The organism is Ferruginibacter sp. SUN106, assembly GCF_050611765.1.
Taxonomy (GTDB): Bacteria; Bacteroidota; Bacteroidia; order Chitinophagales; family Chitinophagaceae; genus Ferruginibacter.
In genome coordinates this window covers 576369-691711 of sequence record NZ_JBODJC010000004.1, presented here as the reverse complement: position 1 = coordinate 691711, position 115343 = coordinate 576369, and the positions used below count along the sequence as shown (strand labels likewise).

Here is a 115343-nt window from a genome sequence, read left to right as displayed (position 1 = left end):
AGGCAGATAAAAATAACGTGGCTGCACAAATAATAGAAGTAATATATCTCATTGTATTTAGTTTGATGATAAAACGAAAAGCGAGGAATAAAGTTCACCAAAAAAATGAGAATTGAAAAGAATTATTTGAAGATGCAGGAATATTGTAACAGAAACAACCGGCCTACTTTTCTGAAGGCTTAATTCTTACTGGTTCTAAAATGATGGTCTGCACAAAAAGTATCCGCTCTTCCTCAATTGCATCATCAGAATTCATGATCTTCTTTTTAGAAAATGCAGGGTCGGTACAATTCATGCAACCCAGTATAACACTTTCTCTTTTAAAATCCAGTTTGCCGGTGCTATCAGTAGCAATCATGCCTGTATTAGATGAATTGCCACCATTGAAATTAAATGCGGCATCATTTAGTTTTCTTAGTTGATATAAACTCATTCCCGGCCTGATACCACTTTTAAGGCGCCACAGGTTTTCCGGTATATTATTTTCGTATTGCAAATTACTTTCTGCCATTAATTGGCCGCCAATATAAATTTTAGAAAGATTGCAGTTGTTCGCCTGGTCGTCCCATAAAAAAACTACCTGTCGGTTAGTGTTCGGAAATAATACGGAACACTTACCTACTTTCTGATCAGAGAGATAGTAAATATCTTTTTTTACATTCTGTTCTCCAAAATAAAAACGCAGGTATTCATGTGAATTAAAAACAGAAAGGTCTTCTGCAAATGAAATTTCCTTTGGCTTGGGTAACTCCTGCTTCCTTACGGTAAAAGAATATTCCGTTAACGTATCAATTGTTTTTGATGAGATGTTTACCGTGACATCATTATGCTGATATAATAAAAACGGAGCAGTTAATGAATCTTTTTCCCGGTTACAAAAGAATCCTTCCTTTTTAATATCGGCTTTTATTTTTTGAAACTCATCGGTAGAAGTGGTTCTGTAAAGAAGGCAAAAATCTTCTTTAGTACTAAAACTGGTTACTGTTCTTTGTACAGGTATGGTATCTTTAGCCGTGGGCTTATAATCAAAGTCTCTTGCAATGGTATCTGTTTTATAAGATGTACCTACAAAAGCAAATCCTTTTTTAGAAATATAATTGTCGAATTTTTGCTTGGGGACATATGATAGCTCAGAAAGATTTAAAGCAGCCATTTGTGCAATAGCAAAGCGCCCCGGTAACACTAAACAAAAAAATAGTAGCAGTCTTTTCAAAATAAAAACTTTTAAGGTTTTGGGTGCAGTTTTATAGCCTACGCTGTAACCTGACTAACAATACTGTGTTTTTTTGGGAAGCAATCTTCAGTGGGGGGTACAAAAATTTGCTGGTGGTAGCTAAAATTTCTGCAACGAAAATAGGCTTTTCCGGCAAAATAAAAACATATTTATTTAAAACCCTATAAAGGGAACACTAATACCGGTACGAAGCTGTTAATATTGAAGATAAATCTCTGTTGCACCGTACCCATACAAGGGATTGTATTGGTTTACAAAAGATTTTACTTCTTTCTTTAACCGAAGGCTTTCATGTATCTCATCCTTTAATTTACCGGTGCCTACGCCATGGATGATCGTAAGCATTGGCTGACGGTGTGCTACGGCCAGGTCGTAATATTTTTCAAAGGTTTTTAATTGCTGCGTAAGTATTTCAAAATTGCTGAGGTGTTTCCAGCTGTCAGTTAATTTTTCTATATGCAGATCCACAACCGTACGTGCAGATTCTAAATTTTCTCTTACTTTAGAAACATCATACACCCTGTAGCCGGCATTGCCTAACATACTCAGGTCTACTTTTTCTTCATCCACTTTATTGGGATAGGTATCGAATAAAAGATAGCCAAAAGTGGGTTCATTCTTCAACTGAATTTCTTCTATCTTTTTAAATATCTGTTTGCCTTTTAATTTTAATGATACTTCATAATAAGGCGCTTTTCTTTTATCAGGCTCTTTTAACCCAAATTCAAAATCAAAGCGTGGGCTATCACTCAATTCTTCAAAATCCACATCATGCAAATAAAAATCTGCCAGCGGCTCTACGGTATTTTTTAATTGAAAAACACTATCGCCTCCGATCATTAAATTATAGGTGAAAGTATAGGCCGTTTCAGTATGATTGAGCAGATGAATTTTAAATTTCTCCACCACATCATCGTCAAATACATCTTTACTGAATACGGGAAGAAAAGACAGCACTATGCCATCGCCTTCTTTTGTTCTTACAGTAGCTTTTTCTTTACGCACCTGGTCGATGAACACCTTCTTTTTTTCAGGGGCTTTCTTTTGCGTAAACATTTTAAAGTAAGGAAAATCAATCTGGTCGGTATAGGCAGGGAACCTTACACCTCTCACTTCTATCATCACCATTTTTTCATTCATTATCTCTACCACTTTACCGTCTTCATTGGTGAGCAGCACGGTAATGGCATCTCCTACTTCGTATTTCATAGTGCAAAAATACGGAAGCTTTTGGCTTCCGTATTTAATTTAAAAAATGTTATTTATAATACTGTCAGAATATTTGTTTTCGCTACTTTCCCAATGCCTCTCTTTCAGCAACATTTTTTGGAGACAACCTGCTATTATTATAACTGTACAGGAAGTAGATCACTAATCCAATTACCAGCCAGGCTAAAAACCGTATCCATACCAAATGTGTTTCCTGGGCCATCAGGTAAAAACAACTGATCAATCCCAGCACAGGGATCAAAGAAAAATCTTTGATAAAAGTATATACCGTTACAATAAGTGTGACGATCCAGAAAAGTATCATCGGCGAAGTTTCGAGCGTAGCTATGCTTTTAAAATAACCCGGTACGTTGTATATAATGAGCACAAGAGCAGCTATAAACATTGCCGGCACAATAAATTTTCCGCTCACATATGGCACCCTGAATTTTGATGCAGGCTTGTTGGGCATTTTATCTAACACTAGTATCCCTCCACACACTAATACAAAAGCAAATAAGGTACCAATACTTGTAAGTGAAAGCACAGTTGATAGATTCAAAAACAATGCAGGTACCGCCACCAGTATACCTGTTAAAATAGTGGAGAAAGAAGGTGTTTTAAATTTAGGATGCAGCTTAGAAAATATTTTTGGCAACAAGCCGTCCCTGCTCATACTCATCCATATACGTGGCTGTCCCATTTGAAAAACCAGCAGCACGCTGGCTGTAGCTATTATGGCACTTACTGCAACGATACCCGCTATCCAATGCAATCCCCTTTGTTCAAATACCAATGCTAACGGATCACCAACATTTAATTGTTTATAAGATACCATGCCAGTAAGCACCAGTGCCAATAAAACATAGAGTATGGTACAAATAATTAAAGAATAGATCATTGAACGGGGCAGATCTTTTTGTGGATTTTTACATTCTTCTGCCGTGGTGGAAATAGCATCAAAGCCAATATAAGCAAAGAACACAGCCGACACCCCTTTTAATATACCACTAAAACCATTAGGTGTAAAGGGCGTCCAGTTTTGAGGATGCACATAATAAGCACCCAGTACAATCACTAAAAATATAACACACAATTTTATGATCACCATAATATTACTCATAGCCCTGCTTTCTTTAATACCCACAAAAACCACTGCAGTTATTAATGTAACAATACAAAATGCAGGTAAATCCATGATCAGGTGCAAACCGCCCAGTACAGGTGCATGCGTCCACGCATCATAGCGTGAAAGCAGGTTGGCATTGTCCGGGTTGTGCGCTAATGATTGTAAAGTTTCACCTTTTGTAAGCAGATCGGTTACTTCAGTAAAACCGCTGTGAGCTGTTACATAATCCATACTCAGCCAGTTGGCCACATGCATACCGGCTTTATCCATCAGGTTGGTAAAGTAATCGCTCCAGCTGATAGCTACCGCAATATTACCAATAGCATATTCCATTAAAAGATCCCAGCCAATGATCCATGCAAAAATTTCACCAAAGGCTACATAAGAATACGTATACGCACTACCGGAAACCGGTACCGTGCTAGCAAACTCTGCATAGCACAAGGCAGCAAAGCCGCAGGCTATAGCAGTAAACACATACAGGTAAACAACTCCTGGTCCTCCATCGTAACTGGCTTTACCAATACTACTAAAAACACCGGCTCCAATAACAGCGGCCACACCAAAAAAAGTAAGGTCACGTACACCTAACACTTTTTTTAAGGATACATGATCACCATCACCAAAACCCGATTCTGCATCTTTTAAAATAGTGGAGATTGATTTCTTCCTGAATAAAGAAGTGGACATAAGAGTGTAGTTTAGTTTCTTTGTTTAACAATCCAAAATAATTAATAATATTGAGACTGAAAATAAAATTTAAAAATGGCTATTATAGAATGGTATAGTGAGGATATTGGGGATCCAAATTTATACGACCTGGATAAATCCTATTTATGCGGAACGATATATCATTTATCATACAATAATGAAACAGGGTATGTTTTTTACAGGCATGGAAATTTCAGAAATTATAATACGGTGATTGCAATAGGCAAATTTGCGGACTCGGAAATTAATTTAACAAAGGAAGGTAGTCATCAAAAACCTCAATTTAATATTTACAATAATAAATCTGCCGAAAGTATCGGTCATTTTGGAGAAGGAAGTAAATTTAAATCGATACACTACAACATGCATGCTAAGCATAAAACGATATTCAATAAAAATGATGGTATTGATTTAAAATTTGAGGTTTACAGATTATACAGCAATATACTTTTGACTATTAATATAAACCGCACCAAAAAGAAATGGTACACGAGCGAATATTCGTCAGCAATAAAAGGCTGGATTGAAATTAAAGATGAACCGGATTGGGAATTTATTTTATGGAGTTTTTTTTGTTTACATCACCATATAGAATCCGAAAGAGAAAGCAGGCAATCAACATAATAATCCTCAACTCTCCCTCACCATCAAATATTGCGCAAGCTCCATCAAAGGTTTTTTTCTTGCCGAAAGCACGGCAGTATCTTCTAAATGTTGTAAAGCTGTCTGAAAATAATTTTCCTGTAATTGTTTAGCCCATTCATCCACTTTACATTTTTTAAAAATGGCTAATACTTTCTCCACTTTATCAGCAGGGTTATCAATCATCAATTGTAATAAAGCAGCTTTATCTTCGGCGGTAGCTACTTCCAACGCATGTATCAGTAAAAAAGTTTTTTTGTTGGCCAGGATGTCACCGCCGATCTGTTTACCAAATTTATCAGGATCACCAAAAGCATCTAAATAATCATCCTGCACCTGGAAGGCAATACCCAGATTTTTTCCAAACTCGTACAAATGTTTTTGATTGCCTTCTCCTGAACCACCGAGTATAGCACCAAGTTGCAGACTAGCAGCCACCAGTACAGAAGTTTTCAACGTGATCATCTTTACATATTCCTCAAAACTTACGGTATCTCTTTTTTCAAAATCCATGTCTAGTTGCTGTCCCTCACAAACCTGGGCAGCAGTTATGTTGAAGAGCTGTAATACTTTCTGCAGATTGAATGGTTGAATCTTATTTAAATTCTCATACGCTTTTACAAACATTACATCACCTGCAAGCAAAGCTGTTGATTCGCCGTATTTCATATGCACTGTTTGCATACCACGGCGCACCGGCGCTTTGTCCATGATGTCATCATGTATCAAACTAAAATTATGAAAGAGTTCTATTGCAGTTGCTGCATGATAAGCATCAGCAGTAATTTCATCAAACAATTCATTAGCCAGTAACACACAAACCGGACGTATTCTTTTACCACCGATGCCTAAAATATATTGTGCAGGATCATATAAAGTTTCGGTATGACCGGGAAAATGCCTGACATTAAATTTTTCTTCAAATAGCTTTGAGAGTTCTAAAAAACTATGCATGTACTACTTCTTCTTTTTGGTTGTTGATTTTCCTTTTGCAGGTGCTTTTGCAGTTTCTTTAGCTACTGTTTTTGTTGCTTTGCTAACTGTTGGCACCCAATGATAATCCAACTGGCGCTTACCTAAATTGGCAGCCACCACTTTTATCATTACCTTATCTCCCATCCTGAATTTACGTTTCGTTCTCAAACCCACCAATGCATAATCAGCTTCGTCTAACCTGAAATCATCATGCTCACTCAGGTCTCTTACTGTAACCATACCCTCGCATTTATGCAGAACAGTTTCTACAAAAAATCCAAAAGAAGCCACACCACTAATGATGCCTTCAAAATCTTCACCTAAGTATTGTTGCATAAATTCCACCTGCTTGTATTTATTGCCTGCTCTTTCTGTTTCCATCGCCTTGCGTTCTCTTTCGCTGCAATGTTTACATTTCTCTTCCATCTTCTTATCCAGCTTCAGGTTCTTATCCAGGCATTCCTGTAAAATTCTATGCACCATCACATCCGGGTAGCGGCGTATGGGTGAAGTAAAATGACAGTAATGTTCAAAGCCCAAACCATAATGGCCGATATTTTCAGAAGTGTACACAGCTTTTGCCATAGTGCGGATACCTAATTGCTCCAAAACATGTTGTTCAGGTTTACCGTTTACATCTTTAAGCATTTTATTAAATGATGCCGCAACGGCAGCTTCATCATGCATATCAAAAGAGTAACCAAATTTTTTGGCGAATGCTACAAATGGTTTTAATTTTTCATCATCCGGCGTATCGTGTATGCGGTAAGGAAACGGTACCGGCTGTTTATTGATCTTTATTTTTGCAATATACTCCGCCACTGTTCTGTTGGCCAGCAACATAAATTCTTCAATTAATTTATGAGCGTCTTTACTTTCTTTCACCACAATGCCAATAGGTTTTCCTTTTTCATCCAGTTGAAAACGCACTTCCTGCGAAGAGAAATTGATAGCGCCTTTCCGGAATCTTTCCCTGCGGAATTTTTGTGCCAGGTCGTTCAGCAACATGATGGGCTTATAATGCAGACCATCTTTTTTCTCAATGATCTCCTGCACTTCTTCATAACTAAAACGGTGATTACTGTGAATAACCGTTCTGCCGATCCAGCTATGTTTTATTTCCGCCCTGTTATTGATCTGGAAAATAGCAGAGAAAGTATATTTGTCCTCATGCGGACGCAATGAACACAATTCATTGGAGATCCTTTCGGGTAACATCGGATTTACCCTGTCTGGCAAATACACACTGGTAGCTCTTTCGTAAGCAATCTTATCCAGCAAAGAGCCAGGCTTTACAAAATGGCTCACGTCAGCAATGTGTACACCAATTTCATAATTGCCATTATCTAAATTTCTTATCGAGATAGCATCATCAAAATCTTTTGCGTCCACCGGGTCAATAGTGAAAGTTAAAATATCCCTGCAATCTTTTCTTTTTACTAATTCTATACGGGTAATGTTTTCAGAAAGCTCCATCGCTTCTTTCATCACGGCGTCATCAAATCCAATAGGAAAGCCAGCGTCGATCAGTAATTCTTTCATGGCAAAATCATTCATGTCTTCTGCCTTAATGACTGTTACCACTTCACCTTCAGGTTTTTTATCATCTTTATTCCATTTGGTTAATTTAACCACTACCCTGTCGCCTTCAACAGCACCATTTAATTTTTCTATCGGGATAAAAAAATCAGGCATTGGCTTTTCAGTATCAGCAGTAAAAAAAGCAAACGCTTTACTCACTTGCAAATTACCAATGAATTCTGTTTGTTTTCTCTCCACTACTTCGGTGATCTTTCCTTCAATGCGTTTGCCGGGCATAGTGTGTTTAGCAATCTGTACTTTTACCGTATCGCCATGAAAAGCACGGTTAAAATCATTCGGCCTTACCAATACATCTTTATCCATTCCTTCTACTGCCACAAAGCCAATACCGCTTCGTGAAATATCCAGCGCTCCCTTTACCACTTTTACCTGCGATGAACTTCTGGATGATTTTTCTGTTTTACTCATAATTATTTTTCTTTTTCCTGGTCTTTTTTTTGGATACCAGCTTTATATTTTCATGGCATCATCGTTGCATCGCAATCCTTTCAACGGCATACCATTGGGGAACTTTTATCGAAGCGTAGATTTGCCGTAATTCTTTTTGTGTTTCTGTGCCGCTCCTGAAAATACCAGGATTAAGTGTGGCAAACCGGCGAAATATCCTGCAATGTACCAACAAATTGCTACATTCGAAAAAAAGCATCCTCATTGCAGCTTCAAAATCATTCTGAAAAACGCATTATTACCAAAACGATCTGGATACTTTCTTTGGTGAGCATGTTCACCGATGTAGCCAGTGAAATGCTTTACCCTGTAATGCCCTTGTTCTTAAAACAAATTGGTTTTACTGTAATATTCATTGGCGTTTTGGAAGGTATTGCCGAAGCCGTTGCCGGATTAAGCAAACCTTATTTTGGAAAACTCAGTGATACCAAAGGCAAACGTCTTCCCTTTGTACAATTAGGTTACGGATTAAGTGCTATAAGTAAACCATTAATGGCCATATTTGTTTACCCGCTATGGATCTTTTTTGCAAGAACGCTCGACCGCCTGGGCAAAGGCATCAGAACCGGCGCAAGAGATGCTTTATTGAGCGATGAAGCCACTAAAGAAACGAAAGCCACCGTTTTTGGTTTTCACCGCAGCATGGATACCTTGGGCGCTGTATTCGGCCCTGCCATTACATTGGGCTATTTATATTTTCATCCCCATGATTATAAAACACTTTTTGTAATTGCATTCGGCCCCGGCGTATTGGCTATTGTTTGCACTTTACTTATAAAAGAAAAACCTAAACTCCTTCCTGACGAAGCGGAAAAACTAAACCCTAAACTCATCCTGAGCGAAGTCGAAGGACTAAACACTAAACAACCAGGCATTTTCAGTTTTATCAGCTATTGGAAAAACAGTTCTCCCCAATACAAAAAACTGGTTACCGGTTTATTGCTTTTTGCCCTATTCAACAGCAGCGATGTTTTCTTATTATTAAAAATGAAAGAAAGCGGGTTGAATGATACTGCTGTTATTGGCGTATACATTTTTTACAATTTTATTTATGCTTTGCTGGCTTATCCTGCAGGCATTATTGCCGACAAATTAGGATTGAAAAAAGTATTTCTTTTTGGATTATTTATTTTTGCAATAGTATACGCAGGCTTTGCTTTCAACAACAATATCATCATTTTTGTTATACTGTTTGCGTTATATGGTTTGTATGCCGCCGCAACAGAAGGTATTTCAAAAGCATGGATCAGTAATATAGTGGATAAGAATGAAACGGCCACTGCTATTGGTACCTATACCGGCTTTCAAAGTATTGCCGCATTATTGGCAAGCAGTATATGCGGATTATTATGGTATAATTTTGGAGGATTAGCCACATTTTTAATTACTGCATCAATAACATTGGTAGTTATAATTTATTTATCGGGTTATAAGGGGTCAGACGGTTCTAAACCGTCAGACCCCTCATCACCCATATAGAAAGTTTCCCTAACTTTATTAAAAAAACAACCATGCATTCCTACGATACTTTAACAGACGCATTAAAAGATTTAAAAGCCCGTGGCTATGAAATAGATTTTAATATTGCATTCGATAAGATCGTCTGTTCTAAAAATGAAACCGTATTAAATCCTCACGAATTTGAAATTGTGGAAGTCTATCGTTTTGAAGGCGATACCAATCCCGATGACGAGGATGTGGTGTATGCCGTTGAATCAAAAGATGGCACAGTAAAAGGCAGCATCACCAGTGCCTTTGGTACATATGCCGAAAGTATTTCCACCGATATGATCCGTAAATTATCCATGCACAAATAATTTATCATTTATAATTCTTAAAAGATTGCACATGCCAGCAAATTTCAACAGAAGAAATTTCATCAAAGCCTCTGCCCTTACAGGAGCAGCACTTACACTCAACAATTCCATAAAAGCATTCAGTAATGTAAAAAAAGACAAAGTCCGCATGGGTATCATTGGTACCGGCTTTCGTTCGCACGAGCATATGGGTAATTTTTTACAAAGAGAAGATGTGGAGATCACTGCCATTGCCGATCCGCAGCAACGTAGTATTGACGAAGCATTAAAAGTGTTTAAACAATACAACCGTCCCGAACCGGCGATATATAAAAACGGCGACACCGATTATAAAAATTTATTGAAACGTGATGATGTAGATGCGGTGATGATCTGCAGCCCATGGCAATGGCACAGCATACAAGCTATTGATGCTATGAATGCAGGAAAGATTGCCGGTGTGGAAGTTTGTGGTGCCATTAAATTACAGGAGTGCTGGGATGTAGTAAACACTTCGGAAAAAACAAAAGTGCCTTTGATGATGATGGAAAATGTTTGTTACCGCCGTGATGTAATGGCAGTATTAAACATGGTGCGGCAGGGCATGTTTGGAGAATTATTACACGGGCAAGGTGGTTACGAACATGACCTTCGTGGCGTATTATTTAATGATGGTGTAACCGCTTATGACAGTGGTGTGGAGTTTGGTAAAAATGCCTACAGCGAAGCACAATGGAGAACAGAACATAACAGAACACGTAATGGAGAATTATATCCTACACACGGGCTTGGCCCCATTGCGGTAATGATGGATATTAATAAAGGCAACCGTTTAACTAAACTATCTTCTATTGCATCTAAAGCAAGAGGTTTGCATAAATATATTGTAGAGCATCCGAAAGGCGGGCCGGATCATCCCAATGCCAAAGTAAATTTTAAATGTGGTGATATTGTAAATACACAATTGCAATGTGCCAATGGCGAAACTATTTTATTAACGCATGATGTTTCTTCTCCACGCCCTTACAATTTAGGTTTTCGTGTGCAGGGCACCGAAGGTTTGTGGCAGGATTATGGAAGTGGTGGCAAGAACCAGGGTTTTATCTATTTTCAAAAACAAATGAACCACAGTCATAAATGGGATGGTACTGAAAAATGGTTAGCTGATAATGATCACCCGTTATGGAAAAAATATGGCGCCCAGGCTGAAGGTGCCGGCCATGGTGGTATGGACTTTTTTGTTGACCATGCTTTTATTGAATGTATTAAACGCGGCGCTGATTTCCCTTTGGATGTGTATGATTATGCCACCTGGTACAGTATAACGCCGCTCAGCGAAAAATCAATACTGGAAGGCGGCACTTTACAAAACATACCCGATTTTACGAAAGGAAAATGGAAAACAAGAAAACAGATCTTTGCATTGAATGACGAATATTAATTCACCTCACTTTTAAGGAATATATTATACTGATGATCAACAGAAGAAAATTTTTACACCTTTCCGCATTAACCGCACCCCTGCTTGCCGCAAAAAAATCGCTGGCTAACGGTTTGGAGAGTACGACAAAACCTATTGTGGTTTCTACCTGGGATAGCGGCATGGCAGTAAATGCCGAAGCCTGGAAAATATTATCTGCCAATGGCCGTGCATTAGATGCTGTGGAAGCCGGTGCCAGGCAGATTGAAGACCTGATCAACTGTTGTGTTGGCTTAGGTGGTTACCCCGACAGGGATGGTATTGTAACTTTAGACAGTTGCATTATGGATGAACACGCCAACTGCGGTGCTGTTGCAGGTATCGAAAGAATAAAGCATCCTGTTTCTGTTGCCCGTAAAGTAATGGAAAACACACCACATGTAATTTTAGTAGGTGCTGGCGCCCAGCAATTTGCAGTTGAAAACGGGTTTCCTTTGGAAAGCGGTGAACTTTCGGAAGATGCTAAAAAAGCTTACGCCGACTGGTTAAAACATAGTGAATACAAACCTGTCATCAATATCGAAAGAAAACAAGGCAACGGCCCTTTTGCGCCCAATTTTTTTGATGATGGTACGCCTAATCATGATACGATGGGATTGGTAGCGATGGATGCCAACAGCAATTTAAGCGGGGCAGTTACCACCAGTGGCATGGCTTTTAAATTGCATGGCCGTGTGGGAGACTCTCCTATTATCGGCGCAGGCCTATTTGTAGACAATGAAGTGGGCGCTGCTACCAGCAGCGGTACCGGCGAAGAAGTGATACGTATTTGCGGAACACATTTAGTAGTAGAATTTATGCGCCAGGGATTATCTCCCGAAATGGCTTGCAAAAAAGCGGTGGAAAGAATTGTAAAAAGAGATCCGGCCAAAGCAAAGACTTTACAGGTAGGATTTTTAGCATTGAATAAAAAAGGGCAATACGGTGCTTATGCTATTCAAAAAGGATTTGTGTTCAGTGTAAAAAGTGGCAATGAAAACCAAATCCATCAATCAAAATTTCTCATTTAAAAATACTCCATGTTCATATAAGTAAGTGCTGCATTTTATTGAAACTTGAATATTGAACATTGAGCATTGAATATTTCTTCATGAATTTTAACCTGGAAATAATTGCCTTTACCATAGAAAGCTGCAGCATAGCACAGGCTTCTGGCGCCACACGTATAGAATTATGCGATAACCCCGGCGATGGCGGCACCACCCCTTCTTATGGTTTTATTAAAGCGGCAAGAGCTGCATTAAATATAGAATTGTATTGCATGATCCGCCCACGTGGCGGTGATTTTTTTTATAGTGATGCCGAATTTGAGATCATGAAATCTGATGTGCAAATGTGTAAACAGCTTGGTTGCGATGGTGTGGTGATAGGCATGTTAAACAAAGATGGTTCGGTGGATAAGGAAAGAAGTAAACAATTAGTAACACTGGCCTATCCCACGGGTGTTACTTTTCAAAGGGCTTTCGACAGGGTAAATGATCCTTTTAAAGCATTGGAAGATGTAATAGAAACCGGCTGCGAAAGAATTTTAACCAGCGGACTGGTACCCAACTGCCTTGATGGAGCACCATTAATTGCCCGGCTGGTGCAACAAGCCAATGGAAGAATCGTTATTATGCCGGGCAGCGGTCTGCGGTCTTCCAATGTCATTGAAGTAGCAGCCATCACCGGCGCAACTGAGTTTCATACTTCTGCCAGAATTTTTGAAGCCACCACCATGGATTTTGTGGTAGCAGGGATGGAAGAAGATCTTACCACTGTAATAGTGGATGGCAAAGAAGTACAAGCTATTGCAGCCCTGCTGAAAAGTTACCAGCAGGGGTAAAAAGCAGCTTTTTAAAGCTGATAGTGTAACATTTTCATTAAAAATATGCCTCATTAATAAACTTTAGGGTTACTTTAAGCATCTTATCCGTATTACTTTAAGAGATGCTTAGTAATTTCAGTCTCAATGCAAATTCAAAAGATCGCCATACCGGTTAAAGTTGTAGTACTCCTTTTCATTGTGTTTTTTACAATGAGGAATAATACTTTAATTGCACAAACAGTTTCTAATGATACGCTTGTGGTGGGAGCTGTTATTTACAATGGCGATACTATCGAAGCAAAAACCTTATACGACGTTTCGGTAGTAGGCTTTTTAAAAGGCGACCAGGCAAATAAAAACGCCCAATGGACCAGGTTGAGAAATGCAGTATATGTTACTTACCCCTATGCTAAACGAGCCGGCGCTGTGTTAAACGACATCAATCTGAAACTCACTAATATTACCGATAAATCTGCCCGTAAAGAATATATCAAATCCAGGGAAAAAGAATTAAAAAAAGAATTCACCGATCCGCTTACCAATTTATCGGTGTACCAGGGCAAAGTGCTGATGAAGCTGATCAACCGGGAAACCGGCAACAACTGTTACGAGATCATCAAAGATTATAAAGGTGGGTTTACTGCACGTTTTTATCAAACTGTTGCCTTTTTCTTTGATAGTAATTTAAAGCAGCCTTATGATGCTACAGGCGAAGATGCTACTATTGAAAAGATTGTGCTGGAAGTAAGGCGGATGTATGGCTATGGGTCGTGAGTGGTGAAACGTCAATCGTCAATGGTGAATCGTGAAGTAGCCCTTTTCAATTCCAATTAGCCTTATTAAGCTATTATGTTGTATGCCATTATCACAGTCTTATCAAACTTAAAAGTTTAAAGGGAAATGAAATTTTTATATGTCATTTTACTGGTCTTACTTACTACCATTATCCCGAGAAGTGGATTTTGCCAATTTTTTTATGCAAAAATCCAGTCTGATACAGCCAAAGCATCTCAAGTTTGTACTATTTACATTTCAGGTTATAAAGACAATAATGTTTTTTCTACTTCACTATCAGTACCCTTTAATAGTTTTTACCCATTCAAATGTGAATCTACAAAATCACTTTACCTGACAATTGATTGCATCCCGGTTGGCTTTGTGATCAAACAGACTTTTAATTGTGGCGATAGCGTTATTATAAACATGGATAACCGTAAAGTGAAATATTTAAATCGATAACCGGCATAGAAGCTTTATGCTATCGGGCCTTGGCCAAAATCATAAAGTTCCATATGTAACTCTTAATTCACAGTTGCCGTTCCACCATTGACGATTCACGCCTCACCCCTCACGAATTTTACTCACTTTACCTCTTTTACTGTTAATAACTGCACAATTTGGCTTTACTACAACAGATTACCTTATTCTACTACGGGAAACCTGCTTAAAATAACGTACCTTGCAGCCAGAAATTTTGATCCAAGAATGAAGTTAGACTTACTGGCCTTTGGTGTTCATCCCGATGACGTAGAACTGAGTTGTGCAGGTGTATTACTGGTTGAAAAACTGAATGGTAAAAAGACAGGCATAATCGACTTGACGCAAGGCGAATTAGGTACCAGGGGTACCGCAGAAACAAGAAGGCTGGAAGCAGCAGCAGCAGCAACGATCTTAGGGGTGGATGTAAGAGAAAATTTAACGATGGCTGATGGTTTTTTTGAAAACAATGAAGCTCACCAACGTAAAATAATTACCACATTACGTACTTATCAGCCGGAGATTATATTGTGTAATGCTCCTTCAGACAGGCACCCCGATCATGGACGATCAGCAAGATTGGTTGCAGAAGCCGCTTTTCTTTCGGGCCTTAAAAAAATTGAAACTACAAAAGACGGGATAGCACAGGAAGCATGGCGTCCGAAATATGTGTTCAACTATATCCAGGATAAATTTTTGCAACCTGATTTTGTAATTGACATTACGGCTGTATTTGAACAAAAGGTAGAGGCTATAAAAGCCTACGGAACACAGTTTCATAATACGGAAAGTAACGAACCGCAGACTTATATCTCCACACCCGATTTTTTAGATAGTGTGGTATACAGGCATAAATGGTTTGGCAAGATGATCGGCGTAAAATATGCCGAGGGTTTTATTTCAGAAAAAATGATCGGCTTCAATAATTTTGATGCCCTTGTAAAAAACAATACTTAAATACAATATTATATGGCAACCCCTAAATTCTTAAACGTAGCCGGATCTACCTTTCACCAGGAATTAAAGAGAAGAGTGAATGAGTATTTTACAAAAGCACAAAAGCCCGCTACCGGAAATTTCAGTTTATATTTTAAAGCCATACTTTTCTGGGCTTCTTATGTTTTTCTTTATATTCATGTGGTATTTTTCACACCGCCAACATGGGTTGCCATACTGGAGTGTTTTTTAATGGGAGGATTAACAGCAGCCATTGGATTTAATGTAATGCACGATGGTGGCCACGGCAGTTTCAGCAACAGTAAATTCTGGAATAAGATCGCAGCATTTTCAGTGAACGCATTGGGAGCAAGTGCTATCATGTGGAATAATAAACACAACATTATTCACCACACTTACACCAATATTGACGGTGTGGATGATGATATTGAAATTAAACCGATGCTGAGAATGTGCGAAACGCAAAAAAAATATAAGATCCACCGCTACCAGCATATTTATGTTTGGTTCCTGTATACTTTATTGTTGATCATCTGGGTTTTTGCAACCGACTATACCAAATATTTTAAAAAGAAGGTGGGTACTGTGCCTATTAAGAAAATGAGCACATTCGAGCATTTTGCATTCTGGATAGCAAAAGCCGGATATGCTTTTATGATGATTGCATTACCCATTTATCGTTTGGGCTTTTTGCAATGGTTATTAGGCTTCCTCATCATCGCTATGTTTGCCGGGTTGATCTTAAGCGTAGTATTTCAATTAGCGCATACTGTTGAAGAAACTGCTTTCCCCATTCCCGATGCAGATATTAATAAAATTGAAAACGAATGGGCTATACACCAGATACAGACCACTGCAAATTTTGCTACTAAAAACAAGTTGATCTGCTGGTTGGTGGGTGGTTTAAATTTCCAGATTGAACATCATTTGTTTCCTAAGATTTCTCACGTACACTATCCTGAGATCAGCAAAATTATTAAGCAAACCTGCCAGGAGTACGGTGTAAAATATATTGAGTTCCGTAAAATGAGGCATGCATTGGTTTCTCATACGCAACATTTAAAAAGAATGGGGAGAGCGTAAACAATAGCTTCGTATTAAGCAAGACCTTTTTATTATTCCCACAGTGCGATGATAAAAAGGTTTTTTTATACCGTATACTTTTCATTTTAAAAAACTAAATTATGGCAAAAAAAACCTGGCATGATAAGCATGTAGAAGCGCTCACTGTAGGGGAAAAAATTTCTGATGCCGTAGCCAATGGTATGGGGTCGTGGAAATTCATTATCTGGCAAAGTATTTTTGTAGTATGCTGGATGACGCTGAATGTGATAGGCTTTGTAAAACACTGGGATGTGTACCCTTTTATTTTACTCAATCTTATCTTTTCTACACAGGCTGCTTATGCGGCTCCCATAATTATGATGGCGCAAAACAGGCAATCAAAAAGAGACCGTGTTCAGGCAGAGGATGACTATAAAACTAACCTGGATGCAAAAGAAGAGATCGAATGTTTGCAACGTCAATTAAATAAAATTGAATCTGACAAACTGGATAAAATTATTGAGCTGCTGCAGGAAATGAAAGCCAAACAGTAATAACACACAATCAATTATAAATCTTGTTTCCTTAAATTTGCTATTCAAATAAAAAAGATGAGTGAAGAAAAGAGTTTAAATTTTATTGAAGAAATAATTGAAGCCGATCTTGAAAGCGGTAAATACAAAACTATACTTACCCGTTTTCCACCGGAGCCTAATGGCTATTTACATATCGGCCATGCAAAATCTATTTGCCTGAATTTTGGCTTGGGTTTAAAATATGGAGGAAAAACCAACCTGCGTTTTGATGATACCAATCCCGTTACCGAAGACACTGAATATGTAGAAAGTATTAAAGATGATATCCGTTGGCTTGGGTTTAACTGGGCTAATGAATTTTACGCTTCTGATTATTTTGATCAGCTGTATGCATTTGCGATAGAGCTGATCAAAAAAGACCTGGCTTATGTAGATGACATTTCTGCAGAAGAAATGGCCATTTTAAAAGGCTCGCCAACTGAGCCTGGTAAAAACAGTCCTTTCAGGAGCAGGAGTATTGAGGAGAACCTGGCTTTATTTACTGCCATGAAAGAAGGCAAATATAAAGATGGTGAAAAAGTATTGCGTGCAAAGATTGACATGGGGCATGTGAATATGCTGATGAGAGACCCTATCATTTACCGCATTAAACATGCACATCACCACCGCACAGGCGACAAATGGTGCATTTACCCGATGTACGATTTTGCACACGGCCAAAGCGACAGCATCGAAAACATCACTCATAGCATTTGTACATTAGAGTTTATACCACACCGTGAGTTATACGATTGGTGTATTGAAAAATTAAACATCTTCCCATCTCATCAATACGAGTTTGCAAGGTTAAACATGACCTACACCGTAATGAGTAAAAGAAAATTATTACAACTGGTTAATGAAGGTTATGTAAGTGGCTGGGACGACCCCCGTATGCCTACACTTAGCGGCTTTAGAAGAAAAGGATACACACCGGAAAGTATCCGCAATTTTTGTGATAAGATAGGTGTAGCTAAAAGAGAAAATTTAATTGATATCAGTTTACTGGAATTTTGTTTACGTGAAGAATTGAATAAAACTTCCCTGAGAGTAATGGCCGTTTTAGATCCTGTAAAACTCATCATCACCAATTATGAAGATGGTAAAACGGAAGAGCTGATCAGTGAAAACGGACCAGAAGAAAGTATGGGCAGCCGTACCGTTCCTTTCAGCAAAGAGTTGTGGGTAGAAAGGGAAGATTTTATGGAAGTACCCGCTAAGAAATGGTTTCGTTTAGCTCCCGGCGCATTGGTAAGATTAAAGAGCGCCTACATTGTAAAATGCGAGGGCTTTACAAAAGATGAAGCAGGAAACGTAACTGAAATTCAATGCACATACATACCTGAAAGTAAAAGTGGTGGTGACAGCAGTGGCATCAGCGTTAAAGGCACCATACATTGGGTAAGTGCAGCACAAGCTATCAATGCCGAAATAAGATTATACGATCGCCTGTTTAAGGCAGAAAACCCTGCTGCAGAAGAAGGAGATTTTAAAGATAATATCAATCCTGATTCTTTACAGGTGATCAACAACGCTTATATAGAACCTTCCCTGGCAACTGCTACACCAGACAGCCGTTACCAATTTTTACGTAAAGGATATTTTTGTTTAGACAAAGATTCCACCAAAGAAAAACTGGTATTCAACAGAACGGTTACTTTAAAAGATGCCTGGGGTAAAGAAGTAAAACGAAATTGATTTTTTGTTGCTCAACATGATCAGACGGGGGCGTCAGATCATGTTGCACTTTTCTCAACGTTACTTTCCGAAATTTTCATATTAGGAAATACGCTGGCAATTAACATTACTATTGTTGCAAACAACATGATAAATATCCCTGCTTTCTTCTCGGGGCAATAAGCATTATAGCAGGAAGTAAAAAGTATATAGGTTTTGATGCCATAGGCCAGGGTAAAAGCGCTTAAAAAAAGATTGGTTCTTTTGGCCCACACTTTGGGCAGTATCATAAAGGCTAAAATTATAGCTGCAAATAAAACCAGGGCATAACCGGGTTTACCATACTGCCCTTTAAAAGAAAAAAAGCCGGTAAAAGTTCTTTCAGCTTCATTGGTAATCTGCGGATCGGCATAATAGCCCCAGGGTAAAAAGCAGGAAATGATGAGTATCACACAGGCAGCCATGCCAAACCAGGATAATATTTTTGCATTCATATATTGCTGAATTAAAAATCGCCCCGTAAATACCGGGGCGATTGGTGAGGTCCCTAGCGGATTCGAACCGCTGTAGAAGCTTTTGCAGAGCTTTGCCTAGCCACTCGGCCAAAGGACCTTTTAATTGTTTTTATATACTTAAAAGCTTTTTAGAGCTTTGCCTATCCGCCGCGGCGGACAAAGGACCTTTTTTAGTGTTGCAAAAATAGGGTATTTTTAGGCAAAATTATTCTCCCTTGTAAATCTGTTTTTAAAAAAATATTATGAGCACTATACCAGCATCCGAACTTATTATTAACAGCCGTGGTGCCATCTACCACCTGGACTGCCGGCCCGAAGAAATTGCCCCTACCATTATTACTGTTGGCGACCCCGACAGGGTGAGTGAAGTAAGCAAACATTTTGATTCGGTAGAAGTAAAAAACCAGCATCGTGAATTTGTAACCCATACCGGTTATCTTAATAAAAAAAGATTAACTGTTGTAAGCACAGGTATTGGCACCGATAATATTGATATTGTATTGAATGAACTGGATGCCCTGGTAAATATTGATTTTGCTACCAGAACTATTAAAGAAAACTTAACGCAACTGAATATAATAAGAGTAGGTACTTCAGGATCTTTACAAATGAATATTCCGGTAGACAGTTTTGTGGTGAGTACACATGGCCTGGGTATTGATAACCTGTTGAATTTTTACAGGCTGGATAATAATGAAGAAGAAAAACAATTAGTGCAATCTTTTGTAACACAAACGCAGTTGCATAATAATTTTGCTCACCCCTGCATTGCCAGTGCCAGTGCATCGCTGATAAAACATTTTGTAGATGGTTTTCATCATGGCATTACAGTTACCTGTCCCGGGTTTTATGGCCCACAGGGAAGAGTATTGCGTTTAGGTTTAGCTAACCCTGCGTTGATCGATAACCTAACGGCTTTTAATTTCGGTCAACACCGAATCACCAACTTTGAAATGGAAACATCAGCTATTTACGGATTGGGTAATACATTAGGCCATCATTGTCTTTCTATCAGTGCAATTGTGGCCAACCGCATTTCAAAAGAATTCAGTAAAGATGGTGCAGCAACGGTAGAAAATTTAATTCAAAAATCTCTGGCTATCATATCAAGTAATTTATAGTATCATGAAATGAGCCGTAGAAAGAAGCTACAATCCGATGAAATGCTATCAGGCGAATGCTAAGTGGCTAAAACCAATAAATATAACACATGAAAATAGAATTTTATAAATACCAGGGAACAGGAAATGATTTTGTTATTCTCGATAACAGGGATAATAAATACGATGGCCTTTCAGTAAAACAAATTAAACATCTTTGCGATCGCCGCTTTGGCATTGGCGCCGATGGTTTAATGTTGCTTACAAAAAAAGAAGGCTACGATTTTGAAATGGTATATTTTAATGCTGATGGCAACGAAAGCAGCATGTGTGGTAATGGGGGCAGGTGTTTAGTGAAGTTTGCTTACCATATGGGCATACATAAAAACACCTATCATTTTATAGCTACAGATGGAGAACATTTTGCAGATATTGCAATTGACAATGGCCAGACAGTAAGATTAAAAATGAAAGATGTTACCGAGGTAGATGAACATTCTACCTACGCTGTTTTAAATACCGGCTCACCACATTTTGTAAAGTTTGCCAATAACGTAAAGGATATTGACGTAGTTGAAACAGGCCGTGAAATACGCTACAGCAAAGAGTTTAAAGAACAAGGCATTAATGTGAATTTTGTAGAGTCTGTTGATGAAGATGGCATTTTTGTGCGCACGTACGAACGTGGTGTGGAGGACGAGACCATGAGTTGCGGCACCGGCGTTACAGCAGCTGCATTAATGAGTGCCCACAACGAAAAAGGTTTTAACCGTGTGGAAGTACAAACACCCGGCGGGCATTTAAGTGTGGAGTTTGAAAAAACAGATGAAGAGCACTTTGAAAATATCTGGCTTTGCGGGCCAGCTGAATTTGTTTTTAAGGGAGAAACAGAAGTATAAATGTATTTTTTTATTGCATTGCATACACCGCATCATCTGAATATCATTTCATAAAGAACAGCAGCTTAATATATGATCCAGTATTTTAAAATCATCGAACACCAGACCATCGAAACGGATAAGCCCGAAATTGGTTCATGGGTAAATGTGCTGCCACCGCTAAAGCAGGAAGAATTTACAGAACTCAGCGAAAGCCTAGATATCCCTATTGACTTTTTAAAAGATTCTTTAGATATTGATGAACGCAGCCGTTATGAAATTGACGACAATGTAAAACTGATCGTTATTAAAACGCCTACTGAAAATAATTCTTTCAACGAAAGTGATGCCTTTTATATTACCATCCCAATCTGTATTATTTTAACGCATAACCAGATAGTAACTGTAAATTCATTTGAGAATGAAGCGATAAAAAAATTCCTGAATAGCTTTCAAAACCGTCATCCTGATAAAAGAAATATGATGGTGCTGAAAATATTTGAAAAGATTACCACCAACTTCCAGGAATACCTTAAAGAAATTAACCAGCGCCGAAATGTGTTGGAACAAAAATTATACGATGCCAACCGTAACCAGGAATTACTGCAACTGATGCGTATTCAAAAAAGCTTGGTGTATTTTATTACCGCTTTACGCAGCAACGAATTGCTGATGATGAAACTGGCCCGTACCAATGTATTGCAACTGACCGATGATGAAAAAGATTTTTTAGATGACCTGGTAGTAGAAACATCACAGGCATTGGAAACAGCAAACACTTATACCACGATTTTAAGCTCTTCACTGGATGCCTTTGCAAGCATTATCAGCAATAATCAGAACGAAGTGCTAAAGCGGCTTACCACGCTTACTATATTTTTAAGTGTGCCGGTTTTAATTGCAAGCATTTACGGTATGAATGTGCCTATCCCCTACAAAGACACTCATTATGCATTTTGGGTGCCCGTAATTTTATCTGTTGTTATTCTTGGTTTTGTAATGTGGAATTATTTAAAGCGTTTTAAAAAATAATTATGTTTTCTATCAGGGTATATGGCATTTTAATTAACGACCGCAGACAGGTTTTGGTAAGTGATGAATTGATCCGTGGCATGTATATCACTAAATTACCAGGCGGTGGATTAGAGTTTGGGGAAGGCACAAGAGATTGCCTGAAAAGAGAATTTATGGAAGAGATGCAATTGAATGTTGCTATCGGCGATCATATTTACACTACAGATTTTTACCAGATGAGCGCCTTTGATAATAAAAAGCAGATCATCTCTATTTATTATTTTGCAAAAGCATTAGAAGATATAAAAGCGCCACTGAGAGATTCGCCATTTGATTTTGATGAACAACAAATGAGAGTATATAAAGAAACCGGTGAAACGGAAACCTTCCGCTTTGTAGATTGGGAAAAATTTTCTGAGGCATCGATGACTTTGCCGATCGACAAAATTGTAGCCACATTAATAAAAAATAATTTTTAAAAGCTGCCACAGATTACACAAATTACTTTCTTTTCTTTCTGTGCAATTTGCGTAATCTGTGGCTACCTAAAAACAAACTTGTGTGCTTTTTAAATTCTAACAAACGGAAAAGTATTTTATGAATTACGATACATTTTTTGATACGCCCATTATTTTAGAAGATGCACTAGTAAGGCTTGAGCCATTAGAAGAAAAGCATTATGACTTGTTGCTTCCTGTGGCCATGCATAAAATGTTGTGGGAGTTTACAGGCGCAAAAGTAAATTCGGAAGCGGATTATAAAAGGTATTTTGATACCGCTTTGCTGGAGAAGAAAAATAAAAAAGCTTATCCCTTTGCTTATTTTAACAAACAAACAGGGCAATACGTTGGCTGCACCCGTTATGGCAATATCGATTTTCCTAACAAAAGAATAGAGATCGGCTGGACCTGGCTTGATCCCAGTCTCCATGGCAAAGGCTTCAACAAGCATTGTAAATTTCTACTCCTCTCCTATGGTTTTGAACAATTGCAACTCAACCGTATTGAATTAAAGACCAGCCACCTTAATTTAAGATCGCAAAAAGCAATGCGTAAGATTGGGGCAGTACAGGAAGGCACTTTACGCCGCCACAGCATTAACGAAGATGGATTGGTAAGAGATACCATGTACTTTAGTTTTATTGCAGAAGAATGGCCGGAAATAAAGGAAACTATTTTTAAAGACCTCGGGTAGATATGCCACGGAGATGCTCAGAGGTAACACTGAGTTACACAAAGGCTTTGTGTTCCTCCGTGAAAATCTCTGCGAATCTTTGTGTAATAAAAACTCCGTTCTCAATAATATTTTTTAATTTACTTACTAAACTTTCATTATGAGAAATATACATTTTGCCTTCATCTCCATTATACTATTATTTTCCTGCCATGCTAACGAAAAAGAAAATGTGGCAACAGCTGCCGCAGTAAATGATAGTCTGTTTAACGAAGTACAAACCGGCGGCATAAAAATTATCCCGATAGAAACACCCAAAGGGAAATTTAATATCTGGACAAAAAGTGTAGGCAACAATCCTAAGATAAAACTATTGTTATTAAATGGCGGTCCCGGTGCCACACATGAATATTTCGAATGCTTTGAAAGTTTTTTTCCGCAACAAGACATTGAATTTATTTATTACGATCAATTGGGTTGCGGCTTATCTGATAATCCAAAAGATACCAGCATGTGGGATCTTGCAAGATTTGTTGAAGAAGTAGAACAGGTACGCAAGGCATTGCATCTTACAAAAGATAATTTTTATTTACTCGGCCATAGCTGGGGCGGTATATTAGCCATGCAGTATGCATTAAAATACCAGGATAATTTAAAAGGCCTTATCATCAGCAATATGATGAGCAGCTGCCCCGACTATGGTAAATATGCGCAGGAAGTTTTAGCCCCGCAGTTTGATCAGAAAATTTTAGATACCATCAGGCAGATAGAAAAGAAAGGAGATTTTGAAAATCCTAAATACATGGAATTGCTGATGCCGAATTTTTATGCCAAACATATTTGCCGCATACCCATTGATCAATGGCCTGAACCGGTGAACCGTTCTTTTGCAAAAATGAACCACTCCTTATATGTTACCATGCAGGGTCCAAGCGAATTTGGCATTGGTGGTAATTTAATTAACTGGGATGTAAAAAAACAATTGCCGCAAATAAAAGTACCTACACTTACTATTGGTGGAAAATTTGATACCATGGATCCGGAACATATGAAATGGATGAGTACCCAGGTGCAGCACGGCAGGTTTTTATTGTGCCCCAACGGCAGCCACATGGATATGTATGATGACCAGAAAAATTATTTTCCCGGCCTTATCAGTTTTATTAAAGATGTGAATGAAGGAAAATTGTAAACACTGCAACCATGCAAACTGTTTTTATTACCGGCGGCACAGGTTATATCGGTACCAGGTTAATTAAAGCCCTGCAACAGGAAGGTAATTTTCATATTAAAGCATTGGTAAGAAAAGGATCAGAAACTAAATTACCACCCGGCTGCGAAATAGTTTTTGGCAATGCACTAGATGCAACGAGTTATCAAAATAATATTGCACCGGCAACAATATTGGTACATCTTATTGGAGTAGCGCACCCCTCTCCTGCTAAAAAAGAGCAATTTAAAAAGATTGACCTGGTATCTGTACAGCAAGCTGCAAAAGCAGCAACTGTTGCAGGCATTCAACATTTTGTTTACTTAAGCGTATCCATGTATCCAACCAGAATAATGAAAGACTTCCAGGAAGTACGTGCCGAAGGAGAAACATTACTATTGCAACAAAATTTTATTTCATCATTCATAAGGCCATGGTATGTTTTAGGCCCGGGCCATTGGTGGCCATTGTTATTAAAACCTGTTTTCTTTATTTTAAAATTCATTCCTTCAAAAAAACAAGCTGCGATTCATTTAGATACTGTTACTATAAAACAAATAATAAATGCAATGGTGGATTGTATAAAAAAGCCTGCTACATCAAAGACCATATTTGATGTTCCAAAAATAAAAAGTTATTAATAAAAAGGCTCCAGAAAAACGGAGCCATTAATAATTTAAAAATCTATCAGCCTATAAGCCGGATTCTGTATCCCGATCACTCGGAATGGTTATCATTTATCTGGCTGCAACATTACTGTTACAATCTTGCTGCCTACCCTTCAACGTAGTTACTTGCGTAACATCGGACGAGCCGCCCTCAACGCTGATATACGTGGCATTACAGCACACAAGGTTTACCCGATTAATGCATTACTGCAAAAATCCGTGAGCTCTTACCTCACGTTTTCACCCTGGCCTCAACAAGTTGAGGTGGTAATTTTCTGTGGCACTTTCTTCCGCTATGGCTGGTGTTGCCACCCTCCACAACAAGACCGGCCATTAACCGGTGTGTTGCCCTTTGCTGTCCGGACTTTCCTTGGCGCCTTTAAGCACCACGATAACCCGGCTGATAGAACGCAAAGATAGATTTTATTTTTTTGGGATTAGTTGGAGATAAACAGGCATAACAATTTTAATTATATTGCAATAATGCGATGAACTCTTGAATAAATTTATATCGATAACCGGTTTGTCTTTATGCAAGAAGTTCCATAAATACAAATGTCAGGTGCAAGCCTTTTAACAACTGATTACTTAAGAAATCTCAATGACTTTTTCACAAATAAGCGAAGCGGAATTTATTGGAAAGATTAACCATATAAATTGGAGCCAATTCAATGAACCAGAATATTACAGGCCCGATAATGTTGTTTTAAGTCTAACGAATCTCGTCAATCTGAGAAATGAGGATGAAAAATGGAATATTTATAACGACGTTTTATTTGCGGTTGGTAATAACCATGCAGGAACTTATTATCCGGTAATTACGGAAGTGCTGCCATTGGTTACAAGACTTTTAATATCAAGTCCACATGAACTTGTTAGAAATTGCATACTTGAAATATTAAGCGAGTGGTATTACAGCTTCGAGCCCGACCCAGGAACATTTGCAATCAAAACTGCAAATGAATTGGAATATTTTGTCAGAACACATATCAAACAATTAATTACAGAAACTAACTGGAACGACAGTGAAAGAAATATGAAGCTGATTTCAGATTTTTGCAATTCTTTCAATGAAGAAACCTTTACCTAACATGCCTTTCCTTAGCGACTTCAAACGCCACGATAACTCGGCTGATAGAATCCAAAGATAGATTTTATTTTTTTGGGGTGTCGGAGAGAGATAAACAGTCATGACAATTTTAGTTATATTGCAGTATTACAATTGGGTCTTGGATAAATTTATATTGATAATCAGTTTAGGTTTATGTAAGAAGTTGCGCCAATACAATTGTTTTACGCCATAAATTCGACCTCTTGTTCTAACAATAACATGACAAGACATATTTTTATAACAGTATTTCTTACCACTTTTTTCTCAAGCGGGTTTGGACAAAATCTAAATAATAAAGTTTACCAAAAATTTGTAATTGCTGACTCCGTAATTATTGTAAGTCATTTGACAACGAATATTCCAATCGTTGACGACAAGACAAATGAAAGAATTGGCTCCTATCAACTAGTTGAAAAAACAAGGTGAACTATAAAATCGTAAAAGAGCATTATCAGCTTGACAAAAAAGAAATTGATTCAATTGCTGCAATAATAATCACTCCTAATAATGATAGCATTATCCGGGACATTAGTTGTTTTATGCCTCATCATGGAATACTAATATTCAAAAATGGCAAATGCTCTTACTTTGACATTTGCTTCGGCTGTCGGCACTTTATTACATCAAAGGACATAAAACTTTCAGATGAACTAGATGACAAAACATGGAATGCTCTTGAAAGTTTTTTTAGAAATAGAAAGCTTAATTACGAATTGACAGAGAATGATTTGGAAACAAAAGATAATAATTGACTTTTACGGCGTACAAAACGAACTGTACAAAAAACAATAAGTTTTCGCTTAAAATAAACCAATCAATTCTCAATTAAAAAAGATAGCTCGTCTCCAAGTCATCTTTCAAAACTATCATTGAATGTTCACGTCAAGTCAGATCAAGAAAATCAAGATTTATCCTTTATACAATGCGCTATCAAAATCCTGAACAAGTTTTTCTTCTTTGCGATTAACCGCTTTACTGCCTTTATTTTTTTACATGTTCTACATTAGGTCATTTGCACCCTACTTTAAAAACCAGTATTTCTACGGGTAAAAATGCATCATTGGTTTTATATTTTGTCAGTGTAAAATTTTAAAAATTACACGCCTTAAATTAAACTACCAATGAAAAATAAAATTATAGTGCTGGGTATTGCAGCAATAATTGTATTTGCCAACCTGCTCTTTACTAATTCCGGATGTTCTTCACCAACAACAACTATGGATGCAACCGCCAACGGTATCAGTAATAAATTTGCTGTATTGCCTATGGACATTGTAGCCCAATCACAAAAAGTTGCGGATACATTTTCATGGCAAAGTTTTATTGCCATGAACTGGCCTGCCAATATTACTACCTGCGGGCCCGATACCAGCAATGGCAGCACCATTCTTACCGGCAAAGGCCCGGTGGTTTGGGAAACCTATCTTTCTTCCGACCAGGTTTTTGTTGCATCACCGGATGCGCCAAGCCCATGGTGTTCTAATAATAATGCTGTTACCAGTCTTACACATCTTCCGCAAAAAGTACAGGACCTGGCACGCAAAACAGGAGTGTATCGCTTTGTACATCGCATCTCAAAATCGCCGCATGCGCTTGACCAGGCTGTTGGTGGCCCATTGGTAGATCAGAACGGAAGATTTGCCCGCTACGAAGTGCGTATGAATTATGATGAATACAATTTTATTACTAAAAACAATTTATGGAATATAGCGGGGCAGAATAAATATGCTGCAGATAGCACTACCATCACTATGCCTGCCGGCCCTTCTGCATACGGAGCCAATGGTGCCATGGAATTTAAAGCAGCATGGAAAGTATTGGGTAAAGGCGATGACACGAATAAGTTTTATAAGATAAAAGCCATTGTGTATAATGATGATTCTGGCGACCCCAGCCCCGGCGAAAACCCGGTTACGCTTGGATTGGTAGGCTTACACATAGCACACAAAACTGCATTACAACGCAACTGGGTATGGTCTACTTTTGAACAGGTTGATAATTTAACCAAATCTTTTTACAATGCTAACTGTGATACCTGTACGCCGAATTTACCCATACCGGGCAGCAATTATAAAGAGTTAAATCCTGATGGCAGCCCCATCAACAAACCTACACAGGTAAAAAGAGTAAATGCGGTGGAAGATCCTTTTGCAGATAGTATCAATCTCTATTTTCAATCTTTATTAAAGGGATCAGTTTGGGCTAATTATAAATTAGTAAGCACTCAATGGTTATTTGCCGAAACAATGACGCCGTCATTCCTGGCCAATTCTGTTCAGGAAACTTATGTGCAGGGGCCTCACCCGGCTTCTTATGGTGGTTTCCATTTAAATATCGATCAGCCTTATTATACTGATTCATTGTACCAGCCTTTTGCAAAAGGTATTAGCTCCAGTTGCATGGGTTGTCATTATGTAGCTACATTCCCGGCTGCGCCTGCAAGAACCGACTTTAGTTTTATTTATGGTGAAGCGCATTAACTGAACAGGATGAAATTATTTTTTGGGGTTAGATAGATCAGCAATTAAAAAAAGGTAGCCGTGTAAACAGGCTACCTTTTAAACTATCACAGGATGTATTCGTTAAGCCAGATCAAAACGATCCAGGTTCATTACTTTAGTCCATGCGGCAACAAAATCATGTACAAATTTTTCTTTGGCATCTTCGCAGGCATATACTTCAGCAAGGGCACGCAACTCTGAGTTAGAACCGAAGATCAGATCAACTCTTGTTGCAGTCCATTTTACTGCGCCTGTTTTACGATCGCTGCCTTCAAACACATCTTTAGAGGCTGCTTTCCAGGTGGTGCCGAAATCAATCAGGTTCACAAAAAAGTCGTTGGTCAATGCACCTGCTTGTGTAGTGAATACACCATGTTGAGATTGGCCATAATTAGTGTTCAGCACACGCATACCACCAACCAGCACGGTTAACTCAGGTGCGGTTAAGGTTAACAGTTGTGCCTTATCAATCAGCAATTCTTCTGCAGAAGCAGTATGTTTAGCATTTAAATAATTTCGGAAACCATCAGCAACAGGTTCCAGTACGGCGAATGATTCCACATCCGTTTGTTCCTGTGTGGCATCTGTTCTTCCTGCAGTGAAAGGAACAGTTATTGTATAGCCTGCATTTTTTGCAGCCTGCTCAACACCTGCACCGCCAGCTAAAACAATCAGATCGGCCAATGAGACTTTTGTAGTGGCAGAAGCAGCATTGAATTCTTTTTGGATACTCTCTAAAGCCGCCAACACTTTACTCAGCTGAGCAGGATTATTTACTTCCCAGTATTTCTGCGGCGCCAGGCGAATGCGTGCCCCATTAGCACCACCACGTTTATCAGAACCACGGAAGGTGGAAGCTGATGCCCATGCAGTAGCTACTAATTCAGATACAGATAATCCGCTTGCCAGTATTTTACCTTTTAATGCTGCAACATCGGTATCGTTAATCAATGGGTGTGTAACAGCCGGAACAGGATCCTGCCAGATCAGTTCTTCTGCAGGTACTTCTTTACCCAGGTAGCGTGTACGTGGGCCCATATCACGATGCGTTAATTTAAACCATGCACGGGCAAAGGCATCCGCAAACTGATCAGGATTTTCGAAGAAGCGTCTTGAAATTTTTTCATACGCCGGGTCTGTTCTTAATGCCAGATCTGTGGTAAGCATAAATGGCGCATGACGTTTTGATGCATCGTGTGCATCGGGTACTAAGCCGGCACCTGCGTTATCTTTAGGTTTCCATTGCTGTGCACCTGCAGGGCTCTTCGTCAATTCCCATTCGTAGCCAAATAAGTTTTCAAAAAAGTTATTGCTCCATTTTGTCGGAGTGGTTGTCCAGGCTCCTTCCAAACCACTGGTGATGGTATCGCCGCCGCTGCCACTGCAATAGGTATTTTTCCAGCCCAGGCCTTGCTCTTCAATAGTTGCACCGGCAGGTTCTGCGGCAACATATTTTCCCGGATCAGCAGCACCATGGGTTTTCCCAAAGGAGTGCCCACCTGCTATCAACGCAACCGTTTCTTCATCATTCATAGCCATGCGGCCAAAAGTTTCACGGATATCACGTGCAGCAGCAAGCGGGTCAGGCTTACCGTTAGGACCTTCAGGATTTACATAAATTAAACCCATTTGTACCGCAGCCAACGGATTTTCCAGGTCACGGTCACCGCTGTAACGCTTGTCTCCTCCTAGCCATTCTTTTTCCGAACCCCAGTACACATCTTCTGCCGGTTCCCACACATCTGCACGGCCACCTCCAAAACCAAAAGTTTTAAAGCCCATTGATTCAAGAGCGCAATTGCCGGCAAGTATCATCAGATCTGCCCATGAAATTTTTCTGCCGTATTTCTTTTTAATGGGCCATAATAGTAAACGGGCCTTATCAAGATTTGCGTTATCAGGCCAGCTGTTCAAAGGTGCAAAACGCTGCATACCGGCACCACCTCCACCACGGCCATCCTGTATGCGGTAGGTACCTGCGCTATGCCATGCCATGCGGATAAAGAAAGGGCCATAATGACCATAGTCTGCAGGCCACCAATCCTGTGAGGTGGTCATCAGTTCATAAATTTCTTTCTTCAATGCATCCAGGTCAACTGTTTTAAATTCAGTTGCATAGTCGAACGATGCTCCCATCGGATCTGATAAGGAAGAGTTTTGACGAAGGATGTTCAACTTTAATTGATTAGGCCACCAGTCACGGTTTCTGGTACCACTGCCGGCGGTTTGTTTTAACGAGCCGCCGCTGAACGGGCACTTTGCCATGCTTTCTTTGTTTACGTCTAATGCTGGCGTGTCGGGGGATGTGTTATGTTCCATTCTTATAGATTTATGATGTTTATAGCTCAAACTTACAATATTCTTTACATAAGACTTATCTATAAATTTTATATAGTTATAGACAGAATTGATAATAATGGCTTTAACCTTTTATTAGAAAAAATGCATGGTTTATTTGCAGATTGTTTTTTATCTTACATATCTCTGCAAATGAAAACATACTACACCATCATAATCCTGCTTTTATTTCTTCCCAAATTAAGCCATGCCCAACTTACAATTAAGGATTTCAGGCTTTGCGTTGAAAATATCGGCTGCTCTGATTCCATATTAAAAATAAGCAAACAACAATTATTTAAAGCAGGTAAGGTAACGGCAAACTTTCCCTGGTTAACTATTAAATCAGTAATATTATATTTTGGATCGGAAGGGATTAGTGACGTCACTATGCTATCTATAAAAGGCGACTCAATAAATAACCAGGCAAGGGAATATTTTAAAAGAACCGGCCCCGGTACCATTATCACCGTTGACATTGAAGGCTATAATAAAAAAAATCAGCGGGTACCGTGGGCAAACCTTTCCATACGAATCACACAATAACTTTATTAAATATCAAGGCAATTAATCAGATCATTGCTCTTTATCATACTGGCAGTTTATATTGGAGTTACTGTTCATGCCCAGGACTCTGCAGTTGCAGCACCCGGTAATTCCTGTCAACCTTATTTCGATAATAATAAAAGCCCTGTTCACTATACCTACAGTGTTGCAGAACAAACACACGACTATTCCGGCAGAATGGAAAATGAAAGGTGTAAGCAGTACTTACTTATTGCTGTATTGTAAAAACGGAACAGTAACTATTCAAAATTTTATTGAGTAGCATAGTTACTGTGATATAACCCTGAATTCTTTTTTTATTTATTTTTATACAAATGTCCAGATTTTTAAAAGCCCTGTGTTATTTGTTTATTGCAACTGTCAGCGGTTGCAGCAATCATGCAAACTTAAATGATAAAAGTGCACCTGCTGATACTATTGCCAAAAGCAGCGCTGCAATAAAACCTGATTATTCAAAATACTATACTACAAAAGATAGTTTACTTATTGTAACTGAAAATGATGACAGCTTACAATACAGCAAGGAAGAATTCAACCAGTTGATAGATCAGCATCCTGAATTACTCCACATCGATCATATGGATTATGTTACAGATCCAGACCTGATGTATTATTCCACCAGCAATAAAGAAGGATTCAGCAGTGAAGCAGGGAAAGATACTTATTACATGCTGTATGCTTATTTTCTTAAACAACAACAGGGCATTGAAAAATATGCGGCACGCCGAAAAAAACTGATCGACATCTATACCAATATCAATGCGCTTTATCAACACATCCAGGATGGCGGCACATACTTCGGGCACCAGCAATACAGGATACTGGCTTATGCAGAATTCTCCCTGCATACATTTATTGCCCACGAAAGCAGCCAATCTAAAACCTATGATATTGCCAAAGAAAAAAAACTCTATATCAGCTTACTGCGCCAAATAATAAATGACGAAACCTCCTTAAATTACGACAGTAAGGGTAAAAATTTCGCAGAAGAAACCAGGGAGCTAAATTATATTGTTGATAATTTAGACCAGTTAATTACCGACATTTTTTATTTAAAAAGAGCACAGGCTTTTCAGTATGATAAGTACGAATACTACTAATTCTAAATGCAGTCTATGAATTTGAAAGCAACCATTGCATCGCTGCTTATTTTTTGTATAGGCAATTGTTTTGCCCAAACAACAAAAGTGCTACAGCTGAAAAATAAAATCAATTTTACTGAACGGAATACGCTGTTGCCTGATACGGGTTTTATATTGGAGCAGGAAGTGTGGTACGATCTACCTAATTCGATTGATGAAGAATACGGTCTTGTTCTCACCATAAACATTAAAGACACACTGCGGGCAAAGCAATTAAAACCAATCGATGTAAATAAAGATTCCAACGTTATACAATGTAACTGGAGCCAGCGCTCTGCCTGGAACTGGAAAAAAGATGGTATAAAAATAAAAGGTACTATCAGGATCATCTCCTTCACAAAAACAACGGTTACTGCTGAGCTTAAATTAACAGTAACAGATTACAGGTTCAACCACAGAATTATTTACTTATATAGTGGCACAAGAACTTTCGCTAAAGAAAAAAGATAGCACTTACAAAGCTCCTGTTGCTTTACTTTAAATGAATTGTATACCTTAGCAGCAATGATTGTATACTTTTCCTTAAACTGATCTCATGAAAAAATACAGCTTCCTGCTTTTTTCTGCTTTACTAATCCATCAAATCATTACAGCTCAACCAGCTGTTATAGCAGCTATCAATAATTATTCTCAACAAAATAAAGGAGCTATCATCAATGAGTTCACCGATTTTTTAACCATACCGAATGTAGCTGCTGATACAGCAGGCCAGCATAAAACTGCCGCTTTTATTATGGCGATGATGGCCAAAAGAGGCATTGAAAAAGTACAATTCTTAAATGCCAATACAGCAAATGTGCCACCAGCTATATTTGGCGAAGTGATGGTGCCCGGCGCTACGCAAACACTGATCTTTTATGCACATTATGATGGACAGCCCGTTAATGCTGCACAGTGGGATAAATCGCTTTCTCCTTTTATCCCAAAACTATTTACCGGTGCAATAGATAAAAGCGGCAGTAATATTTCTTTTCCTGCAGATGGTAATTATAATAACGACTGGAGAATATATGCCAGAAGCGCTTCGGACGATAAAGCCGGTGTAGCGGCCATTTTAAATGCTTATGATGCGATTAAAAAAAGCGGGTTAACACCCAACTGCAATATTAAATTTTTCTTTGAAGGCGAAGAAGAAGCCGGCTCAGTTCATTTAAATGAGATCTTAGAAAAATACCAATCCTTATTGCAATCTGACCTATGGATCATTTGTGACGGGCCAATACATCAATCAGGGAAAAAACAAATTGTATTTGGGGTACGTGGTGATACCCATCTCGATCTTACAGTGTACGCATCCAAACGGCCGTTGCACAGCGGGCATTACGGCAACTGGGCACCTAACCCTGCTATGATGCTGGTGAAGTTATTATCTTCTATGAAAAATGACGATGGCAGGGTTACCGTCAAAGGTTTTTATGATGATGTAATACCATTAAGTGCAATAGAAAAAAAGCGTTAAGTGAAGTACCTTCTGTAGATGCACAAATGAAAAATGAATTAGGTATCATCAATACCGAAATGAAAGGCACCAGTTTAAATGAAGCGATCAACCTGCCTTCTCTAAATATCAATGGCATTCAAAGCGGCAATGTAGGCAAACAATCATCTAACCAGATACCTACGTTTGCAACAGCCGTTATCGATCTCCGACTGGTATTGGGTAACGATTGGAAAAGGCAGCAACAGAAAGTGATTGAACATATTAAAACCCAGGGGTACTATGTAACCGATCATGAACCTACTGATGAAGAAAGAAAAAAATATCCCAAACTCATTAAAGTTGTTCCCGGTGCAGATGGATATAATGCACAGCGTACTGCAATGGATCTGCCCATTATTAAAAAAGTAATTAGTGCCGTAAAAAGCATTTCGCAGGAGCAAATAGTTTTACAACCTACCATGGGTGGCAGCCTGCCTTTATATTTATTTGAACAATACCTGCATACCAAAACCATTACCATCCCCATTGCTAATCATGATAATAACCAGCACGCCGAAAATGAAAACATCCGCATTGGAAATTTTATAGATGGTATAACCACAATGGGTGCGCTGATGATGATTAAATAGTATTACTTCAGATTAAGGTTATTACATTAGTATGCTTTATTATACTATCGCATATATAGAGTTTATACTACAAGTCTGTGGTTAAATATGACATAGTTTCGGGATATATCAAATACAACAGTGTTGAACGTTATAATTGATACTACCTTAACTCCTTATCAAACCAGCGCATGTTTTCAATACCGGCGGATAATTTTAAAATTTTATTTGAGCAGTTGCCCGGGCTGTTTCTTATCCTGACCCCGGATTTTACTATTGCTGCTGTAAGTGATCTTTACGTTGAGGCTTCTTTAAAAACAAGAGAGGCTATCATTGGCCGCAATATATTTGACGCCTTTCCCAATAATCCTGGCGACCCCAATGCTGATGGTGTTTTTAACTTAAGGGCATCATTAAACTATGTACTCCAACACAAAAAGCCCCATGCCATGGCAGATCAGAAATATGATATCTGCCGCCCTGATGGTGTATTTGAAGAACGGCACTGGAGCCCGCTGAACACCCCGGTTTTTAATGAGCAACATGAAGTTTGCTACATCATTCATAAGGTGCAGGATGTAACTGCAAGCCGTATTGCCAGCAACCAACTGAAGAAGAATAAACGTGATTTTCAGTTACTGGTTAACTGTGTGAAAGACTATGCCATTTTTATGTTAGATAAAAAGGGTTGCGTAACCAGCTGGAACAGCGGTGCAGAATATATCAAAGGATATACTGCTGCAGAGATCATGGGCAAGCCTCTCGATATATTTTATACCGATGAAGACATTGCCAATGGCATTCCGAAAAATAATTTGCAATCAGCTTTGCAAAACGGACATTTTGAAACAGAAGGTTGGCGTAAACGTATAGACGGATCATTATTTTATGCCAACATTGTTTATACTGCACTCATTGATAGCAATGGTAAACACTATGGCTATGCGAAAGTTACCAAAGACATAACAGAAAAAAGAAAAAATGAAGACCGCCTTCGTTTTTTAGCCAGCATTACCAACAATATCCAGGATCCTGTAATTTCTTCCGACAACAATTTTTGTATCACCCGATGGAATGATGCCGCAGAAAAATTATTCGGTTGGAAAAGTGAGGAAGTGATTGGAAAGACAACCGTGGATGTTTTAAAAACCATTTACCTCTACCAACCCAGGGAACAAGTAATTGCAACTATTGCTGAGAAAGGTATCTGGCAGGGAGAATTGATTTATCATGCCAGGTCCGGAAGCCCCATAAGTGTAATTGTTACAGCATCAAAATTAAAAGATGCCGAAGGCAATGAATCCGGCAATCTTATACTGGTAAGGAATATTTCCGATCGTAAAAAAGCAGAAAAAGCGCTGAGTGATTTAAATAAGGAACTGGAGAGTAAAATTGCAGAACGCACTGAAGCAATCAAAAGAAGCGAAAAGCAATACCGTAATCTTTTTGCCAATAATCCTATGCCGATGTGGGTAATGGACCTGGAAGCATTTAAATTTCTGGATGTGAATGAAATGGCTGTACTGCACTATGGTTACAGCCGTGAAGAATTTCTTTCGATGACGGCTTTGGATATAAGGCCTGATGCAGATAAAAACGTGTTCATACATTCCGACCATTCCAACGCAATAACAGCTAACAATTACAATAAAGGTATCTGGAACCATAAGAAAAAAGATGGCAGTATTATACAGGTAGAAATTATTGTACATGATATTATTTTTGAAGGAGTAGCAGCAAGAATTATTCTTGCCAATGATATTACTGAACGAAATAAAGCTGAAGAAAAATTAATGGCCAGCGAAAAACGTTTTCGTGCATTAATTGAAAACAACAATGATATCATTTCGCTGATGGACAAATCGTTTAAAGTTATTTACCGGAGTCCGTCTGCAAGCCGTATTACAGGCTGGACGGATGAAGACATGACGGGCCTGGATGGTACAAAAAATATTCATCCGGACGACAGGGAATATGCTGCAGCAATTGTAAAAGAGCTAATGGCCAACCCCGGTAAACCTGTTAACTGTAAATTTCGTAACCTGCATAAAGAAGGGCATTATTTATGGGTTGAAGGAATGGTAGTTAATTTATTACACGATAAATATGTAGATGCAATAGTATTTAACTTTCGTGATGTAACAGAACGAATTGAAGCAGAAGAAAAATTAATGGCCAGTGAAAAACTCTACCGTGCATTGATTGAAAACAGCGATGATATCATTACGTTGATGGATGGCTCATTCCAACTTGTATACCGCAGCCCTGCTGCAGCAAGAATTACCGGCTGGACGAACGAAGATATGCTGGGTGTGGATGCTACCAGGAATATATATGAAGAAGACCGGCCAATGGCTGCTGCAATTGTACAGGATGTAATGGCTAACCCACGCAAAGCAACTACTTGTAAATTTCGCATGTGGCATAAGCAAGGGCATTATATGTGGGTAGAGGGTGTGCTTATAAATTTATTACAGGATAAATATGTAAACGCCATTGTGTTTAACTTTCGCAATGTTACCGAACGAATTGAAGCAGAAGAAAAACTTATCGTAAGTGAAAAACGTTTCAGGGCATTAATCGAAAATAATAATGATCTTATTGTTTTGCTCGATGATACTTTTACTGTAGTGTATCGCAGTCCTTCTGCAACAAGGATCACTGGTTGGGAAGATGAAGAAATTACAGGATTCAGCGGAGCCAAAAATATACACCCCGATGACATTGAAAAAGCTACTACATTATTAGAAGATGTAAAAGCAAATCCGGGCAAGCCGGTATATGGCAAGTTCCGTAACATGCATAAAGATGGCCATTACCAATGGATGGAAGGCGTTGCTATTAACCTGCTAAACGATAAAAATGTAAAAGCAATTGTATTTAATTCCCGGGATATTACAGCACGTGTGGAGAGCGAAGAAAAATTAATTAAGTCTGAAGAAAACCTGAAAGCCATTTTTGACAATGCAGCGGAAGGATTTATACTGGCCGATGCAAATGGCATAATCAAAGCCTTTAATAACAGGGTAGTTGAAAATATTTTGCTTAACCTTCAGCAGGAAATAGAAACCGGTACCAGTTTATTTGATTACATAGAAGAATCCAGGAAAGATTTTTTTATTGCTGTATTTTCAAAAGTGATCAATGGCGAAACCATTCAATACGACCGCTGTTACAACAGGACAAATGGTGAAACAATATGGATCAATTATATTTTTAATCCTGTTAAGGAAAATAATCAAACCGTTGGTATTTGTATTTCAGGACGTGATATTACCGTAGAAAAAATAGCCGAACAACAAAAAGAATTTGATCATAGTAACCTCCATGCTATGATCAACAATACAGGTGATATGGTTTGGAGTGTTGACAGAGAATTTAATCTAATTACTTCAAACCACGCTTTCAACGATATGATTGCAGCTGCAGCTGGCCATAAGATCACAAAAGGTTTTAAATTACTTAACGAAGAATTTCCTCCGGATACCATTAAGCGCTATAAAACTTACTATGAACGTGCGTTTGCAGGAGCCACCTTTAAAGAAATTGAGTATAGTGATACACCGTACGATTTCTGGTCAGAAATTTCATTCAATCCTATTTACGAAGGCAGCAATGTAATTGGAACTGCTTGCTTTTCGAGAGATATAACAGAACGCATAAAAGCGGAAGAACAATTAAGAAAAAGCTTTGGAGAAAAACAGGCATTAGCGCAAAGAATGTCGGTGATACTGAATACCCTGCCGGCTAATATTGCATTGCTGAATGAAGAAGGTGTAATTGTTGATGTAAATGATTCCTGGAAAAAATTTGCTGATGAGAACCAGTTTGCAGGCATAAATCATGGTATAGGGAATAATTACATTGCCATTGCAGAAAACGCAGCCGGTAATGAAAAAGCGGATGGCAATAAAGTGGCGGATGGATTAAAAGCTGTACTTGCAAATAAAATAAAAGAGTTTGTATACGAGTACCCTTGCCATTCGCCGCAAAAAGAAAGATGGTTCAGAATGGTGGTATCTCCGTTGTTGGAAAAAGAATATGCAGGCGCTGTGGTAATGCATGTTGATATCTCTGAATTACGGCTGCTGGAGCAGGCCAGGCTAAAAAGCAGCATGGAAGAACAAAAGAAAATAACCCTGGCTATATTGCAAGGACAGGAGAAGGAACGAAATTATATTGGGAAAGAACTGCACGACAATATTAACCAGATACTTGCAGGCACCAAACTATTTCTTACATCGGCTGGCCATAAAAATGCAACAGTAAAAGAATTGATCCAATACCCTGTAGAATTATTGACCAGCGCTATTGAAGAGATCCGTTCCCTGTGCCGTAACCTGGTGAGCCCGATAAAAAATATAGACCTGGAAAATCTGGCCCGTGGTCTTTTGATAAACTTTAATCATACTACGATAATAAAAACTGATTTTATTTACGCTGTACCTAAGCCATTACTTAGCGACGACCTTAAATTAAATGTGTACAGGATATTGCAGGAATTAGTTAATAATACCATTAAATATGCAGAAGCCCAATGCATAACAATATCAATAAAAGCCGGCAGGAATAAACTGCTTACGGTAATTGTTGCCGATGACGGCAAAGGATTTGATATCAGCAGTAAAAGAAATGGCATCGGCATTTCCAATATTATGAACAGGGTAGAATCTTTTGATGGCAATCTTATAATGGAAAGCAGCCTTGGTAAAGGCTGCAGAACAACTATTACCATCCCTTGCTGATAATGCAACAATAATAAAATAAATCACTATTTTACAAGTTGGAATGGTAATTCTCTCTGCTTCTTCAACCGGTTTTAAATTAAATCATGGGTAAAGATCACACAAAAGACCTGCTTAAATTTCTCACTGTTTTTGATGAAGACATTACAGAAACGGTACTTTGGCTAAGGGAATTTGTCTGGAATTTATATCCTAAGGCTAATGAACTGATCTATGATAACTATAATGCGGTAGCTTTTGGCTGGTCGGTAACCGACCGGTTAGGACATACGTTTTGTACTATTGCTGTTGGGCGAACGAGTAAGAATATTCATTTTGGATTTTACTTTGGCAGCCAGTTATCCGACCCTGAAAAAAAACTCATTGGTAACGGCAACCAATACCGGTATATCCTTGTAAAAAATAAAAAAGAATTTCCAAAAGTTTACATGAAAAAATTATTGAACGAAGCTTATGTAAATGCGTTGGCAAAAGTAAAAGACCCTAAACAAATTGTGGAAGGTACAACCATTACCAAGTCTGTTTCTCCTGTAAAAAGAGCAAAGAAAAATACAAAGCCAACCACAAAAAAATAAACTACACTGGTTGTACTACACACACCTTCACCCGATCTTTAAAAAAGCAAACGGCCGCTTTGCAGCAGCCGTTAGCATTATACATCAGAACCATTTTAATTTTTGATCAGCTTTACGCTTTGTGTATTTCCTGTACCGTCATCATACTTAACAAAATATATTCCGGCAGCAAGGCCGCTGATATTAAGTTGCGTTTGAAGTGTACTGGCAACAACTGCTTTACGTTGCAATATTTTTCCTTCGGGGCTCAATATTGTGATCACCGTATTTTCGGTTGCTTTGTTATGTTGAATAGTCACCTGTTCTCTTGCAGGCATTGGATAAATTTGTATTTGTGCAGTTGCCTGTGTTTTGCTGTAAACTTTTATTGTAGCAGAATATTTGCTTCTGCCATCAAAGTCAACATTTTTTACTCTGAAAAACAATGTTTGCACCGTTTTACCCGGGTAATCAAAACTATAAATTGATTTTCCTGTTGCAGTTACATAAGTAGCATTGGTAAAATTGATACCATCGGTACTGCTTTCTACATAATATCCTTTTACATTTACTTCTTCGCCCACATTCCACAATAACTTAATCGATTCATCAGTATTCTTTCTTGCTACAAATCCTTCAAAAGTTACCGGTAACGGACCGCCTGCTACAGAAAGTGCCAGATCATCAAATGTGATATTGCCAGGTGTAATAGCCCTGAAAGTAAATTCAAAGCGAATCAGGTGACCAACTTCAAGATCTGCATCTGCCAATGCTATACAAACATTTCCTGAAGTGCCTGCCAGGCTGGTGTAGACCGGGCCGTTTGCAGTGGTAGCCAATATCTCCAGCGGAGAAGTGCTTACTGCCGATATCACCCTTACCCTGTATTGGGTATTTACAGGAACAGTATATTTAAACCCTAATGTAACATGCCCGGGTTCACTTTGAACGTATACAGGAGAAATAAGACTCCCGCTGCGTCCTACAAGTCCGCTGCTTTCAATTTCTGCACCTGCACCCGCATTCCAGGAAAACGAAACATCGTTGCCGTCGGAGTAAATACTGGGGGAACTAAAACCCTCATCGCTAAGATTAAAATTCCGGAAAACACTACAATTAGTTACCGTAGTAACAACTGTTGGGGATTGTGCAGTAGCAGCAAGCCCGGATGCGATAACAACCGCCGATAGTAAAAACTTTTTCATAATTTTTTTTTAAGTGTAAAGAGATAAAAATTAAAAACTGCAGATCTGAAATCAACAGAAGTCTTTATACGGGAGTTGGAAATAATTTTGTGTGCCGTGTTGCGGCAGGTGGTGTGCTTGTGTGCTCAGTAGGCAGACTTATATATTGCGGTTTTACAACCGGTTTTAATTTTGTTGCCAGCATGTAAAGATGAGCACTAAAGGCTGGTTATTTGTTACATAACTTTCATATTTTCTTGCATGATTCACACATTGGGCTATTAAGCAGTTGTTAAAGGTCACCTGTCAGCCACAGTATGCTTATATAAACGAATATGAATAAAATAATTCTGTTTAACTTCGGAAAACCATGTGTGATCTTTAATGTACAAACAACAATTGTAAACTCATTTAAAATATGTCGGACATTGCAGAAACAATCCAGGAGCCGCTTGAGCAAGCCGGCAAAAGTAATATTAATTCCAGGGTGGCGTTATTTGTAGCATTAACTGCCACTTTTATGGCGCTTTGTAATGTTAAAGACGGCAACATCGTCCAATCCATGTCGCAGGCACAGGCGCATGGGATTGATGCATGGTCGTATTACCAGGCTAAAAGCACCAAACAAGCGATTGCTGAAAATACAGTAGGATTGCTTAAAGAACAGCATGCAGCAGGATCGGATGTGCAGATAAAGAAATACGAAGATGAAATAGTACGCTACGAAAAAGAAAAAGAAACAATAAAAACTGAAGCCGAAGGTTTTCAAAAACAATACGACGATATCAATCTTTTCGACGACCAGTTTGATATGACGGAAGCGCTGTTAACTATCTCCATCGCCATGTTTGGCATTACTTCCCTTACACAAAAAAGATGGCTCTTGTATTTTTCAGGCACTGTAAGTTTGTTGGGTTTTATTTTGGGGTTGGCTGCATTTATGAAGATCAGTTTACATTCTGATTTTATTTCAAAAATATTAGGCTAAACAAATGAAAAAAATTGTAGCACTTATTTTATTTTTCAATATCCTGCAGGCAGATGCCCAAAATGAAAAAACAATTGAACAAAACTTATTAACCACATTTAAGAAAATTGATTATTGGCTGGAACACTATGAGAGCAGCGATAAAGTGCATTCTAGTGATTCGATCGCCGCAGTAAACGAAATCTTCCTGGCCAAACTGTTGAAATACACTGCAGCAAATCCTTCTACTATTACTTATCCATTTAAGGCATTGCAGAAAGAAGGCGTAAACATCGCCACTTCTGATGATGGGCTATTCAGAATTTATTCCTGGAATACTTTTATGGGAGGAACGGCACATGATTTTGACGTGGTATACCAGTATAAAAGCAATAATAAAGTATTTTCAAAAGCACCCGATTATATCTATGAGGAAGGAGATTTTGGTGCATCATATTCCGCAATTCATACTGTAAAAGCAGTCAACAAAACTTATTACCTTGGAGTAAGCCTGGCAACATTTTCTTCAAAAGACTGCTACCAGGCAATTAACGCATTCACTATTGAAAATAATTCACTAAACGATTCTGTACAAATCATTAAGACAAAAACGGGCCTTAAAAATGAACTGGGCTTCGAATTCAATTTCTTTTTGCTGGAAGGCCATAATGAAAGGCCTTTACAACTGGTATATTATGATAAAGTAAAAAAAATATTAAAAATACCCGTAGTTATTGAAGCAGGTAAAGTAACCAGTAAATTCATCATGTATAAATTTACCGGCAAATACTTTGAGAAGATATAACTGTTGGCCAGGAGCCACCTGACAAAAATCATAGAAATTTTAACCTATTTATAAAAACAAAGTATTATAAAGTGTGTACCTTTGCAATAGCAAATGAAAAAAATTACCGCCATATTCCTTATTACCATCTACTCCCTCACTACATTAGGTATCGGGATAAGGCAGTTTTATTGTTGCGGTAAACTAAAGTCCACCAACATAACATTGGTGCAGGAAGCCAAAGAAAAATGCAGTAATTCCGATGGCATGAAAGGCTGCTGCAAAACACAATTCAAAAGCCTCAAAGTAAAAGACAGCCATTTTGCAGCTGATGGCATTACTGCTTTTGTTAAACATTTTTCTGATCTTCATGTAGCAACTCCCTTATTAGAAGTAAAAGCACCGGCAAACGAACCCGTGGTTGTTGCCAATGCAAGTAATGCTCCGCCACCTAAGCTTAATGGTGTTCCTGTTTATATCCTCAACTGCACTTACCGTATTTGATTTAATCTCCTCTTTAGCAACAGGCTCTTATAGTACTGTATGCATAGCTGTTTATTGTACAGCATTCTCTTAATTTTTATTACAACTTATATTAATGAAGTATCCGGCAATAACTGGTATACTATTATTTAATTGAAAATATTTCGTCATCATAAAATCAAATCAAAATGAAAAAAGTAACCTTAATTGTAATTGCTGTAATGGCATCACTTACAATGTTTGCTCAAAAAAACAAAATGCATAAAGCGGACACCACTATGTCTGTAAAAGCAAAATATTGTTGCTCTATGCACCCTGAAGTAACCAGCGATAAACCTGGCAAATGCACCAAATGTGGTATGGATCTTACCAAATCAAAAAAGGAACACATGAAAATGGAAGTGATGAAATCTTATTCCTGCCCCATGCATCCTGAAGTAACCAGTGACAAGCCGGGCAAATGCACTAAATGCGGAATGGATCTTTCTGAAACAAAGACAAAGGTAAAAACCAAAAGAGGTTAATTAAGTAACCAGTTTGCAGCAAACAAAATTTGTTGCAAACTGGTTTTATGATTTAAATTTTATGACAATGAAAACGAAACTATATTTTTTGATATTACTGCTGTTTTTTTCTGCGGGTATATCAAATGCACAAAATAATAAACCCATTACAAAAGACACCAGCGTAAGCTTTAAAGTATTCGGTGCCTGTGAGCAATGCAAAGCCCGTATTGAAGGCGTGGTAAAAGGCAGGGGTGTAAAAAAAGCGAACTGGGATGTTGATAGCAAAATATTAAGCCTCACGTATAATCCTTCGCAAATTTCATTAGACAAAATAGAAAACCGCATTGTTGCAGTTGGCCACGACCTTGAAAATAAAAAAGCGAAAGACAATGTTTATAAAGAGCTTCCTTCCTGCTGTCATTACAGGGAAATGGAAACAATGATTCATCAAGCCGGTACAGATACTATAAAAATGTATCCTAAAGATTCTGCGATAGAACAGCACCCTGTTAAAACTGAAGCTGTAGTTCCGGAAACTAAAACAAACACACATGTTGTAAAAGGTGTGGTATTAGAGACCACAAAAAAAGGAGAGTTCACGCCTTTGCCCGGTGCCAGTGTAATCTGGTTACATTCCAAACAAGGTGTATCAACAGACAGCACAGGTATTTTTTTGATTCCTCATGATGGTAGCGGCAGCAGGTTATTGATCAGTTATGCCGGTTACCAGCCCGATACTATCAGTGTTGTTGATATGAATGAATTGAAAATTATTTTAGCCGCTAACAAACAACTGAAAGAAGTAACGGTACTTTCTAAACAACGGTCTACTTATTTAGCCGCTGCAAATCCTATCCGCACACAAATAATGACGGATAAAGAATTATTTAAAGCGGCTTGTTGTAATCTGAGCGAAAGTTTTGAAACCAATCCGTCGGTGGATGTTTCCTATAATGATGCGGTAACAGGTTCTAAACAAATTCAATTACTGGGATTGAGTGGAAACTATACACAGCTAACTGTAGAAAATTTACCAGGCCCAAGAGGTCTTGCAACTCCCTTAGGTTTAAATTCAATTGCCGGGCCATGGGTGGAATCGATACAACTCACTAAAGGTATAGGCTCTGTTGCCAATGGTTATGAAAGTATTGCCGGGCAAATAAATGTAGAATTAAAAAAACCGGAGAACAGTGAAAAATTATTTGCTAATGTTTATGTGAATGATGTTGGCAAAACAGACCTCAATTTAAATCTTTCACAAAAGATCAGCGGCAAATGGTCAACCGGGTTATTACTGCACGATGATTTTTTATCTAACAAGAAATTAGATTTTAATAAAGATGGTTTCAGAGATCTGCCCACCGGCAATCAATTCAACCTGATCAATCGCTGGAAGTATGATAATGGCAAAGGATTTCTCACCCAGTTTGGTGTAAAAATACTAACTGATAAAAGAACCGGTGGCGAAGTAGGCTATGATCCTGCAATTGATAAGAACACTACCAATAAATATGGCCTTGGTATCAACACCCAACGTTATGAGGCATTTGCAAAAATCGGCTACGTTTTTCCGGAGAAGAAATACAAAAGCATCGGTTTGCAATTATCTGCCATTGATCATCAGCAGGATTCTTATTTTGGCTTAACCACATACAATGCTAAACAAGAAAATTTTTATGCCAATTTAATTTATCAATCTATCATTAATAATACCAAACATAAATTCAGAACAGGTTTAAGTTTTTTATCTGATCGTTACAATGAAGATTTGAAAGCAGTGAATTATAAACGCACAGAAAATGTGCCCGGCACTTTTTTTGAATACACTTTTACGCCAAACGAAAAATTCAGTCTGATAGCAGGAATAAGAGGCGATCATAATAATCTCTATGGCTTTTTTGCAACACCACGATTACATATGCGGTACGAGCCAGTAAAGGGTACTACCATACGTGCAAGTGCCGGCCGTGGGCAACGTACTGCTAATATTTTTGCAGAGAACACCAGTGTATTGGTAAGCTCACGGCAAGTGAATATTATGAATGCTGCTGCTGGAAAGGCCTATGGCTTAAATGCAGAAGTTGCCTGGAACAAAGGTATCAGTGTAGATCAGAAATTTAAACTCTTTCAGCGTGACGGATTATTAAGCCTTGATTTTTTCAGGAATGATTTTACTAACCAGGTAGTAGTAGATTTAGAAAATCCTGCGGAAGTGAAGTTTTATGATTTGCAGGGCAAATCGTATTCCAATAGTTTCCAGGCAGAGGTAAATATTGAACCTATAAAAAAGTTAGACCTGAGATTAGCGTATCGTTATTTTGATGTAAAGACAACTTACAGTAGTAAACTATTGCAACGGCCTTTAATTGCAGCTAACAGGGCTTTCGCCAATCTTGCTTATGCTGTTGAAGGATGGAAATTTGATTACACGATTAACTTCAATGGTAAAAAAAGAATTCCGAATACATCATCTAATCCTTTGCAATACCAGAGAGATGAATATTCTCCTGATTTTATTTTGATGAATGCACAGATCAGCAAAACTACAGGTAAAAAACATCCGATGGATTTTTATATCGGCGCAGAAAATCTTACCAATTATTTTCAGCACAATGTAATTGTTGCAGCCAATCAACCTTTCGGGCAATACTTTGATGCATCATTGGTTTGGGGGCCGGTAACAGGAAGGATGCTGTATGCAGGATGGAGGTATAAATTGAAATAGGGAATGGTATTTTCTTTATCGTGGATGAGTTTAAAAAATGCTCAATACTCAATGCTCAACATACAATATTCAATTAAAATGCCCCTGTGTTTTATGTAGATCATGTAGCATTAAATGTTTTCTCTTAATACCAGGAATTGAGTTTTTCTTAAAATAAAAACACTTGCGTTGCCTGGGCAGCACAAGTGTTTTATTTAAAACCGCAACCGGTGTAAACTAATATTTACAAACCTAGTGCCGTTTCTCTTCCTTGAACATTTTATCATAAGACCATGGGCCATTACCCATGACCAAAAAAACTATTAATAAAGCCAATACTACAACAGACAACATCAATTCCCCTGAAGGAATATTATCATTGCCGGAAAAACGCAATAAAATAACAGCACCGATAAGTATCGGCATTTGTGAGAGACATGCCAGCCGGGTATGTAATCCTATCAAAATAAAAAAGCCACCCAGCAAATGAGCGATCACAATAAACTGCCCGATTAATACCAATGCAAAAGAACCGGAATTCATATTCCCACTTCCCAGCAAACCAATAAGCGTACTCATGTTTACCAAAAAACTGATCCCTTTAAAACAGAGGAAAGCACCGAGTGATACCCGTACAATATCAAGCCATTTGGAGTGATGATTTTCACCCCAAAGCTCAAGGCGATGGAGATAATTCATATAGCTTGTTTTAGATGAAGAATAAAGACCTGCTATAAATTTAAACAAAATAAACAGTTTTTGCAATAGTAAGTTATCCACCTGCAGGTGCAACAAAAAAGCCAGAACAATCGTTCCGGCTTTCTAAATTATAATGATTAAAAACTATGCGCTTATTTTCCAAAAACTTTTTTCAGTAATGAAGTTACCTGTGCCGCCGGGTCTTTTCTTATCTTCTGCTCCTCCTGCCCTATAGAATAAAAAATACCTGCCATTGCTTTTTCGGTAACATAAGCACTAAGATCAGGATTAACCTGGCTCTTGGTGAGTGGAATTTTATTGTACGCTGTAAAGGCGTCTTTCCAATACGTAGTAGCATTTACTTTTGCTAATGAAGCTTCAATAACAGGCCGCATTTTTTCTGTAAGCTTTGCTGTGGTGTTGGCTTTTAAATAATCAGTGGCTGCAAAATCACCTCCTTTTAATATTTTCAATCCGTCAGTAACGGTCATTTGTTTTACCGCATCAATAAAAATGGTAGAAATTCCGCCTGCTGCATCTTCCGCTGCCCTGTTCATTGATAAAATGGCTTTATCTGCCAAAGAACCTAAACCGGCTTTGCGCAAAGTAGATTCTACTTTTTGTGCTTCCGGTGGCATTAAAATTTTTATGGCTGCATTGGTAAAAAATGCATCTGTTTTGTGTAATCTTTTTGAAGCACTGTCGGTACCAATGGTCAATGCTTCTTTTAAACCGTTGATGATATCATCATTGCTCAATCCTGATCCGCTGGTGGATTTTCCAAGACCGGACAAGATATTTCCGCTACTATCTTTAGAAGTAGCTTTTTTTATCTTACCTAAAATGCCTTGTGCATTAACAAAAGAAACGGCTGCAACAGCCAATAAAACGAAAGTAAATTTTTTCATATTCAGATTTTAAGACTTAGACGACAAAATTATCGGTTAATATGCTAACATATGGTTAATACTCCGGAATAGTTGTTTACATATTCCTGCAACAAATTCCAGTATTTTTACAACCACAATAATATATTAAAAACCATACCAAAAGCAATTTTTACATGGCCGCAAGGAAAAAGATATTAGCCATTTCGGGAAGTACCCGCCAGAATTCTACCAATTTTAATTTATTGAAGGCTATTGAACTTTTATTTGAAGATGCTATTGAAATGAAAATATTTGAAGGCATTGCAGCATTGCCACATTTTAATCCTGATGATACAGACAAAGCTATTCCTGAAGTAATCCTATTCAGAGAGAGACTACGGCATGCTGATGGGGTGATCATTTGTACCCCTGAATATGCTCACGGTGTTCCGGGTTCTTTAAAAAATGCTATTGACTGGACAGTCTCTACCAATGAATTTTCTCATAAACCAACCGCATTAATAACAGCTTCCACAGATGGAAGAGCAGGTCATTCCGCTTTATTGGAAACATTACAAACTATTGAGGCGGAAAATGTAGCACAATTGCAATTGCTCATTCAATTTGCAGCTACAAAAATCGGCAAAGATTATATCATTAAAGATGAGGCTACACTTGTTGCAATAAAAGAATTGATTACTGCATTAATCAATACCATTGAAACCAATTCAATTGCTGAACATTAAAATACTGGATCATTATTATTTTTTATCGAAAGCGCTCCTGTAGGGCATTTATTCACCTGTTCAATTATCGTTTGTGTATCGGCACCTTTTGCATTGATCCATGGATGCGCTTTTAAATCGAATACCTGCGGTAATTGCGTTACACAGCGGCCGGAGTGTTTGCACAATTCGGGTTTCCATACTACCGTGATATCATCATTAGCGTATTTTATTTTCTTATCTACCTCTTCTTCATGATACACATAAGTACGCACTTTAGTATTGCCTTCCAGTATTTTTGAAACAGGGCAAGCCTGTGCAATTTCTGCTAAACGATTTTTCTGCTCTGCACTTACTTCAGCATCCGGGAAACTGATATCACGATCTATAAAGGTCAGCAGTTCTTCTCCCTGTTTGGATTGAAACAAATTGGTGTTTACAGCAATGGAAGGAATATCCCAGCCCTTGCGTTCAATATACATGCGCAGGGTTACCAACGTGCAGGAAGCCAATGAAGACAATAATAATGTAAATGGATCGGGGCCGGTATCTTCACCGCCGCTTTTAACAGGTTCATCGGCAATAAATTTACCATTACGCCATTCAATATTGCATTGATATTTTTTTGTACCGATAGTGCCATGCACCGGCTTTTCTAATTTGTATTGCATTGCAGTATTTTTAAAATTTATCTCTTACGCTTTCATCTAAGATCATTTTCCATTCCGGATGCCTTTTAATGTACGCCACCACAAACGGGCAAAGTGGTATTAACCTGAAATGATTTTTTTCCAGGTAAGCCAGTGTTTTTTCAATAATGGCAATGGCAACACCTTTGCCTTCCAATGCAGGTGGCACTTCGGTATGCAGCAGGCTGATAGTAAAATGATTTTCTGAATACACAATTTTTGCTTTATAGTCATCCACCATCATCTCAAATTGTTTGAGGTGTTCATTTTTTACAAGCGGAAGATTTACAAATTCATCTTTCATAATTATTTTTTTAATTAGTAACTCAATGTACCGAATTTTCCATTCCTGTAATCATCCATGGCCTGTTCAATTTCTGCTGCGGTGTTCATTACAAAATTATCTTTTGCTGCAACTGGCTCGTCAATAACTTCGGCAGACAAAAATAATAATTGTGCACTTTCTTCTGCACAAACAATTATCTCATCATTTTCTTTTTCAAATACAATTAAGTTATGCTCAGTAACAGTTTCCATGTTTACATTAATGCGGCCATTAACTACATACAGCAATGTCCAGTAGCCTGGTGTTGCAGCAAACTGAACTCTTTTGCCTTTTTCTATTTCTCCTATTATTGAAATTACCGGAGTTAAACTTTTTACCGGTCCCGTTTTACCTTCATAATCACCACTGGCCAGGCGAAAACTCACCCCTTCCTGTTCCAGCACTTTTGGCAATTGCTCTTTTGTTGCAGATTGATAAGATGGTGCATCAAATTTATTAGCTGCCGGTGCATTGATCCATAATTGTATGAACTCACTTACGCCGCCATTATCTAAAAAATTTTGTGTAGGGCCTTCGCTATGCAACAAGCCTTTTCCTGCAAACATCCATTGTACATCACCGGCTTTTACTACATTATCATGCCCGGCATTGTCTTTATGATATCCTTCTCCCTGCAAGGTGAATGTTACTGGCGAAAAACCACGATGCGGATGTGGATTGATACGCAATGCGGAACCGGGCTCAATATTTTTCGGCAGCATATGATGCAGTACAATAAAAGGATTGGCAAACCTGAAATCTTTGTGTGGCAAAGGTTGCAATACCGTTTCTTCTTTCGTGATCTGTTTTTCTCTTCCGGCTAAAATATGTTCAATTGCCTTTTTCATCATTAAAGTTTTTAAAATAAGGAAGTCAAGTTTTAAAAACTTGACTTCCTTGTAAAATTATAATTAATCTAACACTCCAAATTTTCCATTCTGAAATTCTGCTATCGCTTCATATATTTCGTCCTGTGTATTCATTACAAACGGACCGTAGCTTGCAATGGGTTCATCGATAGGCTCACCGCTTAACAATAACACTACTGCATTTTCATTTGCTTTGATCTGTATTTCTTCTCCTTCATTTTTAAACAAAACAAAACTGTGTTCAGCTGCATTGCTACCATTTACTTCAACACTGCCGTTAATTATCAGCAAAGCGGTGTTATGTGTTGACGGTACAGTCACTGTTGCTTCACCATCTTTGTTCAATTTAAAATCAAACAGGTTTACCGGTGTATAAGTTGCTGCAGGGCCTTTTACTTCGTTGTAATTTCCTGCAATTACATTTACAATACCACTGTTGCCGGGCAATTCAATTTTACCCATCTGGCTGGCAGTGATAGATTGATAATGCGGTGCTACTGATTTATCTTTTTTAGGAAGATTCACCCATAACTGTACCATTTCAAACGGGCCACCTTTTTTAGAATATTCTTTTTCGTGGTATTCTTTATGTAAGATACCAGCACCCGCAGTCATCCATTGCACATCACCGGGATTAATGATACCACTGTTACCGGCGCTATCATGATGTGCCACACTGCCTTTGTAAGCAATGGTCACGGTTTCAAAACCTTTGTGCGGATGCACATCCACACCTCTTAGTTTTTCAGTTGGTGTAAAATTAAATTCAGCACCAAAGTCCAGCATTAAAAACGGGCTTATTCTTCTCTGGGGAATATTAGCACGAGGTATAAAATTATATACCCTGAAACCATCTCCCACCATGCCTGGTTGTTCAGGTCTTTTTATTATTCTTTCGATTACTTTTTTCATACAATTTATTTTAATTTTTTTATTGAATAGTGATGGGTAATGCCGCTGTTTTTAGAGCATCATCAACAAATGAGAATGAAGGTTTGCTGGTGGCGTCTCTTTTTTGCAAGGCAGTTTTTATCTGCTCAGTAATTACATCATCGTTATTATTTTGCAAGAGGATCAGATCCGGTTGTTGAAACAAAAATAATTTACTCAGCTTTACTACATCATCTTGGATAGTGTTGCTAAAAACCACCGCATCAAAATCCACCTGGTGAAATTTTTCAATCGCTGTTTCTGTATCAGCCACTGTAACTACATCCCATTCGTTACCGGTATGTAAGAAATCATTTTTTCCCACTACCAGTATTGTTGTCCTGTTCATATACTTTCCTTTTTTTGAATAACAAAAGTACAATGGCAATAAACTAAAAAAAATAATGCAGGTTAAGGAAAAAACTTAATCAAGATTAAGTTTTATTTCTTCGCAGGAACTTTATTCAGCATTTTACTAAGGAATTCCGGCGTAACGCCAATGTAAGCAGCTACCTGCTTTTGAGGGAGATTTTCTATCAATGATGGATAGCGTTTGCAGAAATTGCCATAACGCTCCAGTGCAGAAAGACTGAGATTATCGATAAGGCGGTGCTGGTAAGTGGCTAAAGAATTTTCAGCCAATATCCTAAAGAAGCGTTCCAGTTTGGGTATGGCTGCATACAGTTTATCCAGGTCATTTTTTTGTATCAGTATTATTTCGCTATCATCCACGGCATCGATATACAATGTACCCGGCTCCTGGGTGATCATACTCCGCATGTCGCTTATCCACCAACCGGGCGGCGCAAATTGCAGGATATGTTCAAACCCATTTTTATCAATGGAATAACTGCGAAGACAACCGGCTATAACAAATACAGCCTGCTTTGTAATATCACCTTCCTGGTACAAAAACTGTTTTTTCTTTACTTTTTTAAATGACAATACAGCAATTAGCTGCTGCTGCTCTTCGGCAGTAAGGCTGATATGTCTGGCAATGGCACTTAATAATAGATCGGGCTGCATAGTTATTTATCTGTTTTCAAAAATAAGAAAGAATATGTAGTCATCGGCGAACTGTTTGTGTAAACTTAAAACCAAAAATCATTCATCATAAATTAAAAAGTGCTTACTTTTAAGCCTCTTAATTTCTTCAACCTCTTATAAAGCTTTTCCAATGAAAAAAATGTTTGCTGTATTTGTTTGCATGCTTGTCAGTCTGCAGTTTTTAATAGCCCAGGTTAGCGTAACCAGCCTGCTCACAGAAAATCTCTCCAATCCATTGAGCATTGATGTTGCCACTCCCCGACTGAGCTGGCAATTGGCAAGCAGTAAAAGAAATGTGGTACAAACTGCTTACGAATGTAAAGTAATGAATGGAAAAAGCGTTGTATGGAGCAGCGGCAAAGTATTATCAGCACAATCAGTTATGATACCTTATGCAGGAAGCCAGTTGCAATCGGGCAAGCAATATAACTGGCAGGTAAAAGTGTGGGATAATTATGGCGCTGCATCTGCATGGAGTACTACGGCTAGTTTTAAAATGGGTTTATTAAATGCATCAGACTGGAAAGCAAAATGGATAGAGTCAGGTTTTGCAGAAGACAGTATCAATCGTCCGGCACAATATTTCAGAAAACCATTTTTGCTGAATAAAAAAATAAAAACGGCTACTGCTTACATTACAGCACATGGCATGTATGAAGCGCAAATTAATGGCAAACGTATTGGTGATTATTATTTAACCCCGGGCTGGACGTGTTATAACAACCGCCTGCAATACCAGGTGTATGATGTAACAGCCATGTTGAACAATGGCGCTAATGCCATTGGAGTTGTGGCAGGCATGGGTTGGTACCGTGGCTTTTTAGCATGGGATGATCATAAAAATCTGTATGGTAAAAAAACGGGCATTTTATTGCAGTTAGAAATTGAATACAATGATGGCACTACACAAACAATAATTTCTGATGAAAGCTGGAAATCTTCTTACGGTGCTATCCGCTATGCGGAAATTTATAATGGCGAAACAGATGATGCAAGAGAAGAAAAAACAGGTTGGTCAGCAACCAACTTTAATGATGCCGACTGGAAAGCCGTAAAAATTGGTGACGCCGATAAAGCGCATTTAGTGGCCACCTATAATGAACCTGTTAAAAAGCATGAAACATTTAAACCCATTAAAATTTTCAGAACACCCAAAGGAGAATTAGTGGCTGATTTTGGACAGAACCTTGTAGGCTGGGTGGAATTAAAAGTAAAAGGTAATAGCGGTGATAAAGTAAATATCTTTCATACAGAAGTATTGGATAAAGCAGGAAATTTTTATACAGAGAATCTTCGTGTGGCCAAACAACAAAACACTTATATTTTAAAAGGTGGTGGTGAAGAATTTTTTGAACCGCATTTTACCTTCCAGGGATTTCGTTACATAAAAGTAGAAGGTTTTCCCGGTGAATTGACACCGGAAAATATTACTGCAGTAGCGTTATATTCTGATATTAAATCAACAGGCACATTCACTTCTTCCAATGCATTGGTAAATCAATTACAGCATAATATTCAATGGGGACAAAGAGGTAATTTTTTGGATGTGCCTACTGATTGTCCGCAACGTGATGAACGCTTAGGCTGGACGGGTGATGCACAGGCATTTTCACGTACCGCCACTTTTAATTTTGGTGTAAATAATTTTTTCGCTAAATGGTTAAAAGATGTGGCATTTGATCAGTTACCCAATGGCAGTGTGCCTTTTGTGATACCGAATGTATTGGGTAAAACAGATGCCGGCTCAACAGGTTGGGCTGATGTGGCTACAATCATTCCATGGAATGTGTATTTAGCTTATGGTGATAAACAGGTGTTGACGGATCAATACAGCAGCATGAAAGCATGGGTGGGCTATATGGAAAAAGCCAGCAAAAATTATTTATGGAATACGGGTTTTCATTTTGGCGATTGGTTATTTTATCGCCCCTTTGATGATAATGATGGCCGCTCAGCGGTAACAGATAAATATTTTATTGCACAATGCTTTTTTGCATACTCTGCCCAGTTAACATTAAATGCGGCAAAAGTATTAGATAAAACTGCCGACATAACTTATTACAGCAACCTGGTAGAAAAAGTAAAAGAAGCTTTTTTAAAAGAATATGTTACTCCAAACGGAAGATTATTATCCAACACACAAACTGCACATGTGCTGGCATTAAATTTTGATATGCTGCCGGAAGCTATGCGTAAAGATGCAGCAGCAAGACTTGCAGAGAATGTAAAAAGTTATGGCAATCATTTAACCACAGGATTTTTAGGCACTCCGTATCTCTGTCATGTGCTCAGTCGTTTTGGTTATACCGATGTTGCCTATAAACTATTATTACAGGAAACTTATCCCTCATGGTTGTACCCTGTAAAAATGGGGGCTACCACCATCTGGGAAAGATGGGATGGCATAAAACCTGATGGCAGTTTCCAGGTACCTTCAATGAATTCTTTCAATCACTATGCATACGGCGCTATTGGCGACTGGATGTACCGTGTGATGGTAGGACTGGATACTTATGAAGATGGTGTTGGCTATAAGCATATCAAAATACAACCGCATATTGGTGGTGGCTTTACCAATGCTTCAGCAAGTTTGCAAACTTATTATGGCACTTTAAGCAGCAGCTGGAAAGATGAAGCAGGCAGGATTAGCATGGACGTGGAAATTCCTGCAAACACCACTGCTACTGTATACGTACCTTCTACTGCGTACGTAGCAAAAGAAGGCGACGTAATATTACCATCCCCGTTAAAAGATATTACAGTTATTGGCAAAGAGGATTTTTATGTGATTCTCAAAGTTGGTTCGGGCAAATACCATTTTGAGGGGATGCAATTATTTTAAAAATATTTTTTTTAATTGTCTAATTAAGGCAATGCCGTTCGTCATAGTAATGAAAACAGATTTTAAAACATCTAAAAACATTAACCATGACAGCGAAAGAAAATGCACTCAACTGGTTTGAAATATCAGTAGCTGATATCAGCCGTGCAACAAAATTTTACGAAACGATTTTTGACATTCAACTGCGCCAGGAGGAAATGATGGGTATGAAAATGGCTTTCTTCCCCTATGAAAATATGAACGGAACAGTGTCCGGGGGATTAGTGCAAGGGCCGATGCATAAACCCGGAGCAGATGGCACCAAAGTTTACCTGAATGGCAACCCGGATCTTTCCAATGTGCTTTCAAAAATTGACAAAGCAGGAGGAAAAGTATTGATGCCAAAGACAAAGATCACTGATGAGATCGGCTTCATGGCTTTTTTTACAGATACCGAGGGCAATACTGTTGCATTACATTCCAATAAATAATTAAAACATAAAAATATTATGAAAGAATTCTTATTAATTTTCAGAAGAGAAAATACAACTGATAATCCACCAATGTCGCCCGAACAATTGCAAGCCATGATGAAACCATGGCAGGATTGGATTGGCAGTATTGCTGCACAAAATAAACTGGTAACTGCGGGAAACCGTTTAGAAACCGACGGCACCGTTGTAAAGCCGGGAAATATTGTTACTAACGGGCCTTTTGTAGAAATAAAAGAAGCGATCGGTGGTTATACGATTATCAAAGCTGATTCATTAGCAGAAGCTACAGAAATTTCTAAAGGTTGCCCGATACTTTTTGTTGGTGGCAGTGTGGAAGTGAGAGCGATAATACCAATGTAACGGGATGCGAAGGGTTGTCAACCTTCGTAAAGTATCTTCTAAATTATAACCGCTCTCTAAGGTTGACAACCCTCACATAACATTGCCTCTGTACATTTACAGGGGCATTATCATAATGAACGAAACAGAATTGATACCGCATTTGTTCCGCACAGAATACAGCAAGATCGTTGCTGTACTTTGTAAATTATTTGGTATTGAGTACATGAGCACCGCAGAAGATATTGCCAGTGATACTTTTTTATTAGCTGCGGAAACCTGGGGACTGAAAGGCTTACCACAAAACCCAACGGCATGGTTATATAAAGTTTCAAAAAATAAAGCCATTGACCTTTTAAGAAGGAGCAAACTTTTCACTGAAAAAATTACAACTGCTATTACCGCTGAAGAAAACAGTGTTACAGAACCCGAAATTGATCTTAGTGCACAAAACATTACCGACAGCCAGTTGCAGATGATGTTTGCTATTTGTCATCCCTGCATTTCGGCAGAAGCACAAATAGGTTTATCCTTAAACATTCTTTGCGGATTTGGTGCAGAAGAAATTGCTGATGCATTTTTAAGTAACAAAGAAACGATCTACAAAAGGTTAAGCCGGGCCAAAGAAAAACTGCAGGCAGACAAAGTAAAAATTGAAATGCCCGATGCTGCAGCGATCAATCAGAGACTGGAGACTGTTTTAACTACTTTGTATTTATTATTCAGCGAAGGTTATTATTCCTCTTCGCAAAATACTACTTTAAGAAAAGAATTGTGCATTGAAGCCATGCGCTTAAACCTGATGCTTATAGAAAATGAACAAACTAATACACCCGCTGCCAATGCGTTGCTTTCGTTAATGTGTTTTCATGCGTCAAGATTTGATGCCAGGATAAATAACCAGGGTGAAATTATTTTGTATGAAGACCAGGATGAAAATCTTTGGAACACTGAACTAATCAATAAAGGAAAATACTACCTGAACAAAGCATCCACCGGTAATCAATTAACCAAATACCACCTGGAAGCCGCCATAGCTTTCTGGCATACGCAAAAAAAAGATACGCCTGAAAAATGGGAAAACATCCTGCAACTCTATAACAAATTATTACAGGTAGAGTACTCTCCCATTGCTGCATTAAACAGAACCTATGCACTTTCAAAAGCCAATGGAAAACATGAAGCTATTGCTGAAGCAGAGAAATTAAATCTTTCAGGTAATCATTTGTATCATTCTTTGTTGGGTAATTTGTATACCGATATCAATACTATTAAAGCAGTACATCATTTTCAAACTGCATTATCATTAACAAAATCGGCAGCTGATAAAATTACAATACTTAAAAATATCAGTACCCTTCAATAGTTATTAAATAAGCCTTCTTCTCCCATTTTTTTTATATCGATGCTCATAGTAAATGGGTGCCCCAAAAAATAAACTGGTTTATGACCAATACCAGCCAAATGATTTTGGTCATAAAAATATTTTTATTAAAATTTTATCTTAGGGTCAAAACTCATATCAATCCTGAGAAGAAAAATAAAATACTATCGCCTGCTCTGGCTTAAACATGATCTTCCTGCCGGCTTATCTGTTTTTTTTGTTGCACTGCCGCTTTGCTTAGGCATTGCATTGGCATCTGGTGCACCATTATATGCAGGATTACTTTCCGGCATTATTGGCGGCCTGGTTGTTTCATTGATAAGCGGCGCTTCATTAGGCGTATCCGGCCCTGCTGCAGGCTTAACAACATTGGTGGCAGCATCCATAATTTCATTGGGTGATTATAAAATATTTTTGCTGGCAGTAATTATTGCAGGGTGTTTTCAATTATTACTTGGCTTGTTAAAACTGGGAGTGATCGCCAATTATTTTCCCTCATCAGTAATCAAAGGTATGTTGGCGGCCATTGGAATTATATTGATTTCAAAACAAATTCCATTAGCATTGGGTTATGATAAACCTGATTTCTGGACGGGCAGTTTTATGCATTTATTTTCGTCGCAGAATTTTATTGCCAGCATAAAAAACTTTAACCAGGAAATTACAAGAGGTGCTATTATCATTGCTATACTATCGCTACTTGCAATGGTAGTATTACAACAACCATTTGCAAAAAAATTAAAAGTAATTCCTGCTCCTTTAATAGTAGTGGTCTTTGGTATTATCATCAATATCTTTTTTACCAGGATCACTTCTGTATATACCTTGCGTCCTACGCAATTAGTTACTATTCCATCAAACATTTTTTCAAATATTGCCTTTCCCGACGTTTCAAAAATTTTCAGCAATAAAGAGATATGGATAGATGGTTTATTCATCGGACTTTTAGCTACATTAGAAACATTGCTCTGTACTGAAGCAATTGATAAATTAGATAAGCATAACAGAATTACACCTGTAAACCGTGAGTTGGTAGCGCAAGGTATTGGCAATATGTTGTGCGGATTGTTAGGTGCCATTCCCATAACTGCAGTGGTAGTAAGAGGTGCTGCCAATATTGATGCCGGTGCCCGGACAAAATTATCGGCATTTACACATGGATTATTTTTATTGTTAGCGGTATTGCTGATTCCTTTCTTACTTAATAAAATACCTTATGCATCGTTGGCAGCCATTTTATTAATTACAGGTTATAATCTTACCAAACCAAAACTCTACCGCAATATGTGGAGCCTGGGCTGGAAACAATTTATTCCGTTCATTATTACCATTGTGGTGATTCTTTTTACTGATCTTTTAATTGGCGTAAGCATTGGACTGCTCCTCTCCATTTATTTTATCATCAGCAATAATTTTAAAGCAGAATATAAGATCACCAAAACAAAACAACACGAAACTGAAGTATATTATATCAAACTCAACAGCAATGTCACTTTTCTAAATAAAGTAAATCTTAAAAAGGCATTAGATAAAGTTCCGGCATACAGCGTTCTTACAATTGATGGCAGCGATTGTAACTTTATTGACTACGACATTCTTGAAATAATCAGCGAATATGCTAATAAAGCTCACGACAGGCATATTGAATTACACCTTAAAGGCATTGAAAAAGTGAACATTACAGCGGTGCATTAAAAAATTAACAGCGCAAACAGCATTCTGGCACCATTATTTCATAACAGTATCAGCACTAAAAGATATTTTATGAAAAAAATAATAAGCCTTAGTATAATTGCATTATTACTCTCCACTACTTTTATTTCCTGTTCAAAAGATGTTACCACTTCATCTTCAACAACAACCCCTACAAGTACAGTGGTAACCCAGGGTACCTGGAAAATAACTTATTACAATGATAGTGGTGCTGATGAAACAACCAATTACACCGGTTATACTTTTGCATTTACCACCGGAGGTTCTGTCAGTGCCATTCTGGGTAGTTTTGTAACCAACGGTACCTGGACTTCTTACAATGACGACAGCCAGAATAAATTGTATTTAAATTTTGGTAGTACTGTGCCGCTAAGTAAGTTAAAAGTAGACTGGCATATCATTGAAAAAACAAGTATCAAAATACGTTTGGAAGATGTAAGCGGTGGCGGCAGTGGTACAGATTATCTTACTTTGGAAAGGTTGTAAAACAATATCAGCTTAAAGCAAAATCAACTGCCGCAGTTGAATGTATTAATGCTGTATCAAAAACCGGTGCAGCACAATCTTGCTGTTTTATCAATATCGGAATTTCGGTGCAACCTAAAATAATTCCTTCTGCACCTTCTTCAATAAGCACATTAATAATGCGTAAATATTCTGCCTTGGTTTCAGGTAAAAAAATACCTGATCCAAATTCATTGTAGATAGCATTATTGATAAAGGCAATATCGGTTTCTCCGGGTATAATGGTAGTTATTCCATTGTCAGCCAGTTTAGCTTTATAAAAATCAAGTTGCATGGTATATTTTGTACCCAGCAAAGCCACTTTTTTTAATCCTGTATTTTTTATAGCAGCGGCAGTTACTGTTCCAATATGTATCACCGGTATGTTTACTGCAGCCTGAATTTCGTCAGCAATTTTATGCATGGTGTTAGCACCGATCATAATGCAATCAGCACCTGCTGACTCTAGCGATTGTGCTGCTTTGCAAATGATCACTGCAATACCATCCCAATCCTGTGCTTCGGTTAACACTTTTATTTCTGCAAAATCAACCGAATTTAAAATAATTTTTGCCGCATGTGCACCACCAAGGCGTTTATTGGTTAATTCATTCAACAACCTGTAATAATCCAATGTAGAGTACCAGGTCAGGCCGCCGATGATGCCGATTGTTTTCATGCTTATATTTTTTGCAACGCAATGTTACAATCATTTTTTGTAAATCTTCGTCTCACAAAAAAAGGACTGTGATGCTTGATTTGATACATTTCTTTTGTCTTTATGAATAAATTGCCGGTTAAACCGGCTTTTAAAGTTGTACTGATTATAACCCGTAATAGCCTTGGCTGTAATAAAAAAAATACCCTGAAACTCAATACAGTAAAGGCTTTTAACAAAACCTTCACCCTTTAGGCATAATATTACGAACCAACAATTGACTTATAAAGCATAATAAAGCTTACTATCTTTGCGCCGCAATTCGGTAAACCTGCGCTATTTACTGGTTATTACAACCAACGTGTGCTACTGAACAATCCGCCCAACCAGACTTTTTCGCCTGACTTTGAGGGGATATAATTTTTTAAATTAAAACTAGAAATATGAAGAGTGATGTCATGGGCATTGGTGCCCCTATCAACAAAAAAGACCTGAAAGAACTATTGAAAGAAACAAAAGAAACCATTGCTGTTGATGTAAGAATTGACGGGAACAACAACCGTTCATTTGGTGTGGTAGATTTGTGGAATGTTCAAAAAAGACAAAGAACCACTGCCTCAATGATGAGGAGATGGTCTAACTAAGTGTTACTTTATTCGTTTGAAATAAAATAGTTCTTTTTAGTTTTTACAGCATGGCTTGCGCCATGCTTTTTTTTTGCCACAGATTGCACAAATTCCACAGAAGAAAAATGCTGTGGATTTATTTGTGTAATCTGTGCAATCTGTGGCGGCCGTATGATTTTGTTAAATTTTTAACAAGAGTTATTGAATTTGGTACGGTTTTGCATCGTTATAGAAAATTGAATATCTTTACTATGCACTATACAATTACTATGTCTGCATCATTTGAGTCTGAAAAAAACAGGAAAGCATTTTTTTATACTATCGCAATAGTTATTGCCTTTTTATTATTGGCTATTTTCTGGACATGGATCATACCTCCGCCACCAGCTCCCATAGCACAAGACCTGATTGAAGTGAACTTAGGCAATTTAAGCGAAGGCTTTGGTGAAGTGCAGCCATTGATCAAAGGAGAAAAATCGCCTGCAGAAGAACCTGCAAACGAACCAAAACAGACCCAAGCCGCAGCCGCTCCTGAGCCTGTAAAAGAACAGATGCCCGACGACAGTAAAGATGCAGATGCGATACCTGTTGTAAAACCAACTAAAACTGTAACAAAAACAAAACCAGTAACAAACACAGTGCCTGTTGTTGTAGCTGAACCTAAACCACGAAAACCAAAAATCACTTATCCGGATGGTGTAAGAAATCCTAACCCTGGTAATAACGCAACTGAAGGGAATGATACATACACACAAGGAAATAACCCCAAAGGTACCGGTGATGCAGGTCATCCTAATGGAAAACCTGATAGCTATGGGAATAACCCCGGTGGGAAAACCGGTGGAGCAAGTGTTACAAAAGGAGTAAGACCTTATAATTTAGGAGATTTAAGATTTCAAGATGATTTCAATGAGAATGCAAAAGTGTATGTTGACATCCGGTATAATGCCGCAGGAACTTTTGTTAGCTCAACTGTTTCAAGAGGAACGACAACATCAAATGCCAAGATACTTTCAATAGCACGGCAAAAAGTAAGTGCATTAAAATTCCCTCCATCGCCAGATGGTGGTATTACAACAATACTATTAAATTTTAAAGTGCAATAATCTTCATCGCATTTATTCTCTCTCCGGTACCATGTTTTATGATAACTTGCTTTCGATTAAACTCATTTAACTTCCATTCAACATTTGTATTGCTATTGCGCTTTACTTACATTTGCTGCTGAATTATAGTTATTAAATGAATTATCAGCAAACGATTGATTATCTCTACCAGCACCTGCCCATGTTCAGCCGCATTGGTGCTGCTGCATATAAGAAAGACCTGCATAATACTATTGCACTTTGCGATGCATTAGGTAATCCTGAAACAAAATTTAAAAGTATTCATATTGCCGGTACCAATGGTAAAGGCAGTACCAGCCATATGCTTGCTGCAATGTTGCAACAGGCAGGTTATAAAACGGGATTATATACATCGCCTCACTTAAAAGATTTCAGGGAAAGGATAAAGATAAACGGTGCGATGATCACCGAGGAATTTGTAATTGAATTTGTACAACATACTAAAATTATTGCAGAAGAAATTCAGCCGTCTTTTTTTGAATTGACTGTAGCCATGGCATTTGAATATTTTGCAAAAGAGAAAGTTGATATCGCAATTATTGAAACCGGCCTGGGTGGCAGGTTAGACAGCACTAATGTGATCACTCCCCTGCTTTCAGTAATTACCAATATCGGTTACGACCATATGAATATTCTCGGCAATACACTGGAAGAAATTGCTATGGAAAAAGCAGGCATCATAAAACCTGGAGTACCGGTTGTAATTGGAGAATACCTTGCTGAAACAAAAAATATTTTTCTTGCCAAAGCAACAGCATGTAATGCCCCCATTTATTTTGCACAGGATGAATATATGGTTTCGGATATTGTATCAACGGTGCAAACTTTACAGTGTGCTGTTACCAACACTGTGCATAAAATAACAGAACAATTTTTACTTGATCTTAATGGTATTTATCAAACCAAAAATCTTTGTACTGTTTTATGCGCCGAAGGTATTATAACGCAGCAAGGTTTTACAATAAAAAATGAAGCAGAAAAAACTGCTTTAGCCAATACCAAAAAAATAACCGGCCTGCATGGCAGGTGGGATGTAATAGCAGAAAACCCTGCAATTGTTTTAGATGTAGCGCATAACGAAGATGGTATCAGGCAGATTTTAAAACAATTGCCAATAGGCAACACACAGATAAAAACACATTTTGTAATTGGTATGGTAAAAGATAAAGAAGTGGATAAGGTTTTATCGCTGCTGCCAGCTAATGCTGATTATTATTTTACCAATGCTCATATACCAAGGGCCATGCCTGCACAGGAATTACAAACCAAAGCTGCAACATTTAATCTGAATGGAAATTTTTATGATGATGTAAACAATGCCATTGCTGCAGCAAAAGAAAAAGCTTCCGCAACCGACCTGATCATCGTTTGCGGAAGCGTATTTTTAGTGGGAGAAGTAAATGTGCCCGCAGATGTCGCAGAAAAGAAAACATAATTGTAACATATCTGATAATCATTGGAGGTACCTGTGTTAAACAGTCCTGCACTATTTACCATTGACGATTGACGATTGACGATTCACCATTCACGACTCACGCCCCCGCATCTATTTTCTGAAAAGCATAATACACACAGGCCATGTGCAGCGACTGAACGATCTCATTATTCAATAACATTTTTCTGAAATCTTCCAGCGGCATTGTCACCAGGTCTATATCTTCATTGTGATCTAACTTTTGTTCCGCTATTTTTTTTCCACCCCTGGCTAAATATAAATAAGTATAATTATCCAGCATGCCGGGATTGGCGGTAATTTTTCCCAGGTAATCATAACTGGCAAATTCATAACCAGTCTCTTCCAGCAGTTCTCTTGCAATAGCTTTTTGATGATCTTCTCCTGCATCAATAAAACCACCGGGTATCTCTAAAATGGTTTCGCCTATTGCATGGCGGTACTGCCTTACCAAAACCACTTCATTATCTTCTGTAACTGCCATGGCACAGGCACTGGGCGGTAATTCAACCACAAAGTAAGGATCTACAATTTGTCCATCCGGCCTTTCACAACGGTCTTCTCTTGCTGTAAAATAAATATGTTTACTTAAATATTTTGAGGCTAATAATTTCCACTGCATGATTGTCAATTGGTTTATTGGTTTACTGGTTTATTAGTTAATTAGTTTAACTTCTGGCCGCAACCCCAATTAACTAATTAACCAATTAACTATTTAACTATTTCCATTTCATTCTTTCTCTTAAACTGGTGATATGCGCCACATGATGCCTGCCATGCCATGCGTACATTCCAAGCAAATGCCATAAGGTCATTTCTTTTTTATGCTCCGGGTGAAAAACAGTTCTCTGCAATTCTGATTCCGTAATGTCTTTAAGAAAATAATACCAGCGGCTATGTAAGGCATGTAATAATGTGAGCGAAATATTTATGGGTTGTTCCAGTGAATCTTTCATCTCTGCCCAGGCCACTTCATCATAAGGCCTGATGGTGGGATTATCTTCGGTAAGGCCTAATTTAAAACGTGTATAAGCATTCATGTGACTGTCTGCCACATGATGCACCACCTGCTTCACCATCCAGCCACCTTCCCTGTAAGCTGTGTCTAATTGTGCAGCATCTAAATTTATCACGGCATTTTCTAAATGCTGTGGCAGGTTTTTTATATCGGTCAGCCATTCCTGTAATTGTTTTTCAGAAAATGGTTGTGCTTCATATTTACCGATGGGGTATCTTAGGTCTTCACTCATTATAAACAGAACTTTTTATTATTAATTAGAAGCCGGTGCAACGGGTTTAATTCCTTCCAATGTCATTTCAAAAATTAAAGCAGCGCCGGGAGGAATAGCATTAGGGTCTCTCGGGTTTAAATAATAAGCTAATTCCGTAGGTATAAATACTCTCCATTTATCTCCTACCCTCATCAATTGTAAAATTTCTATCCACCCCTTAATAACACCTGTTACCGGGAATACTGCAGGCTGTCCACGCTTGTAAGAATTATCAATCTCACGGCCATCTATAAGTGTACCTACATAATTCACCACTACGGTATCAACCAGTGTAGCTTTTAGTGTAGACGTTTCAGGTGCCTTTGTTATCACTTCATACTGCAGCCCGTCTGGCAATGTAGTAACACCCGGTTTCTTTTTATTGGCTTCTAAAAATGTAACGCCTTTGGCTATTTCTGCGGCAGATGCTTCTTTAGAAAATGCATCCACTTGTTTTTGCATACAGGCTCCCATTTGCTCTACGCTCAGTATTGGCTTCTTACCTTTATATACATCATCAATAGCCATTTGCATTATCACAGGGTTTATCTTGTTGATATTTTGCGATTTCATATTATTGGCCACATTATACCCTGCAGCATAACTAAAACTATCTACTAAATTTTTAAACGGGCCTTTTACTGCAACCAATTTTACTGCAGGCTTTGCCGCAACTTTAGGCTTGGTTTGCGCCGCAGCATAAAAAAATAACCCCATTGTTAACATCAATACTAATACCTTCTTCATGAACTTTTTGTTTTTTGTTTTAATTTACTTTATATACTTATTTACTTTATATACTTTTTTACTCGTTAATCTTCCCTCATCTCTTTACCAGTAAGATGAATAAAAACATCTTCAAGATTTGCTAACTTAACCTGTTTGGGCCTTTCAAAACCTGTAGCAACCAAATCATCAATCATTTTATCAGGAGAATCTAAAGAAATGATCTTGCCTTCGTCCATAATAGCAATGCGGTCGCAAAGTTGTTCTGCCTCATCCATATAATGTGTGGTGATAATAACAGTGGTGCCCTTGGCACGGATATCAATAATAAGGTCCCACAAATTTCTTCTTGCCTGCGGATCAAGCCCTGTTGTAGGTTCATCCAGGAAAATAATTTTAGGTTTATTGATTAGTGTAGTGGCAATAGAAAAACGCTGCTTTTGCCCGCCACTCATATCCTTAAATTTATTTTTCGCTTTATCTTCCAGGTTTACCATTTTCAACAACTCCATGGCATTTACCGGTTCATTATACAAACCGCCAAATAAATTGATCAGTTCTATTAAATTCAATCCGGGATAAAAACCTGAAGTTTGTAACTGTACACCAATGATCTTTTTAATTTCTCCCGGAGATTTATCCAGGTTAAAACCATTCACCATCACCTCACCACTGGTTTTATCTTTTAGCGTTTCTATAATTTCCAGCGTGGTGGATTTACCTGCGCCATTAGGGCCAAGTAAACCAAAAATTTCTCCTTCATATACATCAAAGGAAATTCCTTTTACTGCATGAAAGTTGCCATAATTTTTGGTAAGATTCTTTACTGAGATAATTGTATTCATACTTACAAATTATAAAGTCATTTCCATTTTTACATCTGCTGTTTCAAATGGAGAATTGGTTACTGTTACATGTTGAAACCCGTACTTTTCATACAACCCTAAAGCAGTTGTTAATTGGTGATTTGAAAAGAGCTCCAGTTTTTTTGCACCTATCTGCTTCGCTTTTTCAATGCATTTTTCAATCAGCAATTTACTAATGCCTTTGCCCTGGAAAGCTTCGTCAACTGACATTTTTGCCAATTCAAATACCCCTTCGCTCTCTTTAATTATTGCTGCGGTACCAACAATTTTATCCGCTGCTATAGCCAGCCAGATAAAGCCTCCGTTATTAAGGATCGTATTTTCAGGATCGTTTAATATTTCCAGGTCGTGGCTTTCGGTAAGATTATATTTATCCAGCCATACAATATTCAACCGGTAAAAATCAGGTTGGTATTTATTGTCGTATTCAATAATTGTTATCATACTATCAACACTATACTGCAGCATAAACTATTGTGCTGCTACTATTCAGTTCCTTTTAAAAAAGATTCCAGTTCTTCCATCATTAATTTACTACCTGCAAAAAAAGGTGTGCGCTGATGCAATCCTGTTGGCTGCACTTCCAGCATTCTTTGTTTGCCATTAGTAGCAATACCGCCTGCCACTTCAATTATAAATGCACAGGGATTACATTCGTACATCACCCTTAATTTACCTTTGGGTTTATCCAGTACTGCAGGGTACATAAAAATACCACCTTTAATTAAATTACGATGAATGTCTGCTACCATGCTACCGATATAACGCTGCGTATAAGGGCCGCCATTCTCTTTCGTTTTCTTCTGGCATTCGTTAATATATTTTCTTACATTTTCTTCGTATTGGAAAAAGTTACCGTGATTCACAGAATAAAACTTGCCCGAGTCAGGGCATTTAATATCCGGGTGGCTTAAAGTAAATTCTCCAATGGATTGGTCTAACGTAAATCCATTCACTCCTCTCCGGGTAGCATATACCATCATGGTAGACGATCCATAAATAATATATCCTGCTGCCACCTGTTTAACGCCGGGCTGTAAAAAATCTGCTTCAGTTGCAGGCTTGCCCAATTCGCTTACACGCCTGTACACGCTAAAGATGGTACCAATAGAAACATTCACGTCAATATTGCTGCTGCCATCCAACGGATCAAACAAACAAACATATTTACTGGCATTACTTACTTCGTCATCAAATATCACTACATCATCCAGTTCTTCGCTACCAATACCGGCGCAACTGATGCCGTGGCGCAATACACCTACAAACTGGTTATTGGCAAAAATGTCTAATTTCTTCACTTCTTCGCCCTGCACATTCATCGAACCTGCATCGCCTAAAATGTCCACCAGGCCGGCTTTATTTACCTCTACATTCACTCTTTTTGCAGCCAACCCGATATCTCTTAATAAACTCGACAGCTCACCTGTGGCTTTAGGAAAATCACGTAACTGTTGAATGGTAAATTCATCCAGTGTCTGTACTCTGCGGTTAATAATCATAATAGCGTAAAGTTGGTTAAATACAAATGGGTTTATTCAGCAAGATTTACGATTTTTGCAAATCTGTTTAACAGGGCTAAATTACAGAATTAACTTAATCAACTACCATAAATGAAGGTTTTTAAATTTGGAGGCGCCAGCATCAACAGCGTGGAAAGAATACAGAATGTCGGCAGAATTTTACAGGCTTACCAGGGGGAGAAAATATTGGTGATCATCTCTGCGATGGGCAAAACCACCAATGCGTTAGAAAAAGTGGTAGATGCTTTTTTTGAAGGCCGTAAAGATGATGCCCTGCAATTATTTGAACAGGTAAAGGAACAGCATTTAAATACGCTTAAATACCTCACTACTTTGCACTGGCAGCAGGCAGAAGAGCATTTAAAAGATTTTTTTACAGAGATAGAATGGTTATTGCATGATAAACCGGTAAGGGAATATGATTATTATTACGACCAGATTGTTTGCAGTGGCGAATTGATGAGCACTTCCATGATGAGTGATTACCTTAACGAAGCCGGTGTAAAAAATAAATGGATAGATGTAAGGGATATTGTAAGAACAGATGATAATTTTCGTGATGCGGCTATTGACTGGGCTTATACGCAAGATAAAGTAAGCCATATTGTGGAACCGCTTTTTAAAGATTACGATATAGTAATCACACAGGGATTTATTGGTGCCACCGATGAAAATGAAAGCACTACATTGGGCAGAGAAGGAAGTGATTACAGTGCTGCTATTTTTGCCAATTTGTTGAATGCCGAAAGCCAGACCATCTGGAAAGATGTGGAAGGTGTAATGAATGCCGACCCTAAAGAATTTAAGGAAGCTACTTTTTTAGATGCGCTGAGTTATGATGAAGTGATTGAAATGGCTTACTACGGTGCACAGGTTATTCACCCGAAAACAATAAAGCCATTACAGAATAAAAATATTCCCTTACATGTGCGGTGTTTTTTACAACCCGATCTTGCAGGCACTATCATAAGCAATAAACCGGTGCATCAACTGCCGCCCGTTATTGTGGTAAAAGATAAACAGGTATTGCTGGAATTAAGCTCTAAAGATTTTTCTTTTGTGGGAGAAGAATATGTAAGCCGTTTGTATGAATTGTTTGCACAAATAAAAATTCGCCCCAACCTTATTCAGAATGGAGCGATAAGTATTTTATGTTGCTTAGATGACAAGCCTGAAAAAATTGAAAAGCTGGCATTAGCTGCTTCGGAGATTTTTGATGTGCAGGTGAAAAAAGATTTAACCTTACTTACCATCCGCCATTATACCAGAGAAAAATTTGATGAGTTAACTAAAGGGAAAACAATTTTGCTTACGCAGAGAACAACGGAAACGGTACAGGCATTAATGGAGAACACGCTTTTAACGCATTCCTGAAAAATGGTTACTTATTACCAACAGTATGCCATTCATGTTCAAGCCTTGTCATTAATAATGCATTGTCAAATTTAACTGAGCCTTTTGGAAAAATAGTTTCGTTTTCAAAAAAGCCTGATTGTACATTGCTTACTGCAAGGGGTTTTACTTTCCAGTTATAAGTCTCCAGTTTTAAACCTTCAAACTTTTTGCCATTGGGAGAATAACCAACGGCACCTTTTTCAAAAAAACCGGAAGCATTTTCAAGCGTTTCAAAAATTGAATTGGGGTCAAATGTATTTACTTCAGTTGCGTCAATAGAAATTTGTGTTTTGTCTGAACTGGTAAAATCAATATGATAGTTCTTATCTTTTTCAATCACATTATACTTTGCTAAATGATATTTGCCCGGGAAAATACGGCCGCCAACAATTGTATTGAATCTTGAGGAGGTATCCCGACGTGGAATATAAACACCTTCTTTAACCTGCCCTTCTTCATCCCACTCCACCGCTATTCTGTGTGCCCCGTTTTCTGAAGAAATACCAATAAAATCCGGAAGCCCTTTAGGTTTGATATTTTTAAGCCTGATCAGGCAGATTCCAACAATGGCTTTATTCTCATAAATTTTAGGACGAAAAGGAAAGGGTATAATTTTTTCTACATCTACGGGGGCAGCAGTAAAATTGATTAATATCCGCCGGTCAATAAAGCCGTGCATTGTGGGAAGTTTCATACCAGGGAACTTATTATACGTTACAAATTAACCCGTCCTGGTGAATTAAATTTTTAATCCACCACATACTCCCCTTTCTTATTCACCAAAATAACCGGGAGCTGTTTTTTTTCTTCAAAAAAGTTGAAAGCTTCTTTAAGTTTTGTAGCAAAGTCAATTAATGCCGGCCTTGTTTGTAAAGTTTGCGCAAGGTATTCTGCCGATTTTTTCACATTGTATTTTACAGGAAAAACATGCACCGGTATAAAATCCTGTCCGCTTGATTTTACATGCGTGGCAATAATATACAATTCCTCAATTGGCTCATCGCTGATAGGAATACAACCGGTAGAAACGCAATTGCCATGAATATAGATGGCATTGCCGGGATGAACAGAATCACTTAAGATTTTATCTGAAGCATTAGGATAATTCAAACCAAGAGCCAGGTGATAGTTACTGTTGGGATTAAATTCATTGATATAATAAAAACCTTCAGGAACCTGGTAATCTCCCTCCATACGCTTAGGCCCCATGGTGCCGCTTTGCATACAAATTTTATAGGTCTTAAAAAGTTTGAATGGTTCTTTAGCATTGCCTTTTACCCAAACCTCCAGTTGCCTGTCGTATTTAAAAGAACGAATGTACATGGCTTGTGGCGGCCAGGTGAGTTTCTTCTCGTCAAATTGTTTTATTAAAGAGTCTTCCATACCGGAAAATATCCCGGAAAGTTTAACCGAACTCTTTTGAATATCAACAAATGAATTTTGAGAAAATGCAGTACCCCCAATGAAGAAAAAGGGCAGGATAAAAAATATGGTCTTTACAAAAAGATGCTTCATTTAAAAAATTGGAGTTAAAACTTACAACGTAAAAATATAAAAAAATTGAAGCTTTATTTGTTAAAAAAAGCCACAATGTGGAAAACCCTGCAAACTCAGGTGGTTTCCCCATGATCTGACGTCCTCGTCTGATCATGGCCAGGCATGGTCAGACGGGACGTCAGACCATGCCTGGCCATGAAATTTACAAATTCCCCCTTGCATCCTGCTCTCTTTCCAGCGCTTCAAATAAAGCTTTAAAATTGCCTTTGCCAAAGCTTTTGGCTCCTTTACGCTGTATGATCTCGAAGAATAATGTAGGCCTGTCCTCCAATGGTTTACTGAAGATCTGTAATAAATAACCTTCGTCATCCCGGTCTATCAATATGCCCAGTTTTTGCAATGGTGCAAGGTCTTCATCAATTTTACCTACTCGGTCTAAAACCGTTTTATAATAACTTTCGGGTATACTTAAAAATTCCACCCCACGGTTTTGCAATTCGCTTACCGTGGCAACAATATCATTTGTGGCAATTGCTACATGTTGCACCCCTTCTCCATTATAAAATTCTAAATACTCTTCCACCTGGCTTTTCTTTTTTCCTTCTGCCGGTTCGTTGATGGGAAATTTTACAAAGCCATTGCCATTACTCATCACCTTGCTCATTAATGCAGAGTATTCGGTAGAAATATCATTATCATCAAAACTTAAAATATTTTTAAAGCCCATCACATCCTCATAAAATTTCACCCAGGGGTTCATCTGGTTCCACCCCACATTGCCTACACAATGATCTACATACAACAAACCTGTTGATGCAGGATTATAATTCGATTTCCATTCCCTGAAGCCGGGCATAAAAGCGCCGGTATAATTTTTTCTTTCTACAAAAAGATGCACCGTTTCTCCATAGGTATGGATACCGCTTAACACCACTTCCCCATTGTCATCTTTTAAGGTAGTGGGTTGCAAATAAGACCTGCCGCCACGTTTGGTAGTTTCTTCCCATGCACTGGTAGCATCATCTACTTTTAATGCCAGTACTTTTACACCATCCCCATGCAGGTAAATATGATTGGCCATATCATTACCTGTTTTTAAAGGCGTGGTTAATACAAACGTGAGTTTATTCTGGCGTATCACATAACTAACTCTGTCCTTCAACCCGGTTTCGGGCCCTGCATACGCCAGGCTTTGAAAACCAAAAGCAGTTTTATAAAAATGTGCCGCCTGCTTGGCATTGCCTACATAAAATTCTACATAATCAGTTCCCTGCAAGGGTAAAAAATCGGTGGTTAAACTAACAGGTGCCTGGGGTTGTATGGTTGTTGTTTGCATTGTTTTAATTTGAGATGAAGGAAAAATTTACCCGCTGATATTGCAGAAAGCACAGATTTTTTTCAGCGTAATCAGCGAAATCTGCGGGAGATAATCAAATTAAAGTACCGAATCCATGGCAAGCGCCAACATCAGCAAAGAATAGTTGTTGCGCCTGTCAGCAAATAATTTATGTGGATAATCCGGTTGCATATCTTAAAACAAAGATAGCGAAACTTATACCACTTCGACGTGTTGATTATATATTTGCTGCATGCAAAAAGTAGGAATTTTAGGCGGAGGCCAGCTGGGCCGGATGCTGTTACAAGCCGCAGCAAATTACCCTGTTGAAACATTTGTAATGGAAAGCGATGCCACCTGCCCGGCGGCACATCTCTGCCATCATTTTACAAAAGGCGATATCAAAAACTTTGATGACGTTTATAATTTTGGTAAAGGCCTGGATGCTATTACCATTGAAATAGAAAGCGTGAATGAAGAGGCGCTGGAAAAACTGGAAGCTGAGGGTGTAAGGGTGTATCCAAAACCTTCCGCATTAAAGATCATTAAAAATAAAATTTTACAAAAACAGTTTTATAAAGACAACGAAATTCCTACCAGTGAATTTGTGATCACAAAAAATAAGGGTGACTTACAACAACATAGTAATTTTTTACCAGCCGCACATAAAATTGGCATGGGTGGTTATGATGGCCGTGGAGTGGAATTAATGAGATCAGCAGCTGATTTTTCAAAGGGATTTGATGCCCCCTCCGTTCTAGAAAAACTGGTGACCATAAAAAAAGAGATCGCTGTAATTATTGCAGTGAATGATAAAGGAGAAAATGCATTGTATCCACCGGTAGATATGGTTTTTGATACCCGTTTAAATTTGCTCGACTACCAGATAAGCCCTGCCGATCTTGCTGAAAAAGTTTTATGGAAAGCGGAAGCCATTGCTTTAAAAGTGGTGAAGGATCTAAAGAGCCCGGGCATTTTTGCCGTAGAATTATTCGTTGATATTGATAATAATGTGTTGGTCAACGAAACCGCACCAAGAGTACACAATAGCGGCCATCACACCATTGAAGCCAATTACAGCAGTCAGTTCGATATGTTGTGGCGCATCATGCTCGGTTATCCACTAGGCAATACCGATCATATTTTACCTGCGGCTATTGTGAATTTATTGGGTGCAGAAGGCTTTAGCGGTGAAGCCTGTTACGAAGGTTTAAATGAAATTTTACAGATAGATAATGTGTTTGTACATATCTACGGAAAAAAAGAAACCAAGCCGGGAAGAAAAATGGGGCATGTAACGATCCTCAGTAAAGAAAAACAGGAATTGATTCACCAGGCAAACAGGATTAAGGCGACTTTGAAAGTAATAAGTAAATAAAGTACCGCATTTTTTCTGCGGATATCTGCGATTTCTGCGGGCAAATTACAAACTCAATACATTCGCCAAACGCTTCAATTCTATTTCGGCAGCTTTAGCCGCATAATTTAAATTCACCAATCGGTAACCCGATTCTTCAAAACTTTGCTGGGCGTTTTTAAGATCTACGATAGTAGCAATTTTTGCCTGGAACCGTTTGAATACCACATCCAGTAATTTTAAAGAAATATCATAATTCTGTTCTTCGGTTTGTAATTGTTTTAAAGCAGAAGCATAAGACTGGTAAGATTTTACAACCTGTGCACTGTAATCTCTTATTAAAATATCTTTCGCAATGGCTGCATTTTTTACATTCAATTCAGCTACCTGTTGCTGGCGCCTGTATACAGAACCGTTATAAATAGGAATACCAATACTAATACCAACTGAAGGGCCATAATTCTGGTTCAGTAATACCTGTCCTGCTGCTGCCTGGTTACGGCTGAAATTAAATCCCGTAGTGGCACGTATGGAAGGATAACGCAAAGCTGCCGTTTCCTTTACAATAAATTCGTTGATCTTCACCTGGTCGGCTGCAGCAAGAATATCTGCGTTTTTATTCAGGCTGTTTAAAATAACGTCCAGGTTTATTGACTTATCAACAATTATCGTGTCTTCGATAGCGATAGTACTATCTGCTTTTAAAGTAAGTTGCCGAAGCAATTCTGTTTTTGCCTGGTCTACAATAACCTGTTGTGATTGTTTGGCCTGCAGCAACGCATTCAGGTCTGATTGTGCCTGGAAGAGATCGGCATTATTGGCAAGCCCCACACTCTGGCGTATTTGTACAATAGATAACTTTTGTTGCGCAATATCAATCGACCGGTCAATTGTTCTCATGTAACTCTGCTGCCTCACAATATCATAATATCCTGTCATTACATCAGCCATTACATTTTGTATCCTGGAATTGAGTTGCAAACGGCTTTGTTTTTCTAACTGCACCAGCCTGCTTTTAGTAGCTACTACCCTGTTTCCATTGTACAATAATATACTTCCTGTAACACCAACAACCAGTGCATTGGTTGATGCACCGTTGCGTTGAATCTGTGTTCCGGTATTTAATTTCTGGTTGATATTAGATACCTGTTCATTATCACTCAGGTTTGCAGTAACCAGGGGCAACCCGCCGGCAACACCATAATTATTGAAAATACTGTCGGCTTCAATAGTATTTTTAGAGAGTTGCAGATCTAAACTATTCTTTAAAGAAATATTCACTGCATCAGGTAATTTCAGCACACCCTGTGCTTTAATAAAAAAAGCTGTGCTGAATAAAACAATAAATATAACTGCCTGTTTCATATTGGTCTTTAAATATCAGTATTGGTTTGAGTATCTTCCTGTGCCGGTGTTATTACTGTTGCCGCTGTTGCAGGTACAGTACCCGTTTCCGCTTTATGTTTTCCGGCAAGGAATATGTACATGGCCGGTATGATAAACAAAGTTAAGACCAGAGAAAAAAGTATACCACCTACTACAACTATACCCAGTGGAACACGGCTTGCAGAAGAAGCTCCTAAACTTAATGCAATAGGCAAAGCTCCCAATGAAGTAGCAAGGCTGGTCATTAAAATAGGGCGCAACCTTTGTTCCGCAGCCATCAGTATAGCTTTTTTCTTATCATGTCCTTCTTCTCTTTTTTTATTGGCAAACTCAACAATTAAAATACCATTCTTTGTTACCAAGCCTATCAACATGATCATACCGATCTCAGAAAAAATATTTAATGTTTGCCCGAAAAGCCACAAACTTAATACGGCACCTGCAAATGCCAATGGCACTGTAAAAATAATTATCAAAGGATCTATAAAACTTTCAAACTGTGCAGCTAATATTAAATAGATCAGCATGAGCGCCAGCGCAAAAGCAAATGCTATATTGGACGAACTTTCTGCATAGTCACGTGAAGGGCCTGTTAAAGAGGTTTGAAAGCTTTCGTCTAATAATTTTTTATTGATAGCATCCATTGCTTTTACTCCATCGCCAATAGTATAACCATCTGCCAATGCTGCCGAAATGGTGGCTGCTTTATACCTGTTGTAATGGTACAGTGTAGCAGGGCTGCTGCTTTCTACCACGTTAACAACAGCGCTTAAAGGTATTTGTTGCCCTTTATTATTTCGTACATACAACTTCGTTATATCATCAGGCGCTGAACGGTCGCTTCTGTCTACCTGTGCAATTACAGAGTATTGAAACCCGTTTTGTATATAGTAAGCTAACCTGCCACCACTGAAAGCCGATTGCAAAGCACTAATTACATCTTGTGATGATAAGCCGAGGTCTTTTACTTTCATCCTGTCAAGCGTAAGCTCTATCTGTGGCTTATTAAATTTAAGATTCACATCTACCGAAGCGAATGTTTTATCCTTTCTTGCTTCCTCCAGAAATTTAGGCACTATTTCTTTTAGCTTATCAAAATCCTGGTTCTGCAACACATATTGCACAGGCAAACTACCTCTTGATCCGGCACCTACAGCAATAGTTTGTTCCTGAACGGCAGATATACGGGCTTCATTAAAACGTATTAATTTCTTTTGCAGGTCGCTTGCTATTTCCGCCTGGCTTCTGCTTCTTTCATCAGGGTTTATAAGCCCCAGTCTTGGTTGTGTACTGTTAATGGCCTGCGCCGGTGTACGTGCAAATACAAACGCTCTTTCCGGTACTGAATCATACAGGTAATTGCTGATATTATCCGCAATCTGTTGCATTTTACTATAGCTGGTTCCCTCTGCTGCTGTAACCGTAAAACGAATACTGCTTCTGTCTTCTAAAGGTGCAATCTCACTTTTTAAATTAGAGCCAATAAAAAATATCATGGCAAGGCATACACCAAGAATTACCAACGCCACCCATTTTACTTTTAAAAATCCGCCCAGCCAACGCTTGTAGCCGTTTTCCATTCCGGTAAAGAATGGTTCTGTTTTCATGTAAAATTTTCCATGCCCCGCTGTTTTTCGGCTAAGCACCACATTTAGTACCGGAGTGATGGTAAGAGAAACCAAAGCAGAAATTAAAACCGCTGCAGCCAACGTTACACCAAACTCCCTGAATAACCTTCCTGTAAAACCCTCTAAAAATATCAGCGGTAAAAACACTATCGCCAAAGTAATAGAAGTGGAAATTACCGCAAAGAAAATTTCTTTACTCCCTTCAACAGCAGCTTGCCTTATGGGCATACCTTTTTCAAACTTGCTGAAAATATTCTCCGTTACCACAATACCATCATCTACCACCAGCCCGGTTGCCAATACAATTCCTAACAGTGTTAATATATTAATAGAAAAACCCGAAAGGTACATAATGAAAAAAGTAGCCACCAATGAAATGGGAATATCTATTAATGGACGAATAGCAATAAGCCAGTCCCTGAAAAAGAAAAATATCACCAGTACTACCAGGCCAAATGAGATCATCAATGTTTCTTCTACTTCTGCAATTGATTTGCGGATATTGGTAGTGTTATCCAGTAACACATTCATTTCAATATCCGACTTATTGGCTTTTTTTATCGTCTCCAGTTTCTTATTAAAGTCATTTGCTATCTGGATGTTGTTGGCACCCGGTTGTGGTATCAATACAATACCTACCGCATTTACGCCATTATATTTCCAGGCCTGCTCTAATGTCTCCGGTCCAATCTCTACCCTGGCCACGTCACTTAATCTTACTATGCCCGTAGCGTCTTCCTTAATGATCAGGTTTTGAAAATCTTTTTCAGTACTCAGCCTTCCTAAAGTTTTTATAGTAAGCTCAGTATTGTTGCCATAAATTTTTCCCGGGGGCAGATCAATATTTTCATTGTTTAGTGATGTGCGGATATCAGAAAACGTAATACCCTGTGCATTCATTTTATCAGGGTCGATCCATATCCGCATGGCATATCTCTTTTGCCCGAATATATTTACCGAACTTACTTCTTTAATAGTTTGAAATTGTTGTTGTAAAACATTCTCTGCATAATCGCTCAACTCCAGTAAACCTTTGGTACGACTCTGCACTGCCAGTATCAAAATAAAATCACTGTTGGCATCTGATTTGGTAACTACGGGTGGCGCATCTATATCCTGTGGTAAACTTCTGCTGGCCTGCCCTACTTTATCTCTTACATCACTTGCGGCTGCTTCAAGATCTACACCTAATTCAAACTCTACCGATATATTGCTGTTACCTAAACTACTTGATGAAGTAATGGTTTTAATACCGGGAATACCATTGATCTGCTTTTCCAATGGTTCTGTTATCTGGCTTTCTATCAGGTCAGGATTGGCACCGGTGTAGGAAGTGCTTACATTAATGATAGCCGGATCAATAGCAGGATAATCTCTTACCGCTAAAAAAGTATAGCCCACCACACCAAACAGGATGATCATCAGGTTCATCACCGTAGCAAATACCGGGCGCTTTAAAGAAAATTCAGAAATATTCATGCCTTGAACGGGGTCTGTTTTTGTTTAACTACCTGCTGAAAAAAATAATGTCGCAACATCAAAAACTCTGATTGCCTTCTGCTGTTTTATTCAGGTCTTCCAGCTTCTTTACACTTCTAACTTTTAATGCACTTTTAGGCCTTGCAAATAACACACCTGTAACAACAATGGAATCACCGGGTTCAATTCCTTTAAGGATCTCCACTGTATTGGCTTCCCGTATACCTGTTGTTACGTTTACAAAATTCGCTTTGCCATTTTTTACCAGTACTACCTGGTTATTTTTATCATCGGGAATAAGGCAGTTGGTAGGCACTTTAATAGATGACCTGCTTTTGCCTGCATCGATATATACTTTTACAAATGCCCCGGGGTTAGAACTGCCTTCCTTTAATACTGCTCTTACTTTTAGATTGCGGGTATCAGTATTAGCGCCTGGTTCCACTGCTATGATCAAAGCTTTACTTTTTTCTTTTGTGGCAGCATCTAATTCCACATCCACCATGGCACCGGTTTTAATAATGTTGCTATACATTTCCGGTAAGGTGAAATCAATCTTCACCTGTTTTGTTTGTTGCAATGTTGCAATCACCGTTGCAGGTGTTACATATGCACCAGGGCTTACCTGTCTAAGACCACCAATACCACTGAAAGGTGCCCTGATAACTGTCTTGTCTATCAAGGCCTGTGTATAAACAATATCGGCTTTATAGCCGTTTACCTGGTTTACTACTGCATCATAATCGGCCTGGTTGATACCGTTGATGTCCAGTAAAGGCTTGTATCGTTCAACAGTTTTTTCTGCCAGTTGCAATTGTACCTTGCTTTTACCAATCTGTGCCCTCAGGTCGGCATCGTTTACACGGGCAATCACTGTACCTTGAGCAATTGGTTTGCCCTCTGCAAAGTTCAGATAGGTAAGCCTGCCGCTTACTTCAGGATGTAATTCCACAAACTCCTGCGCTATTACAGTACCATTGGCTTCCACCACATTGGTAATGGGTTGTGGCTGGCCAATGATCACATCCACAACTACAGGTGGCGTTTCTTTAGGTGCTGTTTTAGCGGCATCAGTTTTGCTTTTGCAAGCCGGAAAAATAATCACTAAAAAAAACAGGGGGAGTAAATGAATTGCTGATCTGTTTAAACGCTGCATTATAAAACTTTATAGAATAAAATGTAACGTCAAATATAGGTAGTTTTTAGCTTGAACACCTGCCGTTTATACAAATAGAGGTTATTCAAAAGTTAACTTATATCTGATTATTTATTAAAACACGCCCGCTATTAAAAACGCATTAAACAACCATTAAAAGTGTATTAAAATAAACCGTTTGCAATTTTTCCTTTTCTTTGCTTAAATTTTAAAATATGAATCCACTTGTAGGAATAATAATGGGCAGCGAAAGCGATTTAGATATCATGAAAGGAGCTGCCGAAATGCTGCGCCAGTTTGAAGTAGAACCGGAGTTAACCATCGTATCTGCACACCGCACCCCTGAGCGCCTGAGGGAATACGCACACCAGGCCAAAGAACGCGGCATTAAAGTAATCATCTGCGGAGCCGGTGGTGCTGCACATTTACCGGGCATGGTTGCGGCCAATACCATTTTGCCTGTTATTGGTGTTCCTGTAAAATCCAGCAACAGTATTGATGGCTGGGATTCTGTTTTATCTATTTTACAAATGCCTTATGGCGTACCTGTTGCAACTGTTGCATTGAATGGCGCTAAAAACGCCGGCATACTGGCGGCACAAATTTTAGCCTTACATGATACTTCTATCGCCGGCAAATTGGAAGCTTATAAAGAATACCAGGATGATATTGTAATGGAAAGTGTAAAGAACGTGAAGAGCATGGGGTTCAGGAATGAGTTTGATAGATAGTTTAGAGGTTTAGTGGTTTAGGATGAGTTGAATCAGAAATTGTTTTTCTTTTTTGGATAGGCATTTTTTCATAGCAGCATCGTTGTGAGCCAGGCCTGTTATTTTTTCTTTTTAGTAAAAGAAAAATAATCTCTCTTGTAGGGTATACCATTGATAAACTTTACTTGAAGCGTAAATCAAATAAAAGTATATTGATTAAGATATAATTTGTGAATGAACATTTGGCATATCCATAGTAAAGTTTGGCCTTCGATACGTCTCTGGCGCATTGATAATGAAAATTTCCAGGTTAACGAAAAAGGAATTGTTGCAGCAATATTAACTAATCCTACTTATTCTATAATCGATGACAAATATTCTCACTTATTGAGTAAGCTTTCTGGTGAGGTTACATTTCATAAAATAAAAATATTCGACTTTGTTCTCAAAGCAGAATATCATAATTATATAGAATTAAATATCGAAAATTCGATTTCGCCGGATAACATTAAAGATAAAAGTAGTGCCGGAAAAAAAATATGGAAGTATGGTGGTGAGGTATTTGTATCAGGAGAATTGAAAGATGAATTTCTTAAAATTTCCCGGCATGATTTTAAATTTGATCCTGGATTTAGCTTTTTCGGATAATTAATAGTAATCGCTTAAAAGTTTTTTCTTTGAGAGTAACAATTTGCAAGTTTATGTATAGATTATTTCTCATTTTATTAATTGCATTTGCATTACCATCTTTTGCACAAACAACAACTCCAAAAATATTCCGCATCACTTCTTCGTATACTTCTTTCCCGGACACCGGAAGGGCAAAAGGGCATACTTACGATAATGTTCTATACACAGCTGCAGAACATTACAACGACAGCAATGTATTGATCATTGTGCCGTATGGATTAAAAACGAAAGGCCCCCTGGATATAATCGTTTGGTTTCATGGCTGGAGAAATAATATTGATAGCGTGCCTGTACAGTTTGCTATTATAAAACAATTTATAGCAGCCAAACGAAATGCTATATTGATATTACCCGAAACAACAAAAGATGCTCCAGATAGTTATGGTGGCAAACTGGAACAAAAGACTATTTTCAAACTATTGCTCACTGATGTATTGAATAAATTAAAGACAGAAAAGATCATTACTAAAAAAACTGAAGTGGGTAATGTGGTATTGGCAGGCCATAGCGGTGCATTCAGAGTAATGGCTCATATATTACAAAATGGTGCAGTGGAAGTTAAACAAACCATTTTATTTGATGCGCTTTATAGCCAGGTTGATAAATTCAGTAGCTGGATAAAAGCTGATACAGCACACCAGTTCATCAATATCTATACTGATAACGGTGGAACTGATGCTGTATCTGCTACTATGATGAAAGAACTGCTTGAAAAAAATATTTCTTTTATTCATACCGAAGAAAAAGATGTGAATGCAACTATCCTCAAAACAAATCATATTATTTTTATACACAGCAAAAAAGAACATAATGATGTGATCAGCAGGCCCGACTATAACTTTCAGTTGTATCTTCAAAACAGCCATGTGTTAAAGTCAATATTCTGATTCTTACGCTATTCGTTCCAAACTAAAAACTCTCCTTATCTTTGCCCTCCAAAATACCTGGCGATAAAAACCATCAGTATTGAAAAGTGTCAAGCAATTGTATTCTAATGTTATTGGCCTGTTGCGTACCAAACTCAGCAGGGTGCAGTTTATTATGGTCATTGCAACGCTAACCGGTTTTGTTTCGGGCTTGCTGGCGGTATTATTAAAAACAATTGTACATTATTTACAACACTGGATAAAAGAAATTCCGGTTACCCGTTTTGCCTATTTATTATTTCCAGCTATTGGTTTAATCATAACTGTTTTTATTATCCGTCATTTTTTTAAAGGGCAGATAGAAAAAGGTATTGCAATGGTACTAAAGGCTATTGCAAGGCGGTCGTCTTTTATTCCATTAAATCATACTTACCTGCATGTGATCACCAGTTCCATTACTGTTGGCCTTGGAGGTTCTGTGGGCCTGGAAGCGCCGATTGTGGCAACAGGTGCTGCAGCAGGTTCTAATCTTTCCCGTATCAGCGATCTTAATTACCAGGAAAGAACTTTACTGATTGCCTGTGGTGCCGCTGCCGGTATTGCAGCAGTTTTTAATGCGCCCATTGCAGGTGTGATTTTTGCTATTGAAGTTTTACTGGCAGAAACTGTGGTGAGTTATTTTATTCCGTTGATCATTGCATCTGTTGCCGGTGTGCTATGTTCAAAAATAATTCTGCACGAAAATTTTCTTTTCAATTTTGTATTGAAGCAAACTTTCGATTATAAAAATGTGCCCTATTATATTTTGTTAGGTATAATGGCAGGTTTTGTTTCTTTATATTATGCCAGGACATTTAAAGCAACAGAAAAACGCATTCACCAATGGAAAATGAATAGTTATTTCAAAGCTGCAATTGGTGGACTGTTGTTGCTGGCTGTTTATTTTGTATTACCCCCTTTGTTTGGCGAAGGATACGGCAGCGTTAAATTAGTGGCTGATGGGTCTTTAAATACTTTTGCTGATAACACCACTTTATTTACCAGGTTAGGCCAGCACTGGGGTATAATCGCATTTACCGCACTTATCTTTTTATTTAAGCCAATTGTTGCAGGTATCACCATTGGCAGTGGAGGTAATGGTGGTAATTTTGCACCTTCCTTATTCAGTGGTGCTTATATGGGCTTCTTTTTTTCTAAACTCATTAATAGTATGCCATGGATTAAAATCCCCATTGGCAATTTTAGTTTAGTAGGTATGGCCGGTGTTTTAAGTGGCGTAATGTACTGTCCGCTTACAGCCATATTTTTAATTGCAGAAATTACCAATGGCTACGAGTTATTTATTCCATTGATGATCGTGTCTTCCATTTCGTTCTTTATTGTTAAAAGTTATGAGCCGTTTTCAATGGAGACAAAAAAACTGGCGCTGGAAGGACAGATCTTCACCCAGAAAAAAGAAAAAAATATTCTTACCTCCATTCAGATTGACGATATGCTGCAGGATACTTACGACAGTATTGCCATTGATAAAAAACTAAAACAATTGGTGGAGATCATCAAACGCAGTGAGAAAAATATTTTTGCAGTAACCGACCGCAATGAAAAATTTGCCGGCATTATTGAGCTGAATGATATCAAACAAAAATTATTTCAACCTGAATTGTTTGATACCATAACCGTAAAATCGATGATGAAAAAACCTGCCGCTGTTTTGTTACACGACCAGGATATGCATTCGGTGATGGAGCAATTTGATATTACGCAAAGCTGGTACCTGCCGGTATTGGATAAGGATAAAAAATTCATTGGCTTTATTTCTAAAACCAAACTCTTTAATAAATACAGGGAGATACTGGCTTCGCAGGGAGATTTGTATGAAGCGGAATAAATAATTTTTGCTTAATTAATTTTCGCCATTGCTGCACCAATAATTTTCAGGCTTTTTTCCTGCTGTACAAAAGCTACCATAGCTATATTTTCTTTTTCAGGTACTGGTGAAGCTGCAAAATTAATTTCACCTGATGCGGCTGCTTTTGTGGTGATCAATTGACGCACAATATTTTCGTTGGTTAATGTATGCCCGCCATTTTCGCCACGTTTTACAATCGTTGTTTCTTTCAGGCTAACTAAAGCAAAATTAATTGCACTACCTGTTAATTCACCTTCCAATGCATATTGTAAATGAATTGTTTTATCGTCTTTGCAAGTAGCCGTTAAGGTTTTAAAATTTATCCCGGCATTTATACTTAATGCATTGCTTAGCGATTTAGATAAAGCATCATTATCAGAACCTGTAAACTGGTCTTTACCGTTTACGATCATTTGCGGTGTGTAAGCACCGTCTAATTTAAATGCAGTTACATAATTACTTTGCCTTGCTGAATATGCTGCATTGCTAAAAGGATCGGCCCATCCCAAACGATTCCAGTAATCTACATGAAAGGATAAAGCAAAAATATTCTTATTGTCTTTTTTTGCACTGGCAATTGTTTGTGCCAGCAATGCATCTGCAGGCGGGCAACTGGAACAGCCTTGTGAAGTAAATAATTCTATTACAGCAACAGGCGCAAACATACCGTCGTTTTTTGTTTGATAAGACTGCGGTGATTTTTTAACTCCACATGCTATTGCAACCAAAGCAATAAATGTAAGTACAATGAGTATTTTAAATTTCATAGTACTTACTTTTTAAAATTGCCCTTAAATTCTTTTCTGAATTCCAGGTAATCCGGTATAGAAACATTTTGTACATAACCGTTTTCAGGATGATGGTAAATATATTCCTGGTGATAATCTTCTGCCGCATAAAAAGTTTTATAAGGCAATACCTGCGTAACAATTTTGTGGCTGTATTTTTTTGAATCAGTTATCCTTTTGATTTCTGCATCAATAATTTGTTTCTCCCTGTCATTTTGGTAAAAGGCTACAGAGCGGTATTGTGTTCCCTCATCATTTCCCTGCCTGTTTAATTCAGTGGGATCCATGCTGGCAAAAAAAGCTTTCACCAAAGTTTCGTAGGATATTTTTGTAGTATCATAAAACACCTGCACCACTTCCGCATGGCCTGTACTTCCTGTGCAAACTGTTTCGTAATCAGGCTTAGCCACTGTACCACCGGCATAACCGGATACGGCATCCCTTACTCCTGCCAGACTTTGAAACACAATTTCTGCATGCCAGAAGCAGCCCTCGCCAAATACAGCCATCGCTTCATTGGCCGACTTCACTTTTGACCCAAGGGGTATTTTTAAATTACTGCTACTTTGAGATTGTGCACAGGAAGAAAATGTAACCAGTGCAATAATGGCAAATAAATTTTTCATCAGCTTATTATTTTACCTATTTACAAAATAATTGTTGCCATGGTTTTATAAGAGCTGCTAAATAATGTTAAAATGAAACCAAATAATAATTTGGCTACACTTCTTCCAGGATCACAAATTCCTGTTCCAGCCCTAAAGAGTTTTCATAAAGCAATCTTATAAAATCAGCTCCCCATTTAGCATAAAATGGTGTTAGATTTTCAATACGTTCCTGTAAATTATTATTGGGGAATAATGTTGTTTTTAATTTATGCAGCTGGCGTTGCTGTGCTTCAAATTTTTTCTTTTCTGCCCTCATCATTTTCTTTTCTAAAGCAACAATTTTTTTAAGTGCCTGCACCTGCAATGCTTCAGTGTGTTTGGCGAGTGTTACATCCACTGCCCCGGAAATATTTTTCAATTTGTTGTACGCTTCATGCAAAAATTGCTTTTCTGCTTCAAGACTTAATTGCAGATCACTTTCTCTTTTCACAAAACTGTTCAGCAATTCCAGTTCACCTTTAAATAAGTCAGGAATAGTAAAACCTAAATTTTTGCTTTTTACAACCTGTTCCTTTTCCACTATCATAAAAGAATTGCGGAGTACTAAAACCGGGTACGGTACCTGCACGGCTTCAAAAACCTTTTTCAGTTCCAGCCAGTAAGCAATTTCACCACCGCCGCCAATGAAGGCAATATTGGGCAATATCATTTCCTGGAAAACAGGCCGCAGGATTACGTTGGCACTGAAACGTTCAGGATGCTGATGCAATTCTTCTAATACCTCATTCTTTGTAAAAACAATTGCGGTATCATGCACTTTATATTTTGCACCTTCCACTTCTATCCTGTCCCTTCTGTCATCTTTTAAATAAAATAAATTCAGTTCCCTGCCGCTTGCCTGCACTTTATACGCCGCAGGAAATGCTGCAACAGTTGCCGCTACAGCTTTATGAGAAAATTCTTCGTTCAATTCTTTTTCTACTACAGGAATGAAAAGTGATTTTAATGCTGTATCATCGGGCAACACCACCAGCACACCATAATCCTTAAAGAGCTCATTTACCAATTTAAATGTAGCCTGTTCAATGGTTACGCCTTCCTTATAACAGGCCTTCATCATATCAACAATGGCAGCACCAAATGGATGAATCAACACCTGTCCTGCAATCCCATCAATCAGTCTGATCAATGCCTTATCCACTTTCATTCTTCCCACCGCACCGGTTTGACTGGTCTGCCATTCGTATTTTTCTCCGTTCACAAATACATGGCCCAGCTCATCCAGGTCAGCGTCTTCACTGCCCATGTAATACACAGGCACAAAATTATTTTCGGGTAATTCTTTTTTACATGTTTCGGCCAGTTTTACAGCATGTAAAATTTTATACACAAAATATAAATGGCCGGTAAAGATATTAGGCTGATGCGCCGTAGTAATAGTAAAAGTATTATCTGAAAGCAGCGCAGTAATATTTGCTTTTGCTTTTTCTGATGTTTCAACAGTGGCATATTGTTTCATCAACACATCAACTAATGCCTTCCTGTTGGCAGGATGTTTTTTTCTTTCTTCAATAGCTTTTTTTATTCCAGTTAAAGTTGGCGCAAAAGAAAGAAATGGCTGCAATTGCTGCGACTGATCAACATAATCACTCACAAGCTTGCTAAAAAAACCAGTTGATTGATAAGGAATATTCCGGGCTGAAAAATTCATTGTATACTTTAAATTCAAAGTTCAAAATACAAGCGTTTCAATAATAGCTACACCACTTCTCCTTCAATATCATAATCATAGGCCTTTGTTATTTTCACGTTCACAAAATCGCCGATGATCAATTTCTTTTTGCTTTCTATAATTACTTCATTATCTACTTCCACACTATCAAATTCAGTACGGCCCAAATACCGGCCGGCTTCTTTTTTATCAATCAATACCTTAAAAGTTTTGCCTACTTTCTCCTGGTTCTTTTCTAAAGAAATCTCCTGTTGCACTTCCATTATTTCCTGTGCTCTTTCTTCTTTTTCTTCTGCAGGTACATCATCAACTAAATCATGTGCACTGGTTCCTTCCTCATGGCTGTAAGTAAAAATGCCCACCCTGTCGAAACGCATTTTCTGCAGGAACATTTTTAATTCTTCCACATCATCTCTGGTCTCACCAGGAAAGCCTGCTATTAATGTTGTACGTAAGCAGATATCAGGAATTTTATTTCTTATCGCTCCAACAAGGTCTTCCATTTCTTCTCTTGTAATCTGCCGCTTCATTGCTTTCAACATATTATTGGCAGCATGTTGCAATGGCATATCAATGTAATTACAAATATTCTCTCTTTCTTTTATTGCATCAATTATTTCCAATGGAAATTTTGAAGGATAGGCATAATGCAAACGTATCCATTCCAAACCTTTTACATCTGCAAGTGCATGTAATAATTTTGGCAATTCTCTTTTCTTATAAATATCTAACCCATAGTAAGTCAGTTCCTGTGCAATCAACATTACTTCTTTTACTCCACGATCTACCAAACGTTTGGCTTCATCCACTAAAGATTCAATCGACCGGCTTACATGCTGCCCTCTCATTAAAGGAATAGCGCAGAACGAACAGGTGCGGTTACAGCCTTCGCTTATCTTCATATAAGCGTAATGCTGAGGCGTATACAATAAGCGTTCGCCAATAAGATCTGCTTTGTAATCGGCATTAAATTGTTTCAGCATGCCCTGCAATTCCATCGTGCCAAAAAAGGCATCCACTTCAGGTATTTCGTCTTCTAAATTATTTTTGTAGCGCTCACTTAAGCAGCCGGTTACATACACTTTATCCAGCTTGCCTTTTTTCTTTAACTCTACCTGGTCTAATATGGTATTAATGCTTTCTTCTTTTGCCTTTTCAATAAAGCCACAGGTGTTTATGATTACAATATTGTGGTCTTTTTTGGCACTCTCATGCACCGTATCTATCTCGTTGGCAATTAACTGGCCGCTAAGCACTTCGCTATCAACCATATTTTTGCTGCACCCCAGCGTAATAATGTTAACCTTATCTTTCTTTAGTGTTTTTGTCTTCATAATTAATGTGGGCAAAGGTAACATTTAAGTTGAAAGTTGAAGATTGAAGGTTTATTAGAGACGGAATTTAATTTTTTCCTCTTACATGCTTTTATTGAGAATACAGCAATGATTCTTAAATTTTAATCTCATTTTAACCACTCATCATTAAAAACAACAGTTCGTGAATAATCACCATTTGTTTATAAAAGGTAAAAGTTAAATTTGCGGCGAAATATTAAAGTATATAACCATGAAACAGAAACTACTGCTTATTGCAGCCGTAATCCTATTCTCAGCCTTTCAGCTGAAAGCTCAAAATTCTTCAACAATTACCGGCCAGGTTAAAGATGCTACCGGAAACGGTGTAGCCGCCGCAACGGTAACCTTACACAATGCCAAGGACTCCAGCCTGGCAAAAACTGCTGTTACCAACAATAGCGGTACTTACGAAATGCCTTCTATTAAAGCCGGCAAGTATTTTATCAGGGTTACCGCCACTGGCATGCAAAAAGCCGGCACGCCTGCTTTTGACGTTGCCGATGGTGAAAAAGCTACTGCTCCGTCCATCGCTTTAAAACCTGCCGAAAAAAGCTTGCAGGCTGTAACTGTTACCAGTCAAAAACCAATGGTAGAAGTAAGGGCAGATAAAATGATCGTAAATGTAGAAGGTACTATTAACGCTGTGGGCAATGATGCATTGGAATTGCTGCGAAAATCTCCCGGGGTTATTGTGGATAAGGACGACAATGTTACCCTTTCTGGTAAAAATGGTGTGCAGATCTACATTGATGGCAAGCCAAGCCCGCTTTCGGGGGCAGACCTTGCTGCGTATTTAAAATCATTACAATCTTCACAGATCGAGTCAATAGAACTGATCACAAACCCTTCTGCCAAATATGAAGCAGCCGGTAATGCAGGTATCATTAATATTAAATTGAAGAAGGATAAAACCATTGGTACCAATGGTAGTGTGAATGCAGGATACAATATTGGCACTTATGCAAAATACAACGGAGGAATAGCACTTAACCACCGTAATAAAAAAATGAACCTGTTTGGTAATTACAACTATAACCAGGGTTTAAATGAAAGCAACTTCAGTATATACAGGATACAAAAAGATACCATTTTTGATCAGAAGAGCAGAATTACACAAAACAATAAATACGGTCATAATTTTAAAACAGGCGTGGATTTTTTCATTAATAAAAAAAGCACCTTCGGTGTTGTTGTTAACGGTAATGTTTCTGCCAGTGATATTGTTACAGAAGGACCGATGAAGATCATTTACAAACCAACTAATACGCTTAGCCGTTTATTACTGGCCAATGGTGACAATGCTACCACACGCAGCAATGTCAATTTCAATTTAAATTATCGTTACGCAGTTACAGGTGGTTCAGAATTGAACCTGGATGCAGACTATGGCTTCTTTAATTTACGTACACACCAGTACCAGCCCAACGATTATTATGATGGTTCAACCAATGTAAAGCTGAACAGCAATATTTACCGCACCGTATCACCTACTGACATTGGAATTTTTGCCTTAAAAGGCGACTATGAACAAAACTTTAAAAAAGGCAGACTTGGTTATGGAGGTAAGATAGGCGTTGTAAATACTGATAATGATTTTGCCCGCTGGAACATCTACAACAATAATGCAGAAGTATATGATACAGCTTCCAGTAATCGTTTCCGCTATAATGAAAATATCAATGCGGCTTATGTAAATTTTAATAAGGCTTACAAAGGATTTTTTATCCAGGTTGGTTTACGTGCAGAGAATACTACTTCAGAAGGAAGAACAACCGGGTTCAAAAATGTAGCACCTCAATTTACCACACCGGTATATGTACCTCTTGATACTACTGTAAAAAGAAATTACTTAGACTTCTTTCCAAGTGGTGCCATTACGTTCAATAAAAACCCGATGAAACAATTTGGTTTTACTTTCAGCCGTCGTATAGACAGGCCTGTTTACCAGGATCTGAATCCATTTGAATTTAAGATCAATGACTATACTTACATGAAGGGTAACACACAATTAAGGCCTCAGTATACCAATAGTGTAGGCTTTACATATACCTATAAATACAGGCTGAATACAGGCTTAAACTACAGTCATGTTAAAGATATTTTTGCGCAAATACCAGATACACTGGGTTCAAAAAGTTTTATAACTAAAAAGAACCTGGCCACACAGGATATTGTGAGCCTTAATGTAAGCTATCCTTTTCAGAAGAAATGGTACAGCTTCTTTGCTAATTTAAACAGTTTTTATTCCAAGTACAAAGCAGATTATGATGGCGGAGACCGTAAGATTAACCTGGATGTGGTAGCGGTAAGTTTCTTTATGCAAAACTCTTTCAATTTAGGTAAAGGGTATAAAGCAGAATTAAGTGGTTTCTACAATTCTCCTTCAGTTTACCAGGGTACTATTAAGGCTCGTGGCCTGTACAGTATTGATGGTGGTATACAAAAAACCATTTTTAAAGGTATGGGTAACCTTAAAGCTTCTGTAAGCGACATGTTTAAACTGTTGCGCTTTAAAGGATCGTTGGATTATACAGGTCAACACAGTGATGTACTGGCACATTGGGAAAGCAGGCAGTTTAAATTAAACTTCAGCTACCGCTTTGGTAACAGCCAGGTAAAAGCTGCCCGCCAACGTAAGGAAGCTATTGAGGAAGAAAACAAACGTTCGCAGCAAAGCAGTGGCGGAATGGGTGTGGGAGGTAATTAAAATTTTGTTTGTTTCAGTTATAATAAAGCCGCTTCTGTACAGAAGCGGCTTTTTAAATAATCATGCTTGTGTTGTTACTGAACCCGGTTTTTCTTTTATACAATTATAATATCACCGGGATTAAAAAAGAAGGAGGCATTTTCTACCAGTACCGCTTCTTTTTCTCTTCTGATAACAAGTCCTCTTGTATCAGGTGTTGTCCATAAACGTTTCATCGATCTTATTTCAGCAGCAATTCCTTCCAGGTCTTCACTGCTAACCAGTGCAACAATATTTTTCATTTCCATCCTCCTGTTGCCACTTAAGCTGGTCCCACGGTTATACACAATCGAAAGTAAGGCGGCCTGTGCATCGGGAGGCAATACCGCTACACCCGGGTAAATAGATTTTGTGGATCTTGCATAGCCGGGCATGGAGTTTACATAAAAAACTTCTTTTGCCGCTTCGTAGGGTATTGATACAGACCTGACACCTCCCACATTATTTGCCAATGCATCTCTTGCATCCAGGCCTTTTAACCCTGCCACCGATTTTAGTTTATTGATATCTGCGGTGCTTAAAAAGTTTGCCCAATCGCCTTGTATACCTGCAGCAGTTTCAAAACCCAGGTCGTAACCAATACCAATAGTAACACCGCTATCACTTTTAGGCCAGGTGGGATTTTTATATTTCAGGTTATAAGCTGCCTCGCCAGAAACTTCGCTTTGTATGATAAGATCAAGTCCTTTTTTTGAAACGATCATAGAAGCCCCCGGTGGCAGGTCAGGCAAAGAACTACTTACAAAAAACTCCAGCCTTGTAGTGGTATTAACGCCAAAGATGTTATCTATTTTTGTACCGCTGAAACCCAGTTTTTTCTGTATAGCTTCTTTTTTTGACTGCATGCTGTTCCCATCCGGCTGCAACTGCATAATACTTACCAATTGATCGATCGTTGCAAGATCATATTCACCTGTAGCTGCAACACCAATTATTTTTTGAATCGCTTTTATACGTGGGCTTAGGTCTGTTGGCATACCACATCAAATTTTAGATGTTATTATTTACCTATAAGCTTTTCATAGTTTTTGATAATGCATTAAAGTTTGCTTTCACGTTTATAAAACCAAGCACATTTCCGTTACGGGGATCGTATTTAAATTCGAGCGGTATCCAGATATCATTCATGATCCTGACCCTTATAGTACCATTAAATGTGAGGTTGTCTTTTTTTTCATTTGTATACATACCTTTTAAAATATGGTTATAGCTACCGCTGAATTGAAATTCTACTAAAGATTGCTGGTTAAACTTCGATTTCAATACCCAGTTAAGTCCGGGTTCAAAAGTAAAAATGCTGCGTTTTAAACCCCTGCCGGTTGTAGCGGTATCATCTGCAAAATTTACATTTGTTTTTATATTCAGTTCTACATTACTGGCTCTGCCAGGGTCAATTACTCCTTTTAATAACTGGGAAGAAATAACAATATTAGAAAACATGAATTGATCCTGGTAAGTGGTATCTGCTATACCCACCGTCCACAATAATTTATTTTGAAATAATTTTTTCAGGCTGTCGAAACTTTGTTGAGAAGCTGCACGGATATTAGTAGAAGGATTAAGTTGTATAAGGTTTAAAAAATGCGTGGCATTGGATTGCTTTGCCAATTTGATGATCAGGTGCTGTGCAGCTGTATCAAGGTCATCAAAATTTACTGTACTGGAATCTGTAAAAACAGAAGTATAAATTTTTCTCACATTCTTTCTTGAATCCGCATCAGCAATAGTTGCTATATACTGATTGAAAGAATCGTTAAGCCTGTTAAATTCTCCATTGCTATTATAGGCCGATATAAGAAAAGCTCTTGATACAGTAATATCTCTTTTATTAATGATGGCATAATTTACGGATGACGTAAATCCATTGAACCGGTAAGATGTATCAAGCCTTCCTGCAAAAGAGAAGTTGAGCTTTCGTAAATTTCTGTACTTGTAATAATTCGTATCCACCATTAACGCAGGGTTCATTTTTGCCATTACCGCAAACGGGTTTGATGTAAACTTCAATTCTTTATTGGAGCCGATAAGATTATTAAATGCCAGCTGAAAAAAACTGCTCAGCACATCTTTATAATTACCTGTGGCGAGCGAATCGGCGGTGAGTGGTGTAAAGGGCTTAAACTCCTGGCATAAACATACATTACAAACAAAAATAAATGTAACAGATACCAATATTTTTTTTAGCTGCTGCATATTTTTTACAATTACTGATTACAGGATATCAAAACCAAAATTGATATTGCCCGCCGAAAATTTTACCGGTGTGGCCGGATCTGTACTCACATCAACATTAATTACCACAGTGCCGGTGCAGCCACCATTAATAGAAATAGCATCTCCCGTATTGGCATTATTGAAAATAATAGTACCACTGGTATTTACACTATCATGACCGATTATAGCACCGGTTAAATGTTTAAATAATGTTGCTGTAAGGTTGCCTATACCTGCAGTAAAAGTTACTGTTACTGTAGTGGGTTTGCCTGCAACAGGTGTTGCAACATCAGCAGATGCTACCGGGGTTCCTCCTCTTAGTAAAGACTTTACAGTGCTGTCATTTTTTACTACAGTCACATTTTTTTTTGCCTTTGCCTTCTTTTTTTTAGTTGCCATAATCATTACCATTTAAAATGTATGTATATCTATTGATGATGCCACTTTTCAAAAAAAATGAAAAATTAAATTGCGTTGCATGATAATAAATTAGTTCCAGAAACAACCCCGTGTTTTTACCTGTATCCGTTGTAGATATTAAATCCTGCCAGGAGAAAATAGTAGATTAAACTAATGCTGAGAGTAGGTTCTCTAAACAAAGAAAACTAAAACAAACGTAATACGTTCATTTTACAAATGCAAATAATTAAGCACAATTTTAAAGAAAGATTTATGCACCTGGGTTGAAAAGGCCATCAACAAACAATTGTTTATCAAAAACCAAAAGGTCTTGCGCCTTTTCGCCCACACCAATAAATTTTACAGGAATTTTAAACTGGCTGGCAATGGCTAATACCACACCGCCCTTTGCGGTGCCGTCTAATTTGGTAATAGCAAGTGCAGTTACATCAGTTGCTGCGGTAAAATGTTTGGCTTGTTCCAATGCATTTTGCCCGGTACTTCCATCCAGCACCAGCATCACTTCGTGTGGTGCATCAGGGATAACCTTTTGTATTACCCTTTTTATTTTAGTGAGCTCGTCCATCAGATGAGCTTTGTTATGCAAACGTCCCGCTGTATCTATAATGATCACATCCACATTTTTTGCAACGCCGCTTTTTACGGTATCAAATGCTACTGATGCAGGATCGCTGCCCATCTCTTTTTTTACAATATCCACACCGGTTCTTTCGCTCCAGATAGTTAACTGGTCCACTGCTGCCGCCCTGAAAGTATCAGCGGCACCAAGTAATACTGATTTACCTGCTTTGGAAAAATTATGCGCCAGTTTACCAATGGTAGTGGTCTTGCCTACGCCATTTACCCCTACTACTAAAATGATATGAGGTTTATGCCCTGCCGGTAATTCATAATCTTCGTAGTTGGTATCTTGTGGGGCAGTAACTAAAATATTCTGAATTTCTTCTTTAAGAATACGGTTCAGTTCCGATGTATTGAGGTATTTATCTTTTGCCACACGCTTTTCAATCTGTTCAATAATTTTCACTGTGGTTTCAATGCCCACATCTGCACTTACCAAAGCATCTTCCAGGTTATCCAGTACTTCGGTATCAACAGTGCTTTTACCAGCAATGGCTTTTGTTATTTTACTAAAAAAGCCTTCCCGGGTTTTTTGTAATCCCTGCTCTAAACTTTCCTGCTGTTGCTTTTTACCAAAGAGTTTATCAAAGAGTCCCATAAATGTTGATGATTAATTATTATCCGTTGTAAATTTAAAGCTTCTTGTGCACACAGCATTTTAAATTAAGGCTTCGCCTTATTTGGTTTTGCCACAGATTGCACAGATTACACAAATTTCTTTTTTTGTATTTTTTGTGAATCTGTGGCAAAAAATCCGGGCTAACTTAAATAAAGAAAGCCTCCCGGTAATGGGGAAGCTTTAAAATATTTTATTGTACGCAAGAAGATCTTAGTTAGCTAAAAAATCTTTGATCTTGTCTTTGTGAACGATCTGCTCTTTAAAAGTGTATGCGCCTGTTTTAGGGCTACGTACAGTACGTATCACTTTAGTCCAGTTCTTTGCGTCTGCTGCCGCTTTGGTATCTTTGATCTTAGCGTTCTTTGATGCTGCTTTTGCCATTGTAGTATGTTTATTGGTTAACTGGTTAATTCGTATAAAACGCTTTAACTAATTAACGGATTAACTAATTAACTTGTTTTATTTAATTTCTTTGTGAACAGTAACTTTCTTAAGGATAGGATTGAATTTCTTCAACTCCATTCTTTCAGGTGTGTTCTTTTTGTTTTTAGTAGTAATGTAACGGCTTGTGCCTGGTTTACCACTTGTTTTATGCTCGGTACATTCTAAAATAACCTGCACCCTGTTGCCTTTCTTTGCCATTGTTGTATTGTTTATTAGTTAACTGGTTAATTCGTTTATCCGGATTAACTATTAACAGATTGACGTTTAGATTTTTTCTCCAGCAGCACGTAATCCTTTAACTACGCTCATCAAACCATTTTTATTAATGGTTCTGATTGCTTCGGAAGATACTTTTAAAACAACCCATTTGTCCTCTTCTGCAAGAAAATAACGCTTGGTTTGCAGGTTAGGTAAAAACCTGCGTTTTGTTTTAATGTTAGAATGCGAAACCTTATTTCCGGTAATCGGCTTCTTTCCTGTAACCTGACATACTCTAGCCATTGTACTAATTTTTTGGACGGCAAAGGTAAGATTTAAAATGGATTTCCGACACTTAAACAGGATTAATTTTTGATTTTACCCCTAAAAATACTCACAAGTGCTTCAAAACTGTTAATAATCTACCTTTAAGCCATGAACACAAAGATACCAACCTTAGGGCTAACAATAGCCATCTGCTTCATTTTCAGTACTGTTACGGCTGCACCACCAATTACCCTGCAAAAAGGGATGATCATAAAAACTTCGGTACAAATAAAAAAAGACAGGTATCTTATCAATGGCGGCGACTCCCTGAAAAGCCCCGTAATTATCATTGAAGGCAATAATATCACCGTGGATTTTAATAATGCCTTGCTTCAGGGCAGCAACAATAAAATTTATCCCAACGAATTTTACGGGCAGGCGATACTTGTAAAGGGCAATAATATCACCATTAAAAATGCCCGGGTAGCCGGCTATAAAGTGGCCCTGATAGCTAATGGCTGCAAAAACTTAAAAATAGAATACTGCGATTTCAGCTATAACTACCGCCAGCAATTGCAAAGCACCTGGCTTAGCGAAGATGTGAGCGACTGGATGAGTTACCACCACAACGAAAATGACGAATGGCTTCGTTATGGCGCCGGCATCTATTTAAAAGATTGCAGCAATGCCACTATTCAGCATAATACCATTACCGGCGGGCAATGTGCATTAATGATGATGCGTTGCAATGATGGCATGGTCAACGATAATGATTTTTCTTTTAACTCCGGTATTGGCATAGGTATGTACCGCAGCAGCGGCAATAAAATACTGCATAATAAATTAGATTTTAATGTACGTGGGTATAGTCATGGCATTTACAACCGTGGGCAGGATAGTGCAGGTATACTTGTATTTGAACAATGTAATGAAAACATATTTGCCTTTAACAGCGTAACACATGGCGGCGATGGATTTTTTTTGTGGGCAGGGCAAACAACGATGGATAGCGGTGAAGGTGGGTGCAACAACAACGTATTATATAAAAATGATTTTTCCTACGCCCCTACTAATGGCGTAGAAGTAACCTTCAGCAAAAATATTATATCCACCAACAGGATATTGGAATGCGATAATGGAATCTGGGGCGGTTATAGCTTTAGTTCAACTGTACTAAATAATATTTTTAAGAATAACAATACTGCAATTGCCATTGAACATGGGCATAATAATAATATCCTGATGAATTGGTTTGACAGCAATAAAACAAGCATCAAACTATGGGCTAAAAAAGAAGAACCATCAGATTGGGGATTTCCTAAGTACAACAATACCAGCAGTAGAATTTATGATATCACCAATAACCGTTTTAATAATGCCCAAAAACATCTGGATATAAAAAACACCGATAGTATTTTTATTAATGGCAATTTTTTTAAGAAGGAAGAAGAAGCATATTTCCATGATTCTACGAATAACAAAATACACCGCTTGGGTAACAGCATTTTAAAACCAACCTTTGCCGAAACAGATATAATAAATTATGACGTGATGATTTATATTGACAAGGCTCAGCTAAAAAAACTAAAGATTGAAAACCAATTTCCTGATGAGCTCATGCCCGGCCGCAAAAACATTCACATTACAGAATGGGGCCCTTACGATTTCCACTACCCTATCCTCTTTTTAAAAAAGATTGACAGCAATAATATTTATCATTTTGATGTACTTGGCCCGGCCGGCAAATGGAAAATAAAAAACACCAATGATGTAACAGGCATCACCACCACAAGCGGCATATTTCCTGCAGAAATCACGGCACAAAAAACCGGCGAAGATGTACAGATAGAAATGGAATACACCGGCCCTGCATTTAAAGACCAGTTTGGTAAAATGCAGACTGCAACCAATCCATACCCTTTTACTTTCAGAGATTATAAGCCAACGATAAACTGGAGTGTAAATTGGTTTAGCTGGGATGCAGCACACAATCCCAATAAAGATTATAAAGTGTTTAAAGATTTTATTACAACCAGCACGCCCGTTAAAACTGAAAACGCAAAACAAATAAATTATACCTGGTGGGGCGCTATTGGTAAACAATTACCTGCAGATAGTTTTGCCACTGTTGCTACCGGCACTATTGAAGTAAAAAAAGGGAAATACAGGATTGGTGTAACAGCCGACGACCTGGTAAAAGTTTTTATCGATGGCAAATTAGTAATTGATTTTTGGGATGCTGCAAAATATGTGAATGATGAAGATGCACACCATAGTGCTATCGTCTCATTGAATGGCAAACACGAAATAAGAATTGAGCAGGTAGAAAATTCCGGCTATGCCACATTAATATTTTCGCTGAAGCCTTTATAAAGCAGGAGTTTTGTAGTTTTTAGTTTGATGATAGACACGGTACATCTGTAATATCACTGCAAGTAATATCAGGCCCACACCAATATAAAACTGGTAGTGCAGTGATTTATTTTCTTTAAAAAAAATAAATGCCATAATGATGCCATACACCGGTTCTAAATTATAGGTAAGATTAGCAGTAAAAGCAGATATTTTCTTAAGTGCATTCAATTGCAAATTGAAACTAAGCACAGTGCAAAACCATCCCAATACCAGCAAACATACCCAGTCGCTTGCCGTGGGCCAGTAATAAGCAGCCGGAAATTCCAGGTTATACAATGGTACCAGCAATGTTGCCGCAATAAGGCCGCCGCCCATTTCGTACAATGTTATAGTTTGGGGGGCAAATCTTTTTGTAAATTCTTTATTAAAGATGGGAAACAATGCACTGCCCAGTGCCGCAATGATTCCTAACGCAATGCCCAGTTTATACTGCGGGTGAAAATCAAAAATGATATAAATACCTGCAATGGTCAGCAAGCCCAGCAACACTTCAATAACTACAATTCGTTTCCTTAAAATCAGCGGTTCTAATAAAGAAGTAAAAAAGCCCGTAGCACTAAAACAAACCAGTGCCAGCGATGCATTGGCATAATTGATACTGCCATAAAACGTAATCCAGTGTATGGCCACAATGGCACCCACGCCTAAAAACTTCAATGCATCTGTTGGCGAGATCTTTACCAGTTGCTTTTTATAATACATGATCACAAAGAGTGTAACGACGGTTATTAATAGCCTGTACCAAACCAATAATCCTTCATTAAGGTGTATTAATTTACCCAGTATAGCGGTAAAGCCCGCTAAAAAAACAGCTATATGCAATTGAATGAGGGCTTTCTTCATTAACTCAAAGATAAGGTTATACCCTTCTTTCTCATATAGGAATGCTGCTGTAAAGCTTTTTTGTATTTACCAACCACACAGGATGGCATAAAACCCGTATCAACGCAATAACAAAGCCGTAGCGAAGCCGTAGTAAAGCCGTAGCAAAGCCGGGATTACTCCGTATAAAAGCTATGTTGTATTGCTGCCGGCAACTGCTTTTATGCTATGTTACTTCTTAATACCAGGATAAATAACACTGAAAATCTATAAATATTGGTTAACGGTAAAACTCTAAACGGTAAACATATTATATTTGCCAACTTATAACCAATAACTATATGAGTTTTAAACGTATTAACAACATTACCGGCTGGCTGGTTTGCATCATTGCTTGTGCTGTGTATATTATGACGATGGAAGCTACCGGCAGCCTTTGGGACTGCGGTGAATTTGCATCCAGTGCCTATAAATTACAAATACCGCATCCGCCGGGGGCACCGCTTTTTGCGCTTATCGGCCGTATATTCATGTCTCCTTTCGATCCGCAGCATGCGGCCACAGGTATTAACCTGATGAGCGCATTGGCAAGTGGTTTCACTATATTATTCCTGTTTTGGAGTATCACCCATTTTGGCCGTAAAATAGTTACTAAAAACGGCGCCGAATTAACTTCTGAAAAGATCTTCGCTGTAATGGCTGCCGGTGTGGTAGGCGCTTTGGCTTATACTTTTTCTGATTCTTTCTGGTACAGTGCTGTGGAAGGTGAGGTATACGCTATGTCTTCTTTCTTTACTGCTATTGTATTCTGGGCCATCCTTAAATGGGAACAAAGTGTTGATGAGGAAGAAGCACAAGGCATCAGGGGCCATTTTACCAGGGCCGACCGCTGGATCATTGTATTATTTTACCTGGTAGGGTTAGGTGTAGGTGTGCATTTACTGATGATATTAACTATTCCTGCTGTGGTGATGGTATATTATTACAAACGTTATAAAGTAACCAACTGGGGCGTTTTCTGGGCATTTTTAACGGCCTGTATTATTACAGGTTTTATACAAAAAGCGGTAATACAATGGACCATTAAAGGTGCAGGTAATTTTGATATTCTTTTTGTAAACAGTTTCGGCATGCCTTTCTTTTCGGGTTTTGCATTTTTCTTTGTATTGCTTGCCGTATTAATATATGTAGGCTTACGCATTGCCAAAGCTAAAAACTGGAATTTCTTAAAATTAGGTTTGTGGAGCTCGGCCTTTATGGTACTGGGTTGTTTCTCCTCTTATTTTACAACTATGGTACGCAGTAATGCTGATCCATCGGTTGATATGTATAATGTTGATAACCCTGTAAACCTGGTAGGTTATTTAAGCCGTGAACAATACGGTGACTGGCCCATTTTATACGGACAGGATTTTACAGCATCCCCGATTGATAGTAAAATAACCGAGACTTATATTAAGAGCAACGGCAAGTATGAAAAAAATGGCAGAAAGATAGAATATACTTATGCAGCTGAAGACATGCACTTGTTTCCACGTATGTGGGACCAGAGCAATGACCAGAACCATGCTGATTATTATGCCGGATGGATGGGATTAGATCAAAATGCCAATGGTTCTTTTAAAAGAGGGCCAAACGGAAAATATATGCGTAATGGTTCTGAAGAAGATGCCAAGCCTACCATGGCCGAAAATATTGGTTTCGCATTCAGCTACCAGTTAGGCTGGATGTACCTGCGTTATTTTATGTGGAATTTTGCCGGTAAACAAAACGATTTACAGGGCGTATACATGGGTAACGTACGTGATGGTAACTGGAAAACCGGTATCGGCCTGTGGGACAGGTTGAGATTAGGCGACCAGAACACAATGCCCGACAGTTTAAAGAAAAATAAAGCGAATAATAACCTGTATGCATTGCCGCTGATATTAGGCTTGCTGGGTTTTGTTTACCAGGTTAAAAAAGATAAAAGAGATGCATTTATAGTAGGCCTGCTGTTTTTACTAACAGGTGCCGCCATCGTATTTTATTTAAACCAGGCAGGTAACCAGCCACGTGAAAGGGACTATGCCTTCGTAGGTTCTTTCTATGCCTTTGCAATATGGATTGGCCTGGGTGTTTTATATGTAAAAGACCTGTTTGGGAAATTTATTAAAGCTCCGGCAACTGCAGGTTATGTTGCTGCAGGCTTATGCACATTAGCCGTGCCCGTTATAATGGCCAACCAGGAATGGGACGACCATGACCGTAGCCATAAAACACTTGCCAGGGACCTTGCTATTGATTACCTGGAAAGTTGCGACAAGAATGCTATTGTAATTTCTTTTGGTGATAATGATACCTACCCGCTTTGGTATGCACAGGAAGTGGAAGGCATCAGAAGAGATATCCGTGTAATCAACTCCAGTTTGCTGGGTACCGATTGGTACATTAATGAACTGCGTTATAAAGTTAATGAGAGTGACCCTATCGACCCGATATGGACTGCTAACCAGATTGAAGGCTCAAACAGGGATGTTATTTATGCGCCGGAAAGAATTTATGGTAACAATGCTGCCATGCTCAACGATTATAAAGCAAGATCGGGTGCTAACAAATTAGAAGCCAACCAGGCCATGGACCTTTACACCATGATGAAAGATTTTGCAGGCAGTGATGATCCTACTAAAGTTGAAAAAGGTACTGATGGAGATATTCTCAACATCTTTCCTTCAAGAAAAGTGTTTATCCCTGTTGATGTGAATTTTGTAAAACAAAATGGTACTGTTAATGCAACTGACAGTGTGGTATCTGAAGTTGTATTTGAGATACCTAAGAACATGATCTTTAAAAATGACGCTGCAGTTTTAAATATTATTGCCGCTAATAAATGGAAACGCCCTATATATTTTACTTCAGAAAGGGCAGGCGATATTGGTATTGACAGGTATATACGCCAGGATGGGTTGACTTATCGTTTTGTACCTGTTTTAAACAGCCAGGTAAATAATGATTGGGTATACGATAAAATGATGAAGAAGTTCCAGTTTGGTAATGCCAATGTAATGGGAGTTTATTTTGATGAAGAAAACCGCAGGCATCTCAACAGCATTCGTTTAGCGTATGCACAAGCTGCAAGCAGTCTTGCTGATAATGGCCCCGAAGGCAAAGAAAAAGCAAGGAACATGCTGAATAAATGCGACAAGATGATGCTGGACGAAAATTTCCCTTATGGCATGGTAAGCAGAGGACAGCAGCATAATTATTTTTCGTTGCTGATGATGCAAGCCGCTTATAAAGCTGATGATACTGTATTGGCCGCTAAAATATATAAGAGTGTTAAGACTGACCTTGAGCAGACAGCTACTTATTTAAATGAACTGCCAGAGGGTAAGCAGGAAAATATGGTTCAGGAAATGCAGAGTGTGCAGCAGATGCAAATGATGATGATGCAAATTAAAAATCCACGGCCTGTAATGCCACCACCAGGTGATATTACGCCCCCGATTGATGTAAAACCTGTAGCACCAAATGCTAAAGCTGCAGCAGACACATCCAAAAAGAAAAAATAAAATATCAACTGAAATAACAATCCTCCGGCAATGCTCCGGGGGATTTTTTTTATTTAACAAATGAACCAAACACTTCACTCAAATGTTTCGTAATTTAGTAGGTATAGCAGGTGTCAGACGGTTTTAAACCGTCATGACACCTGAACATTACACTCTGTACTTTTAACTTATAACTTATATGTTAGGCTTCCACTTTTCCAAATATGATCCCAATGAACAAGGCAAATCTCCTTTTGAGAAATTGCTGGATCTTTTTTTACAGCTACTCACCTATACCAATGGCGATTTTAATGAAGCCATGCAATGGATGAATGAACTGGATAAAGAATATAAACTCACCAACAATGATTATGGTATCGGCGATTTTTTAGAAGACCTTAAAGACAAAGGCTATATCGATGAGAAGAAGGAAAACGGCGAGATACACATCACTCCAAAGACAGAACAAAGCATTCGTAAAAAAAGCCTCGAAGAAATTTTTGGTAAACTGAAGAAAACCAAACAAGGCAACCACAATACTTTTAAGCCCGGTGGTGGCGACGAGATCAACCCCGAAACCAGGCCTTTTCAGTTTGGCGATACCATGGAACAAATTGATTTTACCAGTTCCATACGTAATGCACAGATCAATCATGGTGTTGATAGTTTTAAAATGCATGAAGACGACCTGGAAATAAGGGAAACCGATTTTAAATCGCAGACTTCCACAGTACTGATGATCGATATTTCTCACAGTATGATATTGTATGGCGAAGACAGGATAACCCCGGCTAAAAAAGTAGCGATGGCATTGAGCGAACTGATCAAAACAAAATATCCAAAAGACACTTTAGATATCGTGGTATTTGGTAATGATGCCTGGACCATTGAAATAAAAGACCTGCCGTATTTACAAGTGGGGCCATATCATACTAACACCGTAGCAGGTTTGGAATTGGCTATGGACCTGTTACGCAGAAGAAGGAATCCTAATAAACAGATCTTTATGATCACTGATGGTAAGCCTACCTGTTTAAAAGTAGGTGCCCGTTATTATAAAAACAGTTTTGGTGTAGACAGAAAAATTTTAAACCGTTGCATGAGTTTAGCTACGCAATGTAAAAAACTAAAAATACCTATCACTACATTTATGATAGCAACGGATCCTTACCTGCAAAAATTTGTACAGGAGTTTACCGAATGCAATAATGGTAAAGCCTTCTTTGCAGGTTTGGATAAACTGGGCTCATTCATCTTTAAAGATTTTGAAAGCGGGAAAAGAAAGACGGTGTATTAAACCTTTGCTCTCCCGGAAAGATCGAAATGTGCCAAATGTGGGGCTATAATCAAACTATTTACTTTTGATGAAAATACTTTTAGGTTTTATTTTTTTCAGTTCATTATATTCCTGCGGGCAAAATCTGCTCTCGGGTAAAGAAACAGTGAATATTTACATCGCTGGCTGCGATAGTATTTTTTATTGTGAAGGGGAAACTTTTAATCCAAAAGCCGTGCAGGCTGGCAAGAACAACGATTCTGTTTTTATTAATAAGCTGCTTTACAATATCACAAAAGAAAATAAAAAAGTTTTATTTAAACCATTTGGCGGCAATTGCGGTGATGGTAATCTTGGAGAAAGAGTGTTGAATGTAAAATCTCTTTTAATCAAAAACAATATTGAATTTACAATCAGTAACACCGACTCTGTAGAGAATAAATATTTCAATGATGTTTCTGTAATTGATTTGTTATCAGACCTACGGCCACCTCCCCCTCCACCATCTCCAGTAGTGGTTTCGCCAGCAAGTGTTTCTACCAAAGTAATTGAAAATCCTTTTTTTCAATTTCGTTTAGAAGCAACCGGCAAGGTTTATTATAGTTACGATTCTACTGACATTAATAGAAATCTTTTACCAATAGATCCTCCTACCAAAGAAAAATTAATAGCAGTACTTTCCAATTTTGAAAAAGTACATCAGATTAAATTCAGCGAAGAAACAATACCGGTAATAATAACAGGCAGCGCAGCAGCTAAATACCCCGATTTTAAAATAATAAAGGAAGCCTTAAAGGCAAAAGATGTTTTCAGGTTTAAAATTGCAACAGACGGGCCGGCACCTATCAAAAAAACTGAAACTGAAACACCTATTGTAATAAGTGCAAGAACACTAACCCTGCTGGTCTCTTCAACTGATGCCCTATTCTATTATCATGGTACAGATTGCAGCAGCATCAAAAAAACAAGTACACAACTATTGCCGGCCTTATTAAATATCGAGAAGAGAAACACTCCTGCAAAAGATCTTATGATCGTTATTAAACAAGAAGAAGGCGCAAGCTTTAAGGCTACGATCGACATTTTAGACAAAATGGTTTTGGCTAAAATTCCGGCTAAGCATTATGCAGAAATGGACATCACTGAATCTGAAATTAATTGTATCAAAAACTTTACAACTAAATAAATGAACAACATTAAAACACTTGGCGAATTAAAGAAAAGCGGCTACGTTTCAAAAAGTATCAAACAGGAAATCCGTGACAACCTCATTACAAAGATCAAAGCAAAAGAAAATCCTTTTCCCGGGATATTAGGTTACGAAGATTCGGTAATTCCTGATACAGAAAGAGCCTTATTATCGCAACACAATATTTTGTTTTTAGGTTTGCGTGGGCAGGCCAAGACACGTATGGCAAGACAAATGATCGACCTGCTGGATGAGTACATTCCGGTAGTTGCCGGCAGTGAGATCAATGATGATCCGTTAAAGCCTATTTCAAAATATGCAGTTGATCTTATTACAGAAAAAGGAGATGATACTCCTATTGCATGGTTACACAAAACACAACGCTATGGCGAAAAATTAGCAACACCTGATGTAAGTGTGGCAGATCTTATTGGTGATATCGATCCCATAAAAGCAGCTAACCTTAAATTAAGTTTTGCTGATGAAGGCGTACTGCATTACGGCATTATACCCAGGAGCAACCGCAGCATTTTTGTTATTAATGAATTACCTGATCTGCAGGCCAGGATACAGGTATCACTATTTAATATTTTAGAAGAGGGCGATCTGCAGATACGTGGTTTTAAATTGCGTTTACCGCTGGACGTATTGTTTGTGTTTACTGCCAATCCCGAAGATTATACCAATCGTGGAAGCATAGTAACCCCATTAAAAGACCGTATTGAAAGCCAGATACTCACCCACTATCCAAAAAGCATTGAAACATCTCTGGCCATTACCGAGCAGGAGGCCGGTATCAGTGATGAACAATCGCAAAGAGTGAAAGTAAGTGATTTAATAAAACGTTTGATTGAACAAGTGGCTTTTGAAGCAAGAGGAAGCGAACTGGTAGATAAAAAAAGTGGTGTGAGCGCCAGGCTTACCATCAGCGCTTATGAGAACGCTGTGAGTGCCGCAGAGCGCAGGGCCATCATTAATGGAGAAAAGGAAACACAGGTATGGCTGAGCGATCTGATAGGCATCATTCCATCCATCACTGGTAAAATTGAATTGGTATATGAAGGCGAACAGGAAGGCCCTTACCAGGTAGCTTTTAATTTACTGGAAAAATCGATCCGTACACAATTTGGTTTGTACTTTCCTAATCCGGATACATTAAAAAAGAAAAGAGGTAAAGACGTAACACCCGAAGACACACCTTATAAATCCATCACACGTTGGTTTGATGCCGGTAATTCTTTAAATAATTTCTTTGAAACAAAAGATGAAGATAAAGTACAACTGTTGTACAAGGTGGATGGCTTGCATGCATTGGTAAAAAAATATTTTAAAGCAGCCAATGAGAAAGAGAATGCTTTACTGATGGAATTTGTATTGCATGGCCTTGCAGCGCATTCGCTCATCAGCAAAAAAGTATTGGAAGGTAAAATTGAATTTAAAGACCTGATGGGCAGTATGCTGAATATAGGCAGCCAGCATTTTAGCGAAGAAGATTTTAATGAGGATGATTTTAATTAAGTCCCTTATGCTTATAAAATATCCGTGGTCGGTGAGACACCGACCACGGATACTATGGATCAGCTTTAAATAATGTTAACTTCTCTTTCTAAAATCACTCCAAACTTTTGCTGCACTGTTTCTATTATCGATTCGCTTAGTGCATATATCTCGTCGCCTTTTGCATGTCCGTAATTTACCAGCACAAGCGCCTGCTTAGCGTGGCAACCTGCATCACCATTGCGGTAGCCTTTCCAGCTTACAGCGTCTTGCGGACCGCATTGTTCAATTAACCAGCCTGCAGCCAGCTTAACATTACCGTTGGGAAGATGATAACCAACAATAGAAGGGTATAGTTGTGTTAATTTGTGAAATTCGGGGCCACTGATCTCGGGGTTTTTAAAAAAACTTCCCGCATTTCCAATTTCGGCAGGGTTAGGTAATTTAGAAGAGCGGATATTGATCACGGCATCAGAAATAGCTTTGATACTTAATTCCTGCACGCCCATTTTTTCCAACTCCTGTTCTATAGCACCATACGAAGTATTGAATACGGGCTGTTTATTCAGCTTGTAGGTTACGCTGGTAATTACAAACTGGTTTTTATATTTTTTCTTGAATACACTTTCCCTATACCCAAAAGTGCAATCATTTAAACTAAACGTAACTATTTTTTTTTCTTTCAGGTGAAATGCTTCTAAAGAATGAAACACATCTTTTATCTCCACCCCATAAGCACCGATGTTTTGCATAGGGCTTGCACCAACATTACCAGGTATCAGGGAAAGATTTTCCACGCCGGCTAAATTGTTACTGATGCAGTGCAATACAAACTGGTGCCAGTTCTCACCTGCTCCTGCCTTTATGTAAACATGATTATCATCTTCACGTATAATTTCAATTCCTTTGATCTCATTTTTTAAAACTATGCCATCAAAATTTTTAGTAAACAACATATTACTGCCACCACCCAAAATAAGAATTGGTATTTGATTTTTTTGTGTAGCTGCTCTTGCATCATCATACTGCAATAATTGTCCCAATGCGTCTGTAGAATTAAAGGAAGCAAAATATTTTGCCACTACATCTATCCCGAATGTATTGTATTTTTTTAGTGAGATGTTGGGTTGTATCTGCATTATCAATTATTCATTATCCATTATTAATTTAGTTTGTGTCTACATCCGCTACCACATGCACGCTCTTGTAACTTTTTTCTCCCCCCAATAAATTAATATGATTGCGGATGACTTTTTTGTAGGTCATACTCATACCATGTTCCTTTGGCAACTTAATTAATATTTCCATTAAATACTGGTTACGGATGCGGTTGATCACCGGTGCCGCCGGGCCAACAATATAATCTTTAAGATCTTGCCGCAATAACGCAGCCAGCCTATCTGCCGCATTAGCAACAACTGTTTTATCCTTATGTTTTAAAGTTAGTAAAACAATCCGGCTGTAAGGCGGATAGAAAAATTCTTTGCGGTTTACAATTTCATTTTCGTACATTTTTTTATAATCATGCTGCTGTACTAATTGTAAAACCGGGTGCTTAACATTCGTGGCCTGTATAACCACCTTCCCCTGTGCATTTTTCCTTCCGGCTCTTCCACTCACCTGCTCCATTAATTGAAAGGCTCTTTCATTAACCCTGAAATCGGCAAAACTTAATAAACCATCAGCATCCAGAATACCTACCAAACTTACTTTATCAAAATCCAATCCCTTTACCACCATTTGTGTACCTACTAAAATATCCAGGCGATGTTGTTCAAATAATTGTATCAGGTTATCATGCGCCTTTTTCCCTCTCACACTATCTACATCCATCCTTGCAATTTTATTTTTAGGAAAGTCTTCTTCCAGTTGTTCTTCTATTTTTTCTGTTCCAAAATTTTTCTCTAACCAGTTATTATTACCACATGCCGGGCAGGTAATTAATTTGGGGTACTGACTGGCGCAATAATGACAATGCAGTTTATTGCTGTGCTTGTGCAATGTTAATGAAACAGAACAATGCTCACATTGCGGAATAAAGCCGCAAGTGCCGCAAATTAAATAAGGATTGTAACCTCTCCTGTTTTGAAAAAGAATTACCTGCCTGTCTGCATCCAATGACTGCTGCATGGCTTCCTTTAGTTGCGGACTGATCATCACTTTACCTTTTTTTGCCACCTGCCGCACATCCACAATTTCAATAGAAGGAAGATTGATACCACCGAAGCGTTCATTCAATTCCACCAACGCATATTTATTATTAACTGCATTAAAATAACTTTCTACCGAAGGGGTGGCACTGCCCAATAAAACCTGCGCCTTAAATAATCCTGCATAATAAATAGCAGCATCTCTTGCATTATATCTTGGCGAGGGATCCTGCTGTTTATAAGAAGCATCGTGTTCTTCATCCACTATTATCAATCCTAAATTTTTAAAAGGAAGGAACAAAGCACTTCTTGCTCCCAATACCATTTTCACTTCGCCTGTTCTTATTTTATTCCACAATTCTATTCTTTCGTTATCATTAAATTTAGAATGGTAGATAGCAATATTGCCGCCAAAATGTTTTTGCAGGCGGCGGATAATTTGTGCAGTAAGTGCAATCTCGGGCAACAAATACAATACCTGTTGGCCGGCTTTAAAATATTGCTCCATCAGTTTTACATACACCTGGGTTTTACCACTGCCGGTAACACCATGTAGTAAGCAAACATTTTTTTTGTCAAAGCTTTTGGCTACAGCATCGCTGGCTTCCTGTTGTGCGGTGCTGAATTCAAAATCAACATCCACATTCCTGGGCAGGGTTTTAATTCTGTCCACACTTCTCTTTTCTACCCACAAAATATTTTTATCTGTCAACCCTTTTAGTTGGGCCGCAGTGGCGCCGGATTTTTTTAATAGATCAGTTTGTAAAACATCACCGGTAGATTTTTCCAAATGTAAATAGGCCAGCAATAATTCCATTTGCTTGGGAGCTCCTTTCCAGTCGTTTAATTTTTTACTCAGCTCTTCTTCATTATTAAAAGCCGGATTTAAAACCACATAATTTTCTTTTTTGGCTTTGTACTTTTCATCCAGGCTTTCCCATACAATACATACTTTTTTCTCAATCAGTTTTTTTATTACCGGGTACACATGGTTAATGTCCAGTATCTGCTGCACTTCTGATAAACGCAATTCTTTTTTTATCAATAATGCTTCGGCCACTAAAAATTCTTCATCCCCTAAGTGAGAAAAATCCTCGCCGGCTTCATCATTAAATAATAAAATGGTTTCGCTGCTTAGTTTAAAATGCGCCGGTAATGCCGCCGCCATCACTTCCCCTTCGCTGCACATATAGTATTGTGCCATCCATTGCCAGAGTTGTAATTGCTGCGGATACAGGATAGGCTCATCGTCCAGTACATTCATTACCGGTTTGGTTTTGTACGCCGGTTCTTTATCAAGTATAGTTTTTATTACCCCTGCATATTTTTTATTTTTCAATTCCACTTCTGCCCTGCAGCCTGGCTTTACTTTATCTGCTAATGCAACAGGAATAGAATAGGTATAAGTTTGTGGCAATGCCAGAGGCAAAATCACTTCGGCCCAAAGGCCGGAGGATGGTTCGGTAAATAATATGTTGGTGTTGTTTTCCAAAAATTGTTTTGCAAAGATATTGACTTGCATTGCTTGTGCGAACTATGAACTATACACTATCAACCTTCCTGATCCAACTCACCTTATACCCGATCAGTTTTTCTTCCATCAGTTTATACACCCTGTCCTTTAGTTCCTTTACATCTTTAATTGTCAATCCTTCAACCGGTATGTCATCTAAATAAACAATTCTTGATTTACCTGGTGTAAAAGAAAAAATACTTTTATAATTATTACGGTCGTAGGCATCTAAAAATAAAACCGGCTTAATGGGCGTTTGCGTTTCAATGGCAATTCTGAAAGCACCGTCGTAAAACTCTTTCAGCGGCCGGTGGGTTGTATTAAATGTGCCCTCGGGACTAATAACTATCGATATACCTTTTTTGATCACGCTTTTTAACTGCAGTACACTTTTAGCCCTGTTATGAGCATTATTCCTGTCTACCAAAACCACGGTACATTTATATAGAAACCCGAAAATGGGGATTTTGGTCATTTCGGCTTTACCCAAAACCCTGAAATGTTGTTTGCGGATGGCCTTCATTAACAGCGGAATATCAACATAAGAAATATGGTTAAACACAAATACGTATTGCTTACTGCGGTCCATTGTGCTCTCATATATATATTGTGTGCGTATGCCCAGCATAAACAGGAAGAAATCAGCCCAGGTATGGCAGAGTTTATATATAAAATTGCCCCCTTTAATTTTGCCGAAAAAGGAAGCGATGATCACCAGCGGAAATATCAATATGAGGAAGCCTGTGAACACTATAATAGCGTAAAGGCTATAAATAATTTGTATAAAACGCAAAAAATACTGCATAATAGCCTGCGAAGATAACCTGTTTACAGGGGTAAATGAATTGCTGGGCACTGATTTTCAGGCTGTAAAGCCCGTTTTGTCCCCAAAGAGGCTATTTTGGTGGATATATTTTTTCTGTTTAGCTGTACCAATTTTCAGTTAAAACCCTTACCTTTGCCGTCCTAAATTTGGGATATTTATGTTAGCAGTAGTAAAAATAGCAGGTCAGCAATTTAAAGTTAAAGCAGGCGACAGCTTATATGTGCCTCACATTGCAGGTAAAACCGGAGACCAGGTTGAATTTGCAGAAGTATTATTTACAGAAAGCGATGGCAGTATTGTTGCCGGTGCTGATGTAAAAGCTGTAGTTAAAGCTGAAATTATCAGCGACCTTATTAAAGGCGATAAAGTGATCGCTTTTAAAATGAAAAGAAGAAAAGGTTTCCGTAAAAAACACGGACATCGTACACAGTACACTCACATTAAAGTAACAGCAATAGCTTAAAGAAAGTTATAGGTGATAAGTTATGAGTGTATGTTTAAAAACTTTTCTCTTTAACTTAAAACTTAGAACTTAAAACTTAAAACTTAAAAACATGGCACATAAAAAAGGTGAAGGTTCCGTAAAAAACGGCAGAGATTCACACAGCAAAAGATTAGGTGTAAAAATTTATGGTGGTCAACCAGCATTAGCAGGTAACATCATTATCCGTCAACGCGGCACAACTTACCATCCTGGTAAAAATGTTGGTGTTGGAAGAGACTTTACCATCTTTGCATTAACCGATGGTTTAGTAGAATTCAGAAAAACAAAAGGTGACAGAAATATAGTTTCTGTTCAAGCCGTGGAGCCAACCGCTTAAAAAATATTTAATTTTTTTTGTTAGTTAAAGAAATATTTCTATTTTTAAGTATTATTTACTAACCAATTAAATTTAAAAAAATGGCAACAAAGAAAAAAGCTGCAAAAAAAGCTGCTCCAAAAAAAGCTGCAAAGAAAGCTGCTCCTAAAAAAGCTGCAAAGAAAGCTGCTCCTAAAAAAGCTGCAAAAAAAGCTGCTAAGAAAAAGTAAGCTTTGCTTTTTAAAGCAAAAAAATACGGAAGCCCTGGTAATTTTACCGGGGTTTTTCTTTTGAAACCCTTTCTGACACTACATTACAGCAGATGCCATTTTTGCTCATTCACTTTCTGTTAAAACAAGCAATGCAAATATTTTTTATTTTTTTACAATCACTTGCGGTGAAATAAATTTTGCTTTACAAGTTGTTTTTATTTTTCTGCAATTCACTTGATGCAATATTTTTTGTGACCTGTTATAAAAATTATAACCGGAATTTTCCCGATTTTCAAAAATCAGCGGCTCCCCTATTTTTGATTTTATTACTTTTGAAACATGGATAATTACCAAATAGCGGAAAATTTTTCCCTTTTAAGCAAATTAATGGACATACATGGCGAAAATAGTTTTAAGGCAAAAACTTATGCTATTGCGGCCTATCATGTTGAAAATTTAACAGAGCAATTAAGTAATACACCGGTTGAAAAAATTCCGGTGATAAAAGGTATTGGTGAATCAACAGGAAAAAAAATTATTGAATTATTAGAAACCGGGGAGTTAAAAGTATTGCAGGAAATGATCAGTAAAACACCGCCGGGTGTTATTGAATTACTGAACATAAAAGGCATCGGGCCAAAAAAAATTCATACCATATGGAAAGAGATGGAAATAGAAAGCATTGGCGAATTATTATATGCCTGCCAGGAAAACCGTTTGAAATTATACAAAGGCTTTGGTGAAAAAACGCAACAGAACATTATTGAAACAATTGAATATTATTTACACAACCAGGGCAGCTATTTATATCCACAGGTAGAAGCTGTAGTGCCGCAGATCATTGCTTATTTAGAAAAATTATTCTCACCAGAAAATGTTTTTATTACCGGCGCTTTTAAAAGGCAGGTGGAAATTATAGATGAACTGGAATTTGTGGTGAATAGTACCAATGAATTGATAAAACCAAAGTTTGTAAGTGCTAATCCACCGGAATTATTAGAAGAAAAGCCCGATAGTTTACTCTATAAATTATTAAACGGCCTCCGTTTAAGGTTGTACACAGGTACAGCAAACTTTCAACAACGCATTTTTGCCACCAGTGGTAGTGCTGAGTTTACGGCTGTTTTTGAAGAGCAATTCCCCTCCATTGATTATTCCAAAGGAGAAAAAGCCATATTTGAGCAGGCGAAAATCAGTTTTATTCCTCCTTGTTTAAGAGAAACTGCAGCTATTATTGAAAAGGCAAAAGCAATTACTATCCCTGATCTTATCCAGCCCGGCGATATCAAAGGTATCATTCACAGCCATAGTAACTGGAGTGATGGTAGTTATACTTTAGAAGAAATGGCCAAAGCGGCTAAGGAAAAGGGCTTTGAATACCTGGTGATCAGTGATCACAGCAAGAGTGCTTTTTACGCACAGGGTTTAAATGAAGAAAGAATTGCAGCACAACAACAATACGTTAATGAACTGAATGATAAAATCACCGGCTTTAAAATTTTTAAAAGTATTGAATGCGATATTTTAAATGATGGCAGCCTGGATTATACCAATACTATTCTCTCTACATTTGATTTAGTAATAGTGTCTGTACACAGCAATTTAAAAATGAGTGAAGAGAAAGCGATGCTGCGTTTACTGAACGCTATTGAAAATCCTTACACTACCATTCTCGGACACATGACGGGACGATTGTTATTAAGCCGTAAAGGTTATCCTGTTGATCATAAAAAAATTATTGATGCCTGCGCTGCCAATCATGTGGCTATCGAACTGAATGCCCACCCGAGCCGCCTGGATATTGACTGGCGCCATATTGATTATGCACTGCAAAAAAATGTGTTGATCTCTATCGATCCCGATGCTCATACTATTGAGGGTTTTGATGATATCCGTTATGGTGTGTTGGCTGCACAAAAAGCAATGGTGACTAAAGAACAGAATTTAAGCAGCTTTGGATTAAAAGAGTTTGAAAGTTATCTGGAGAAAGTGAGAGGATTAAAAGGGTTAAGGTAAATAACTCCAAGGGTGAGTCACCTCTTAAAAGGTGACTCACCCGGCTATAATAAAAAACTGCAATAGTAGCTATACCCTTTTTACTCCACTTTTATAATTGCTACAGTATTTATTTTTCGGCGGCACTTTAATCGGGGTGAGCCACCTTTTAAGAGGTGACCCACCCGGCTACAATAAAAAAACTGCAATAGTAGCTATACCCTTTTTACTTCACCTTTATAATTGCTACAGTAATTGTTTTTCTGCAACACTTTAATCGGGGTGAGTCACCTTTTAAGAGGTGCCCCACCCCAACAAACATTTCCCTACATTTGTTTCTTAAATTGCATTTATGAAAAAATACTTTCTACTGTTTATTGTTACGCTTTCTTTTGTTGCTAAAAGTTTTGCCGATGAAGGCATGTGGTTGCCGCAATTACTGGCAACACTGAATGAAAAAGAAATGAAGAAGATGGGCATGAAGATCAGTGCTGCTGACATTTATAATATCAGTAAAGGAAGTTTAAAAGATGCGATTGTAAGCTTTGGCGGCTTTTGTACTGCCGAAGTAATTTCTGATAAAGGTTTACTACTCACCAATCACCATTGCGGTTTTGATGCCGTACAAAATCATTCTTCTATACAAAACAATTATATCCGTGATGGGTTTTGGGCTTACAATAACGGACAGGAATTACAAAACCCCGGCTTGTTTGCTACTTTCATTATAAGTATTAATGAAGTAACAGTACCAATACTAAATGGTGTTACTGCGGGCATGAGCGAAAGAGAAAGACAAAGTACTATTGATAAAAATATCAATGAATTTAAAAAGACGGTACAAAAAGAAAGCTACCAGGATATTTTGATCCGCCCTTTTTTTGATGGCAATAAATATTTTATTTTCATTACCGAAACTTACAAAGATGTTCGCCTGGTAGGTGCGCCACCTTCTTCTATTGGCAATTTTGGAAAAGATACCGATAACTGGATGTGGCCAAGACATACCGGCGATTTCAGTATGTTCCGCATTTATGCAGGTAAGGACAATAAGCCTGCAGATTATTCTCCGGATAATGTGCCCTACAAACCAAAACGCAGTTTAAGCATTTCATTAGACGGTATGAAGGAAGGTGATTTTACTATGGTGTTTGGTTTTCCCGGAAGAACGATGGAGTATTTACCTTCTGCAGCAGTAGCGCAAACGATGACTGTAAGTGACCCTGCAAAAATTGGTATCCGTGAAAAAGCATTGCAGGTACTCAATAGTTTTATGCGTAAAGATGAACAGATAAAAATTCAGTA

106 protein-coding genes, 1 tRNA gene and 1 other RNA gene (2 of these 108 cut by a window edge) are annotated in these 115343 nt (G+C 38.2%); 61 read left to right on the top strand and 47 right to left on the bottom strand.

Annotated features, from left to right (window positions below; genetic code table 11):
- The 4 genes from ACQ334_RS19110 to ACQ334_RS19095 all read right to left on the bottom strand — a co-directional run.
- A protein-coding gene (locus ACQ334_RS19110; protein WP_430989861.1) for a dienelactone hydrolase family protein crosses the window boundary here: on the bottom strand, positions 1-52 show its 5' portion. It extends 773 nt beyond the left edge of the window; 52 of the gene's 825 nt are visible here — the first part of the coding sequence; its start codon is at positions 50-52; the stop codon falls past the left edge of the window.
- A 111-nt stretch (positions 53-163) separates the two neighbouring features.
- Entirely contained in the window at positions 164-1213 is a 1050-nt protein-coding gene (locus ACQ334_RS19105) for a hypothetical protein (RefSeq protein WP_430989860.1), read from the bottom strand.
- A 216-nt stretch (positions 1214-1429) separates the two neighbouring features.
- Positions 1430-2443: a Smr/MutS family protein gene (locus ACQ334_RS19100; protein ID WP_430989859.1), complete on the bottom strand. Its 1014-nt coding sequence runs from the start codon at positions 2441-2443 to the stop codon at positions 1430-1432.
- A gap of 82 nt (positions 2444-2525) precedes the next feature.
- On the bottom strand, positions 2526-4262 hold the full coding sequence (locus ACQ334_RS19095) for an amino acid permease (RefSeq protein WP_430989858.1): 1737 nt from the start codon (positions 4260-4262) through the stop codon (positions 2526-2528).
- A 75-nt stretch (positions 4263-4337) separates the two neighbouring features.
- On the opposite strand from ACQ334_RS19095, the gene ACQ334_RS19090 reads away from it, so the two are divergent.
- Positions 4338-4907, top strand: a complete 570-nt coding sequence (locus ACQ334_RS19090) for a hypothetical protein (RefSeq protein ID WP_430989857.1) — start codon at positions 4338-4340, stop codon at positions 4905-4907.
- 6 nt (positions 4908-4913) lie between these two features.
- Here ACQ334_RS19090 and ACQ334_RS19085 read toward each other — a convergent pair whose 3' ends face one another.
- Together ACQ334_RS19085 and rnr are read right to left on the bottom strand one after the other, a co-directional pair.
- Positions 4914-5879 (bottom strand): polyprenyl synthetase family protein, encoded by a 966-nt coding sequence (locus tag ACQ334_RS19085; protein WP_430989856.1) that lies wholly within the window; start codon positions 5877-5879, stop codon positions 4914-4916.
- Positions 5880-5882: 3 nt separating this feature from the next.
- Positions 5883-7910 (bottom strand): ribonuclease R, encoded by a 2028-nt coding sequence (gene rnr / locus ACQ334_RS19080; RefSeq protein ID WP_430989855.1) that lies wholly within the window; start codon positions 7908-7910, stop codon positions 5883-5885.
- 243 nt (positions 7911-8153) lie between these two features.
- Here rnr and ACQ334_RS19075 point away from each other — a divergent pair, with 243 nt between their 5' ends.
- The 10 genes from ACQ334_RS19075 to ACQ334_RS19030 all read left to right on the top strand — a co-directional run bounded on the left by ACQ334_RS19075 (position 8154) and on the right by ACQ334_RS19030 (position 18563).
- Positions 8154-9428 (top strand): MFS transporter, encoded by a 1275-nt coding sequence (locus ACQ334_RS19075; RefSeq protein WP_430989854.1) that lies wholly within the window; start codon positions 8154-8156, stop codon positions 9426-9428.
- A 32-nt stretch (positions 9429-9460) separates the two neighbouring features.
- Positions 9461-9766, top strand: coding sequence for a phosphoribosylpyrophosphate synthetase (locus ACQ334_RS19070; protein WP_430989853.1), 306 nt, complete (start codon positions 9461-9463; stop codon positions 9764-9766).
- 31 nt (positions 9767-9797) lie between these two features.
- Positions 9798-11186, top strand: a complete 1389-nt coding sequence (locus ACQ334_RS19065; protein ID WP_430989852.1) for a Gfo/Idh/MocA family oxidoreductase — start codon at positions 9798-9800, stop codon at positions 11184-11186.
- A 32-nt stretch (positions 11187-11218) separates the two neighbouring features.
- Entirely contained in the window at positions 11219-12235 is a 1017-nt protein-coding gene (locus tag ACQ334_RS19060) for a N(4)-(beta-N-acetylglucosaminyl)-L-asparaginase (protein ID WP_430989851.1), read from the top strand.
- Between the two features lie 80 nt (positions 12236-12315).
- Positions 12316-13050 (top strand): copper homeostasis protein CutC, encoded by a 735-nt coding sequence (locus tag ACQ334_RS19055; protein ID WP_430989850.1) that lies wholly within the window; start codon positions 12316-12318, stop codon positions 13048-13050.
- 126 nt (positions 13051-13176) lie between these two features.
- Positions 13177-13806, top strand: a complete 630-nt coding sequence (locus ACQ334_RS19050) for a DUF4294 domain-containing protein (RefSeq protein ID WP_430989849.1) — start codon at positions 13177-13179, stop codon at positions 13804-13806.
- Positions 13807-14517: 711 nt separating this feature from the next.
- The gene (gene bshB1 / locus ACQ334_RS19045; RefSeq protein WP_430989848.1) at positions 14518-15246 is read left to right on the top strand and encodes a bacillithiol biosynthesis deacetylase BshB1; all 729 of its coding nucleotides are present in this window, start codon (positions 14518-14520) and stop codon (positions 15244-15246) included.
- Between the two features lie 12 nt (positions 15247-15258).
- Positions 15259-16329: a fatty acid desaturase family protein gene (locus tag ACQ334_RS19040; protein ID WP_430989847.1), complete on the top strand. Its 1071-nt coding sequence runs from the start codon at positions 15259-15261 to the stop codon at positions 16327-16329.
- Between the two features lie 101 nt (positions 16330-16430).
- Positions 16431-16844, top strand: a complete 414-nt coding sequence (locus ACQ334_RS19035) for a DUF1003 domain-containing protein (RefSeq protein WP_430989846.1) — start codon at positions 16431-16433, stop codon at positions 16842-16844.
- 57 nt (positions 16845-16901) lie between these two features.
- Positions 16902-18563, top strand: a complete 1662-nt coding sequence (locus ACQ334_RS19030) for a glutamine--tRNA ligase/YqeY domain fusion protein (RefSeq protein ID WP_430989845.1) — start codon at positions 16902-16904, stop codon at positions 18561-18563.
- A gap of 38 nt (positions 18564-18601) precedes the next feature.
- Here the strand turns inward: ACQ334_RS19030 and ACQ334_RS19025 are convergent, their stop codons facing one another.
- Together ACQ334_RS19025 and ACQ334_RS19020 are read right to left on the bottom strand one after the other, a co-directional pair.
- A complete protein-coding gene (locus ACQ334_RS19025) occupies positions 18602-19036 on the bottom strand; it encodes a hypothetical protein (protein ID WP_430989844.1) in 435 nt (144 codons plus the stop codon).
- A 47-nt stretch (positions 19037-19083) separates the two neighbouring features.
- Positions 19084-19154, bottom strand: a tRNA-Cys gene (locus ACQ334_RS19020).
- Positions 19155-19299: 145 nt separating this feature from the next.
- On the opposite strand from ACQ334_RS19020, the gene ACQ334_RS19015 reads away from it, so the two are divergent.
- From ACQ334_RS19015 to ACQ334_RS18985, 7 genes are all read left to right on the top strand, one after another.
- Positions 19300-20178, top strand: coding sequence for a nucleoside phosphorylase (locus ACQ334_RS19015; protein ID WP_430989843.1), 879 nt, complete (start codon positions 19300-19302; stop codon positions 20176-20178).
- Between the two features lie 89 nt (positions 20179-20267).
- A complete protein-coding gene (gene dapF / locus ACQ334_RS19010) occupies positions 20268-21056 on the top strand; it encodes a diaminopimelate epimerase (RefSeq protein ID WP_430989842.1) in 789 nt (262 codons plus the stop codon).
- A 72-nt stretch (positions 21057-21128) separates the two neighbouring features.
- Positions 21129-22067: a magnesium transporter CorA family protein gene (locus ACQ334_RS19005; protein ID WP_430989841.1), complete on the top strand. Its 939-nt coding sequence runs from the start codon at positions 21129-21131 to the stop codon at positions 22065-22067.
- 2 nt (positions 22068-22069) lie between these two features.
- Positions 22070-22528, top strand: a complete 459-nt coding sequence (locus ACQ334_RS19000) for an NUDIX domain-containing protein (RefSeq protein WP_430989840.1) — start codon at positions 22070-22072, stop codon at positions 22526-22528.
- A gap of 118 nt (positions 22529-22646) precedes the next feature.
- Positions 22647-23243 carry a GNAT family N-acetyltransferase gene (locus tag ACQ334_RS18995; RefSeq protein WP_430989839.1) on the top strand — a complete coding sequence of 199 codons (597 nt, stop codon included), beginning with the start codon at positions 22647-22649 and terminating at the stop codon, positions 23241-23243.
- Positions 23244-23382: 139 nt separating this feature from the next.
- Positions 23383-24414 (top strand): proline iminopeptidase-family hydrolase, encoded by a 1032-nt coding sequence (locus ACQ334_RS18990; RefSeq protein ID WP_430989838.1) that lies wholly within the window; start codon positions 23383-23385, stop codon positions 24412-24414.
- An 11-nt stretch (positions 24415-24425) separates the two neighbouring features.
- Positions 24426-25073, top strand: a complete 648-nt coding sequence (locus tag ACQ334_RS18985; protein WP_430989837.1) for an SDR family oxidoreductase — start codon at positions 24426-24428, stop codon at positions 25071-25073.
- A gap of 38 nt (positions 25074-25111) precedes the next feature.
- Here ACQ334_RS18985 and rnpB read toward each other — a convergent pair.
- Positions 25112-25508: RNase P RNA component class A (gene rnpB, locus ACQ334_RS18980), an RNA gene on the bottom strand.
- Between the two features lie 193 nt (positions 25509-25701).
- Here rnpB and ACQ334_RS18975 point away from each other — a divergent pair.
- The 3 genes from ACQ334_RS18975 to ACQ334_RS18965 all read left to right on the top strand — a co-directional run bounded on the left by ACQ334_RS18975 (position 25702) and on the right by ACQ334_RS18965 (position 28691).
- Positions 25702-26190, top strand: coding sequence for a hypothetical protein (locus tag ACQ334_RS18975; RefSeq protein WP_430989836.1), 489 nt, complete (start codon positions 25702-25704; stop codon positions 26188-26190).
- A 443-nt stretch (positions 26191-26633) separates the two neighbouring features.
- Entirely contained in the window at positions 26634-26963 is a 330-nt protein-coding gene (locus ACQ334_RS18970) for a hypothetical protein (protein WP_430989835.1), read from the top strand.
- A gap of 369 nt (positions 26964-27332) precedes the next feature.
- On the top strand, positions 27333-28691 hold the full coding sequence (locus ACQ334_RS18965) for a hypothetical protein (protein WP_430989834.1): 1359 nt from the start codon (positions 27333-27335) through the stop codon (positions 28689-28691).
- Between the two features lie 102 nt (positions 28692-28793).
- Here ACQ334_RS18965 and katG read toward each other — a convergent pair whose 3' ends face one another.
- Positions 28794-31031 (bottom strand): catalase/peroxidase HPI, encoded by a 2238-nt coding sequence (katG, locus tag ACQ334_RS18960; protein WP_430989833.1) that lies wholly within the window; start codon positions 31029-31031, stop codon positions 28794-28796.
- 171 nt (positions 31032-31202) lie between these two features.
- Here katG and ACQ334_RS18955 point away from each other — a divergent pair, with 171 nt between their 5' ends.
- From ACQ334_RS18955 to ACQ334_RS18920, 8 genes are all read left to right on the top strand, one after another.
- On the top strand, positions 31203-31595 hold the full coding sequence (locus tag ACQ334_RS18955; RefSeq protein ID WP_430989832.1) for a hypothetical protein: 393 nt from the start codon (positions 31203-31205) through the stop codon (positions 31593-31595).
- Between the two features lie 76 nt (positions 31596-31671).
- Entirely contained in the window at positions 31672-31878 is a 207-nt protein-coding gene (locus ACQ334_RS18950) for a hypothetical protein (protein WP_430989831.1), read from the top strand.
- 52 nt (positions 31879-31930) lie between these two features.
- Complete coding sequence (locus ACQ334_RS18945; protein ID WP_430989830.1) at positions 31931-32716, top strand: hypothetical protein; 786 nt, start codon at positions 31931-31933, stop codon at positions 32714-32716.
- A gap of 15 nt (positions 32717-32731) precedes the next feature.
- Positions 32732-33208, top strand: a complete 477-nt coding sequence (locus ACQ334_RS18940; RefSeq protein WP_430989829.1) for a hypothetical protein — start codon at positions 32732-32734, stop codon at positions 33206-33208.
- A gap of 85 nt (positions 33209-33293) precedes the next feature.
- Positions 33294-34217 (top strand): M20/M25/M40 family metallo-hydrolase, encoded by a 924-nt coding sequence (locus tag ACQ334_RS18935; protein WP_430989828.1) that lies wholly within the window; start codon positions 33294-33296, stop codon positions 34215-34217.
- Between the two features lie 26 nt (positions 34218-34243).
- Positions 34244-34828 carry a peptidase dimerization domain-containing protein gene (locus ACQ334_RS18930; RefSeq protein WP_430989827.1) on the top strand — a complete coding sequence of 195 codons (585 nt, stop codon included), beginning with the start codon at positions 34244-34246 and terminating at the stop codon, positions 34826-34828.
- A gap of 170 nt (positions 34829-34998) precedes the next feature.
- On the top strand, positions 34999-39552 hold the full coding sequence (locus ACQ334_RS18925) for a PAS domain-containing sensor histidine kinase (protein ID WP_430989826.1): 4554 nt from the start codon (positions 34999-35001) through the stop codon (positions 39550-39552).
- Positions 39553-39638: 86 nt separating this feature from the next.
- Positions 39639-40127, top strand: coding sequence for a hypothetical protein (locus tag ACQ334_RS18920; RefSeq protein WP_430989825.1), 489 nt, complete (start codon positions 39639-39641; stop codon positions 40125-40127).
- A gap of 95 nt (positions 40128-40222) precedes the next feature.
- Here the strand turns inward: ACQ334_RS18920 and ACQ334_RS18915 are convergent, their stop codons facing one another.
- A complete protein-coding gene (locus tag ACQ334_RS18915; protein ID WP_430989824.1) occupies positions 40223-41311 on the bottom strand; it encodes a T9SS type A sorting domain-containing protein in 1089 nt (362 codons plus the stop codon).
- 397 nt (positions 41312-41708) lie between these two features.
- Here ACQ334_RS18915 and ACQ334_RS18910 point away from each other — a divergent pair, with 397 nt between their 5' ends.
- From ACQ334_RS18910 to ACQ334_RS18890, 5 genes are all read left to right on the top strand, one after another.
- A complete protein-coding gene (locus tag ACQ334_RS18910; protein WP_430989823.1) occupies positions 41709-42278 on the top strand; it encodes a DUF4337 domain-containing protein in 570 nt (189 codons plus the stop codon).
- Between the two features lie 4 nt (positions 42279-42282).
- A complete protein-coding gene (locus ACQ334_RS18905) occupies positions 42283-43062 on the top strand; it encodes a hypothetical protein (RefSeq protein WP_430989822.1) in 780 nt (259 codons plus the stop codon).
- Positions 43063-43155: 93 nt separating this feature from the next.
- A complete protein-coding gene (locus ACQ334_RS18900) occupies positions 43156-43545 on the top strand; it encodes a hypothetical protein (protein WP_430989821.1) in 390 nt (129 codons plus the stop codon).
- A 167-nt stretch (positions 43546-43712) separates the two neighbouring features.
- Entirely contained in the window at positions 43713-44048 is a 336-nt protein-coding gene (locus ACQ334_RS18895) for a heavy metal-binding domain-containing protein (RefSeq protein WP_430989820.1), read from the top strand.
- 67 nt (positions 44049-44115) lie between these two features.
- Complete coding sequence (locus ACQ334_RS18890; protein WP_430989819.1) at positions 44116-46755, top strand: TonB-dependent receptor domain-containing protein; 2640 nt, start codon at positions 44116-44118, stop codon at positions 46753-46755.
- A gap of 231 nt (positions 46756-46986) precedes the next feature.
- On the opposite strand, the gene ACQ334_RS18885 is transcribed toward ACQ334_RS18890, so the two are convergent.
- Both ACQ334_RS18885 and ACQ334_RS18880 read right to left on the bottom strand, forming a co-directional pair.
- The gene (locus ACQ334_RS18885) at positions 46987-47433 is read right to left on the bottom strand and encodes a DoxX family protein (protein ID WP_430989818.1); all 447 of its coding nucleotides are present in this window, start codon (positions 47431-47433) and stop codon (positions 46987-46989) included.
- A gap of 152 nt (positions 47434-47585) precedes the next feature.
- A complete protein-coding gene (locus ACQ334_RS18880) occupies positions 47586-48341 on the bottom strand; it encodes a DUF4197 domain-containing protein (RefSeq protein ID WP_430989817.1) in 756 nt (251 codons plus the stop codon).
- A gap of 155 nt (positions 48342-48496) precedes the next feature.
- On the opposite strand from ACQ334_RS18880, the gene ACQ334_RS18875 reads away from it, so the two are divergent.
- Positions 48497-49048 carry an NADPH-dependent FMN reductase gene (locus ACQ334_RS18875; RefSeq protein WP_430989816.1) on the top strand — a complete coding sequence of 184 codons (552 nt, stop codon included), beginning with the start codon at positions 48497-48499 and terminating at the stop codon, positions 49046-49048.
- Here the strand turns inward: ACQ334_RS18875 and ACQ334_RS18870 are convergent.
- The 6 genes from ACQ334_RS18870 to ACQ334_RS18845 all read right to left on the bottom strand — a co-directional run bounded on the left by ACQ334_RS18870 (position 49045) and on the right by ACQ334_RS18845 (position 52866).
- Positions 49045-49698 (bottom strand): (4Fe-4S)-binding protein, encoded by a 654-nt coding sequence (locus ACQ334_RS18870; RefSeq protein WP_430989815.1) that lies wholly within the window; start codon positions 49696-49698, stop codon positions 49045-49047. The two genes, ACQ334_RS18875 and ACQ334_RS18870, sit on opposite strands and share 4 nt — an antisense overlap.
- 10 nt (positions 49699-49708) lie before the next feature.
- Entirely contained in the window at positions 49709-50020 is a 312-nt protein-coding gene (locus ACQ334_RS18865) for a GNAT family N-acetyltransferase (protein ID WP_430989814.1), read from the bottom strand.
- A 14-nt stretch (positions 50021-50034) separates the two neighbouring features.
- On the bottom strand, positions 50035-50892 hold the full coding sequence (locus ACQ334_RS18860; protein WP_430989813.1) for a pirin family protein: 858 nt from the start codon (positions 50890-50892) through the stop codon (positions 50035-50037).
- Positions 50893-50952: 60 nt separating this feature from the next.
- On the bottom strand, positions 50953-51822 hold the full coding sequence (locus ACQ334_RS18855) for a pirin family protein (RefSeq protein WP_430989812.1): 870 nt from the start codon (positions 51820-51822) through the stop codon (positions 50953-50955).
- 19 nt (positions 51823-51841) lie between these two features.
- A complete protein-coding gene (locus ACQ334_RS18850) occupies positions 51842-52189 on the bottom strand; it encodes a hypothetical protein (RefSeq protein ID WP_430989811.1) in 348 nt (115 codons plus the stop codon).
- Positions 52190-52281: 92 nt separating this feature from the next.
- On the bottom strand, positions 52282-52866 hold the full coding sequence (locus ACQ334_RS18845; RefSeq protein WP_430989810.1) for a Crp/Fnr family transcriptional regulator: 585 nt from the start codon (positions 52864-52866) through the stop codon (positions 52282-52284).
- Positions 52867-53017: 151 nt separating this feature from the next.
- Between ACQ334_RS18845 and ACQ334_RS18840 the strand changes: the two genes are divergently transcribed.
- From ACQ334_RS18840 to ACQ334_RS18815, 6 genes are all read left to right on the top strand, one after another.
- Positions 53018-55729: a family 78 glycoside hydrolase catalytic domain gene (locus tag ACQ334_RS18840; protein ID WP_430989809.1), complete on the top strand. Its 2712-nt coding sequence runs from the start codon at positions 53018-53020 to the stop codon at positions 55727-55729.
- 86 nt (positions 55730-55815) lie between these two features.
- Positions 55816-56199: a VOC family protein gene (locus ACQ334_RS18835; RefSeq protein WP_430989808.1), complete on the top strand. Its 384-nt coding sequence runs from the start codon at positions 55816-55818 to the stop codon at positions 56197-56199.
- 18 nt (positions 56200-56217) lie between these two features.
- A complete protein-coding gene (locus ACQ334_RS18830; RefSeq protein ID WP_430989807.1) occupies positions 56218-56562 on the top strand; it encodes a YciI family protein in 345 nt (114 codons plus the stop codon).
- Between the two features lie 115 nt (positions 56563-56677).
- On the top strand, positions 56678-57907 hold the full coding sequence (locus ACQ334_RS18825) for an RNA polymerase sigma factor (protein ID WP_430989806.1): 1230 nt from the start codon (positions 56678-56680) through the stop codon (positions 57905-57907).
- A gap of 135 nt (positions 57908-58042) precedes the next feature.
- Entirely contained in the window at positions 58043-59620 is a 1578-nt protein-coding gene (locus ACQ334_RS18820) for a SulP family inorganic anion transporter (protein ID WP_430989927.1), read from the top strand.
- A gap of 69 nt (positions 59621-59689) precedes the next feature.
- The gene (locus tag ACQ334_RS18815; protein ID WP_430989805.1) at positions 59690-60124 is read left to right on the top strand and encodes a hypothetical protein; all 435 of its coding nucleotides are present in this window, start codon (positions 59690-59692) and stop codon (positions 60122-60124) included.
- 7 nt (positions 60125-60131) lie between these two features.
- Here the strand turns inward: ACQ334_RS18815 and ACQ334_RS18810 are convergent, their stop codons facing one another.
- Positions 60132-60821 (bottom strand): aspartate/glutamate racemase family protein, encoded by a 690-nt coding sequence (locus tag ACQ334_RS18810; RefSeq protein WP_430989804.1) that lies wholly within the window; start codon positions 60819-60821, stop codon positions 60132-60134.
- A gap of 422 nt (positions 60822-61243) precedes the next feature.
- Between ACQ334_RS18810 and ACQ334_RS18805 the strand changes: the two genes are divergently transcribed.
- From ACQ334_RS18805 to ACQ334_RS18795, 3 genes are all read left to right on the top strand, one after another.
- Positions 61244-61444: a hypothetical protein gene (locus tag ACQ334_RS18805; protein WP_430989803.1), complete on the top strand. Its 201-nt coding sequence runs from the start codon at positions 61244-61246 to the stop codon at positions 61442-61444.
- A 233-nt stretch (positions 61445-61677) separates the two neighbouring features.
- Positions 61678-62532, top strand: a complete 855-nt coding sequence (locus ACQ334_RS18800; protein WP_430989802.1) for a hypothetical protein — start codon at positions 61678-61680, stop codon at positions 62530-62532.
- Between the two features lie 136 nt (positions 62533-62668).
- Complete coding sequence (locus tag ACQ334_RS18795) at positions 62669-63988, top strand: bifunctional folylpolyglutamate synthase/dihydrofolate synthase (RefSeq protein ID WP_430989801.1); 1320 nt, start codon at positions 62669-62671, stop codon at positions 63986-63988.
- 97 nt (positions 63989-64085) lie between these two features.
- Here the strand turns inward: ACQ334_RS18795 and ACQ334_RS18790 are convergent, their stop codons facing one another.
- From ACQ334_RS18790 to fbp, 6 genes are all read right to left on the bottom strand, one after another.
- Positions 64086-64628: an NUDIX hydrolase gene (locus ACQ334_RS18790; protein WP_430989800.1), complete on the bottom strand. Its 543-nt coding sequence runs from the start codon at positions 64626-64628 to the stop codon at positions 64086-64088.
- Between the two features lie 97 nt (positions 64629-64725).
- Positions 64726-65256 (bottom strand): YfiT family bacillithiol transferase, encoded by a 531-nt coding sequence (locus ACQ334_RS18785; protein ID WP_430989799.1) that lies wholly within the window; start codon positions 65254-65256, stop codon positions 64726-64728.
- Positions 65257-65277: 21 nt separating this feature from the next.
- Positions 65278-66024: an FKBP-type peptidyl-prolyl cis-trans isomerase gene (locus ACQ334_RS18780; protein ID WP_430989798.1), complete on the bottom strand. Its 747-nt coding sequence runs from the start codon at positions 66022-66024 to the stop codon at positions 65278-65280.
- A gap of 65 nt (positions 66025-66089) precedes the next feature.
- Positions 66090-66848, bottom strand: coding sequence for an ABC transporter ATP-binding protein (locus ACQ334_RS18775; RefSeq protein WP_430989797.1), 759 nt, complete (start codon positions 66846-66848; stop codon positions 66090-66092).
- 9 nt (positions 66849-66857) lie between these two features.
- Positions 66858-67313 (bottom strand): GNAT family N-acetyltransferase, encoded by a 456-nt coding sequence (locus ACQ334_RS18770; RefSeq protein WP_430989796.1) that lies wholly within the window; start codon positions 67311-67313, stop codon positions 66858-66860.
- A gap of 41 nt (positions 67314-67354) precedes the next feature.
- Entirely contained in the window at positions 67355-68371 is a 1017-nt protein-coding gene (gene fbp, locus ACQ334_RS18765) for a class 1 fructose-bisphosphatase (RefSeq protein ID WP_430989795.1), read from the bottom strand.
- Positions 68372-68482: 111 nt separating this feature from the next.
- On the opposite strand from fbp, the gene ACQ334_RS18760 reads away from it, so the two are divergent.
- Entirely contained in the window at positions 68483-69766 is a 1284-nt protein-coding gene (locus ACQ334_RS18760) for an aspartate kinase (RefSeq protein WP_430989794.1), read from the top strand.
- Positions 69767-69773: 7 nt separating this feature from the next.
- Here the strand turns inward: ACQ334_RS18760 and ACQ334_RS18755 are convergent, their stop codons facing one another.
- The 3 genes from ACQ334_RS18755 to hppD form a co-directional block, all read right to left on the bottom strand.
- Complete coding sequence (locus ACQ334_RS18755) at positions 69774-70481, bottom strand: DUF2071 domain-containing protein (protein WP_430989793.1); 708 nt, start codon at positions 70479-70481, stop codon at positions 69774-69776.
- Positions 70482-70534: 53 nt separating this feature from the next.
- Positions 70535-71302, bottom strand: a complete 768-nt coding sequence (locus ACQ334_RS18750) for a L,D-transpeptidase family protein (RefSeq protein WP_430989792.1) — start codon at positions 71300-71302, stop codon at positions 70535-70537.
- A gap of 184 nt (positions 71303-71486) precedes the next feature.
- The gene (gene hppD / locus ACQ334_RS18745; protein WP_430989791.1) at positions 71487-72620 is read right to left on the bottom strand and encodes a 4-hydroxyphenylpyruvate dioxygenase; all 1134 of its coding nucleotides are present in this window, start codon (positions 72618-72620) and stop codon (positions 71487-71489) included.
- 253 nt (positions 72621-72873) lie between these two features.
- Between hppD and ACQ334_RS18740 the strand changes: the two genes are divergently transcribed.
- Positions 72874-73998, top strand: coding sequence for a 5-(carboxyamino)imidazole ribonucleotide synthase (locus tag ACQ334_RS18740; RefSeq protein WP_430989790.1), 1125 nt, complete (start codon positions 72874-72876; stop codon positions 73996-73998).
- 45 nt (positions 73999-74043) lie between these two features.
- Here the strand turns inward: ACQ334_RS18740 and ACQ334_RS18735 are convergent, their stop codons facing one another.
- Genes ACQ334_RS18735 through ACQ334_RS18725 form a run of 3 tightly spaced genes read right to left on the bottom strand, consistent with a single transcriptional unit; the run spans position 74044 to position 79626 of the window.
- On the bottom strand, positions 74044-75342 hold the full coding sequence (locus ACQ334_RS18735) for a TolC family protein (protein ID WP_430989789.1): 1299 nt from the start codon (positions 75340-75342) through the stop codon (positions 74044-74046).
- An 8-nt stretch (positions 75343-75350) separates the two neighbouring features.
- Entirely contained in the window at positions 75351-78470 is a 3120-nt protein-coding gene (locus tag ACQ334_RS18730; RefSeq protein ID WP_430989788.1) for an efflux RND transporter permease subunit, read from the bottom strand.
- A 58-nt stretch (positions 78471-78528) separates the two neighbouring features.
- Positions 78529-79626 carry an efflux RND transporter periplasmic adaptor subunit gene (locus ACQ334_RS18725; RefSeq protein ID WP_430989787.1) on the bottom strand — a complete coding sequence of 366 codons (1098 nt, stop codon included), beginning with the start codon at positions 79624-79626 and terminating at the stop codon, positions 78529-78531.
- A gap of 215 nt (positions 79627-79841) precedes the next feature.
- Here ACQ334_RS18725 and purE point away from each other — a divergent pair, with 215 nt between their 5' ends.
- The 4 genes from purE to ACQ334_RS18705 all read left to right on the top strand — a co-directional run bounded on the left by purE (position 79842) and on the right by ACQ334_RS18705 (position 83780).
- Positions 79842-80357, top strand: a complete 516-nt coding sequence (gene purE / locus ACQ334_RS18720; protein WP_430989786.1) for a 5-(carboxyamino)imidazole ribonucleotide mutase — start codon at positions 79842-79844, stop codon at positions 80355-80357.
- 213 nt (positions 80358-80570) lie between these two features.
- Complete coding sequence (locus ACQ334_RS18715; RefSeq protein WP_430989785.1) at positions 80571-80984, top strand: hypothetical protein; 414 nt, start codon at positions 80571-80573, stop codon at positions 80982-80984.
- 53 nt (positions 80985-81037) lie between these two features.
- Positions 81038-81913, top strand: coding sequence for a hypothetical protein (locus tag ACQ334_RS18710; protein ID WP_430989784.1), 876 nt, complete (start codon positions 81038-81040; stop codon positions 81911-81913).
- 79 nt (positions 81914-81992) lie between these two features.
- Positions 81993-83780 (top strand): chloride channel protein, encoded by a 1788-nt coding sequence (locus tag ACQ334_RS18705; RefSeq protein ID WP_430989783.1) that lies wholly within the window; start codon positions 81993-81995, stop codon positions 83778-83780.
- Positions 83781-83791: 11 nt separating this feature from the next.
- On the opposite strand, the gene ACQ334_RS18700 is transcribed toward ACQ334_RS18705, so the two are convergent.
- The 4 genes from ACQ334_RS18700 to rimO all read right to left on the bottom strand — a co-directional run bounded on the left by ACQ334_RS18700 (position 83792) and on the right by rimO (position 88263).
- Positions 83792-84568 carry a DUF1223 domain-containing protein gene (locus ACQ334_RS18700; RefSeq protein WP_430989782.1) on the bottom strand — a complete coding sequence of 259 codons (777 nt, stop codon included), beginning with the start codon at positions 84566-84568 and terminating at the stop codon, positions 83792-83794.
- 5 nt (positions 84569-84573) lie between these two features.
- Entirely contained in the window at positions 84574-85215 is a 642-nt protein-coding gene (gene msrA / locus ACQ334_RS18695) for a peptide-methionine (S)-S-oxide reductase MsrA (protein ID WP_430989781.1), read from the bottom strand.
- A gap of 94 nt (positions 85216-85309) precedes the next feature.
- Positions 85310-86908, bottom strand: a complete 1599-nt coding sequence (gene bshC / locus ACQ334_RS18690) for a bacillithiol biosynthesis cysteine-adding enzyme BshC (protein WP_430989780.1) — start codon at positions 86906-86908, stop codon at positions 85310-85312.
- Positions 86909-86955: 47 nt separating this feature from the next.
- A complete protein-coding gene (gene rimO, locus ACQ334_RS18685) occupies positions 86956-88263 on the bottom strand; it encodes a 30S ribosomal protein S12 methylthiotransferase RimO (RefSeq protein WP_430989779.1) in 1308 nt (435 codons plus the stop codon).
- A 232-nt stretch (positions 88264-88495) separates the two neighbouring features.
- Between rimO and ACQ334_RS18680 the strand changes: the two genes are divergently transcribed.
- Positions 88496-90991 carry an outer membrane beta-barrel protein gene (locus ACQ334_RS18680; protein WP_430989778.1) on the top strand — a complete coding sequence of 832 codons (2496 nt, stop codon included), beginning with the start codon at positions 88496-88498 and terminating at the stop codon, positions 90989-90991.
- A 95-nt stretch (positions 90992-91086) separates the two neighbouring features.
- On the opposite strand, the gene ACQ334_RS18675 is transcribed toward ACQ334_RS18680, so the two are convergent.
- The 7 genes from ACQ334_RS18675 to rpmB form a co-directional block, all read right to left on the bottom strand.
- The gene (locus ACQ334_RS18675) at positions 91087-92007 is read right to left on the bottom strand and encodes a hypothetical protein (protein WP_430989777.1); all 921 of its coding nucleotides are present in this window, start codon (positions 92005-92007) and stop codon (positions 91087-91089) included.
- A gap of 31 nt (positions 92008-92038) precedes the next feature.
- Complete coding sequence (locus ACQ334_RS18670) at positions 92039-93223, bottom strand: hypothetical protein (RefSeq protein WP_430989776.1); 1185 nt, start codon at positions 93221-93223, stop codon at positions 92039-92041.
- A gap of 18 nt (positions 93224-93241) precedes the next feature.
- Complete coding sequence (locus ACQ334_RS18665; RefSeq protein ID WP_430989775.1) at positions 93242-93643, bottom strand: hypothetical protein; 402 nt, start codon at positions 93641-93643, stop codon at positions 93242-93244.
- Positions 93644-93914: 271 nt separating this feature from the next.
- Entirely contained in the window at positions 93915-94883 is a 969-nt protein-coding gene (gene ftsY / locus ACQ334_RS18660; RefSeq protein WP_430989774.1) for a signal recognition particle-docking protein FtsY, read from the bottom strand.
- Between the two features lie 231 nt (positions 94884-95114).
- Entirely contained in the window at positions 95115-95285 is a 171-nt protein-coding gene (locus ACQ334_RS18655) for a DUF4295 domain-containing protein (RefSeq protein ID WP_430989773.1), read from the bottom strand.
- A gap of 78 nt (positions 95286-95363) precedes the next feature.
- Entirely contained in the window at positions 95364-95546 is a 183-nt protein-coding gene (gene rpmG / locus ACQ334_RS18650; protein WP_430989772.1) for a 50S ribosomal protein L33, read from the bottom strand.
- 66 nt (positions 95547-95612) lie between these two features.
- The gene (gene rpmB, locus ACQ334_RS18645; protein WP_430989771.1) at positions 95613-95849 is read right to left on the bottom strand and encodes a 50S ribosomal protein L28; all 237 of its coding nucleotides are present in this window, start codon (positions 95847-95849) and stop codon (positions 95613-95615) included.
- A gap of 132 nt (positions 95850-95981) precedes the next feature.
- On the opposite strand from rpmB, the gene ACQ334_RS18640 reads away from it, so the two are divergent.
- Entirely contained in the window at positions 95982-98186 is a 2205-nt protein-coding gene (locus ACQ334_RS18640; RefSeq protein ID WP_430989770.1) for a right-handed parallel beta-helix repeat-containing protein, read from the top strand.
- Here the strand turns inward: ACQ334_RS18640 and ACQ334_RS18635 are convergent.
- The gene (locus tag ACQ334_RS18635; protein ID WP_430989769.1) at positions 98181-99071 is read right to left on the bottom strand and encodes a DMT family transporter; all 891 of its coding nucleotides are present in this window, start codon (positions 99069-99071) and stop codon (positions 98181-98183) included. The genes ACQ334_RS18640 and ACQ334_RS18635 overlap by 6 nt on opposite strands.
- 320 nt (positions 99072-99391) lie before the next feature.
- Between ACQ334_RS18635 and ACQ334_RS18630 the strand changes: the two genes are divergently transcribed.
- The 4 genes from ACQ334_RS18630 to ACQ334_RS18615 all read left to right on the top strand — a co-directional run bounded on the left by ACQ334_RS18630 (position 99392) and on the right by ACQ334_RS18615 (position 106563).
- Complete coding sequence (locus ACQ334_RS18630) at positions 99392-102601, top strand: glycosyltransferase family 117 protein (protein WP_430989768.1); 3210 nt, start codon at positions 99392-99394, stop codon at positions 102599-102601.
- 178 nt (positions 102602-102779) lie between these two features.
- Positions 102780-103877: a vWA domain-containing protein gene (locus ACQ334_RS18625; RefSeq protein WP_430989767.1), complete on the top strand. Its 1098-nt coding sequence runs from the start codon at positions 102780-102782 to the stop codon at positions 103875-103877.
- Positions 103878-103944: 67 nt separating this feature from the next.
- Positions 103945-105042: a hypothetical protein gene (locus ACQ334_RS18620; RefSeq protein ID WP_430989766.1), complete on the top strand. Its 1098-nt coding sequence runs from the start codon at positions 103945-103947 to the stop codon at positions 105040-105042.
- On the top strand, positions 105043-106563 hold the full coding sequence (locus tag ACQ334_RS18615) for a magnesium chelatase (protein ID WP_430989765.1): 1521 nt from the start codon (positions 105043-105045) through the stop codon (positions 106561-106563).
- Between the two features lie 65 nt (positions 106564-106628).
- On the opposite strand, the gene murB is transcribed toward ACQ334_RS18615, so the two are convergent.
- From murB to ACQ334_RS18600, 3 genes are read right to left on the bottom strand one after another with little or no spacing between them, the layout of a single operon-like run.
- Complete coding sequence (gene murB, locus ACQ334_RS18610) at positions 106629-107681, bottom strand: UDP-N-acetylmuramate dehydrogenase (RefSeq protein WP_430989764.1); 1053 nt, start codon at positions 107679-107681, stop codon at positions 106629-106631.
- Positions 107682-107709: 28 nt separating this feature from the next.
- Positions 107710-110214 (bottom strand): replication restart helicase PriA, encoded by a 2505-nt coding sequence (gene priA, locus ACQ334_RS18605; RefSeq protein WP_430989763.1) that lies wholly within the window; start codon positions 110212-110214, stop codon positions 107710-107712.
- A gap of 19 nt (positions 110215-110233) precedes the next feature.
- Positions 110234-111061 (bottom strand): lysophospholipid acyltransferase family protein, encoded by an 828-nt coding sequence (locus ACQ334_RS18600; protein ID WP_430989762.1) that lies wholly within the window; start codon positions 111059-111061, stop codon positions 110234-110236.
- A 127-nt stretch (positions 111062-111188) separates the two neighbouring features.
- On the opposite strand from ACQ334_RS18600, the gene rplU reads away from it, so the two are divergent.
- From rplU to ACQ334_RS18575, 5 genes are all read left to right on the top strand, one after another.
- Complete coding sequence (gene rplU / locus ACQ334_RS18595) at positions 111189-111494, top strand: 50S ribosomal protein L21 (protein WP_430989761.1); 306 nt, start codon at positions 111189-111191, stop codon at positions 111492-111494.
- 91 nt (positions 111495-111585) lie between these two features.
- Entirely contained in the window at positions 111586-111852 is a 267-nt protein-coding gene (rpmA, locus tag ACQ334_RS18590) for a 50S ribosomal protein L27 (RefSeq protein ID WP_430989760.1), read from the top strand.
- A gap of 80 nt (positions 111853-111932) precedes the next feature.
- Complete coding sequence (locus tag ACQ334_RS18585) at positions 111933-112061, top strand: hypothetical protein (protein WP_430989759.1); 129 nt, start codon at positions 111933-111935, stop codon at positions 112059-112061.
- A 321-nt stretch (positions 112062-112382) separates the two neighbouring features.
- Complete coding sequence (locus ACQ334_RS18580) at positions 112383-114059, top strand: helix-hairpin-helix domain-containing protein (RefSeq protein ID WP_430989758.1); 1677 nt, start codon at positions 112383-112385, stop codon at positions 114057-114059.
- Between the two features lie 331 nt (positions 114060-114390).
- On the top strand, positions 114391-115343 hold the beginning of the coding sequence (locus ACQ334_RS18575; protein ID WP_430989757.1) for a S46 family peptidase. The gene runs 1207 nt beyond the window's last position; 953 of the gene's 2160 nt are visible here — the first part of the coding sequence; its start codon is at positions 114391-114393; the stop codon falls past the right edge of the window.

Coding starts and splice junctions, on each gene's coding strand:
- rpmG (WP_430989772.1), bottom strand. CDS start 95,546: ATGGCAAAGAAAGGCAACAGGGTGCAGGTTATTTTAGAATGTACCGAG.
- ACQ334_RS19025 (WP_430989844.1), bottom strand. CDS start 19,036: ATGAATGCAAAAATATTATCCTGGTTTGGCATGGCTGCCTGTGTGATA.
- ACQ334_RS19100 (WP_430989859.1), bottom strand. CDS start 2,443: ATGAAATACGAAGTAGGAGATGCCATTACCGTGCTGCTCACCAATGAA.
- ACQ334_RS19040 (WP_430989847.1), top strand. CDS start 15,259: ATGGCAACCCCTAAATTCTTAAACGTAGCCGGATCTACCTTTCACCAG.
- ACQ334_RS18775 (WP_430989797.1), bottom strand. CDS start 66,848: ATGAATACAATTATCTCAGTAAAGAATCTTACCAAAAATTATGGCAAC.
- msrA (WP_430989781.1), bottom strand. CDS start 85,215: ATGAAAAATTTATTTGCCATTATTGCACTGGTTACATTTTCTTCCTGT.
- ACQ334_RS18865 (WP_430989814.1), bottom strand. CDS start 50,020: ATGAAAGATGAATTTGTAAATCTTCCGCTTGTAAAAAATGAACACCTC.
- ACQ334_RS18740 (WP_430989790.1), top strand. CDS start 72,874: ATGCAAAAAGTAGGAATTTTAGGCGGAGGCCAGCTGGGCCGGATGCTG.
- ACQ334_RS18585 (WP_430989759.1), top strand. CDS start 111,933: ATGGCAACAAAGAAAAAAGCTGCAAAAAAAGCTGCTCCAAAAAAAGCT.
- ACQ334_RS19085 (WP_430989856.1), bottom strand. CDS start 5,879: ATGCATAGTTTTTTAGAACTCTCAAAGCTATTTGAAGAAAAATTTAAT.
- ACQ334_RS18835 (WP_430989808.1), top strand. CDS start 55,816: ATGACAGCGAAAGAAAATGCACTCAACTGGTTTGAAATATCAGTAGCT.
- ACQ334_RS18895 (WP_430989820.1), top strand. CDS start 43,713: ATGAAAAAAGTAACCTTAATTGTAATTGCTGTAATGGCATCACTTACA.
- ACQ334_RS19090 (WP_430989857.1), top strand. CDS start 4,338: ATGGCTATTATAGAATGGTATAGTGAGGATATTGGGGATCCAAATTTA.
- ACQ334_RS19060 (WP_430989851.1), top strand. CDS start 11,219: ATGATCAACAGAAGAAAATTTTTACACCTTTCCGCATTAACCGCACCC.
- ACQ334_RS19070 (WP_430989853.1), top strand. CDS start 9,461: ATGCATTCCTACGATACTTTAACAGACGCATTAAAAGATTTAAAAGCC.
- rpmB (WP_430989771.1), bottom strand. CDS start 95,849: ATGGCTAGAGTATGTCAGGTTACAGGAAAGAAGCCGATTACCGGAAAT.
- ACQ334_RS18580 (WP_430989758.1), top strand. CDS start 112,383: ATGGATAATTACCAAATAGCGGAAAATTTTTCCCTTTTAAGCAAATTA.
- ACQ334_RS18955 (WP_430989832.1), top strand. CDS start 31,203: ATGAAAACATACTACACCATCATAATCCTGCTTTTATTTCTTCCCAAA.
- ACQ334_RS19055 (WP_430989850.1), top strand. CDS start 12,316: ATGAATTTTAACCTGGAAATAATTGCCTTTACCATAGAAAGCTGCAGC.
- bshB1 (WP_430989848.1), top strand. CDS start 14,518: ATGAAGTTAGACTTACTGGCCTTTGGTGTTCATCCCGATGACGTAGAA.
- ACQ334_RS18935 (WP_430989828.1), top strand. CDS start 33,294: ATGAAAAAATACAGCTTCCTGCTTTTTTCTGCTTTACTAATCCATCAA.
- ACQ334_RS18815 (WP_430989805.1), top strand. CDS start 59,690: ATGAAAAAAATAATAAGCCTTAGTATAATTGCATTATTACTCTCCACT.
- ACQ334_RS18625 (WP_430989767.1), top strand. CDS start 102,780: ATGTTAGGCTTCCACTTTTCCAAATATGATCCCAATGAACAAGGCAAA.
- ACQ334_RS19015 (WP_430989843.1), top strand. CDS start 19,300: ATGAGCACTATACCAGCATCCGAACTTATTATTAACAGCCGTGGTGCC.
- ACQ334_RS18665 (WP_430989775.1), bottom strand. CDS start 93,643: ATGGCAACTAAAAAAAAGAAGGCAAAGGCAAAAAAAAATGTGACTGTA.
- ACQ334_RS18830 (WP_430989807.1), top strand. CDS start 56,218: ATGAAAGAATTCTTATTAATTTTCAGAAGAGAAAATACAACTGATAAT.
- ACQ334_RS18630 (WP_430989768.1), top strand. CDS start 99,392: ATGAGTTTTAAACGTATTAACAACATTACCGGCTGGCTGGTTTGCATC.
- ACQ334_RS18890 (WP_430989819.1), top strand. CDS start 44,116: ATGAAAACGAAACTATATTTTTTGATATTACTGCTGTTTTTTTCTGCG.
- ACQ334_RS18710 (WP_430989784.1), top strand. CDS start 81,038: ATGTATAGATTATTTCTCATTTTATTAATTGCATTTGCATTACCATCT.
- ACQ334_RS18900 (WP_430989821.1), top strand. CDS start 43,156: ATGAAAAAAATTACCGCCATATTCCTTATTACCATCTACTCCCTCACT.
- rpmA (WP_430989760.1), top strand. CDS start 111,586: ATGGCACATAAAAAAGGTGAAGGTTCCGTAAAAAACGGCAGAGATTCA.
- ACQ334_RS18910 (WP_430989823.1), top strand. CDS start 41,709: ATGTCGGACATTGCAGAAACAATCCAGGAGCCGCTTGAGCAAGCCGGC.
- ftsY (WP_430989774.1), bottom strand. CDS start 94,883: ATGGGACTCTTTGATAAACTCTTTGGTAAAAAGCAACAGCAGGAAAGT.
- ACQ334_RS18755 (WP_430989793.1), bottom strand. CDS start 70,481: ATGAAACTTCCCACAATGCACGGCTTTATTGACCGGCGGATATTAATC.
- ACQ334_RS18725 (WP_430989787.1), bottom strand. CDS start 79,626: ATGCAGCGTTTAAACAGATCAGCAATTCATTTACTCCCCCTGTTTTTT.
- ACQ334_RS18750 (WP_430989792.1), bottom strand. CDS start 71,302: ATGAAGCATCTTTTTGTAAAGACCATATTTTTTATCCTGCCCTTTTTC.
- dapF (WP_430989842.1), top strand. CDS start 20,268: ATGAAAATAGAATTTTATAAATACCAGGGAACAGGAAATGATTTTGTT.
- ACQ334_RS18785 (WP_430989799.1), bottom strand. CDS start 65,256: ATGAGTGAAGACCTAAGATACCCCATCGGTAAATATGAAGCACAACCA.
- ACQ334_RS18990 (WP_430989838.1), top strand. CDS start 23,383: ATGAGAAATATACATTTTGCCTTCATCTCCATTATACTATTATTTTCC.
- ACQ334_RS18655 (WP_430989773.1), bottom strand. CDS start 95,285: ATGGCAAAAGCAGCATCAAAGAACGCTAAGATCAAAGATACCAAAGCG.
- ACQ334_RS18825 (WP_430989806.1), top strand. CDS start 56,678: ATGAACGAAACAGAATTGATACCGCATTTGTTCCGCACAGAATACAGC.
- fbp (WP_430989795.1), bottom strand. CDS start 68,371: ATGATTATTAACCGCAGAGTACAGACACTGGATGAATTTACCATTCAA.
- ACQ334_RS18860 (WP_430989813.1), bottom strand. CDS start 50,892: ATGATGAAAAAGGCAATTGAACATATTTTAGCCGGAAGAGAAAAACAG.
- rimO (WP_430989779.1), bottom strand. CDS start 88,263: ATGAAGACAAAAACACTAAAGAAAGATAAGGTTAACATTATTACGCTG.
- ACQ334_RS18920 (WP_430989825.1), top strand. CDS start 39,639: ATGGGTAAAGATCACACAAAAGACCTGCTTAAATTTCTCACTGTTTTT.
- ACQ334_RS18985 (WP_430989837.1), top strand. CDS start 24,426: ATGCAAACTGTTTTTATTACCGGCGGCACAGGTTATATCGGTACCAGG.
- ACQ334_RS18855 (WP_430989812.1), bottom strand. CDS start 51,822: ATGAAAAAAGTAATCGAAAGAATAATAAAAAGACCTGAACAACCAGGC.
- ACQ334_RS18635 (WP_430989769.1), bottom strand. CDS start 99,071: ATGAAGAAAGCCCTCATTCAATTGCATATAGCTGTTTTTTTAGCGGGC.
- ACQ334_RS18925 (WP_430989826.1), top strand. CDS start 34,999: ATGTTTTCAATACCGGCGGATAATTTTAAAATTTTATTTGAGCAGTTG.
- ACQ334_RS19005 (WP_430989841.1), top strand. CDS start 21,129: ATGATCCAGTATTTTAAAATCATCGAACACCAGACCATCGAAACGGAT.
- ACQ334_RS18845 (WP_430989810.1), bottom strand. CDS start 52,866: ATGCAGCCCGATCTATTATTAAGTGCCATTGCCAGACATATCAGCCTT.
- purE (WP_430989786.1), top strand. CDS start 79,842: ATGAATCCACTTGTAGGAATAATAATGGGCAGCGAAAGCGATTTAGAT.
- ACQ334_RS18735 (WP_430989789.1), bottom strand. CDS start 75,342: ATGAAACAGGCAGTTATATTTATTGTTTTATTCAGCACAGCTTTTTTT.
- bshC (WP_430989780.1), bottom strand. CDS start 86,908: ATGAATTTTTCAGCCCGGAATATTCCTTATCAATCAACTGGTTTTTTT.
- ACQ334_RS18700 (WP_430989782.1), bottom strand. CDS start 84,568: ATGAAATTTAAAATACTCATTGTACTTACATTTATTGCTTTGGTTGCA.
- ACQ334_RS19065 (WP_430989852.1), top strand. CDS start 9,798: ATGCCAGCAAATTTCAACAGAAGAAATTTCATCAAAGCCTCTGCCCTT.
- ACQ334_RS18680 (WP_430989778.1), top strand. CDS start 88,496: ATGAAACAGAAACTACTGCTTATTGCAGCCGTAATCCTATTCTCAGCC.
- murB (WP_430989764.1), bottom strand. CDS start 107,681: ATGCAGATACAACCCAACATCTCACTAAAAAAATACAATACATTCGGG.
- ACQ334_RS18995 (WP_430989839.1), top strand. CDS start 22,647: ATGAATTACGATACATTTTTTGATACGCCCATTATTTTAGAAGATGCA.
- ACQ334_RS18905 (WP_430989822.1), top strand. CDS start 42,283: ATGAAAAAAATTGTAGCACTTATTTTATTTTTCAATATCCTGCAGGCA.
- ACQ334_RS19030 (WP_430989845.1), top strand. CDS start 16,902: ATGAGTGAAGAAAAGAGTTTAAATTTTATTGAAGAAATAATTGAAGCC.
- ACQ334_RS18885 (WP_430989818.1), bottom strand. CDS start 47,433: ATGAATTATCTCCATCGCCTTGAGCTTTGGGGTGAAAATCATCACTCC.
- ACQ334_RS18940 (WP_430989829.1), top strand. CDS start 32,732: ATGAATTTGAAAGCAACCATTGCATCGCTGCTTATTTTTTGTATAGGC.
- ACQ334_RS18945 (WP_430989830.1), top strand. CDS start 31,931: ATGTCCAGATTTTTAAAAGCCCTGTGTTATTTGTTTATTGCAACTGTC.
- ACQ334_RS18975 (WP_430989836.1), top strand. CDS start 25,702: ATGACTTTTTCACAAATAAGCGAAGCGGAATTTATTGGAAAGATTAAC.
- ACQ334_RS18730 (WP_430989788.1), bottom strand. CDS start 78,470: ATGAATATTTCTGAATTTTCTTTAAAGCGCCCGGTATTTGCTACGGTG.
- ACQ334_RS18870 (WP_430989815.1), bottom strand. CDS start 49,698: ATGCAATACAAATTAGAAAAGCCGGTGCATGGCACTATCGGTACAAAA.
- ACQ334_RS18670 (WP_430989776.1), bottom strand. CDS start 93,223: ATGCAGCAGCTAAAAAAAATATTGGTATCTGTTACATTTATTTTTGTT.
- ACQ334_RS19050 (WP_430989849.1), top strand. CDS start 13,177: ATGCAAATTCAAAAGATCGCCATACCGGTTAAAGTTGTAGTACTCCTT.
- ACQ334_RS18965 (WP_430989834.1), top strand. CDS start 27,333: ATGAAAAATAAAATTATAGTGCTGGGTATTGCAGCAATAATTGTATTT.
- ACQ334_RS18805 (WP_430989803.1), top strand. CDS start 61,244: ATGAAGAGTGATGTCATGGGCATTGGTGCCCCTATCAACAAAAAAGAC.
- ACQ334_RS18850 (WP_430989811.1), bottom strand. CDS start 52,189: ATGAACAGGACAACAATACTGGTAGTGGGAAAAAATGATTTCTTACAT.
- ACQ334_RS18810 (WP_430989804.1), bottom strand. CDS start 60,821: ATGAAAACAATCGGCATCATCGGCGGCCTGACCTGGTACTCTACATTG.
- ACQ334_RS18620 (WP_430989766.1), top strand. CDS start 103,945: ATGAAAATACTTTTAGGTTTTATTTTTTTCAGTTCATTATATTCCTGC.
- ACQ334_RS18715 (WP_430989785.1), top strand. CDS start 80,571: ATGAACATTTGGCATATCCATAGTAAAGTTTGGCCTTCGATACGTCTC.
- ACQ334_RS18790 (WP_430989800.1), bottom strand. CDS start 64,628: ATGCAGTGGAAATTATTAGCCTCAAAATATTTAAGTAAACATATTTAT.
- katG (WP_430989833.1), bottom strand. CDS start 31,031: ATGGAACATAACACATCCCCCGACACGCCAGCATTAGACGTAAACAAA.
- ACQ334_RS18795 (WP_430989801.1), top strand. CDS start 62,669: ATGAATTATCAGCAAACGATTGATTATCTCTACCAGCACCTGCCCATG.
- ACQ334_RS19095 (WP_430989858.1), bottom strand. CDS start 4,262: ATGTCCACTTCTTTATTCAGGAAGAAATCAATCTCCACTATTTTAAAA.
- ACQ334_RS18840 (WP_430989809.1), top strand. CDS start 53,018: ATGAAAAAAATGTTTGCTGTATTTGTTTGCATGCTTGTCAGTCTGCAG.
- ACQ334_RS18675 (WP_430989777.1), bottom strand. CDS start 92,007: ATGCCAACAGACCTAAGCCCACGTATAAAAGCGATTCAAAAAATAATT.
- ACQ334_RS18880 (WP_430989817.1), bottom strand. CDS start 48,341: ATGAAAAAATTTACTTTCGTTTTATTGGCTGTTGCAGCCGTTTCTTTT.
- ACQ334_RS18875 (WP_430989816.1), top strand. CDS start 48,497: ATGGCCGCAAGGAAAAAGATATTAGCCATTTCGGGAAGTACCCGCCAG.
- ACQ334_RS19035 (WP_430989846.1), top strand. CDS start 16,431: ATGGCAAAAAAAACCTGGCATGATAAGCATGTAGAAGCGCTCACTGTA.
- rnr (WP_430989855.1), bottom strand. CDS start 7,910: ATGAGTAAAACAGAAAAATCATCCAGAAGTTCATCGCAGGTAAAAGTG.
- ACQ334_RS18950 (WP_430989831.1), top strand. CDS start 31,672: ATGCCCAGGACTCTGCAGTTGCAGCACCCGGTAATTCCTGTCAACCTT.
- ACQ334_RS18930 (WP_430989827.1), top strand. CDS start 34,244: ATGAAAAATGAATTAGGTATCATCAATACCGAAATGAAAGGCACCAGT.
- ACQ334_RS18640 (WP_430989770.1), top strand. CDS start 95,982: ATGAACACAAAGATACCAACCTTAGGGCTAACAATAGCCATCTGCTTC.
- ACQ334_RS18770 (WP_430989796.1), bottom strand. CDS start 67,313: ATGATAACAATTATTGAATACGACAATAAATACCAACCTGATTTTTAC.
- ACQ334_RS18760 (WP_430989794.1), top strand. CDS start 68,483: ATGAAGGTTTTTAAATTTGGAGGCGCCAGCATCAACAGCGTGGAAAGA.
- rplU (WP_430989761.1), top strand. CDS start 111,189: ATGTTAGCAGTAGTAAAAATAGCAGGTCAGCAATTTAAAGTTAAAGCA.
- priA (WP_430989763.1), bottom strand. CDS start 110,214: ATGCAAGTCAATATCTTTGCAAAACAATTTTTGGAAAACAACACCAAC.
- ACQ334_RS18615 (WP_430989765.1), top strand. CDS start 105,043: ATGAACAACATTAAAACACTTGGCGAATTAAAGAAAAGCGGCTACGTT.
- ACQ334_RS19000 (WP_430989840.1), top strand. CDS start 22,070: ATGTTTTCTATCAGGGTATATGGCATTTTAATTAACGACCGCAGACAG.
- ACQ334_RS18780 (WP_430989798.1), bottom strand. CDS start 66,024: ATGAAGAAGGTATTAGTATTGATGTTAACAATGGGGTTATTTTTTTAT.
- ACQ334_RS18915 (WP_430989824.1), bottom strand. CDS start 41,311: ATGAAAAAGTTTTTACTATCGGCGGTTGTTATCGCATCCGGGCTTGCT.
- ACQ334_RS18800 (WP_430989802.1), top strand. CDS start 61,678: ATGCACTATACAATTACTATGTCTGCATCATTTGAGTCTGAAAAAAAC.
- hppD (WP_430989791.1), bottom strand. CDS start 72,620: ATGCAAACAACAACCATACAACCCCAGGCACCTGTTAGTTTAACCACC.